We start from the raw sequence: 111,825 nt of genomic DNA on the forward strand, positions 1-111,825 counted from the left end.
TCCGGCTGCCGATCGGCGTCATCGCCGACTCCGACCTCGACCAGCCGCCCGAGCTGCGCAAGCTCCTCAACACCATCGACACGCTCGTCATCGACGAGATCTCCATGGTCAACGCCGACCTGCTCGACGGGATCGACCGCAGCCTCCGGCAGGCGCGGCAGCGGCGCTCCGAGCCGTTCGGGGGCGTGCAGGTCGTCCTCTTCGGCGACCCGTTCCAGCTCGCACCCGTGCCCGGCGATCCGGAGGAGCGCGCCTACTTCGCCGACCGCTACCGCTCGCTGTGGTTCTTCGACGCCCTCGTCTGGCAGGAGGCGCCGCTGCGGATCGTCGAGCTCGGCCGGATCCACCGGCAGAGCGATGAGCGCTTCAAGTGGATGCTCAACGCGGTCCGCTTCGGCATGGTGACGAAGGAGATCGCCGACGTGCTGAACGCGGCGGGCGCGCGGACGCCTCCGGCCGACGACGCGATCACGCTCGCGACCCGCAACGACACGGTCAACCGCATCAACCAGGCGGCGCTCGCGCGGCTGAAGGGCCCGCTGAAGACCGCGTCGGCCGAGATCAGCGGCGACTTCGGCGGGCGCGCCTATCCAGCGGACCAGAACCTCGAGCTCAAGATCGGCGCGCACGTGATGTTCCTGCGCAACGACTCCGAGCAGCGCTGGGTGAACGGCACGATCGGCCGGGTGACGAAGGTCGCGGGGACGGTGTGGGTCGAGGTGGACGGCGAGGTCCACGAGGTCGAGCCCGCGACCTGGGAGCGCTACCGCTACTCCTACTCCGCCGCGACGAAGAAGCTCACCCGCGAGATCGTCGCCGAGTTCGCGCAGTTCCCGCTCCGCCTGGCGTGGGCGGTCACGATCCACAAGTCGCAGGGCAAGACCTACGACTCCGCCGTGGTCGACCTCGGGCAGCGCGCCTTCGCCCCCGGGCAGACCTACGTGGCGCTCAGCCGCATCACGAGCCTCGAGGGGCTCTACCTGACGCGGCCGCTCCGGCCGAGCGACATCATCGTCGACAAGGACGTGCTGCGCTTCATGTCCGAACGGCGAGCCGAGCCGGCCGCCGTCGCGGAGGCGTCCGCGGACTGACGCCCCGCGGAGGACGTGGGAGCAGGGGCCTCAGGCCGCCGCGCAGGTCCGGGCGAGATCGCGGAACAGCTCCGTCGTCAGCCGGTACGCCTCCGCGACCTCCGCGATGACCCGCTCGCGCTCCTCCTCGTCCCAGCCCGCGGCGTCGAGCTGCTCGCGATAGGTGGCGCGGAAGGCCGACGGTGCGGCGATCTCGCCGAAGAGGAAGAAGCCGACGCCGTTGGTCTCGAAGCCGAACCGCCGCTGCAGCAGCCCGCGGACGATCGCGCAGCCGGAGAGGTCACCGAGGTAGCGCGTGTAGTGGTGGGCGACGAAGCCGCCGCTCCAGTCCGAGGCCACGGTGCGGATCCGGTCGACGTAGGCGCTGGTCGAGGGCAGCGGGCGGATGCGCTCGCGCCAGTCCTCGCCGACGAGGAAGCGCAGGTCCTCCGCGATCGCGGGGAGCCGGGTGAGCTTGGCCGAGAGGAAGGGCTCCGCGACCGGATCGCCGGCCATGTCCTCCGCCACGGCCTCGAGGGCCTCGTAGACGAAGTAGTGCTGCGAGATGAGCGCGATGTAGTCGTCGCGGCTGCCGGAGCCGGTCATCAGCGAGGTCATGAAGGCGGCGCCCTCGTCGTCCGCGCCGGACTGCCCGATGCGCAGGCGCAGGGCCTCGGAGAACGGGATGACGTTCGACACGGTGGCCTCCCTCGGCGACTGAGGACTGCCTTACCTTAGCCGAGCGGAGCCGCTGGGACCAGAGGCGTCAGTGCCCGTGTCCGCCGTCGACGACGGAGTGCATCATCCCGCCCATGTCGCCCGAGCCGCCCGAGGAGGCGGCCATGGCGGGGGTGGCGAGGGCGGAGACGGTGAGCGCGCCGGCCAGGAGTCCGACGAGAGCTCGCGACGGCGAGACGGCCTTCTCCTCGACGCGCGGAGAGCGGAGCGAGACGGCCACCACGGCGACCGCGATCAGCTGGAGGACCGCGGCGGCCAGCGCGGGGAGGGGCTCGGCGAGTGCGCCGAGGGCCAGAGCGAGGGCGAACGCCGCCAGGGAGGCGACCGCGACGACCAGCGCGGAGCGCGGCACGACGATCCGGCCGCGCGCCAGGACGAGGACCGCCCAGAGGATCTCGACGGCACCGAGCACCCCGATCACCGGGGCCTGCGCGCCCTCGCCGCCGGCGGCGAGCGAGAGGTGGACGAGCCCGGCGCCGAGTCCGGCGAAAGCGGCGTTGCAGCGGGCCACGGTGGTCATGGCGGCTCCTTCGCTGGATCGGGGAAGAAGAGGAGGCCCCGGATCGACACACCGCATCGTGTCGTCCGGGGCCGTTCAGTCCGTCCGCCGCGGAAAACGGCGGGCCCACGGCGGACGGAGTAGAGGGGGGCGGCAGGTGCCGCCCGGGTCAGGCGGTCGCGGCGGTGCGCGTCCTCGCCGTCTTCTCGGTGCCGAGTCCGACTCCCAGGAGCACCAGCGCGCTGGCCAGGTGCAGGAAGTGGTCGGCGGTGTTCAGCGCCAGCACGTTCAGGGCCGTGTCGACCAGGAAGAAGCCGACGATGCCGAGCAGCAGGTACACCGCTCCGACGGTCACGTTGACGGTCTTCGCCGCGGCGACGGTCGACAGGCCCGCGATCAGCAGCGCGCCTCCGATGAGCAGGTGGGCGATGTTGTGCAGCGGGTTCACCTCGAAGATGCCGAGCAGGAGCCCGCCTTCGGTCGAGAGGAACTGCACACCTCCGGTCACGACGAAGCCGAGGAGCCCGACGACGACGTAGACGGCTCCGAAGAGAGTCGCCAGCAGTCGATTGGGGGATCTGCGCATGGTCTCTTACCTCCTTCGAGCAGCGCCTCTGCGCTGTACTCCCTCTCTTCGTAACCCGGCGCCTGCCGGTTTGGGAACGGGGTGGACTCCGCCGGTCACGGTCAGGACACGAATCGCGATCGCGCGCTCAGCGGCCCTCTCCGGCCCGACGGAGCCCCCGTACAGTGGTGCCGTTCGCAGACGACGGGGGAGTCGCACGGCATGGGATCTCGCAGACGGACGCGGACGGGGCTGCTCGTCGTCCCGGTCCTCGTGCTCGCACTGGCCGGCTGCACGCCCGCCGCCGCCTCGCGCGTGGCGGAGGCGCCCGCGCAGGCGGCGTCGGAGGAGCTCGCCTCCGCCCTGTCGGGGTTCCTCGACGAGACGGTCGGCGTCGCCGGCGCGACCGGAGCGGTCGCCGGGGTCTGGTCGCCGTGGGGCGGCAGCTGGGAGGGCGCGGTCGGCTGGGAGTCGGACGAGCGCACCACCGCCCTCACCACCGACGCGCACCTGCGGCTCGGCACCGGCGGCACCGAGGCGATGACCTGCGACGTGGTCCTCGCCCTCGCCGACTCCGGCCGGGTCGACCTCGACGCCGACGTCGGCGAGACGCTGCGCTCCCTGCCCGGCATCGACGGGCTCACCCTGCGCGAGCTCTGCGCGCACACCTCCGGCCTGGCCGACTTCCGCTCGGCGCTCTGGCCGACCGTGCTCCAGAACCCCCCGCGGCAGTGGCCGACGCTCGAGCTGCTCGCCGCGGCCCAGGTGCGCGGTGCCTCGGCCGAGCCCGGAGCGGCGTGGTCCGACTCCGCCACCGGTCCGCTGCTCGCCGGCATCGTCGCCGCGCAGGTGACCGGTCGGAGCATCGGGGAGCTCTACGACCAGTACGTGGTGCCGCGGTACGGGCTGCGGAGCACGGAGCTGCCCGGCGCCTCCGAGGTCGACCTGCCCGCTCCGTCCCCCCGCGGCTATGCGGTCGCGCTCGACCCGGCGACCGGGGAGAAGCGCTGCGACGTGCGGCTCGACGTCACCGCCGCGTCCCCGTCCGCGCTCGGCGCCGCGGGCGGAGCGCTGACCGATCTGGAGGACCTCCGGCGGCTGGCGACGGGTCTCGCGGCCGATCCCGCGGGCGACGCCATGTGGCAGGATCCGGTCGTCCAGGGCCAGGGCCGCGCCGACTACCTCCGCGCCGGGCTCGGCGGGCACGAGGCGGGACCCCTCCGCGGCTTCTCGGGCCTCGCGCCCGGCTTCGTCACCGCGGCGTACTCCGACCCGGTCTCGGGCCTGACCGTGGCCGTCTCGATCAACAGCTCGACGCCCGGCGGGGACTTCGCCGCGACGGTCGCTCGCACCCTGGCCGCCATCGCGGTCGAGCAGGGAGCCGCGGCGGGAGCCGAGGGCCTGCCCCAGCTCCCGTGGACGGCCGACGGCGAGCGCGGCGCCGTGCAGGGGACCCCGACGCGCTGCTGATCCGGCGGCGCCCTACTCTGGTGCCATGCCGATCACTCCCGACACCAAGGACTGGACCTGGGTCCTCGAGCGCCCGTGCCTCGAGTGCGGTTTCGACGCCTCGCTCGTCGACGCCGACGAGGTCGCCGAGCTCATCCGCGAGAACGCCGCCGCCTGGCCCTACGTGCTCGACCGCGACGACGCGGCGGGCCGGCCCGACGACGAGACCTGGTCGCCGCTCGAGTACGCCGCGCACGTGCGCGACGTGCACCGCATCTACCGCACCCGTGTGCAGCTGATGCTCGCCGGCGACGACCCGCTCTACCCCAACTGGGACCAGGACGTCACCGCCGTGGAGGAGCGCTACGACCAGCAGGACCCCGCGACGGTCGGCCGCGAGCTGGTCGAGGCGGCTGAGCGCATCGCCGAGGTGTTCGACTCCGTCGCCGGTGCCCAGTGGCAGCGCCGAGGCCGCCGCAGCGACGGCGCGGCGTTCACGGTCGACACGATCGCCCGCTACTACCTGCACGACGTCCAGCACCACCTGCACGACGTGCAGGGCTGAGCTCAGGTGTCGATGAGCTGGGGATTGAGGAACGAGAGCGTCCGCGCGTAGGCGAGCGCCGCGGAGGCGGGGCTGACCGCGTCGCGCAGGTTGCCGTTCGCGAAGTGACGCTGCGTGTCCGGGTAGGTGTGCGCCGTGACCGGCGTCCCCGACTCCTTCAGCCGCCCGACGAACGACTCCGGGTCGTCGCCCGCGGGCCACTCGTCGCTCTGCGCGTAGTGCAGGAGGGTGGGGCACGGGACCAGCACGTGCTCCTCCCCACCGAGGGTGGCGTAGTACGCGACCACCGCGTCCACGAGCCCGGTGCCCGCGGCGAGCAGCCCGAGGCGGCCGCCGAAGCCGAAGCCGATGACGGCGCTGCGCGGCGCCCCGGCCGCGACTCCGGTGCCGACCGCCTCGGCGACGGCGGCGAGGGTGCGGTCCTGCGCGGCCATCGCGGCGAGGTCGCGCGCGTCCTCCGGGGCGAGCGTGGCCCAGCCGTCGTAGAGGTCGGGCACGAGCACGTGGTAGCCGTGCTTCGCCACGGCCTCGGCGAACGGCTCCAGCCACGGCAGGCGCCCGAACACGTCGTGCAGCACGACCACCACGGGCCGGCCGGGGTGCCCGTACTCGAGGGCGACGCCCGGCGACGGGATCTGGACGAGCTCTGTCACCCCTCCACCCTGCCCTCTGCGTCCCGCGATCCCGCGCGCTGCCGCGGATCCGCCCGGCGTGTCGCGTCGAAACGCCGCGCGGGCGCCTCACCGCTCCGCGCGGCCGTGCGGCTTCAGCGGCAGGACGACCTGCTCGCGCAAGTGCTCGTAGACGACCGAGGTGCGCACGTCGGCGACCTCGCGGCGCTGCGTCAGCTCGTCGATGACGAAGGCGTAGAGGTCCTGGTTGTCGCGGACGGCGACGTGGATGATGAAGTCCTCCGAGCCGGAGGTGACGAACACGCCGACCGTCTCGTCGAGGCCGGCGACCCAGTCGCGGAAGGCCTCGATGATCTCGCGCGACGGCGGACGGATGCGGACCGCGATCAGCGCCTGCACGCCGCGCCCGAGGGCCGCGAAGTCGAGAGTGAGCGTCGCGCCGGTGATCACGCCGCGGCGCCGGAGGCTCCTCGTGCGGTCGAGGGCGGTGGTCGGCGAGACGTGCACGGCGGCTGCGAGGTCACGGTTCGTGATCCGTGCATCCGACTGCAGGACCTGCAGGATCCGGACGTCGAGTTCGTCGAGTGCCGCTCCTGGGCCGTTCTGCTGGTCGTTCATACGGAGATCCCGCCGAAGGGGAGCCCTCCTGCCTACTGTTCGTGACGTCACTGCGCACGAACCGAGGAGCATCATGACCATCTCCGCCCCCGACGCCGTCGGCTTCCACCCCGACGAGATCGACACCGCCGCGCCCACCCGCTCGGCCCGCCTCAAGTGGGTGGTCGTCGTCGACGAGTCCCTCCCCGCCGGCCGCGCCGTGAACGCCGCGATCTGCGTGGGCGCCGCGACGGCCGCGCACGTCGCGGGGCTGCTCGGACCGAGCCCCGCCGACGCGTCCGGATCGCTGCATCCCGGTCTGCCGTGGGCCGGCTGCACGGTCCTCGCCGCCGACGCGGCGACCCTGCTCGCGATCCGCGCGAAGGCCGAGGCGCACGACGGGACGTTCGTCGCCGACATGCCCGCGTCGGCGCAGGCCACCCGGGTGTACGACGAGTACCGGGAGGCGGTGGCGGCGAGCGGCTCCGACGAGCTGCAGTACCTCGCGGTCAGCCTGGTGGGGCCGAGGAACCGGATCGACAGGATCGTCGGGCGGCTGCCGCTGCTGGGCTGACGGACACCGCGGGGCTGCCGGACGCCGCTGCAGCGCCGGAGGAGGAGCCGCTCGCATCGGGCCGGAGGATCGGCCGCAGACGAGGGGAGGAGGAGAGCGAGTGACGGGAATCGAACCCGCGCCATCTGCTTGGGAAGCAGAAGTTCTACCATTGAACTACACTCGCGCGGCGCCGCTCGGGCGCACCAGGACATCGTAGCAAGGCCCGGAGCCGGCCCACGCCCCGGGGTCGCGCCACGCCCTAGGATCGCAGCGTGCTCCTCTCCGACCGCGACATCTCGCTCGAACTCGCCTCCGGCCGCGTGGGGCTCGCCCCGCACGATCCGTCGATGCTGCAGCCGTCGTCCGTCGATGTGCGCCTCGACCGCTTCTTCCGGCTGTTCGACAATCACCGCTACCCGTACATCGATCCGGCCGAGGACCAGCCCGAGCTGACCCGCCTGGTCGAGACACCGCAGGGCGAGCCGTTCATCCTCCACCCGGGAGAGTTCGTGCTCGGCTCGACCTACGAGGAGGTGTCGCTGCCGGACGACATCGCGGCGCGCCTCGAGGGCAAGAGCTCTCTCGGACGGCTCGGGCTGCTGACCCACTCGACCGCCGGGTTCATCGATCCGGGCTTCACCGGCCACGTCACCCTCGAGCTCAGCAACGTCGCGACGCTCCCCATCACGCTCTGGCCGGGGATGAAGATCGGCCAGATGTGCTTCTTCCGCCTCAGCTCGCCCGCCGAGAAGCCCTACGGCTCGGCGGAGTACAGCTCGCGGTACCAGGGCCAGCGCGGTCCGACCGCGTCGCGCTCGGCGCTCGGCTTCCACCGCACGGACGTCTACACCGACTGACGCCGGCGCAGGGATCAGGGTGCGGGGGTCAGCCCAGCAGGCGGGGGAGCTGCAGCACGAGCCAGGGGGAGAACGCCCAGGGGGTCGAGCGGACGGCGGCGAGCGTCGCCTCGGCGTCGACCCACTCGTAGTCCATGACCTCGTCGAGGCGCGGATCGAGGGCGTCGCGGCTCGACAGCGTCGCCGTGTAGACGGGGCAGATCTCGTTCTCGACGACGCCGGACGCGTCGACCGCGCGGTAGCGGAAGTCCGGCAGGGCGACCTCCAGCGTGGCCAGCCGGGCGCCGAGCTCGCGCTCGGCCCGGCGGACGACGGCGTCCTCGATCCGCTCGCCCGGGGCGGGGTGCCCGCAGAAGGAGTTGGTCCAGACGCCCGGCCAGGTGCGCTTCTCCAGCGCGCGGCGGGTCACCAGCAGCGCGCCGTCCGGGGAGAAGACGTGGCAGGAGAACGCGAGGTGCAGGGGAGTGGCCGTGTCGTGCACGGTCGCCTTGTCGGCGACCCCCACGGCGTTCCCGGCCTCGTCGAGGAGGACCACCTGCTCGATCCGGTCCGTCTGCACAGTGGCGGCTGGCGAAGTCATACCCGCAAGTCAAGCACGCCGCAACACATCAGCCGGCTTATCGTCCTGGTTCTCCCCTTTGTTAGCCTTCCCACGTGGATACGCGCGACCCCGTGGTTCTGTCCCGGTTGAGGCAGGAGCACGTCGATGCCGTCCTGGACAGGTTCTTCTCGTTGGCGAGGTCCCGGGCGGTGCGTCTCGGACCCCGCTACCTGACCCTGTGGCAGACGCTGGAGGCCAACACCCGCGGCGGCAAGCGCTTTCGCCCGCTGATGGTGATCTCCGCGTACGAGGCCCACGGCGGCCAGGATCCGGAGGCCGCTGCCCATCTCGGCGCGGCGTTCGAGCTGCTGCACACCGCGCTGATCGTGCACGACGACGTGATCGACCGCGACTTCGTGCGCCGCGGCGGCCCGAACGTCTCGGGCAGCTACCGCGACGAGGCGACGACCGCGGGCCTCTCCATCCCGATCGCCGAGCACCGCGGGACCTCGGTGGCCGTGATCGCCGGGGACCTCGCCCTCACCGGCGCCCACCGCCTCGTCGAGGGCGTCGGCGCCTCCGACGGCGTGCGGGCCCGCCTGCTCACCCTGCTCGACGAGGCCGTCTTCGCCTCCGCCGCGGGTGAGCTGGCCGATGTGGACTTCTCCCTCATGCCGGGCATGCCCTCGGTCGACGAGGTGCTCGAGATGGAGCGCCTCAAGACGGCCGTCTACTCGTTCGAGGCGCCGCTGCAGGCCGGAGCGATCCTCGCCGGGGCCTCGGACGCCGCGGTGGACGCCCTCGGCGAGTTCGGCCGCTGGATCGGCATCGCCTATCAGATCGTCGACGACCTGCTCGGGGTCTTCGGCTCGGAGGGGCAGACCGGCAAGACCACGCTGGGCGACCTCCGCGAGGGCAAGCGCACCGTCCTCATCGCCCACGCGGCCGGCACGGACTGCTGGCCCGACATCGAGGCGCTGATCGGCGACGAGCACCTCGCGCCCGAGACCGCGGAGAAGGTGCGCGGCATCCTCGAGGAGTGCGGCGCCCGCAGCTACGCCGAGGGGCTCGCGAACCAGTTCGCCGATCGCGCCTGGGCGGCTCTGGAGACGCCCGCGGTGTCGGAGGCGTTCCGCAACGAGGTCCGCCCGCTGGTGGCCAGCGTGGTCGGGCGCACCCGATGAGCGCTGTCCGCCACGCGCGGATGCGCGCGACGATGCGCTCCGCCCGGCCGAGCCCCCGTACGGTGGCACGATGAGCCGCCAGAGCGAACTGTACGACCGCGTCGCGCACGAGTCGTCCGCGCAGGTGATCCGCCGCTACTCCACCTCCTTCGGGCTGGCCACGCGTCTGCTAGCCCCGGGTGTCCGCGAGCGGGTGGAGGACGTCTACGCCCTCGTGCGCGTCGCCGACGAGATCGTCGACGGCGTCGCCGAGGAGGCCCGTCTCGATCGGGCCGCGGTGGAGGAGTCTCTCGACGCCTTCGAGGCCGAGACCGAGCGCGCGCTCGCCTCCGGCTACAGCTCCAACCTCGTGATCCACGCCTTCGCTCGGACCGCGCGGGCGACCGGATTCGGCACCGAGCTCACCCGGCCGTTCTTCGCGTCGATGCGCGCCGACCTCCGCGAGACCGAGCACACCCCCGAGTCCTTCGAGGCCTACGTCTACGGCTCCGCCGAGGTCGTCGGGCTGATGTGCCTGCACGTGTTCCTCGCGGCGCCGGACGCGGGGCTCGTCTCCGAGGCCGCCCGCGAGCGGCTCGTGGCCGGAGCGCGCCGCCTGGGCGCCGCGTTCCAGAAGGTCAACTTCCTCCGCGATCTCGCCGCCGACGTCGACGGCCTCGGCCGCAGCTACTTCCCCGGAGTCGACCCGCGGGCGTTCTCCGAGCGCGACAAGGCCTCGCTGCTCGCCGACCTCGACGACGACCTCGCCGAGGCCGCAGCCATCGTGGCCGAGCTCCCGCGCTCGAGTCGGCGCGCGGTCCTGCTGGCCCACTCCCTCTTCGCCGCCCTGGCCGACCGGATCCGCGCGACGCCCGCCGAGGAGCTCCTCCGCGCCCGCGTCAGCGTGCCCACGGCCGCCAAGGCGGCGCTCGCGGCCAAGGCGGCCGTGTCGACGCTCGGCCCGCGCCTGGGCCCCGGCCCCGTCCGCGCGACCCGCTCGAGGACCGGCCCGCACCGCGCCGTCGTCATCGGCGGGGGGATCGGCGGACTCGCCTCCGCCGCGCTGCTCGCGCGCGACGGCTACGACGTGACCCTCCTGGAGGCGCGCGAGGCCGTCGGCGGCCGCGCCGGCTCGTGGGAGCACGAGGGCTTCCGCTTCGATACCGGTCCCTCCTGGTACCTGATGCCCGAGGTGTTCGACCACTTCTTCCGCCTCATGGGCACCAGCGCCGAGGAGCGCCTCGACCTCGTCACGCTCGACCCCGGCTACCGGGTCTACAGCGAGGGCGTCGACGAGCCGATCGACGTGCTCGCCGACCTCGAATCGAACCTCGCGCTCTTCGAGAGCATCGAGCCCGGAGCGGGCGAGCGGATGCGCGCATACCTCGACTCCGCGCGCGACACCTACGAGATGGCCAAGCGCCGCTTCCTCTACACGAGCTTCTCGTCCTTCCTCCCGCTGCTGCGCCGCGACGTGCTCAGCCGGACCGGGAGGCTCGGCCGCCTGCTGCTCACTCCGCTCGACACGTTCGCGGCGACGGCGGTCACCGACAACCGGCTGCGCCAGATCCTCGGCTACCCGGCCGTCTTCCTCGGCTCCTCGCCGTTCGCCGCGCCGAGCATGTACCACCTGATGAGCCACCTCGACCTCGCCGACGGCGTGCTCTACCCGATGGGCGGATTCACGAAGCTGATCGAGGCGGTCGCCGACGTCGCCGAGGAGGCCGGCGTCACCGTCCGCACGTCCTCGCCCGCGACGCGGATCCTCACCGCCCGCTCGCCCCGCGGCCGACGCCGCGGCGCCGAGGTCGTCGGAGTCGAGTTCACGGGCCCCGACGGCACGGAGCGGATCCCGGCCGACCTGGTCGTCAACGCCTCCGACCTCTTCACCACCGAGCAGTCGCTCCTCCCCGAGGAGCTGCGGACCTACCCGCCCGCCTACTGGGAGAAGCGCGAGCCCGGCCCGAGCGCCGTCCTCGTCCTCCTGGGCATGCGCGGGGAGCTGCCCGAGCTCGAGCACCACACCCTGCTCTTCACGAAGGACTGGCGCGACAACTTCGACAAGATCTTCGGCGAGCACCCGACCGTCCCCGATCCCGCGTCGATCTACGTCTGCCGCCCGAGCGCGACCGACGCGAGCACGGCTCCGGAGGGGCACGAGAATCTGTTCGTGCTCGTGCCGATCCCCGCCGACACCTCGATCGGCCACGGCGGAGTCGACGGCGCGGGCGACGCGCGCGTCGAGGCCATCGCCGACCAGGCCATCGCGCAGATCGCGTCCTGGACCGGCGCGACCGACCTGGCCGAGCGGATCGTCGTCCGCCGCACCATCGGCCCGGCCGACTTCGAGAGCGACCTCGGCGCCTGGCGCGGCTCGATGCTCGGACCGGCCCACGTCCTCTCGCAGAGCGCCTTCTTCCGCGCCGGGAACGTCAGCCGGCACGTCGACGGCCTGCTCTTCGCCGGCAGCTCCACGATCCCCGGCATCGGCCTGCCGATGTGCATCATCAGCGCCGAGGTCATGCTCAAGCGCGTGCGCGGCGACGTGTCGACCGAGCCGCTGCCCGTGCGGGAGGCGCCGTCCGCTCCGGTCGCGCCCGTCGCCGTGGGGGAGTAGGCGTGGGGATCCTCTACCTGCTCGCGCTCCTCGTCTCGATCACCGGGATGATCGTGCTCGACCGCCGCTTCCGGCTGTTCTTCTGGGCGGACGCGCGACGCGCGGCGATCGTGCTGCCCGTGGGAGTCGCGTTCTTCCTGGTCTGGGACCTCGTGGGGATCGGCCTGGGCGTCTTCTTCCGCGGAGAGACCTCCTACATGACCGGCCTGCAGATCGCGCCGGAGCTCCCGGTCGAGGAGGTCCTCTTCCTCACCCTGCTCTGCTACCTGACGATGGACGTGCACGGCTTCCTCTCGCAGCGGGTCGCCCGGCGGGCGGAGGCGCGCGCGTGACCTACCTCCTCCTCAACGCCGTGTTCCTCGCGGTGGTGCTGGTGCTGCTGCCGCTCGCGCTGCGCCGACGCGTCCTGCGCCTGCCCGCCGTCCTCGGCACCCTCGCCGTGCTGCTGGTGATGACCGCCGTGTTCGACAACATCATGATCGGAGTGGGCCTGCTGGTCGCCTACGACGACGACCTGATCTCGGGCATCCGGATCGGTGTCGCTCCGATCGAGGACTTCGCCTACGCGATCGCGGCGGCCCTCGCCCTCCCGGCGCTCTGGGTGCTCCTGCCCTCGCGTCGTCGGAGCGAGCCGTGAACCGGCTGCGCGCGCTGTTCGTCTCGAGCCGCCCGCTGAGCTGGGTCAACACCGCCTACCCGTTCGCGGCGGCGTACCTGCTGACCACCCGCGAGATCGACCTCGCCTTCGTGCTCGGCACGATCTACTTCCTCATCCCCTACAACCTCGCGATGTACGGGATCAACGACGTCTTCGACTACGAGTCCGACCTGCGGAACCCCCGCAAGGGCGGCGTCGAGGGCGCCGTGCTCGACCGGAGCGAGCACCGCGCGACGCTGATCGCGGCGGTGGCCACGAACGTGCCGTTCCTGGTGGCGCTCGTGCTGCTCGGATCCCCGGTCTCGTGGCTGGTCCTCGCGATCAGCGTCTTCGCGGTGATCGCCTACAGTGCGCCGGGGCTCCGCTTCAAGGAGCGTCCGTTCGTCGACTCGCTGACCTCGGCGACCCACTTCGTCAGCCCGGCCGTCTACGGGATCGCCCTCGCGGGCACCGTGGTCACCGGACCTCTCGTGGCGCTGCTCGTGGCGTTCTTCCTCTGGGGGATCGCGAGCCACGCCTTCGGCGCGGTGCAGGACATCCTGGCCGACCGGGCGGGCGGCATCGGCTCGATCGCGACCGTGATCGGAGCGAAGGCGACCACGCGCTTCGCCATCGCCGCCTACGTCGCGAGCGGCCTGCTCCTGCTCCTGCTGCCCTGGCCGGGGACTCTCGCGGCGATCCTCGCGGTGCCGTACGCGGTGAGCATCTGGCCGTACCGGTCGCTCGAGGACGCCGAGGCGGAGCGGGCGAATGCGGGCTGGAAGCGCTTCCTCGCGCTGAACTTCCTGACCGGCTTCCTCGTCACGCTCCTGCTGATCGTGTTCTGGATCGCCACGGTCTGATCCGCGGCCGGCGGCGCGCGGGGAGGGGCGTCGCCAGCGACTCCGCGGTCCGGGCCTCGTCAGTCCCGGCGGGCGTGCGGAGCGAGCCGCGGCTCCGGCACGACGGGGGCGGTGGCCGGCGGGCGGCGCACCGGCAGGAGCAGCACCAGCCCGACGGCGAGGACGAGGACGAGCCCGAGGATGCCCCAGTACTGCACGTTCGCCTCGCCGCTGCCCGAGACGGCCGCGGCGATCGAGACGGCGGCTGCGAAGGCGGCGGGCGCGAGGAACGAGGCCGCCCGCCCGGTGGTCGCGTAGAGGCCGAAGATCTCGCCCTCCCGTCCCTCCGGAATGAGGCGGGCCAGGTAGCTGCGGCTCGCCGACTGCGCCGGGCCGACGAACAGGCACAGCAGCAGGCCGAAGATCCAGAACACCGTGCTCCCCCCGTCGTGCAGGACGAAGACGGCGGTGCCGCAGACGACCAGGCCGATGAGCGAGGCGACGATCACGGCCTTGGGGCCGATGCGGTCGTCGAGCGCGCCGACCGAGATGGTCGCCACTCCGGCCACGACGTTCGCCGCGATGGCGAACAGGATCACCTCGCCGGCGTCGAAGCCGAAGGTGCCCTGCGCCAGCACGCCGCCGAAGGTGAAGACCCCGGTGAGCCCGTCGCGGAACACCGCGCTGGCGATGAGGAAGGCCACGGTGCTGCGGCTCTCGCGCCAGAGGCCGGCGACCTGCGCGAAGAGCGCGCGGTAGGAGGCGATCACCCCGACGCGCTCCGCCCGGCTCGCGCGCGCCGGCGTCTCCGGCACCGCGACCAGCACAGGGAGGGCGAAGACGGCGAACCACACGCCGGCGACCAGGATCGAGACGCGCACGTCGAGGCCGTCGTCCCCCGTCACTCCGAAGAGCCCGACCTCGGGCGAGATGAAGCCGAAGTACACGATCAGCAGCAGGACGATCCCGCCGACGTAGCCCATGCCCCACCCGAAGCCGGAGACGCGGCCGATGGTCGCCCGGGTCGAGACCTGGAGGAGCATCGCGTTGTAGTTGACGCTCGCGAACTCGAAGAAGACCGTGCCGACCGCGAGCAGTCCGAGTCCCAGCCAGAGGAGGGCCGGGTCGGGTCGCACGAGGAACATCAGCAGGATGCAGAGGACGACGACGGCGGAGTGGATCCCGAGCCAGAGCCGGCGGTGCCCGCCGAGGTCGGCCCGGCGGCCGGTGATCGGCGCGATGACGGCGACGACCACGCCGGCGGCGGCGAGGGACCAGCCGAGCGCGGCCGAGACTCCGCTCGAGGTGCCGAAGAGCCCGTCGGTGGTCAGGTAGACGGTGAAGACGAAGGTGGTCACCACCGCGTTGAAGGCCGATCCGCCCCAGTCCCACAGGCCCCAGGCGAGGACGGGCCAGCGGCCGGTGCGCGTCGTCATGGGCCCACCGTAGGGGGAGGAGGTGAACGGCCGGAAGCGGCGGGACCCGTGAGTCTGAGAGTTGAGCCGATGCGACTCAACTTCTCGCCTCCGGACTTGACGCGAGACGACGGATGCGTAAACTTGAGCGTGCGGGGCTCAACTCCCGCAGAGGATTCCGCACCACCCGTCAACTGACCGGCAGCCGCCCGCGCGACGCCGATCGCGAAGGAGAACAACGCATATGTCCCGTGCCGTAGGCATCGACCTGGGAACCACCAACTCTGTCGTGGCCGTCCTCGAGGGAGGCGAGCCCACCGTCATCGCCAACGCCGAGGGCTTCCGCACCACGCCGTCCGTCGTGGCGTTCACCAAGGACGGGGAGGTGCTCGTCGGCGAGACCGCGAAGCGCCAGGCCGTCACCAACGTCGACCGCACCATCGCGTCGGTCAAGCGCCACATGGGCACCGACTGGACCTTCGGCGTGGAGGACAAGAAGTACACCCCGCAGGAGATCTCGGCCCGCATCCTGGGCAAGCTCAAGCGCGACGCGGAGCAGTACCTGGGCGACAAGGTGACCGACGCGGTCATCACCGTCCCGGCTTACTTCAACGACGCCGAGCGCCAGGCGACCAAGGACGCCGGCGAGATCGCCGGACTCAACGTCCTGCGCATCATCAACGAGCCCACCGCGGCCGCGCTGGCCTACGGCCTCGACAAGGGCAAGGAGGACGAGCTCATCCTCGTCTTCGACCTCGGCGGCGGAACGTTCGACGTCTCCCTCCTCGAGGTGGGCAAGGACGACGACTTCTCGACCATCCAGGTCCGTGCGACCTCGGGCGACAACCGCCTCGGCGGCGACGACTGGGACCAGCGCGTCGTCGACCACCTGGTCAAGCGCTTCAAGGACTCGACCGGCGTCGACGTCTCGAAGGACAAGATCGCTCGCCAGCGCCTCAAGGAGGCCGCGGAGCAGGCGAAGAAGGAGCTCTCCTCGAGCACCTCGACCAGCATCCAGCTGCCCTACCTCTCGCTCACCGAGAACGGTCCGGCGAACCTCGACGAGACGCTCACCCGCGCCAAGTTCGAGGAGCTCACCAGCGACCTGATCGAGCGCACCCGCAAGCCCTTCACCGACGTCATCGCCGAGGCGGGCGTCAAGGTCGAGGACATCGCTCACGTGGTCCTCGTCGGCGGCTCGACCCGCATGCCGGCCGTCGCCGAGCTCGTCAAGAAGCTCACCGGGGGCAAGGAGCCCAACAAGGGCGTCAACCCGGACGAGGTCGTCGCCGTCGGCGCCGCGCTGCAGGCCGGCGTCCTCAAGGGCGAGCGCAAGGACGTCCTCCTGATCGACGTGACCCCGCTCTCGCTGGGCATCGAGACCAAGGGCGGGATCATGACGAAGCTCATCGAGCGCAACACCGCGATCCCGACCAAGAGGTCCGAGACCTTCACCACGGCCGACGACAACCAGCCGTCCGTCGCGATCCAGGTCTTCCAGGGCGAGCGCGAGTTCACCCGCGACAACAAGAACCTGGGCACGTTCGAGCTGACCGGCATCGCGCCGGCCCCGCGCGGCATCCCGCAGGTCGAGGTCACCTTCGACATCGACGCCAACGGCATCGTCCACGTGTCCGCGAAGGACAAGGGCACCGGCAAGGAGCAGTCGATGACGATCACGGGCGGCTCGTCGCTGCCCAAGGACGACATCGACCGCATGGTCCGCGAGGCCGAGGAGCACGCCGCCGAGGACAAGGCCCGCCGCGAGGCCGCCGAGATCCGCAACAACGCCGAGACCCTGGCGTACTCGATCGACAAGCTGATCAAGGACAACGAGGACAAGCTGCCCGAGGACGTCAAGTCCGAGGTGCAGGGAGACGTCGACGCGCTGAAGACCGCGCTCGCCGGCGACGACGACGCGGCCGTCAAGACCGCGTTCGACGCCCTCAACGCCTCGCAGACCAAGATCGGCCAGGCGATCTACTCCCAGGACCAGGCCGCGCAGAGCGCCCCCGCGGACGCTCCGGCCGACGGTGACAAGAAGGACGACGAGGACATCGTCGACGCCGAGGTCATCGACGAGGACGAGCCGAAGGACACGAAGTAGCCATGGCAGCCGAGAACGAGCCCCAGGACCTCCCCGAGGAGCAGCCGGTCACCGGCGGCGAGGCGGGAGCCGAGGCGGCGCAGGACGCCCAGGACCAGGAGGGCCTCATCGAGGCCGAGGGGCCCGACGTCGAGACCAGCCTCTCGGACGCCGACCTCTCGTTCCTCTCGGGACAGTCCAGCGCCGAGACGCTCGCGGCCGAGCACCTCGCCGACCTCCAGCGGGTGACCGCCGAGTACGCGAACTACCGCAAGCGAACCGAGGCCAACCGCCAGGTCGACAAGGAGCGGGCGATCGGCGACGCGGTGAAGGTCATCCTCCCCGTGCTCGACGACCTCGACCGCGCCGAGAAGCACGGCGACCTCGCCGAGGGCGGGCCCTTCACGGCCATCGCGCAGAAGCTGCGCGGCGGAGTGGAGAAGCTCGGCCTGGTGAAGACCGGCGCCGTGGGCGACCTGTTCGACCCGAACATCCACGAGGCGATCTTCCAGCAGCCCACCCCCGGCGCCGAGACCTCCACGGTCGCGGACGTCGTCGAGGCGGGCTACTACCTCGGAGGCTCGCTGCTGCGGGCCGCCAAGGTGGTCGTGGCAGTCCCCGCCGACTGACCCCGCCACCGGCACCACCACCGCGGAGGACCCCGCCCCGCTCGGCAGCACGCTGCCGGACCGGGGCGGGGTCCCTCGCCGCATTCGACACAGGAAGAGGCACATGGCCAGCCAGGATTGGTTCGACAAGGACTTCTACAAGGTCCTCGGCGTGTCCAAGGACGTCTCCGCCGCGGACCTGAAGAAGACCTACCGCAAGCTCGCCCGCCAGTTCCACCCCGACTCCAACCCGGGGGACGCGAAGGCCGAGGCGCGCTTCAAGGAGATCAGCGAGGCGTACACCGTGCTCTCGGACGCCGAGCAGCGCAAGGAGTACGACCAGATCCGCGCCATGGGCGGCGGGGCGCGCTTCACCGCGGGCGGCCAGCCCGGAGGGTTCGACGACGTCTTCGGCGGCATGTTCGGCCAGGGCGGGCGCACCTCCTACAGCACCCAGCAGGGCCCGCCGCCCGGCTTCGAGGACATCCTCGGCGGCATGTTCGGCGGCGGAGGCAGCCGCTTCGGCCAGCCCAGCGGCGGCTACCGCGGCTTCGGCGGCCCGCAGAAGGGCGCCGACGTCACCGCCAGCACCACCATCGACTTCCGCACCGCGACCCGGGGCGACACCGTCCAGCTGCAGACCGGCGACGGGCGCACCCTCTCGGTGCGTATCCCCGCCGGCGTGGCCGACGACCAGAAGATCCGCGTCCGCGGCAAGGGCCGCCCCAGCCCGGACGGCGGCGATCCCGGCGACCTGGTGCTCACCGTCTCGGTCCGCAAGCATCCGGTGTTCGAGCGCGACGGGCTGAACCTGCGCGTGACGGTGCCCGTGACCTTCGTCGAGGCCGTCTTCGGCGCGACGATCGAGGTGCCGACCCTCGGCGGCGAGCCCGTCAAGCTCCGGGTCGCCGCAGGCACCCCGAGCGGCCGCGTCCTGCGCGTCAAGGGCCGCGGCGTCACGACCCCCAAGGGCACGGGCGACCTGCTCGCCGTCCTGCAGGTCGCCGTCCCGAGCCACCTGTCCGCCGCCGCCCGTGAGGCCCTCGAGGCCTACGCCGCCGCCGAGCCGGACGAGGACCCGCGCGAGGACATCCTGGAGAAGGCCCGCTACTAGCACCGGATCGGCGCGACCGGTCGGAGGAGGAGACATGGACGAGAACACGCCCGTCTTCGCGATCGCCGTCGCCGCCGATCTGGCGGGGATGCACCCGCAGACCCTGCGGCAGTACGACCGGCTCGGGCTCGTGAGCCCGACCCGCACCGCGGGCAAGTCGCGCCGCTACTCGATGCGCGACGTGGTGCAGCTGCGCGAGGTCGCCCGGCTCTCCTCCGAGGGCGTCTCTCTCGAGGGCATCGCGCGCATCCTGCAGCTCGAAAACCAGGTGCAGTCGCTCTCGCAGCGGGTGCGCGAGCTGGAGGCGGCCCTCGCCGACGAGCTCCTGAACCGGCCGGGCCGCCGCGTGTTCGCCGCCGGACTCGAGGGGGACGTGGTCACTCTGCGCCACGGCACGCGCGCGCAGCGCCGGACCGAGCTGGTCGTCTGGCGCCCCGCGCCACGATCAGGGGCCGCCGACGACGCCACACCCTGAACGAGGGGTAGCCTGACCGGGCGCCGCCCCGTCATCGCGGCGCCCGTCCCTCCGCTCGGGGCGGAGAGCAGGAGGACCGCCGTGGACAACGACAGCAGCACCCCGCGCGACGAGCGCGACGCCCGCCGGGAGCAGGCCGCCCAGGAGCAGTCCACCCAGGAGCAGGTGTCGAACGCTGCTCGACAGGAGCAGGCCCCGGACTCCACGCGCGCGTCCCGCAGGACGCCCGTCGTCCCCGACAACGGGTTCTCCCGCGAGTCCTACGCGATCCACGCCGCCCGCAGCGACCTCCCCCTCTTCTCGGATGCGCTGAACGCCGGCCGCGACGACTCCGGCTGGCTGTCGTCGCTCTCGAGCACCCTCGCCGGTCCCACCGGGCCGGTCGGCTCCCCGGACTCGGCCGCCGAGACGGCGCAGGCCGCGCTCGACCGCCGCACGCGCCGTCGGAGCGACGAGTCCGACTCCTGAGCCGCGGCCCCGGCTAGTCGCGCAGGCGAGTGGCGGCCATCCGGGCGTCGACCAGGCGGCCGCCGCTGAGGCGGGCGAGGATCACGGAGCCGAACGGCAGCGCGCGCACCAGGGGCAGACCCTCGACCCGCTCCTCGTCCGTGTAGCCGAGGAGGACGTACATCCCGACCACGGCGATCGCGGCGATCGTCGCGACCCGCGCCGGGATCTGGTCCATCGTGCCGCCTCCGCCGTCGATCGGCTCGGCGAGCGTGACGCACATGAGGAAGATCGACGCGTAGACCGCCAGGTGCACGTGGGAGCGGCTCCACGGGCGCGCGAGCGCGGCGATCGGCAGGATCCAGAGGGCGTACCAGGGGTGGATGGCGGTCGACGCCGTCACGAACGCGAGCAGCGCGCCGGACAGGCGGGCGAGCGGATCGATGGAGCGCCGCGACAGCATGAGGCGCGCAGCAATCAGGCCGGCGAGCCCGAGCGCGAGGATCTTGACCACGGCGATCGCCGCGGCGGGGTCGTGACCGGTGAACTCGACGGCGCGGGAGACCGAGACCGTGACGAACGACATCGGCGCGTACCAGTGCAGGATCGAGCCGGGCACGACCATCGCCGCGACCCAGCCGACCCCGACGCCCGCGAGCAGCCCGACGGCGACCACGAGGCCGAGCGCTCCGGCGCCCGTCCAGAGCCAGCCGCGGGTGCGCTCACGCCACGTCGCGTCGTGGCGCAGCCACAGGAGCGCGAGCACGGGGAGCGCGATCACGGCGATCGGCTTGATCGCGATCGCTCCGGCCATCAGCACGACGGCGGCGATGCGCCGGTCGGTCTGGGCGTAGTAGAGCGACGCGAGGATGAGCGCCAGCATCACGGAGTCGTTGTGGCCGGCGACGACGAAGAGCACGAGGGTCAGCGGGTTGGCGACGATCGTCCAGGCGGTGAGCGGGACCGAGAGGCCGCGCAGGCGCGCCAGGCGGAGCGCGTAGACGGCCATGACGGCCACGCCCGCGACCGACACGGCGCGGAGCATCGCGATCGAGAGCTCCGGTGCGCCGTAGCCCGCGAACTGCACGGCGGTGCGCTCGATCAGGAGGTAGAGGGGCCCGTAGGGCGTGGGCGTGTCGGCCCAGAGCGGGTCGACGCCGAGGTCGAACCAGCCCGGGAGCGTCGCGACGCCGTGGGTGTAGGGGTCGATGCCCTGGGTCATCAGGCGACCCTGCGCCACGTAGGAGAACATGTCGTGGCTGAACAGCGGCACCGTCACGAGGAGCGGAGCGGTCCAGGCGAGGGCCGCCACCACGATGGTGCGGACGGAGCCGGGGCCCGCCGCGAGAGCGACCGTGCGCAGGCGGAGCCACGCGATCAGCAGCAGCATCCCGCCGCCCACGACGAGGGCGCCGCTGGACTCGGTGAGCCAGCCCGTGGCGCGGATCGAGGCGACGAGAGGCCAGTCGCGGATGGGCGAGCCGGCGGGCAGGTAGCCCACGCCGAGCGAGCCGAGGAGGATCGCGATCGAGCCCAGCAGGCCCGTCGCCAGCGGTGCGGCCTCCATGAAGCGGAGCCGCGGTCGGCGCTGCCGTCCCGTTGCCCGGGCCGTGTCCGGCCGCTCGATCGTCCCCCGTGAAGCCATCGGAGCCACGCTAAAGGATGGGACTCCGAAGTGCATGGACGGCCGGTGAACGGTTGATCAGTCGGCGCTCAGGTTGTACAAGCACCCGCACGCGCACCGATCAGGGCAGGCGCGGCACCGGGGCCGGCTCCGCGAAGCGCAGCTGGTTGCCGAACGGATCGATCACGTCGAGCGCGAAGCCGAACGGCGTGCGGGTGATCCGCGGGTTGAGGTAGGGGTACGCCTTCGCGTCGAGCTCGGCGTGCAGCTCGCGGACACCGCGGAGGGCGACGTGCACCGCGGCGCCGGGACTGCCGTCGCGGTGGTGCTCGCTGAGGTGCAGGCGGAGCCCCGAGCGCGACACCTGCAGGTAGAGGGGGGCGTCGAGCGCGGCGCGGTGCTCCCAGTCCACCTCGAAGCCGAGGTAGTCGACGTAGAACTCGCCCGCCTTGGCGACCGAGAAGATCCGCAGGATCGGCACGGCCGCCTCCAGTCGCACCGGCTCGAGCCGGTCCGGCTCCTCCGCGCTCGACCGGTCCCGTGCACGCCGTCTCGTCTCCACGCCACGAGGCTAGCCGCCCCGCGGTCGGCCCGGCGCCGGAGGGTCAGTCGACGAGATCGAGACCGCGCAGCAGCCGGAGGGTCTCGACCCCGGCGGGCGGGCAGCGGCCCGCATCGGAGCCGTCGACCCAGTGCAGCGAGTCGATCTCGCCGCTCGGGCGCGCCTCCCGGTCGAGCTCGGCGGCGAAGACGCTCATGTGGACCTCCCGCCCCTCCGGCTCGCCGTGCGCCTGGGTGCGGACGGTGAACAGGGGCTCGGGGCCGAGCGCGACGGCGCCGAGCTCCTCGCGGGCCTCGCGGGCCGCCGCCTCGATCCCGCTCTCGCCCTCGTCGACCTTGCCGCCGGGGAGGTAGAGGACGTCGCGGCCCCGCGCCGTGACCATCAGGACGCGCCGGTCGCGGAGGACGGCGACGGCGGACACGACGATCGGCGGGAGGGTGCTCATCCGCTCATCATGCCCGCCGCGGGCGGACCGTCGCGGCGCCCCCGCGGCTACCATGGGGGCACACCAGAAGGACGCGCGCAGCCGGCGCGCGCCGGGGCCCCGTGCGCCCGAACAGCTGAGGAGCAACCCGTGGCAGAACCCACCACCCTCGACAAAGTCATCACCCTCGCGCAGCACAGGGGATTCGTCTTCCCCTCGGGTGAGATCTACGGGGGCACCCGCTCCGCGTGGGACTACGGGCCGCTCGGCGTGGAGTTCAAGGAGAACATCAAGCGCCAGTGGTGGAAGACCTTCGTGCAGGGCCGGGGCGACGTCGTCGGCCTGGACTCCGCGGTCATCCTGCCCACGGCGATCTGGCACGCCTCGGGACACGTCGGCGTCTTCTCGGACCCGCTGACCGAGTCGCTGATCACCCACAAGCGCTACCGCGCCGACCACCTCTTCGAGAAGTACGAGGAGGTCAACGGCCACCCGCCCGTCAACGGCCTCGCCGACATCCCCGACCCGGAGCACCCCGACAAGGTCGGCCAGTGGACCGAGATCAAGCAGTTCTCGGGCCTGATGAAGACCTACCTCGGCGTCGTCGACGACGAGTCGGGTCTGCACTACCTGCGTCCCGAGACCGCCCAGGGCATCTTCACCAACTTCGCGAACGTGCTGCAGAGCGCCCGTCGCAAGCCGCCCTTCGGCATCGGCCAGATCGGCAAGGCGTTTCGCAACGAGATCACCCCCGGCAACTTCATCTTCCGCACCCGCGAGTTCGAGCAGATGGAGCTCGAGTTCTTCGTCGAGCCCGGCACGGACGAGGAGTGGCAGGAGACCTGGATGCAGCTCGCCTGGGACTGGTTCGTCGGGCTCGGGATGAACCCCGAGAACATCCGGCAGTACGAGCACCCGAAGGACAAGCTCTCCCACTACTCCAAGCGCACCGTCGACATCGAGTACCGCTTCAGCTTCGCCTCGGGCGAGTGGGGCGAGCTGATGGGAGTCGCGAACCGCACCGACTACGACCTCAAGACGCACATCGAGCACTCGGGCAAGGACCTCTCGTTCTTCGACCAGAACAAGAACGAGCGCTACGTGCCGTTCGTGATCGAGCCGTCGTTCGGTCTCACCCGCGCGCTCATGGCGTTCCTCGTCGACGCCTACGAGGAGCAGGAGCTGCCGCCGAACGCCAAGGGCAAGGTCGAGACGCGGACCGTGCTGCACCTCGACCCGCGCCTGGCGCCGGTGAAGGTGGCTGTGCTGCCGCTTTCGCGCAACGAGGCCCTCTCGCCGCTCGCGCGCCGCGTCGCCGACCAGCTGCGCCAGCTCTGGAACGTCGACTTCGACGACTCCGGAGCGATCGGCCGCCGCTACCGCCGCCAGGACGAGATCGGCACCCCGTACTGCGTGACCGTCGACTTCGACTCGCTCGAGGACGACGCAGTGACCGTCCGCGATCGCGACACGATGAAGCAGGAGCGCATCCCGCTCGAGCAGCTCGAGTCGTACCTCTTCACCGGGCTCCGCGGGGCCTGACGCTCCTCCCGGGACGCCGCCGACCGGACGGGCCGGCGGCGTCCCGGAGGGCGCGGACCAGCCGGCCCTGCGGTCAGCGCTCGCGGGCGAGCAGGGCGAAGACGAGGGTCGAGGTCCACTCGCCCTTGCAGAACTCGTCCTCCCGGTGGTGCGCCTCGAGGCGCATCCCGAGGCGCTCGCAGAGGCGGGCGGAGGCGGTGTTCCGAGCGTCGAGCTGCGCGATCACGCGGTGGGCGCCGAGGGTGTCGAACGCGAGGTCGAGCAGCGCCCGGGCGGCCTCGGTCGCGTAGCCGCGCCCCTGCGCCTCCGGGTGCAGCACCCAGCCGATCTCGACCGCCTCCTGCTCGACGGACGTCGCGATGAGCGTGAGGTCGCCGATCATCCGCCCGGCGAGGACGCCCTCCCGGGGGACGATCGCCAGCACGGCCACGTCGCCGTCAGCGGCGAGCCGTGTCGAGGGGAGGCGGCGCTGCAGGTGCGCCCGCGACTCCTCGGGGGTGCGCACCGGCCAGCGGAGGAACCGGACGGCGTCGGCGTCGCCCTGGTATCGCGCGTGGTCCTCGGCGTCCTCCGGTCCGAGGGGACGCAGGAGCAGGCGCGCGGTGAGCAGCGGCGCGGAGCGCAGCGGTTCCGCGTCGAAGGGGAGCCGGAGGCTCACGCGGTGGCGGCGTCCGCGTCGGGGCGGGCGGCGGCGGCGGGCTCGGCCGGGACCTCGATGCCGAAGAGCGCCTCGAGCCCGGTGAGGTACGCCTCCTGCGCTCCGGCGCGCGCGTAGTCGCGGGCGCGGACGCTCGGGGTGTGCAGCAGCACGCCGGCGAGGTGGCGGAGCGCCTGCTCGGTGCGGCCGTCCTCGTCGCCGCGCGAGCGGGCCCGCTCGATCTCGGCGTCGAGCGCGTCGAACACGTGGGCGCGCAGGGCGACGACGGCCGGAGTGAGGCTCTTCTCGTCGGCGACGTCCGAGAACTTCCGGGCCGCCTTGTCGACGAGCGCGCGCGCCTGCTGCGACGCGTCGAGCACGTCGAGAGGTGCGTGCAGGCTGATCGTCTCGAGGTCGAGGAGCTCGACGCCGGCGACCGAGGTGACGTCGGAGGCGACGTTGCGCGGCAGGCCCAGGTCGATCACGAGCTGGCGCTCGCGGGAGAAGCCCTGGAGGCGCCCGGCGGCGAGCAGGGCGGCGTCGAGCACCGGCTCCTGGGTCGTGGTGCAGGTGATGACGATGTCGGCCGAGACCGCCTCGAGCGCGAGATCGGAGGCGGCGATGGGCCGGAGCGAGCGGCGGGCGGCGAAGCCCTCGGCGCGGCCGGAGGGGGAGTGCACGGCGATGTCCACCACTCCGCGGTCGCGCAGGGCCGCGACGGTCGCCCGCGCGTAGCTGCCGGTGCCGACGAGGAGGACGCGGGCGGCCCGCCAGTCGGTGACGCGGCTCGCGGCCAGGTCGAGCGCGAGGCGCACGATCGAGCGGCCGGCGCTGCCGAGGCCGGTGCGGTTCTTGATGCCGCGCGAGGTCTGCGAGGCGCGCTGGAACAGCCGCTCGAGCTCGGAGGAGGTGGTGCCGAGGCGGCGCGCCTCCTCGAGGGACCGGCGGACCTGGCCCGCGATCTCGCCCTCGCCGACCACGACGGACTCGAGCCCGCTGGAGACGGCGAAGAGGTGCTCGGCCACCCGGTCGCCCGAGACGACGTCGACGCTCCCGCGCAGCTCGTCCTGCTCGACGCCGGTCGCGGCGCTGACGGCGGCGGTGGCGGCCTCGACGGCGACGGCCTGCGCGGCGGTCAGCGGCTCCTCGATGTCGAGGTAGGCCTCGAAGCGGTTGCAGGTCGCGACGACGACGGCTCCGGAGACGAAGTCGATCCCCTCGGAGAGGGCCGCGGTCACGGCGGAGGAGTCGACGGAGAGCTTCTCGAGGAGATCGAAGCTGGCGTTCTTGTGCGACGCCGTCAGACACAGAAGCACCACGTCAGTCTACCCGCGCTCTGCGGGGCGGGGTCCCGGACTGGGGAGGAATGCACGGATGCGCCTGGAATAATGCCGCGGTGACCTCCCCCACCGACGGCCTGCTCGATCCGCTGCACCCCCTCTCCGCCGGCCGCACGGCCGACTCGCTGCTCCTGCGCGCCTACCGCTCCGAGCGGGGCGAGAGGACGCCCGTCTGGTTCATGCGCCAGGCCGGCCGCAGCCTCCCGGAGTACCGGGCCCTGCGCACCGACACGAAGATGCTCGACGCCTGCCTCGACCCGGCGCTGGCGAGCGAGATCACCCTGCAGCCGGTGCGGCGCCACGGAGTGGACGCGGCCATCTTCTTCAGCGACATCGTGATCCCGCTGCGGCTCGCGGGCGTCGGCGTCGACATCGTCCCCGGGCGCGGTCCGGTGCTCGAGAAGCCGGTGCGCACGGCCGCCGACGTCGCCGAGCTCGCCTCGATCGACCCGTCCGTCCTCGACGAGACGCTCGAGCCCATCCGCGAGGGCGTGCGCCGCACCGTCGCGGGCCTCGGCGACACCCCGCTCATCGGCTTCGCCGGCGCTCCCTTCACCCTGGCCGCCTACCTGGTGGAGGGCGGCCCGTCCAAGGACCACCTGCGCGCGCGGACGATGATGCACGCCGACCCCGCCGCCTGGGCCCAGCTCATGGAGTGGACCGCCGAGGTCACCGGCCGCTTCCTTCGCGCGCAGGTGCTCGCCGGGGCCAGCGCCGCGCAGCTCTTCGACTCCTGGGCCGGGGCGCTCTCGCTCTCGGACTACACGACCCACGTCGCTCCCGCCTCCGCGCGCGCCCTCGTCCACGTGCGCGACCTGGCGTTCGACCACGGGGAGACGCGCCGCAACGTCCCGATCGTGCACTTCGGCGTCGGCACCGGCGAGCTGCTCGGAGCGATGCACGGCATCGGCGCCGACGTGGTCGGCGTCGACTACCGGATCCCGCTCGACGAGGCCAACCACCGCCTCGGCGGCTTCGTGCCGGTGCAGGGCAACGTCGACCCGGCGCTGCTGACCGCGCCGTGGGAGGTCCTCGAGTCCCACGTCGACGACGTGCTCCGCCGGGGCCTGAGCGCCCCCGCGCACGTGCTCAACCTCGGCCACGGCGTGCCGCCCGAGACCGACCCCGACGTGCTCACGCGCCTCGTCGCGTTCGTGCACGCCTGGCGGCCGTGAGCGAAGAGCGCCCCCGCGACGCGGCGTCGTACGACGTCGCGATCGTCGGCGGCGGAGTGGCGGGGCTCGCCGCCGCCGCGGAGTGCCTGCGCATCGGCCTGCGCGTCGTGGTGCTCGAGGCGGGGGAGCGGGTCGGGGGCTCGGTCTCCCCGCTCGCGCTGGCCGGAGCCGTGCTCGATGCGGGCGCCGAGAGCTTCGCCACCCGCGGCGGCCACGTCGAGCGGGCGCTCGCCGCGCTGACCCTCGACGGCGTCCCGCTCGCCGAGTCGATCGTCGAGCCGCGGACGCACGGCTCGTGGCTGCACCTCTCGGGCGGCCGCTCCGTGCCGTCGCCCCGGGCCGGCATCCTCGGCATCCCCGGCACGCCGCTCGCCCCCGACGTCGTGCGGGCGATCGGCCGCCGCGGTGCCTGGCGCGCCTGGCTCGACACCCTGATGCCCGTGCTGCGCATCGGCCGCGCCCACTCCCTCGCCGAGCTGGTGCGCACCCGGATGGGCGAGCGCGTGCTCGAGGACCTGGTCGCGCCGGTCGTCTCGGGCGTGTACTCGAGCCGGCCGGACGACATCGACGTCGACCTGGCCGCACCCGGACTGAACGGCGCGCTCACCCGCGCGGGCTCCCTCGCCCGGGCCGTGGCCGCCCTCCGCGCGAACCTCCCGGCCGGAGTCGCGGTCCGCGGGCTCGAGGGCGGGATGCACCGCCTGGTCGCCGCGCTGGTCCAGCGGATCGACTACCTCTCCGGCGAGATCCGCACCGGCGCCTCCGTGCAGCGGCTCGAGGGCTCCGACGGGGACTTCGTCCTGACCCTCGCCGACGGCGCTCTGAGCGCCCGAGCGGTGATCGTCTCGACCCCGGAGCGCGACGCCCGGGCGCTGCTCGCCGGCCTCGCTCCCGCCGTCGCGGAGCGCGCCGACGAGGCGCCCCACGACTCCGTCGCGCTGGTGACCCTGGTCCTCGACGACGCCCGCCTGGACGCAGCCCCCCGCGGCTCCGGTGTGCTCGTGGCGCCCACCGCCACCGACGTCACGGCCAAGGCGATCACGCACGCGACCGCGAAGTGGGACTGGCTGGCCACCTCCCTCCCTCCCGGGCGCCACGTGCTGCGCCTCTCCTACGGGCGCCCGGGCGAGCGCCCGCCGCTCGAGGGGCGCACCGATGCCGAGGCGGCGGCGATCGCCCTGCTCGACGCCTCGACGCTGCTCGGACTCGCCCTCGATCCGGCGTCGCTCGTCGACTCCGCCCGGGTGAGCTGGGCCAACGTCCGGCCCGCCGCGGCGCTGGGCCGCCGTGCGCACCTGGAGGCGTTCCGCGAGGCGCTCCTCCCGATCGAGGGAGTCGCCGTGACCGGCACCTGGATCGCGGGCACGGGCCTCGCCTCGGTGCTCCCGCACGCCGCCGAGACGGCCGCCCTTATCCGGCGCCGACTGGTGCGTCAAGGAGTCGGGCTGCCGAGCGACGCCCGCGACGCCGACGGCTACTCTTAGGCCCAGGCATCCGCGCGAGCGTGCGGCGTGCCCCGGCACGAGTGGTCACCGACCGCGTGGACGATCGCGAGAGCGACCCAGGACGAGGAGTAGGCGTGAAGGGCAAGATTCTTTTCGTGGCAGGAGCCGCAGCCGGGTACGTGCTGGGAGCACGTGCCGGCCGCAAGCGGTACGAGCAGATCGCCTCGGCGGCAGGCCGCTTCTGGCGGACCCAGCCGGTGCAGGACGTCGCGGGCGCCGTCGGCGGTGCCGCGAAGACCCAGCTGAGCAGCGTCTCGGACAAGGCGTACGAGGTCGTGCGCTCGGTGGTCGTCAAGGCCGTGTCCGGCGGCAGGAAGGCCCAGGGAGCGAGCGACGCGGAGGCGTCGGCCGCCGCCCGCAAGGCGGCCTCGAAGGTCGACGAGGCCGCGGCGTCGGCCGGCTCCGGCGGGTCGACGACGTCCACCTCCAGCAGCAGGGCCTAGTGCTCATCCCTCCGGCCGTGCCAGGCGCGCGCCGGCCGGCACGTCCCACCCTCGAGGAGCTCCCGTGGTGAACGAACGCAATCCCAAGAACGCCCGATCGCTGGGAGAGCTGGTCAGCGACCTGCCCGGCCTCGTGATCGAGCTCGTCAAGGCCGAGGTCGCCTCGCTGAAGAACGAGCTGGCGGGCAAGGCGAAGAGCGCGGGTCTGGCCGTCGGCCTGTTCGCGGTCGCGGCCTTCCTCCTCCTGACCGCGTGGGCGACGCTGGTCGCCTTCGCGATCATCGGCATCGCCTCCTGGCTGCCGGCCTGGCTGTCGGCGCTGATCGTGACGGTCTTCTTCCTCCTGGTGGCCGTGATCCTCGCCCTCGTCGGCGTGCGCACCATCAAGAAGGCCGTGCCGCCGGTGCCGCAGGACTCGATCGACAGCATCAAGAAGGACGTCCAGGCGTTCAAGGGAGTGGGCAGCTATGACAACTGAGCGATCCGTCAGCAGCACCACGCCCCGCTTCGTCGACCCGGCGGAGCTGAAGCCCGGCCAGCTGAAGGCCGACATCGAGCGCGCTCGCTCCGAGCTCGCCGCGACCCTCGACGCCATCGAGTACAAGGTCAACGTGCCGCGCAAGGTGCGTACCGCCCAGCGGACGATCGAGCGCAAGCTCCAGGTCGTGAGCCGCCAGAACCCCTCCGCGCTGATCGCCGGAGCGGTCGGCGCCGCCGCTGCCGTGGGCCTCGTCGTCTGGGGCGTCGCGAAGCAGATCATCGAGGACTGAGCGCCGGAGGGCCCGGGGCGCTAGCGTCCCGGGCCCTCCGGCGCCAGAGCCCCCGCCGCTTTTGTGCATCGGCACGAGCGGAGGGATGATGGATCAATGACCGATCAGACCGCCGGCACGGCGGGTCCCGTTCAGTCCGCCCCCGACACGAGCGCCGCCGCTCCGGCGCCGCAGCCCCCCGCCGATCAGGATCACTCCGATCAGGCCCTGGGGTACACGCTCTGGGCGGTTCTCCGCAGGGATCCCGCACGTCCGTTCACCCTCTCCAGCGACGCCGTGGATCCCGCGGTGAAGCAGTACGAGCACCTCGTCGCCCAGCTCGAGGGCGAGGGCGTGACCGTCCGCGGCACCTACGACGTCTCGGCCCTGCGCGCCGACGCCGACATCATGCTGTGGCTCACGGGCCCGGCGCCCGAGGAGCTGCAGCGGGCCTACCGCGAGCTGCGGCGCACGGAGCTGCTGGTCGGCCTCCTGCCGACGTGGAACGCGATGGGCGTGCACCGCGACGCCGAGTTCAGCTCGAACCACCTCCCCGCCTACATGCGCGGGAAGGCGCCGGCCCGCTGGCTCACGGTCTACCCCTTCGTCCGCTCCTACGAGTGGTACATCCTCCCCGAGGAGGAGCGCCGCGCGATGCTCGCCCAGCACGGGCGCCAGGGCTCGCGGTTCCGCTCCGTCCTGACCAACACGGTCGCCTCGTTCTCACTCGGCGACTACGAGTGGATCCTCGCCCTCGAGGACGAGGAGCTCGTCAACCTCGTCGACCTCATGCGCGACCTGCGCGCCACCGAGGCCCGCCGCCACGTGCGCGAGGAAGTCCCCTTCTACACAGGACGGCGCATCGACGCCGACCAGATCGCCGAGGTGCTCCGATGAGCGACACGACAAGCGAGCCGATCCTCGTCCGCGGGGCCACCCCCGCGGCGGCGTCCGGCCCCGAGCACGTCGAGGTCCCCGTGGCGTACGACGCGATCCTCCTCGCCGGCTTCGGCGGGCCCGAGGGTCAGGACGACGTCATCCCGTTCCTCCGCAACGTCACCCGCGGCCGCGGCATCCCGGAGGAGCGCCTCGAGGAGGTCGCCCACCACTACCGCCACTTCGGCGGCGTCAGCCCGATCAACGCGCAGAACCGTGCGCTGAAGAAGGCGCTCGAGGCCGAGCTCGCGAACCGCGGCATCGACCTCCCCGTGCTCTGGGGCAACCGCAACTGGGCGCCCTACTTGAGCGAGGCCGTCGCCGAGGCGAAGGAGCGCGGGTTCACCAACCTGCTCGCCATCGCCACCAGCGCGTACTCCTCCTTCTCGTCCTGCAGGCAGTACCGCGAGGACTACGCGGCGGCGCTCGACGCGACCGGCCTCGAGGGCGAGCTGCGGATCGACAAGGTGCGCCAGTTCTTCGACCACCCCGGCTTCGTGATGCCGTTCATCAAGGCCGTCCACGACGGGCTCGACGAGCTGCGCGAGCGGATGCCCGACCTCGATGTCACGTCCGAGGTGGAGGTGCTGTTCTCGACGCACTCGATCCCCATGGCCGACGCCGAGCGCAGCGGACCCCACGAGCGCCACGACGACGGCACCGTCGTCGACGTGCACGAGTTCGGACCGGGCGGTGCCTACGAGGCGCAGCACCTCGCCGTCGCCGAGGTCGTCATGGCCGCCGCCACGGACGAGGACGTGCCCTGGCAGCTGGTCTACCAGTCGCGCTCCGGCCCGCCCACCCAGCCCTGGCTCGAGCCGGACATCAACGACGCCATCGCGGAGCTGCCGGCCCGCGGCCGCCGCGCGCTGCTGATCGTCCCGCTCGGCTTCGTGTCCGACCACATGGAGGTCATGTGGGACCTCGACAACGAGGCCCTCGAGACCTCGGAGGAGCACGGACTCGTCGCGCTCCGCGTCGCGACCCCCGGCACGGACCCGGTCTACGTCTCCGGCCTGATCGACCTGGTCCTCGAGCGCGTCAACGGCGTGCCGACCGAGGACCGGCCCTCGATGACGGCGCTCGGCCCCTGGTACGACGTCTGCCGCCCCGGTTGCTGCGAGAACGTGCGAGCGGGGTTCAAGCCCGCCCTGGCGGGAGTCGCACCGTGATGAGGAGTCGTCTGTCGTGAGCATCAGAGTCGGCACCCGCGCGAGCGCGCTCGCGGTGGCGCAGACCCGGATGACGGCCGATCTGATGTCGGCCGCCGCGGGGGTCCCCGTGGAGCTGGTGCGCATCGAGTCGGACGGCGACCGCATGCGCGGCTCGCTCGCCTCCCTCGGCGGCACCGGCGTGTTCGTCAGCGCCCTGCGCGACGCGCTGCTCGCCGGGCGCTGCGATGCGATCGTGCACTCGCTGAAGGACCTGCCCACCGCTCCGGTGGAGGGCCTGCTGCTCGGAGCGGTCCCCGAGCGGGAGGACCCGCGCGACGCGCTCTGCGCCCGCGACGGGCTCACCCTGGCGACCCTGCCGGTCGGAGCCCGCGTGGGCACGGGCTCGCCCCGCCGGCGCGCGGCGCTGCTGGCCGCCCGTCCGGACCTCGAGATCGTGGACATCCGCGGCAACATCGACACACGGCTCCGGAGGGTGCTGCCCGGCAGCGACTCGCCGCTGGACGCGATCGTGCTCGCCCTGTCCGGCCTGCGCCGCCTCGGCCGGGTCGACGCGATCACCGAGGTGCTCGGCTTCGACGTCTCCCCGCACGCCCCCGGTCAGGGAGCGCTGGCCATCGAGGTGCGCGACGAGGAGCCGTCGGAGGAGCTTCGCGCCGCTCTCGCAGCGGTCGAGCACGTGCCGACCCGCGCGGCGATCACGGCCGAGCGGTCGCTCCTCGCCTCCCTCGAGGCCGGGTGCGCCGCTCCGATCGGGGCCTCCGCGGTCGTCGAGGAGGACCGCGTCGTCCTGCACTGCGTGGTCTTCGCCGTCGACGGCGCGGCGTCCCTCGCACGGGAGGTCGCGGAGCCGGTCGATAACGGTTCGGTCGGCGGTGGTCGACACCGGGCGGATCCGCAGTATGGTGGTCGCGAACTGCCCGTCGTCGAAGCCGCGTTCCGTTGCGGCTCTCTGCTCGCTGACGCGCTTCTCGGTGCGGGTGCCGCCGAACTCGCACCCCTGGGAGCCCCTTCGTGATCGTCCCCGCCGCCTACTCCCAGTGGGAGAAGCCGTTGCAGGGGTGGCGCATCCTCGTCCCCCGCGGAGGCCCGTGGGGGGACGGTGTCGCCGCCGCTCTCCGAGCCAAGGGAGCCTCGCCCGTCGTCGCTCCGATGATCAACTTCGCGCCGACCGACGACTTCCCCGCGCTCGAGCAGGCCCTCGCCGACCTCGAGGCCGGCGCCTTCGACTGGATGACCGTCACGAGCGCCACCACGGTCGATGTCCTCTCCCTCCTGCGCACCACCGTGCCCGCGAGCACCAAGGTGGCGGCGGTCGGCGAGACCACGGCGGCCGCGCTCGTCGCCGCCGGGTACTCCGTCGACCTCGTCCCCTCCGAGGACAACTCCGCCCGCGGCCTCCTGGCCGAGTGGGAGGAGGCCACCGGCGGCCGACACCCCCTGCGCGTGCTGACGCTGCGGTCCGAGATCGCCAAGCCGCTGCTCACCGAGGGCCTCACCCGCATCGGGCACGACGTGCGCTCCGTGGTCGCCTACCGCACGGTCGGCGTCCCGGTGGAGGAGCGCGTCGTGGCGGATGTCGCCGGCGGAGCCGTGCACGCGATCCTCGTCACCTCGGGCAGCGTGGCGGAGCAGGTCCAGAAGCAGCTCGGCCCGGTGCCCGAGTCGATCCTCGTCGCCGCGATCGGGCCGCAGACCGCGAAGGACGCCCGCGCCTTCGGCCTGCGCGTCGACGTCGTCGCCGACGAGCGCTCGGCCTCCTCCCTCATCGACGCGGTCGCCGCCGTCGCCACGGAGCGCGCTCCCCGCTGAGCCGCCTCCCCGGCGCGACGTCGGCCGGGAGGGGCGGGCCTCGCCCCGCAGGCCAGGGATCCGCCTCTCGGCTGATGTCGTGCGTCCGGAGCACCTCCACGGGGTGAGGCGTCCGCGCTCCCGGGAGGTGCTCGGCGGGGCGGGATTACGCTGGAGGACATGACTGCCATCCGCCCGCGCCGCCTCCGCACGACCCCCGCACTCCGCCGTCTCGTCCAGGAGACGCGCATCCACCCGGCGCAGCTGATCCTGCCCCTCTTCGTGGCCGAGGGGACCACCGAGGCCCGGCCGATCGGGTCGATGCCGGGGGTGATGCACCACTCGCTGGACAGCGTCCGCGGAGCGGTGACGGAGGCGGCCGAGGCGGGGATCGGCGGTGTGATGCTGTTCGGCGTGCCGACCACGCGCGACGCGGTCGGCTCCGGTGCGACCGACCCCGACGGCGTGCTCAACGCCGCGACGCGGGTCGTCGTGGAGGAGGTCGGCGACGCGCTGGTCGTGCAGACCGACCTGTGCCTGGACGAGTTCACCGACCACGGCCACTGCGGTGTCCTCGACGACCGCGGGCGCGTCGACAACGACGCCACGCTCCTCCGCTACGAGGAGATGGCGCTCGCCCAGGCCGAGGCCGGCTCCCACCTGCTCGGGCTCTCGGGGATGATGGACGGCCAGGTCGGAGCGATCCGCGCCGCTCTCGACGGCGCCGGGCACCTGGACACCGCGATCCTCGCGTACTCGGCGAAGTACGCCTCCAGCTTCTACGGTCCGTTCCGCGAGGCCGTGCAGTCCACGCTCGAGGGCGATCGCCGCACCTACCAGCAGGACCCGGCGAACCGCCGCGAGGGCCTGCGCGAGGCGACCCTCGACCTCGCCGAGGGCGCCGACGTGGTGATGGTGAAGCCGGCCATGAGCTACCTCGACGTGCTCTCGGACGTCGCATCCGTCTCGGACGTGCCGGTCTGGGCGTACCAGGTGTCGGGGGAGTACGCGATGATCGAGGCCGCCGCCGCGAACGGCTGGATCTCGCGCGAGCCGGCGATCCTGGAGTCGGTCACGGGGATCCTCCGCGCGGGGGCCGACGCGGTTCTCACCTACTGGGCCGTCGAGATCGCTCGCGACCTGCTGAAGTAGCCGCTCCTCCTCCCGGGAGCGAGCCTCGGCATCTCGTCCGAAAGCGCTCCTCCGGCGCGAGGGCGCCGGGCGGCGCGCGTACCCTGGAGGGGTGACCACCTCGGCGAACGACACCCTGTACGAGCGTGCCCGGCACGCGATCCCCGGAGGCGTCAACTCGCCCGTCAGAGCGTTCCGCTCGGTCGGCGGGACCCCGCGCTTCATGGTCTCGGCCGCCGGCCCGTACATCACGGACGCGGACGGGCGCGAGTACGTCGACCTCGTCTGCTCCTGGGGCCCTGCCGTCCTCGGGCACGCGCACCCCGAGGTCGTCGCGGCCGTGCAGGAGGCGGCCGCCCGCGGTCTCTCGTTCGGCGCGTCCACTCCCGCCGAGACGGATCTCGCCGAGCTGGTCGAGGCGCGGATCACGGCCGGGGGAGTCTCGCCGATCGAGAAGCTCCGCCTGGTCTCCACCGGCACCGAGGCGACGATGACGGCGATCCGCCTCGCCCGCGGCGTCACCGGCCGCGACCTGCTGATCAAGTTCTCCGGCCACTACCACGGCCACTCCGACGGGCTGCTCGCCGATGCCGGCTCCGGTCTCGCGACCCTCTCGCTGCCCGCCTCCGCCGGCGTCACGGCCGCGACCGCGGCCCAGACGATCGTGCTGCCGTACAACGACCTCGAGGCGGTGCGCGCGGTCCTGGCCGAGCGTGGCGCCGACATCGCGGCGGTCATCACCGAGGCCGCGGCCGCCAACATGGGCGTGGTCGCTCCGGACCCGGGCTTCAACGCGGCCCTCGCCGAGCTCGTGCACGCGAACGGATCGCTGCTGATCATGGACGAGGTGCTGACCGGCTTCCGCGTGAGCGCCGGCGGCTGGTGGGGGCTCGAGAACCGCGGCGCCGAGGCTCCGTACCGGGCCGACCTCTACACCTTCGGCAAGGTCATCGGCGGAGGGATGCCGGTCGCGGCTCTCGGCGGCCGTGCGGACGTCATGGACCACCTGGCGCCGCTCGGGCCGGTGTACCAGGCGGGCACCCTCTCCGGGAACCCGGTCGCGGTGGCCGCGGGCATCCGGACGCTGCAGCTGGCCGACGACGCGGTCTACGCCTCGCTGGACGCCACGGCGCTGACGCTCCAGCGCGAGGTGTCGGCGGCGCTGACGGCCGAGGGCGTCGCGCACACGGTGCAGACGGCCGGGAGCCTCTTCAGCTTCATGTTCACGGACCTGGGCCGGCCGGTGCGCGACTACGCCGAGGTCCAGGCGCAGGAGTCGTTCCGCTACCCGGCGTTCTTCCACGCGATGCTCGATGCGGGCGTCTCGCTGCCGCCGTCGGTGTACGAGGCCTGGTTCGTCTCGGCCGCGCACGACGACGCGGCGATCGGGCGCATCGTGGACGCGCTGCCGGCGGCGGCGAAGGCCGCGGCGGCCGCTCGGGCGTAGGCTCCCGGGCCACCCGCGGATCAGGCGGGGGCCCGCCGCACCGGAGCTCCGGGCGGCGGTCGTTCCGCGCGCCCGGCCGCCGGCGTGCGGCGACCGGACAGGGGCCCTCAGCCCCGGCGCGAGACCGACTTCGGCAGCACGAACACCAGCGCGAAGGCGGCGACCGCCATCAGGGTGCTGAGGAGCATTGCGGGAGCCGCGGCGTCGAGGAAGCCCGAGGCGACCGTGTCCGGACCCGTGATGACGAGGCTCCCGAACAGCACGCTGCCGATGACCGCGATGCCCACGGCCGAGCCGATGCGCTGGATCGCCGAGATCACGCCGCTCGCCGCGCCCGCGTCCTGCGGGTCGACGGTCGAGACGATGAACTGCACGTTCGGGGCGATGAAGAAGCCGTTGCCGAGGCCCGCGATCAGCAGCGGCGGCAGGAGCTGCCAGTTGCTGATCGAGTCCGGGGTCGCGGTCAGCAGCACCAGCCAGACCCAGCCGAGCCCGACGGCGAGGAGTCCGCTGCCCATCACCAGGACGTTGCGGCCCAGGCGCGCGGTCATCCGGTTGCTCTGCGAGGAGCTGATGATGCTGCCGATCGCGAAGGGGATCGACACCAGGCCCGACTCGAGCGCGGTGTGGCCGAGGCCCGACTGCCAGAGCAGCGAGATGGTGAAGAAGATGCTCGTGAAGGCCGCGAAGTAGACCAGCGCGAGGATCACGCCTCCGGTGAAGGCCGGATGGCGGAACAGCGACGGCGGCACCAGGGGAGCGCGGCCGCGGCGGACATGGAGGACCTCCCAGGCGCCGAACGCGGCGAGGAGCAGGACTCCGCCGGCTATCGAGAGGAAGGTCCACAGCGGCCAGCCCTCGTCCTCGCCCTGGATGAGCGGGACGAGCAGGGCGACCAGGCCGCCGGAGACGAGCACGAGGCCGAGCCAGTCGACGCCTCCGCTCGGGGCGCGGTCGCCGGCCTCGAGGTCGCGACGGGCGGGGAGGAGGACCGCGGCGGCGATCAGGGTCGCGACGCCGATGGGCAGGTTCACCCAGAAGACCAGGCGCCAGCCGTTCTCGTCGCCGAAGGCCTGGATGATCAGGCCGCCGATGATCGGGCCGAGCGCCGACGAGACGCCGAGGACCGCGCCCATGACCGCGAACGCCTTGCCGCGCGAGGGACCGCGGAACAGGAGCTGGATGTAGGCGTTGACCGCCGGGACGAAGACGCCGCCCGCCAGGCCCTGCACGATGCGGGCGATGACGAGCTGGGTGTCGTCCGCGGCCAGTCCGCACGCGAAGCTGGCGACGGTGAAGAGGGCGATGCCGCTGACGAAGACCCACTTGTGCCCGAAGCGGTCGCCGAGGCGGCCGGCGGGGATGAGGGCGAGGCCGAACGCGAGGGCGTAGCCGGAGATGATCCAGGAGAGCGTCGACTCGGAGGCGTCGAGCGTGGTGCGGATGGTGGGCAGCGCCACGTTCACGATGGTCGTGTCGAGCAGGGCGATGAACATGCCCGCGAGCAGGACGATCAGCGAGCGCCAGGCGCGCTTGTCGGGGGCGGGAGGGGCGCCGGTCGATCGGGCGGTCGACGTCTCGGTCATCGCAGGAGTGCCTTTCGAGCGGGGGGGGGAAGGGGTGGTCCGTCAGACCTGTTCGAGGGACGCGACCGGATGTGAATGCTCGCAGGAGAAACCGGGTTTCCGCACGCCGGGATCTGTGGGGGCCTTCAGGCGGAGGGCTCGCCGCAGGCTCGCCTCGCGGGGCGTCAGCGGATGCGCGACTCCGCCAGCCGGGCGCAGTCGATGCAGAGCTCGGCCGTGGGCCGGGCGGCGAGGCGGGCGGCTCCGATCGGGCGGCCGCACGAGGCGCAGTCCCCGTAGCCGCCGGTGCCGAGGCGGGTGCGAGCGGCGTCGAGCTCGCGTGCCGTGCGGCCGAGAGCGTCGCGGACTCCGGCCATCCGCGACCACTCGGCCGAGAGCGGCGTGCCCTCCGGGTCGTGCTCGTCATCGGCGGTGCCGTCGGCACGGTCGCGCAGGAGCTCGGCCAGCGAGGCCTCGAGCCGGGCCGCCTCGTCGCGCGTCTCGGCCTGCCGCTCGGCCAGCAGCGCGTCGAGGAGGCGCGCCTCGTCCGGATCCATCGGCATCCGACCATGCTGCCACCCACGCGGGCGGCGGGGCATCGTTGTGCGATCCGGCGCTGACCCGGCGGCGGGCGGCGGGGCACACTAGAGGCATGCCCGTCGTGACCGTGCTCCCCGACCGCCTCGAACTCCGCCTCACCGCGGCCGAGCGACTGCTCGCGTTCCACCGCAGCGACGTCGTCGTCGACCGGTCGAGCATCCGCTCGGCCACGGTCACCGAGGACCCCTGGATCTGGGTGCGGGGCATCCGCGCGCCGGGCACCGCGGTGCCGCTCACGCTCGCGGCCGGCACGTGGAAGTTCCACGGCGGCAAGGACTTCCTGCTGATCAAGCGCACCGCCTCGGCCGTCGTGATCGACCTGGTCGACGAGGACTACTCCCGCCTGATCGTGAGCACCAAGCACGCTCCCGAGCTGATCGCGGCCCTCCAGCTGGGGACGACGACCGCGGCGATCCCCGTGATCGAGACCGACGACCTCGTGATCGTCCCCGAGGTCGCCGAGCAGGCGGAGCGGGCCCAGGCGGCCGCCGCGAAGAAGAAGGCGAAGGCGGCGAAGGCCGCGGCCGTGGCCGCGGAGGCGGCGGGTCCGGCGACGGTGGTCGAGGGTCAGGAGGCGGCGAGCGGCGTGAGCGCGGCGGCCGCGGCTCCGGAGGCGGACGGCGCCGCGGAGGACGTCGCGGCTCCGACGGAGTCAGCAGCGGGGGCCGCTCCGAAGAGCCCGAAGGCCACGCCGAAGGGCGCTCCGAAGACGAGTGCTCGGACCGCCGCGAGCACGCCGGCCGGGTCCGGGGGTTCCGCGCCCGTGGACGTCATCGGCTCCGAGCCGATCGAGTCCGCAGCCCCGATGAAGCCCGCGGAGCCGAAGCCCGCCGAGCCGAAGCCCGCGGAGCCGAAGCCCGCCGGGCCGAAGTCCGCGGGATCGAAGCCCGCCGAGCCGAAGCCCGCCGGATCCGAGTCCGCCGAGCCCGCCCCCGCGAAGCCGGCTCCGGCCGCGAAGCCCGCGCCGAAGCCCCGCACGCCGGCGAAACCCCGCGCCGCGCGCCCCGACTCCTCCGTCGGTCACGCGTCGGCCGAGCCGAGCGGCGCCACCGAGGCCGCGGAGTAGCGCACCGCCGCACGAGCAGCAGCCACGCAGCGCCGGCCGAGGCGCCCACTCCTCCACGCTCGAGGCGGGCGGACGTCCTCCGCCGACGCCGTGCCCTCAGGCGCGGACGTCCACCAGCGTCCGACCGTGCGAGCGGCCGGCGAGCACGTCCTCGGCCGCGTCGACCGCCCCGCCGAGCGGCACCGTCGTCGTCAGCTCGTCGAGCAGCTCCAGGTCGAGGTCGTGAGCGAGGCGGCGCCAGGCCTCCTCGCGGAGCTTGCGCGGCGCCTCCACCGAGTTGATGCCGGCCAGCGTCACTCCGCGCAGGATGAACGGCATCACGCTCACCGGCAGGTCCGGGCCCTGCGCGAGACCGCACGCCGCCACGGTGCCGCCCCACCGCGTCTGCGCGAGGGCGTTCGCGAGCGTGTGCGAGCCGGCGGAGTCCACCGCTCCCGCCCAGCGCTCGGACTGCAGCGGCTTCCCGCCCTCCTGCAGCTCGGCGCGGTCGATGACGTCGGAGGCGCCGAGGCGCTGGAGCAGAGCGCCGTGCTCGCCGAGCCGGCCGGTCGAGGCGACGACCTCGTGGCCGAGGCGCGCCAGGAGCGCGACGGCGAGCGACCCCACGCCTCCCGAGGCCCCCGTCACCAGGACGGGACCGCTGCCCGGCCGCACGCCGTGCCGCTCGAGCGCCAGCACGGCCAGCATCGCCGTGAAGCCCGCGGTGCCGATCGCTCCGGCCCGTGCCGCCGAGATGGCGCCGGGCAGCCGGAGCAGCGACGCGGAGTCGACACGCGCCCGCTCGGCGAGCCCGCCGTCGTGGCGCTCGCCGAGGCCGGCGCCGTTGAGCACCACCCGGTCGCCGGAGTCGAAGCGCTCGCCCGCCTCGCCGTCCGCGTACTCCACGGTGCCGACCAGGTCGATGCCGGCGACGAGCGGGGTGCGGCGCACGATCCCGGGCCGCCCCGCCAGCGCCAGGGCGTCCTTGTAGTTGACGCTCGAGTACTCGACGGCGATCGACACGTCGCCGTGCGAGCGGTCGGGATCGTCGCGCTCGAGGAGGCGGGCTCGGTTGGGGGTGTCGGTGTCGGAGTCGGAGTGCCGCTCGACGACGATGGCTCGGTACATTGGCCCACGCTACGCCCGCGGGCCCGCGGCCGGGCGGTCAGTTCAGGGGCCGGGTGCCCTCGGGGAGCGATCCGCCGGAGTAGAGGGCGGCGGCCGCGTCCTGGAGCGCCGTCAGGGCGACGCGCTGCGTCCACGGACCGTAGGAGACGCGGGCCAGCCCGAGCTCCTCGAAGCGGGCGGGGGACTGGGATCCGGGGACGCCGATGACGCTGACGCGCTGCCGCCCGAGGGCGGCGACGAGGGACTCCAGCTCGGCGTCCTGGAGCAGCCCGGGGACGAAGAAGCAGGTGGCGCCGGCGTCGAGGTAGGCGCGGCCGCGCTCGACGGCGTCGGCCAGGACCTCGCCGCGGTCGCGGTCGCCGGCGCGGAGGAGCACGTCCGTGCGGGCGTTGAGCACGAAGGGCACCGCCTCCTCCTCGGCCGCGGCGACGGCCTTCTCGACCGCCCGCAGCGCCTCCGGGAGCGGCTTCGCCTGGTCCTCGAGGTTCGCGCCCACGACGCCGATCCCGATCGCGCGCCGGACCGTCTCGCCCGCGTCGCCGTAGCCCGCCTCGAGGTCGGCCGAGACCGGGACCTCGACGGCGGCGACGATGCGCTCGATCATGCCGAGGTGCAGCTCCAGCGGGATCCGCTCGCCGTCCTCGTAGCCGAACGCCGCCGCGATGGAGTGGCTGGCGGTCGCGAGCGCCCGGGTCTCCGGGAGCGCGGCGATCGTGGTCGCGCTGATCACGTCCCAGACGTTCACCACCTGCAGCAGCTCGGGGGCGGTGTGGAGGTCGACGAGGGTGCGCCCGCGCGCTTCGATGCTCATGGCACGAGCGTAGGGCCCGCGTGCGCGGCGCAGGCCGCCGCATCGCAGTCCGCGCACACGACGAGCTGGGCGCGGCAGGAGAGGTCGGTGCAGTTGCGCATCCGGCTGGTCGGCGCGGCGCACGAGGTGCAGCGGCCCAGCACCTCGGCGTCGGGGGAGAAGGAGACGGAGCCGCGGCCGTCGAAGACGTACAGGGCCCCCTTCCACAGACCGCGGTCGCGCCGCGCCTCGGCGTAGCGGACGACGCCTCCGTCGAGCTGGTACACCTCGCCGAAGCCGCGCGCCGTCATCAGGCTCGACAGCACCTCGCAGCGGATGCCGCCGGTGCAGTACGTGACCACGGGCCGGCCCTTGAGGTGGTCGTAGACGCCGGCGTCGAGCTGCTCGACGAACTCGCGGGTGCTGGAGACCCCCGGCACGATCGCCCCCTCGAACCTGCCGATCTCGGCTTCGAAGGCGTTGCGGCCGTCGAAGAGCACCACGTCGTCGCGCTCGGCGACGAGGGCGTCCAGCTGGTCCGGGTCGAGCCGCGGAGCCGTCCCGACGACCCCGTCGGCGTCGACCCGCAGCTCGTCGGGCGCGCCGAACGAGACGATCTCGTCGCGCACCTTCACCGAGAGACCGGGGAAGTCGAGGCTGCGGCCGTCGTCGTCGAGGCCGGAGCCGTCGCTCCACTTCACCTCGAGTCCGTGGAATGCCGAGTGCTCACGGGTGCGGCGGACGTAGCGCTTCAGGGCGTCCATCCCGCCGCCCAGCGTGCCGTTCACCCCGTGCTCCGAGATCAGCAGGCGCCCGCGCAGGCCCAGCGACTCGCACAGCTCGCGCTGCCACAGCCGCACGGACTCGGGGTCGGCCAGCGGCACGAAGCGGTAGAACAGCAGGATCTTCGGCAGCACCGGCACATCCTACGAGGACGTCCGGACCGGGGCGCGGCGTGTGGCAGCATCGTCGGGTGCCCGACGCCTCCGCCCCCGTGCCGCACTCCCGCCTCGAGGACGTCTTCGGTCTCGTCACCGGTGCGTTCGTCGTGTCGCTCGGCCTCTACCTGCTGCGCGCGAGCCAGGCGGTCACGGGCGGCACCGCGGGTCTCGCACTGCTGCTGGGGTACCCGCTCGACATCCCGTTCGGCGTGATCCTCGTCACGGTCAACGTGCCGTTCCTCGCCCTCTCGCTGTGGAAGAAGGGCTGGCGCTTCACGCTGCGGACCATGTTCTCGATCGTGCTGGTCTCGGTCCTGGCGGGCCTGCACCCGCTGGCGTTCGGCGAGCTGCGGATCGAGCCCGTCTACGGCGTCCTCACGGGCGACGTGCTCGCGGGGATCGGCCTCCTGATCCTCTTCCGGCACGGGTCGAGCCTGGGCGGATTCAGCATCGTCGCCCTGATCGCGCAGGAGCGGCTCGGCTGGCGGGCGGGCTACGTGATGATGGCGCTCGACGCGTGCGTGGTCGCGGCCGCGCTGCTGGTGGTGCCTCCGCTGAACGTGCTGATCTCGGCGGCGGGAGTGGTGGTGCTCAACCTGGTCCTGGCGTTCAACCACCGGCCCGGGCGCTATCTCGGGTCCTGACCCCCTCCGCAAGCCCTTCGGCGCGCACCGCCGGGTTCCTAGGCTGGGGGCGCGGGCCCCCGCCCGCCCTTCCCGAACGGAGAAACCGGATGTCCGACTGGACCTACGACCCCTACGCCCGCCTCGGCGAGGTGCCGACCTTCGCGCTCGAGAGCGACGACATCGCCGACGGTGCGCCCCTGTCCGCCCGCCACTACGGCGAGGGCTCCGGCGGGGAGGACGTCTCGCCGCACCTGCGCTGGTCGGGAGCCCCCGCCGAGACGAAGAGCTTCGCCGTGACGGTGTTCGACCCCGACGCGCCCACCGGCTCCGGCTTCTGGCACTGGGCCGTCTACAACCTCCCGGCCGACACCACGGAGCTCCCCACGGGAGCCGGAGCCGCCGGCTTCGAGCTGCTCCCGGCGGGCGCGCAGACGCTGCCCAACGAGATGCGGCTGCGCCAGTTCGTCGGAGCGGCGCCGCCGGACCGCGAGCACCGCTACTTCTTCGTGGTGCACGCCCTCGACGTCGAGTCGCTCGACCTCGATCCGGAGTCGACGCCGGCGATCCTCGGCTTCAACGCGCACTTCCACACCCTCGCGCGGGCGCAGATCGTCGCCACGGCGACGCCGGACGGCGCGAAGGGCTGACCCGCTCCGCGGGGAGCGCGCGCTACCCGAAGAGGGTGCGCGCCTCCTCGTAGCGGGCGTCCGGGACCGTCTTGAGGGTGCCGAGCGCCTCGGCGAAGTCCACGTGGTAGATGTCGGTGCCGCGCAGGGCGACCATGCGGCCCCAGTGCTCGGCGACGACGGAGTCGATGGCGGCCATGCCCAGGCGGGTCGCGAGGACGCGGTCGAACGCGGTGGGCGTGCCTCCGCGCTGGATGTGGCCGAGCGTCGTGGCACGGGTCTCGATGCCGGTGCGCTCCTCGATGAGCGGGGCCAGCAGCTCGCCGATGCCGCCGAGGCGGGGCCGGCCGAAGGCGTCGAGGCCGCGCTCGGAGTGGGCGTCGTCCATCGTGTCGAGCGAGAAGCCCTCGGCGACCACGACGAGCGGTGCGCGCCCGCGGTCCTGCGCGCTCTGCACCCACTCGACGATCTGGTTTAGGGAGGTGCGCTTCTCCGGGATGAGGATGACGTGGGCGCCCGCGGCCATGCCGGAGTGCAGGGCGATCCAGCCGACGTGGCGGCCCATGACCTCGGCGACCATGCAGCGGCCGTGCGAGTCGCCGGTGGTGCGGAGGCGGTCCATCGCGTCGGTCGCGATGCCGACGGCGGTGTCGAAGCCGAAGGTGTAGTCGGTGGCGCCGAGGTCGTTGTCGATGGTCTTCGGGACGCCGACGATCTTGAGGCCCGCGTCCGTGAGGCGCTTGGCCGCCGCCAGGGTGCCCTCGCCGCCGATCGCGATGATCGAGTCGATGCCGTTGCGGTCCATCATCTCGGCGATCTTCTCGGGGCCGCCGTTCTCGCCCTCGAAGGGGTTCGTCCGGCTGGTGCCGATGATCGTGCCGCCCTGCTTGGCGATGCCCTGGATCTCGGGGCGGCCCAGGGGCAGGAGGTCGCCGTCGACCACTCCGCGCCAGCCGTTCCGGAAGCCCACGAACTCCTGGTCGTAGACCTTGATGCCCTTGTAGACGGCACCGCGGATGACGGCGTTGAGGCCGGGGCAGTCGCCACCGGAGGTCAGGATCCCGATCTTCACCCGCTCAGGTTAGAGGACCCGGTGAACGGATGTGCACGCGGACGACGACGGGCCCCTCCTCGCCGCCCCGAGGAAGGGCCCGTCGTCGTGCTCGGTGCTGGTGGGACTAGGTCGTGACGAGCTCGCCGTTGACGCCGCGGGGGAAGAATCCGCCGGTGCGCGTCCCGGCCGCGGGGTTCAGGTACACGATGTTGAGGACCTGGCCCGGGGTGCGGCTGAACGCGATGGAGCTGCCGTCGGTCGGGACGATGTTCGCCTGGCCGTTGACCTTGACGCCCTGGTCGAGGTCGGTCTTGCCGTCGAGGCTGTCGCGCGCGTCGGAGAGCTTGTTCGCCGAGTCGGACAGGTCGGCGGCGTAGATCGCCGAGCGGATCGCGCCCGCGTGGTACGCCTCCACCGCGAGGATGCCGGCGGCCGCGTCGAGGTAGGTCTTCGACTGGATGAGCGGGGCGGCGCCCTTGTAGGCGGTCACTCCCACGTCCTCGAAGACGAAGGCGCCGAGCAGGAAGTTCGACTCGCTCGCGAACGGGTCGAACGACTGACCGGCCTTGATCAGCCCCGCCGCAACGGCGGCGGAGTTGAAGCTGTCCTTCAGGTTGATCGCCGGGCGGGCCACCTTCGCGGTGCCCAGCGCGGCCCGCAGGAACTGCACGTGGGCCTTCTCGTCGTTCGCGACCTCGGTGGCGAAGCTCTTCAGCCACGGGGTCTTGAAGTCGACGGGGCGGCCGCCGATGACGCCGCCGGGCGTGCCCTTGCCGGTCACGTCCGAGCCGCCGAGGCCGGTGCCGTAGACGGCGCGGAGGTAGAACTCGGCCTCGAGGTACTCGAGGTTGAGGGCGAAGTTGAGGATCGAGGCGTCGCTGGGGCCGCTGGCAGCGACCTCCTCGGCGGAGGCGGTGGGCGCGGCGAGGGCCGCGGCTCCGATGCCGAGGCCGGCGACGCCGGTGGCCTCGAAGAAGCGGCGACGGTCGAGAGCGGTCTCAGAGCTCTTGACGATCGCGTTGCGGATGAAGGTCGTGTCGAACATGTGCGCATCTCCAGTGGTAGGCGGGTGCCGGGCGGCTGGAGCGCCGCCGCGACAGCGCGAAGCTACGCCCGGGATCGACCTGCTGACCAGTGGAAACGGGCGATCGGATCCGCGCATGTGTTCACGCCGTCTGAACCAATCCGCCGGGCGTGTCGCTCCGAACACGTCGTGGATGGGGGTTCTGTGGAGGAGCGTCCGATCCGGTGTCGGAGCCGCCGGTTACCATCACTGCGTGTCGATCCCCGCCCCTGCTCCGGAGCCCGCCTGGGCGACGGTCTACGCGCCGGCGGAGCCGGTGAGCCTCGCGCTCACCCTCCGCACGCTGCTGCGGGGCTCGGGCGACCCGACCATGCTCCTCGACGCGTCCGGCTTCTGGCGGGCGTTCCGCACGCCGCTCGGCCCGGGCACCCTGCATCTGCGGCAGGCGGTGGACGGCGCGGTCCACGCGCGCGCCTGGGGCGGGGGAGCGGAGTGGCTGATCGACGCGGTCCCCGAGCTCCTCGGCCACGGCGACGACTGGAGCGGGCTCGACCTGTCGGCCCACGCGCCGCTCGCCGAGGTGCTCCGCCGCTCGTCGGGCCTGCGCCTCACGCGCGCGAACCTGGTGTTCGAGATGCTCGCGCCGTCGGTCCTCGAGCAGAAGGTCACGAGCACGGAGGCGTGGCGCGCCTACCGGGTGCTGGTGCGCCTCCACGGGGAGCCCGCCCCGGGGCCGGTCGCTCTGCACGTGGCTCCGAGCGCGCAGCAGTGGCGGCGCGTGCCCTCGTGGGACTGGCACCGCGCGGGAGTGGATCCGCGGCGCTCGCGGACCGTCCTCACCGCCGCGCTCGTCGCCTCCGGCCTCGAGCGGACCCTCGCGCTCGGGCGGGGCGGCGACGAGGTCGCCCGCCGGCTGCAGTCGGTGCCGGGGATCGGGCCGTGGACGGCGTCCGAGGTGATGATGCGCGCCCACGGAGATCCGGACGCGGTCAGCGTGGGCGACTACCACCTGGCCGCGGCCGTCGGCTTCGCGCTCACGGGCCGGCTCGGGGTCGACGACGACGGCATGCTCGAGCTCCTCGAGCCGTGGCGCGGGCACCGGCAGCGTGTCATCCGGCTGATCGGCTGCAGCGGAGCGAGGAAGCCGCGGCACGGCCCGCGGATGACCATCCAGGACCACCGCCGGCACTGATCCGCTCCTCCACAGGGGCGGCTCGCGGGCGAGTCGGCGCGACCACCGCGTCACGCCGCGTCCGGGCGGCGGGTCGGGCTTAGCCTCGGAGGATGCAGCAGTCGACGACCCCAGGTGTGCCCGGCAGCGACCCGGAGCGCGAGCCCGACGACGCGGCCGTGCGGAGCGGGGTCGACGCGACGATCGGTGGTCGGACGCCGGAGGGCGGCACGGGGTCGGACGACGAGGTCGAGGCCGGTGAGGCGCGCGACTCCGTGAGCGGGGCCGAGGTCGTGCCGGCGCCGGAGTCCGCGTCCGAGGACGTGGCCGAGCCTCAGGACGACCAGGAGTCCGACGCTGAGGACGTGGCCGAGCCTCAGGACGAGCAGGAGTCCGACGCTGAGGACGAGGACCTGCGCGAGCCCGGTGTTCAGGACGAGGACGAGGTCGTGCGCGACGCTCAGGACGAGGCCGTGAGCGAGCCCGATGCAGAGGACGAGGTCGTGCGCGACGCTGAGGACGAGGTCCTGCGCGGGCCCGACGCCGCGTCGGAGTCGGAGCTCGCCGCGCCCGCCGCCGCCGAGCCCGAGGTCGACGACCGCCCGATGATCGAGCGCGTCGAGTCCCTGGTCCGCCGCTGGATCGCGCGCAGCGGCGAGTTCCCGGTCGAGCCCGCCGCCCAGCGGCTCGCGGGCGTGCTCCAGGACCCGAACGGACTCGACTTCACCGTCGGGTTCGTCGACGGCGTCGCCCGGCCCGAGGACCTCTCGGTCGCGGCCGAGAACCTCGCGGCGCTCACCGCGAAGACGCCCGCCTTCCTCCCCTCCTACCTGCGCGCCGCGATCAGCACCGGCGGCGCCGTCGGCCCCGTGCTGCCCTGGGTGGTCGTGCCCGCGGCCCGCCGGGTCCTCCGCCGCCTCGTCGGGCACCTCGTGGTCGACGCCTCGGAGGCGCGTCTCGGTGCGGCCGTCGCCGCGCTGCGCGAGGGCGGCGACCGGCTCAACCTCAACCTCCTCGGCGAGGCCGTGCTCGGCGAGCGCGAGGCCCGCCGCCGCCTCGAGGGGACCCTCCGCCTGCTCGAGCGGCCGGACGTCGACTACGTCAGCGTCAAGGTCTCGAGCGTCGTCAGCCAGCTGTCGATGTGGGCCTTCGAGGAGGAGGTCGACCGCGTCGTGGAGCGTCTCACCCCGCTCTACCAGGCCGCCGCGTCCGGAGCCGACCCCACCTTCATCAACCTCGACATGGAGGAGTACCGCGACCTCGACCTGACGGTCGCCGTGTTCCGGCGCCTCCTCGAGCAGCCGGGCATGCTCGACCTCGAGGCGGGCATCGTCCTGCAGGCCTACCTGCCCGACTCCGTCCGCGTGCTCGACGAGCTGACCGGGTGGGCGCAGGAGCGCCGGGCCCGCGGCGGAGCCCCGATCAAGGTGCGCGTCGTGAAGGGCGCGAACCTCGCGATGGAGCGGGTCGACGCGGCCCTGCACGACTGGCCGCTCGCGACGGTCGGCAGCAAGGTGGAGGCCGACACGAACTACAAGCGCCTGCTCGACCGGGCACTGCGGCCGGAGCGCGTCGACGCGGTGCGCGTGGGCGTCGCCGGGCACAACCTCTTCGACCTCGCCTGGGCGTGGCTCACGGCGACCGAGCGCGGGGTGACCGGCGCGGTCGAGATCGAGATGCTGCTCGGGATGGCGACCGGGCAGGCGCGCGCCGTCCGCGAGGACGTGGGACGCCTCCTCCTCTACACGCCCGTCGTGCACCCGCACGAGTTCGACGTGGCCATCTCGTACCTCATCCGCCGGCTCGAGGAGAACAGCAGCCCCGAGAACTTCCTCTCGGCCGCGTTCCGCCTCGACGACGAGGAGGTGCTGCAGCGGGAGCTCGGCCGCTTCCGCGCCTCGCTCGAGGCCCTCGACGACTCCGTCCCGCCGCCGAACCGCACGCAGGACCGCCTGCGGGAGTGGTCCTCCGGCTCCGGCCGCCGCCTCGTGCAGGAGCACGCCCGCGCCGGCGAGCGGGCGCAGGACCCGGCCGCCGCGGGCCTGACGCAGGCCGTCCTCGGCCTCAGCCGCGGCTCCGGTGCCGCCGCCGCGACCGCGGGCTTCCACAACGAGCCCGACACCGACCCCGCCCTCCCCGGCAACCGCCGCTGGGCGCGCCTGATCACCGAGCGCATCGCCGGCTCGACCATCGGAGCGGGCACGGCCGACGCCGCGCGCGTGAGCACCGAGGCGGAGCTCCAGGAGGTGCTGCGCGCGGTGTCCCGCCGCGCGGAGCGCTGGGGCGAGCGCCTGGGCTACGACCGAGCGGCCGTGCTCGACCGCGCCGGCCTCGTCCTCGCCGCGAACCGCGACCGCCTGATCGAGGTGATGGCCTCCGAGACCGGCAAGACGATCGCCGAGGCCGACCCCGAGGTCTCCGAGGCCATCGACTTCGCCCACTACTACGCCACCCGCGCCCGCGAGCTCGACGCCGTCACCGGGGCCACCTTCGTCCCCGCGCGGGTCACCGTCGTCGCTCCGCCGAGGAACTTCCCGGTCGCCATCCCGGCCGGATCGATCCTCGCGGCGCTCGCCGCCGGCTCCGGAGTCGTGGTGAAGCCGGCGCCCCAGGCCCGCCGCTCGGCGGCTGTGCTCGTCGAGGCGCTCTGGGACGCGGGCGTCCCGCAGGAGCTCCTCGCCCTGGTCGACCTCGACGAGGAGGAGCTGGGACGGGCGCTGATCACCGACCCCCTCGTGGACCGCGTGCTGCTCACCGGCTCCTACGAGACCGCCCGCCTCTTCCGCTCCTGGCGGCCCGGCCTCGCACTGCAGGCCGAGACCAGCGGCAAGAACGCGATCATCGTCACTCCCCACGCCGACTACGACCTCGCCGTCGCCGACATCGTCCGCAGCGCCTTCGGGCACGCCGGCCAGAAGTGCTCCGCCGCCTCCCTGGTGATCCTGGTCGGCTCGGTCGCCCGCTCCAAGCGCTTCCGCGCCCAGCTGGTCGACGCCGTCACGTCGCTCCGCGTCGGCCGGCCCGACGACCCGTCGGCGGTGATGGGGCCGCTCATCGAGGAGCCCACCGGCAAGCTCCTGCACGCGCTCACCACGCTGGGCGGAGGCGAGTCGTGGCTCGTCGAGCCGCAGCGGCTCGACGAGAGCGGCACGCTCTGGTCGCCCGGGATCCGCGAGGGCGTCACCGAGGACAGCTACGTCCACCTCACCGAGTTCTTCGGCCCGGTGCTCGGGATCATGCACGCGGCGACCCTCGAGGACGCCGTCCGGATGCAGAACGGCACCGAGTACGGGCTCACGGCCGGGCTCCACTCCCTGCACGCCGACGAGCTCGCCCTCTGGATCGACTCGGTCGAGGCGGGCAACCTCTACGTCAACCGGGGCATCACCGGAGCCATCGTCCGGCGCCAGCCCTTCGGCGGCTGGAAGCGCTCGTCCGTCGGCGGCGGCGCGAAGGCGGGCGGACCCAACCACCTCATCGGCCTCGGCTCCTGGAAGCCCTCGCCCGCGCGCTCCTCCTCGACGCTGCACCTGCGCGGCCTCGACGACCGCGCGCGCCAGTTCATCGAGGCGGCCCAGTCCTCGCTCCGGTTCGAGCAGTTCGACCTGCTCCGCCGCTCCGCCCTCTCCGACCAGCTCGCCTGGGCGACCGAGTTCGGCGTCGTCACCGACATCTCGAAGGTCGGCGTCGAGCGGAACCTGTTCCGCTACCTCCGCGTGCCGATCGCGCTGCGCCTGGCCGACGGCGGCGACCTCGGAGAGCTCCTCCGCGTCATCGCCGCGGGCCTGCTGACCCGCTCCCGGATGGACATCTCCACGTCCCTCCCGCTCCCGCCGCGGGTCCAGGAGATGCTCGGCGGCGACGAGCTCGCCGAGATGGCGGGCCTCGTCCCGCGCATCGTCGTCGAGACCGACGCCCAGTGGCTCGAGCGCGCCGCGGCCGGCCGCATCACGGCGCCGCGCATCCGCATCATCGGCGACATCGTCTCCGACCGCGTCGACGGCTATGCGGGCCCGCAGGCCCCCGGCAGCCCGACGCACGGACAGCAGGCCGTCGTCCGCCGATCGTCCGACTCGACCGGCTCCTTCACCGACGTCGTCGCCGGCATGACCCGCGGCAGCACGGGAACTCCGGTCCCGCTCACCCGCGCCGACGGATCCCGCGTCCCCCTCGCGACCGCCCTCGCCGAAGCCCTCGGCGGCGCCCTCGACACCGCCGTCTACGCCGACCCGGTCACCCCCGCCGGCCGCGTCGAACTGCTGCCCTTCCTCCGCGAGCAGGCGATCTCGATCACGAACCACCGCTTCGGCAACCCGATCGATCTGAGCGACGACGTGCTGTAGTCGATTCCACGCCCGTCCCTGACGGGCGTGGCGCGGTCGGCTTCGCGACGGGGTGCGTTCTGTGGAGCGGGGGGCGTTCGGCTACAGCGATCCGCTGGTACGCGGATCGCTGGTTCGCCTCGGGGGTGGTGCTCGCGGGGATGGTGTGGATTCTGTGTGGCGCGGTCGGCTTCTCGACGGGGTGCGTTCTGAGGAGCGGGGGCGTTCGGCTACAACGATCCGCTCGCACGCGGATCGCTGGTTCGCCTCGGGGGTGGTGCTCGCGGGGATGGTGTGGATCGTGTGTGGCGCGGTCGGCTTCTCGACGGGGTGCGTTCTGAGGAGCGGGGTGCGTACGGCTGCAGCGATCCGCTGGTATGCGGATCGCTGGTTCGCCTCGGGGGTGGTGCTCGCGACTGGTTCGGAACGCGGGTCGCGAGGGCCGACGGAGGGACTTACTTGTCGCGGCAAGTAGTGGGTAGGGTGGGGGGATGAGTGCGCCCGAGACACGCTGGCTGACGCCCGATCAGCTCGACGCCTGGCTGCGCTTCATCGCGGTCGTGGAACTGCTGCCGGGGGCCCTCGACACGCAGCTGCAGCGCGACGCGGGACTCACGCACTTCGAGTACCTGACGCTGGCGATGCTGTCCGAGGCGCCCGACCGCGCCCTCCGGATGACCACGCTCGCCGCCCGCACCAACGCGACCCTGCCCCGCCTCTCGCACGTGGTGACCCGCCTCGTCGCCCGCGGCTACCTCGAGCGCCGCCCCTGCGCCTCCGACGGCCGCGCCACGAACGCGGTGCTCACCGACGCCGGCCTCCAGAAGATCGTCGACACGGCGCCCGGTCACGTCGCGACCGTGCTGGCCGACGTCATCGATCCGCTCGACGCCGAGCAGATCCCGCAGCTGGCCGACATCATGTCGCGCATGCTCGCCCGGCTCGACCCCGAGGGCAGGATGACGGTCGACGCCGTGCGCTCCTCGCTCGGAGACCCCGACACCCGCTCCTGCTGAGCGCACCGACCCCTCGCTCCCGGGGCGGACCGGCCTCGGCCGCGGCCGAATTCATGTACAGGGACTCCCGGACGTGCCCGTCAGGGTCCTTGAGGCCGCGCCCGCATGGAGCCGAGGTCCTGCACCGCGACCGGCTCGGCGCCGCCGGAGGCCGGCCCGTTCCCGAGCACCTCGCCGACCTCCTCCCTGCTGCCGACGCTCACCGCGAAGAGGCCCTGCACCCGGGAGCGCGCGTCGATGATCTCCTTCGATCTGGAGGTCGAGAAGGAGGGGTGCGGGAGGAGCATCGCGGACACGTGCTCGGAGGCGACGGAGCAGGCGGCGTCGTCGCTGAACAGCGGATTCAGGGCTGAAAAGGAGATCCAGGGTCCGGCCGAGCGCCGGGGAGAACGCCCTCGAGCGCTCCGGATCCGTGAACGGGAGGTCGACGAGGATCGAGTCGACGGCCCTCCTCGTCAGTACAGCGATCGGCCGCGCGACACGCGGGAGTCCGTGCCATCATCGCCTCGTGCAGTTCACCACGACGCTCTTCCAGATCGGCAACAACACCGGCATCGAGGTGCCGCCCGAGGTCCTCGAGGCACTCGGCGGCGGCAAGCGTCCCGCCGTCGCGGTGACGGTGAACGGCTACCGCTTCACCAGCACGGTCGGAGCGATGGGCGGACGCGCGCTCATCCCGTTCTCGGCCGACAAGCGCCGCGAGACGCAGCTCGCCGGCGGTGACGCGATCGACGTCGTGATCGAGCTCGACACCGCGCCGCGCGAGGTCGTCGTGCCGGAGGACCTGGCGTCCGCGCTGGCCTCGGCGGGCGCTGCGGAGCGCTTCGCCGCGCTCTCGCCGAGCGCGCGGAAGGCCCACGTCACGTCGGTCGAGGGCGCGAAGGCCGCCGAGACGAGGGCGCGCCGCGTCGCCTCGATCGTCGCGGCGCTCGTCGGCTGACGGGCGCGCCACGGTCCGGGACGCCACCTCGTCGCCGGATAGGCTGCCTCCGGCGCCCCACGGCGGAGCGCTCTGGAAGCGGAGTCGGGGGACTTGATGGGTGCGGTTCGGCGTTGGGTGTTCCCGATCGTGTGGATGGTCATCATCGGAGCGGCGAGCATCGCCCTGGTGAAGATCGCGTTCTTCCCGGACGGCGCGGCCGAGGCCGATCCGACGCAGCCGACCGGTGAGATCACCGAGCCGACCGTCACGGTCGCCCGCGGCACGGTCACCAACGACCTCACCCTCCAGGGCACCGTCGCCGCCGACCCCGCCGTGCCGCTGAAGGCGACGGCGGCCGGAACGGTCGACGACGTCTACGTGCAGCAGGGCGCGGCCGTCGCGTCGGGCGATCTCATCTACGACATCCGCGTCGAGACTCCGCGCGACCCGGTCGAGACGACCGGCCCGGACGGCGCCGTCACCCTCACCCAGCAGGAGCCCTCCGTGCGCTTCGAGCGGGTCTACGCCGCGACCGGCGGCACCCTCAGCGCGCTCGGCGTCATCCACGACCAGGCCGTCACGGTCGGCGAGGTGACCGGACAGGTCGCGCCGCCGAGCTACGCCGTCACCGGCACGATCGACGCGCAGCAGCTCTACCGCATCCAGAACCGGCCGACGGAGGCGCAGGTCGCGATCACCGGCGGGCCCGCCGGCTTCACCTGCACCGACCTCACCATCAGCACCCCTCTCGCCGGAGCCGGCGAGGGCGGCACGACCGGCGGAGCGACGGACGGCGGCGGTGGAACCTCCACCGGCGGCTCCGGCACGAGCTTCACCTGCCAGGTGCCGACGGAGGTCACCGTGTTCCCCGGGCTCGCCGCCTCGGTGACGCTCGCGGGAGGCAAGGCGGAGGACGTCCTCGTCGTGCCGACCACCGCGGTCGAGGGCACCGCCCAGTCCGGCGTCGTGTTCCGCCGGGCGGACGACGGCAGCACCGAGGAGGTCCCGGTGACGCTGGGACTCACCGACGGCAGCTCCGTCGAGATCACCGGCGGAGTGGAGGAGGGCGCCGAGCTCCTGCAGTTCGTGCCGGGCGCGGAGGAGGCTGCTCCCGACGTCCAGCTGGGCGGCGACTGCATCGCGCAGCCCGACGGCTCGGTCTTCTGCTCGTGACGATCCTCCGGCTCGAGGGGATCCGCAAGGTCGTCCCGCTGCCCGACGCGCCGCCGCTGACGATCCTCGACGGAGTCGATCTCGAGGTGGGCGAGGGCGACCACGTCTCGGTCGTGGGCCGCAGCGGTTCCGGCAAGTCGACGCTGCTCAACATCCTCGGACTCATCGACGAGCCCACCGAGGGGCGGATGCTGCTCGAGGGCGCTCCCACCGAGACCCTGTCCTCGCGGGCCCGCGCGCGCATCCGCGGCGGCAGCATCGGCTTCATCTTCCAGCAGTTCAACCTGCTGGAGGGGCGGACCGCCCGCGAGAACGTGATGACGCCGCTGCTCTACGCGACCGGATCGGAGTTCTGGCGCCGCCGCGACCTCGCGGCCGAGATGCTGGAGCGGGTCGGCCTCGGGCACCGCGTGGACTCGATGCCCGGGCGCATGTCCGGCGGCGAGCAGCAGCGGATCGCGATCGCCCGCGCCCTGGTGCGCCGACCGCGGCTGATCCTCGCCGACGAGCCGACGGGCGCCCTCGACACCGACACCGGCGAGAGCGTGATGGGCCTGCTCGACGAGATCGCCCGCGAGTCCGGCTCCGCGCTGGTCACCATCACCCACGACCCGGCCATCGCGGCGCGGGCCGAGCGCCACTACCGGCTCGACCACGGCCGCCTGGGCTCGACCGCGGATGCGGGCCCCGTCGCCGAGGGGGTGGTCCTCTGATGCGCGCGCTCGTCGGGATCGCCGGCGCGATCGTCGAGGCGTGGACCGAGCTGCGGATCCACCGCGGCCGCGTGCTGCTCTCGCTGATCGGAGTCGCGGTGGCCGTCGCCGCCCTGACCGCGGTCGTCGCCGCCGGTGGCATCGCCCGCCAGGCCAGCATCGAGCAGGCCGAGCGCTCCAGCGGGCGCCCGGCGAGCCTCTTCCTCTCCGCCTACCCCTCCGGTACCGGCACCTCCGAGGTGGATGCCGACGCACTCCAGGCCGCGTGGACCGGTGCGCTCGAGCGCTACTCCATCACCTACGCGAGCCGCTCGACCTACGGCAGCGCGCGCGTCCAGTTCGCCGACGGCGCCGTCGACGTCGCGGTGCAGGCGGTCGACCAGCCCTTCGCCGAGATGCACCGGCTGAAGATCGTGGACGGCTCCTGGTTCACCGCCCGCGACTCCCAGCGCCTCGCTCCCGCCCTCGTCGTCAACGAGCGCTTCTGGGAGCGGATCGGGAGCCCGGATCTGCGCACCCACCCGGTGGTCACCCTGCTCGGCTCCGAGCGCGACGTCACGGGCGTGGTGGTCGGCGTGACTCCCTCCTCGCAGTTCGAGACGGATCCGTCGATGATGATGCTCGCGGACGCCTACCCGGCGGTCGCCCGCGACGCCGACCCGCAGTACGGCGGGCAGGGCGTGCCGAACTACGAGATGTGGGTGCCGCTCGACCTGGCCGAGCCCCTCGCCGCGGCGGTGGAGCGCGACGTGGCCGGCGCCCTGGGATCCGACTTCGAGGTGTCGGTCGACCGGCAGGACTACCTGGTCTACGACTCCGACCCCTTCGGCGTGCTGACCTGGGTGATCGGCGGCGTGGCGGGCCTGGTGCTGGCGCTCGGCGCGCTCGGACTGCTCAACATCGCCCTGGTCACCGTCCGGCAGCGGATCCGCGAGATCGGCATCCGGCGCAGCTTCGGCGCCTCCTCCGGCCGCATCTTCTTCTCGATCATGATGGAGAGCGTCGTGGCGACCGTCGTCGCGGGAGTGGTCGGCGTGACGGTCGCGGTCATCCTCGTCACCAACCCGTGGACGGTGGCCTTCGTGCAAAACAACGGGATCGCCGACATCCCGCCTTTCCCGGCCGAGGCGGCGCTGCTCGGGCTCGGGGCGGCGACCCTCGTCGGCGCGCTCGCGGGCCTGGTGCCGGCGATCGTCGCCGTGCGGGTGAAGGTGATCGACGCGATCCGCTACTGAGGCCCGCCGAGGGTGACGACGAGCTCGTCGCCCTCGAGCGCGGCGCGCGCGTCGGAGTAGTGCGCGATCCGGGGCAGCCCCCGGGTGCTCGCACTCTCGTGGCTCCCGACGACGATCACGCGCATGCCCGCGTCCAGACCCGCCCGGATGCCGGCCTCGGCGTCCTCGAACACCAGCGCTTCCTCGGGGGAGACGCCGAGCAGGGCCGCGGCGGCGAGGTAGCCGTCGGGAGCGGGCTTGCCGTTCGCGACGTCGTGCGCGGTGACGACGGTGTCGGGGGAGGGGACGCCCGCCGCAGCCAGACGTGCGGCCGCCAGCGCCGGGCTCGCGGACGTGACCAGGGCGACGCGCTCGCGGGGGAGTGAGGCGAGGAACGCCGTCGCGCCGGGGATCTCGACGGTGCCCTCGGTGTGCTCGAGCTCGTACGCGTCGAGCTCCGCGACGATCGCGTCGACGTCGCTGCCGGCCGGAGCGAAGCGGCGGACGCTGTCGGCGGCGCGGACACCGTGAACGGCGCCGAGCACCGCGTCGTGGTCGAGAGCGAAGCGCTCGGCGAAGGCGCCCCAGATGGTCTCCACGACGGCCGTCGAGTCGACGAGCGTCCCGTCCATGTCGAAGAGGGCGGCGCGGGCTCGGAGGAGGTGGGGCATGCGTCCATCCTGGCGGTCGGCGGCCTCCGGCGCCTGCCGGTGCGGACAGCGCTCGGACAGCGCGCGATCAGCCCGCCCTCAGGCCATGCATCGTGTCGCGGCGCTACGGTGGTCCGAGATCGCGGGCAGACGCCCGGAGGGGAGTGGAGGACGCCATGACGGACGACAACGGAACCGGCACGGACCAGGGCGCGAGCACGGGCGGCGAGGCCTCCGGACCCCGCGCCGGGTGGTACCCGGACCCGGCGGGCTCGTCCCGTCAGCGCTGGTGGGACGGGACCGGCTGGACGGAGTCGCTCCGCGACGCGCCGGCGGCCACTCCCACCGCCCCGGCCGAGAGCGGGTCGGCGCAGGCCGCCGCGACTCCCGTTCCGCCGACCGCACCGACTCCGCCCTCGCCGCCCGCCGAGCGTCCCGCCTACGGGGAGACGTCGAGCGGAGCGGCGACGAGCTACGGGCAGTCGGCCTCGGGTCGGTATCCGCAGCAGCCGTCGTCCGCCGACCCGCAGCAGAGCTACGGGCAGCAGGGCTACGGCCAGCAGGGCGCCGGTCAGCAGCCGCAGCCGCAGCAGCCCTCCGGCCAGCAGCAGCCGCAGCAGGGCTACGGCCAGCAGGCTCCCCAGCAGTACGGCCAGCAGGGGTACGGCCAGCAGCCCTACGGCCAGCAGCCGCAGCAGCCCTACAACCAGCAGCAGCCGCAGTACCCGGCCTACTCCGCGGCTCCCGGAGCACCCGTGCAGCAGCGTGACACGAGCATCGTCACGTCCACCCCGTGGATCTGGGTGGTGGTCCTCCTGCCGCTGCTCTCGGCGCTGTCGATCTTCCTCCTCCCGCCGAGCGCGATCGTCGACTCGTCGATGGCCTCGACCTACGGGCCGAGCTCCTCGATGGGGATGTCGACGGCCTACCTCGTCGGCCTCGGCGTGCTCCAGGTCGTCGGCTTCCTGATCTACGCGGCGGAGGTCGTCTTCGCCTTCCTCGACTGGCGCCAGCTGAAGCGAGCCGGCCTGCAGCGTCCGTTCCACTGGGCGTGGGCCTTCCTCGCCGCTCCCTACGTCTACGTGATCGGCCGCAGCGTGGTCGTGAAGCGCGTGACCGGCGGCGGCCTCCTCCCGCTCTGGGTCTTCCTCGGCGTCGTGGTCGTGTCGTTCCTCATCGCGATCGGCTGGACGGTGTCGCTCTTCTCCCAGATGACGCAGGCCTTCGCTCCCGCGGGCTTCTGAACCCGTGCGCGCCGCCGATCTCGTCCTGACCGGCGGCGCCGTCTTCACCGCCGACGCCGTGCGCTCCCGAGCGCACGGCGTCGCTGTCGTCGGAGGGCGGATCGTCGCGGTCGGCGCCGACGCCTCCGACCTGATCGGGCCGCGCACCGAGGTGGTCGACCTCGAGGGCCGGATGCTCGTCCCCGGCTTCCAGGACGCCCACGTGCACCCGGTCTGGGGCGGCGCCGCGCTGCTGCGCTGCTGGCTCGGAGCGGGTGGATCGCCCGCCGAGCACCTGGCGACGGTCGCCGGGTACGCGGCTCGGGAGAGCGGAGCGGAGTGGATCCTCGGCGGCGGCTGGAACCTGCCCGACTTCCCCGGAGGAACCCCGACCGCCCGCGAGCTCGACACGGTCGTCCCTGACCGGCCCGCCTTCCTCACCAACGCCGACGGGCACGGCGCCTGGGTCAACTCCGCCGCACTGCGCCTCGCGGGGATCGACCGCACGACGCCGGACCCCGCCGACGGCCGCATCGAGCGCCTGGCCGACGGCACCCCCTCCGGCACCCTGCACGAGGGGGCGATGGACGCGGTCCGCCGCCATCTCCCGCCCGCCAGCGCGGACGAGCTCCACCGCGCGCTGCTCCTCGGGCAGGAGACCCTGCACTCGTTCGGAGTGACGGCGTGGCAGGACGCGATCATCGGCTCCTACGGCGATGTGGGCGACCCCGGTCCGGTGTACCGCCGCGCGGCGCTGAGCGGCGAGCTGACCGGGCGCGTCCGCGGTGCGCTGTGGTGGGACCGGGGCCGCGGCGTCGAGCAGATCCCGGAGCTCGTCGAGCGGCGCGCGGCGCTCGCCGCCGACCGCTTCGCGCCGACGACCGTCAAGATCATGCAGGACGGGGTCGCCGAGAACTTCACGGCGGCGATGCTCGAGCCCTACCTCGACGGGCACGGCGGCCACGGTCACGGCGACGGCCTCTCGATGGTCGACCCGCGCCTCCTGAGCGAGGCCGTGCCGCTCCTGGACGCGGCCGGGTTCCAGGTGCACTTCCACGCGATCGGCGATCGCGCCGTGCGCGAGTGCCTGGACGCCGTCGAGCGGGCGATCGAGGCGAACGGGCGCCGCGGCAACCGCCACCACCTCGCCCACCTGCAGGTCGTGCATCCGGACGACCTGCCGCGCTTCCGTGCGCTCGACGTCACGGCCAACCTGCAGATGCTGTGGGCCTCGCTGGAGCCGCAGATGGTGGAGCTGACGCTGCCGTTCCTCGGCGAGCGGCGCGGCTCGTGGCAGTACCCCTTCGGCGCCCTGCTCCGCTCGGGCGCGGTGCTCGCCGCGGGGAGCGACTGGCCGGTGTCGACGCCCGACCCGCTCGCCGCGATCCACGTCGCGGTGAACCGGCTCTCGGCGCCGTCCGAGCGCGAGCCGGGGTGGAGCGAGGAGGTGTTCCTCCCGGGGCAGCGCCTCGACCTCGCCACCGCCCTCTCCGCCTCCACGGCCGGCTCGGCGTGGGTGAACGGCCTGGAGGGCGAGTCGGGCTCGATCGCCGTGGGACTCGCGGCGGACTTCGCCCTGCTGGACCGGGACCCCTTCGCCGGCGACCCCCGGGCGATCGGGGACACCCGGGTGCTGGGCACCTGGATCGGCGGCGAGCGCGTCCACACCGCAGCGGACGCGCCCGCCTGATCCGGGTCGTTCAGGAGGCGGCGCTCAGCAGGTGATCGCTCCGCCGATGATCCCCGCGAGCAGCCCGCCGGTCGCGGAGGCGATCGCGCCGGGACCGGAGATCGCACCGATCACCCCGCCGGTCGCGGCACCGCTGACGCCGCTCCCGGCGACGCAGTGGCCCCATTCGGGCGAGCTCCAGTCGCTGTTCAGGTGCAGGCCGCCCACCGCCGAGCGGGACGCCGAGTCCGGGGCGAAGTGGAAGGTGAGCGTGTCGGAGTCGTCGATCGACCAGTGGCCCGACACGGTGCGGCCGCGTCCGACGTCGATCCTCTCCGGGAGTGCGTCGGACGTCTCGGCGCCGTCCGTGAAGCCGACCCCGCCGCCCGCCAGCTCGACGATCCGCGTGTCGTCGGTGACGTCGAAGGTCACCGTCGACGCCGATCCGCCCCGTGCCTCGAGGTGCACTCGGCTGCTCGTCTCCTGCCTCGCCGGCTCGGCGTGCGCGGCCTGCGCTGTGAACAGCGGCACCGCCAGCAGAGCGGCCGCCGCCGCGACCAGTGCCGTGCTCGTCCTCTGTCGTTCCATCGTCGTTCCCTCCCTCGGATTCCGATCCAGGAGGGAGGGCTCAGCGCCGTCGGTCGACGAGGGCGAGGACGACGGACGCCACCGCTGCCGCGACGGCGGCGGTGACCACGACGTCCCACGGATCCTCGGCGCCCACCGCGGTCGCGACGAGGTGCCCGGCCAGGACGCCGACGAACAGTGCCGGCAGCATCAGCCAGATGCGCCGTCTCCGTCGTGCCGCCGTACCGGCCTGTTCCCTGTCGCTCATGCTCGCCCTCCTGAATTCACCATACAGGTATGGAGTACCAGGCGGTCGCGACGCGCGTCGAGGAGATGGCGCGATCCGTCAGGCCTCGCTGCGCTGGATGAGGCGGGAGAGGACGATCGCGGAGCGCGTGTGGTCGACGTTGGGCGCGATGCGGACCTTCTCGAGGGCGAGCTCGAGGCTGGGGATGTCGCGCGAGCGGATGTGGACGATCGCGTCGGCGGAGCCGGTGACCGTGCCCGCGTCGACGACCTCGGGGACCGCGGAGAGGATGCGGCGGAGCTCGTCCGGAGCGACGGTGCCGCGGCAGAAGAGCTCGACGTAGGCCTCGGTGGCCATCCCGTCGACCGCGGGGTCGACCTTGATCGTGAAGCCGCGGATCACGCCGTCGGCCACGAGGCGGTCGACGCGGCGCTTCACTGCGGAGGCGGAGAGCCCGACCACGCCGCCGATGTCGCCGTAGCCCGCGCGGGAGTTCTGGCGCAGCAGATCGAGGATCTTCCGATCGATGTTGTCCATGCTCCGAGGATAGGCGCGGCCGGAGCGGCGCCTGGACGGCAGCAGAGTGCCACTGGAGATTCGTGACGCCCGGCTATATAGTTGCTCTCGGTCAATAGTTGATCGCAGTCAACTAGAACCGCCGCCGTGCTGAAGAGGAGCCCATGTCACACCCCGAACACCGCGCCGCATCGCGCGGAACCACCGCGCCGCACGCCCCCGCCGGGCCGGACGGCGCCATGTCGCACCGCCAGGTGCTCGAATCGCTCAGCGGCCTGCTGCTGGGCATGTTCGTCTCGATCCTCGCGGGCACGGTCGTGTCGACCTCGCTGCCCCGGATCATCTCCGACCTCAAGGGCGACCAGAACGCCTACACCTGGGTCGTCACCGCGACCCTGCTCGCGACCACGGTCTCCACCCCGCTCTGGGGCAAGTTCGCCGACCTGTTCAACCGCAAGCTGTTGATCCAGCTCGCCCTCGGGCTGTTCGTCATCGGCTCCGCCCTGGCCGGCTTCTCGCAGGACACGAACATGCTGATCGTCTTCCGCGTGTTCCAGGGCCTGGGCGCCGGCGGACTCGCCGCGCTGAGCCAGATCATCATGGCCGACATCATCAGCCCCCGTGAGCGCGGCAAGTACGCCGGCCTCTTCGGCGGCGTGATGGCGATCGGCACCGTCGGCGGCCCGCTCCTGGGCGGCGTCGTGACCGACGCGTTCGGCTGGCGCTGGAACTTCTTCATCGCGATGCCCGTCGCGATCGTCGCGATCGTCCTCCTCCAAATGACCCTCCGCCTCCCCGCGCACCCGAAGCGCAAGGTGCGGATCGACTACCTCGGCGCCGTGCTCATCGCGGGCGGAGTCTCGCTCCTGCTGATCTGGGTCTCCCTCGCCGGCAAGAACTTCGACTGGGCCTCGTGGGAGACCGCGGTCATGGTCGGCGGTGCCGTCGTGCTGCTGATCGCCGCCGTGATCACCGAGCTCACCGTGGCCGAGCCGATCATCCCGATGGGGATGTTCAAGAACCGCACCTTCAGCCTCGCCGTCGTGGCGAGCATCTCGGTCGGCGTCTCGATGTTCGGCGTCGCCGTCTTCCTCGCGCAGTACATGCAGCTGGCCCGCGGAGCCACGCCGACCCAGTCGGGCCTGCTCACCATCCCGATGATGGCCGGCCTGCTGATCGCGTCGACGATCTTCGGCGGGATCATCTCGCGCACCGGCAAGTGGAAGGCGATCATGATCAGCGGCGGCGTGCTCGCCGTGATCGGCACCTCCCTCCTCAGCACCCTCCGCTACGACACGGACCTGGTCCTCGTCGGGATCTACATGGCCGTCCTCGGTGCCGGCCTGGGCATGCTGATGCAGAACCTCGTCCTGGTGGTGCAGAACTCGATCGAGGTGAAGAACCTCGGCGTCGCGACCAGCGCGGTCACGTTCTTCCGCAGCCTCGGCGGCACCGTCGGAGTCTCGGTCCTGGGCTCGATGCTCGGCACCGTGATCGCCGACCGCATCAAGACCGGCATCGCGGGGCTCGCTCCCGCCGACCAGGCTCTCGCCGCGCAGGCGCTGGGCAGCGGCACGATCCCGCAGCCGGCCACCCTGCCCGACGCCGTGCGCGTCGTGGTCGAGAGCGCCTACGGGATCGGCGTCGGCGACGTGTTCCTCTACAGCATCCCGCTCGCCGTGGTCACGCTGATCGCCGTCGTCCTCCTGCCGAACGTGAGCCTCGGCTCGAAGAACGCGGTGCAGCTCAAGGCGGAGCCGACCACTCCGCTGCAGGCCGCGGAGGACGCCCTCATCGCCGCCTCGGACGGCCAGGCGGCGCTCCGCCCCGTCGGCCAGGCCCGGCGGACGGACGACGCGACGCACGCCCGGGAGGGTCGCGAGGCCACTCCCGTCGGACACGGCCGCCACGCCGACGAGGAGCGGCAGGAGGAGCTGGTCGGGCACGCCCGGCACGCCGCTCCCACCGGCTCCGTCGACGTGATCGAGCGCTCCTGATGCCCGCCGCCGCGCCCTCGGCCGAGGCGCTGCACGAGGTCGAGGAGCAGATCACCGTGCTCGCCGTCCAGGTGCGCCTCGCCGTCCGGGACGCGGCGGCGTCGATCGACCCGGCGCTGCCGCCCTTCGGACTGCGGCTGCTGCGGGTCCTCGAGCGCTGCGGTCCGGTCCACTCCGGCGCCGCGGCGGAGCGGCTCGGGGTCGACCGCAGCGCGATCAGCCGCCAGGCCCGCCAGCTCGCCGAGCTGGGCCTGGTCGAGATGACCTCCGATCCCGCCGACGGCCGAGCGCGGTTCCTCTCGCTCAGCGCGGCCGGATGCGAGCGGATGCGCGACCTCGGCGGCCGTCAGCGGCAGCGGATGCAGGAGGCGCTGAGCGCCTGGCCCGAGGAGGACCTGCGTGCGTTCGCGGGATACCTGGAGCGGCTGACCGCGGCGGAGTGAGCCGCGTGATCTGGACGAGTGGCGCGGACCGATGCGGTCCGCGCCACTTCTGCGTGCCGCCGGACGCGGCGCGGGCGCGCTGACCGCGCGCCGTCTCGCGCCACCCGGTGCCGACGCCGTCGTAGTCGTTCTACATTTCCTGAGATGTTCTCACTCAGGAGGCGATGACCCTGTTCTCTTTCGACCACGCAGCAGCGGCGGAGCTGGTCCGCGCCTCGGACGAGGCGGCGGAGGCGCTCGCCTCCCAGGGGCTGCTGAGGTCCGTCGCTGCCGAGTACGCGCTGGGCGAGTTCCGCGGCGCGTACGCCGAGCTGTTCCGCCGGGTCTGCGTCTGCGACAGGGAGAACCGCGGTCGGCTGAGCGCCGAGCTGCACGAGCTCGCCGACACGGTGCGGCTCGTGGCACGGAAGGCCGAGGAGGAGCGTCGGCGCCGGGAGGAGTACGCGGCCTGGGAGCGGCGGGCGGACGAGCGCGAGCAGCAGCGCCGCCTCGATCCGGTCGCGGCCCTCGCGGCGGGAGTCGAGGAGGTCGTCGACCGGCCGCCGTCCGATCGGCCGGTCGTGCCTCCGCCGATCCGTGCGCTGTTCTCCCCCCGGTCGGTGCCCCGCACGTCCCCGGGCGGCCCCGCCGCGGGAGGCACGACCTCCGCCGACCCCGAGCGCCTCGACGTCTTCGTCTCGCAGACCCGGCAGGCGGACGAGGCGATGCGCTCCCGGCTCCAGGATCTGATGGCCGCCTGGGGAGCCTTCGGCAACCGCTGCTCGTGGGCGCCGGTCGAGTCCTTCTCGGTGCTCCGGGGCTTCCGCGAGCTGCTGTCGATCGGTGCGGCCGACGCGACCTGGGTCGAGCAGATCTCCCTGGCCTTCACCGCCGCGGGGGGAGCGGCGCTCTCCGTTCCGGTCCTCGACGCCGTCGGCACCCTGGCGCGGCCCCGGGGCGGCCGGAGCCTGCTCGACTCCCTCGCGGCGCTCTCGTCCGACGATCTCGCGACACTCCTGGCGGCGTCGCCCGACCTCGCGGCGCGCCTCGGGCGACTGGCTCCGACCCTCGTGAACGACTGGTGGCGGAGCCTCGACTCCACGGACGGCGCGCGCTTCTCGCCGCAGCAGGCGGCGCTGGTCGCCGGTCTGCCCGGGGTGATCGGAAATCTGGAGGGTGTTCCCTACCGCGCCCGGGTGAGGGCGAACGAGAGGGCGCTGAGGGCGCGGATCGTGGCGCTGAGGAGCGAGGCGGCGGGCCTGCGCGGGAAGGCGGGCGACGGGGAGCGACTCGCGGCGGTGGAGTCGCAGCTGGTGGCGCTGAGGGACGTGCGGGCATCGCTCCGGCGCGGTCTCGGTCAGGACCCGCGCTTCCTCATCTCCCTGACCGCCGACGAGCCTCCGCTCGCCGCCGTCTCGATCGGCGATCCCGACACCGCCACGAACGTCACCTACGCCGTCCCCGGGATGGGACAGACGACGGAGAGCATGACCCGATGGACGAAGGCGTCGCAGAATCTGCAGTCGCTCCTCCCGCCCGGCAGCGCCGTCGTCTCCTGGATCGGCTACGAGACCCCGCCGATGGCGCGGCTCGGCGGGAACGGCATGGACGTCCTCACCTCGAACCAGGCGGTCGCCGGCGGCGCCGCACTCGCCTCGGCTGTCCAGGGGCTCTCCGCGGTCCGGGGCGACGACCTGCCGAAGCCGAACGTCGTCGCCCACTCCTACGGCAGCACCGTCATGGCCGTCGCCGCCTCGCGCTCGGACGTCGAGCTCGGGGTCGTCGTGACGCTGGGCTCGGCCGGCCTCCCGGACAGCGTCGACGAGGCGAGCGACCTGCACGCGGAATCCGTCTTCGCGGGGCAGGCGCGGGACAAGTACCTCGGCGAGACCGAGAGCGGCGACGAGGCCGCGTGGATGGGCCGCGCCTTCAGCTGGAACCACCACACGGATCCCGCTGACGAGGACTTCGGCGCGCGCGTCTTCGGTGTGGAGACCGGAGGCGACGCCGGGAGGATCGTGACGGATCACGCTGCGCTGAAGAGCGACGACGGCGATCTCGCGGGGTATCTCGACACGAACACCGAGTCCCTGCAGAACGCGGCGTGGGCCGTCTCCCGGCGACTCGACCTGCTGACCGAGAACCGGCCGCTCGGACCGACCGCCTTCCAGAAGGCGGTCGTGGGAGCCTCCCATGGCGGGTAGAGGCTCTCCTCAGCGGACGGGCGTCGCGCTGACCGTCGCCGCTCTGCTCGTGATGTCGATGACCGCTTGTGCAACGGAGAAGGAGGCGAGACCGGTGAGCACGATGAGTCCTCGGGAGGGTCGGGATCGGGTGGTGGAGTTCGTGCGGGACTCCGCGGGGCGGCTCGATGTGGAGGGGTGGTGGCCGCGGAGCGGCGCGGCCAGGCCCGATGTGTGCGGCCCCGGCGACCGGATGAGCGGTGCGAGCTACAGCTACGCCTGGTGGGCCCCGGCGGGCACCGATGTCGAGGGGGATGCGCGGAAGGTCGCGGACTACTGGGAGTCTCTGGGGATGACGGTGAGAGTGACCGATTCGACTCCGCGCCCGACGGTCTACGGGCAGGGCGGACCGGTGCTGCGGGCGAGCTTCGTCACCGGCGCTGTCGAGGAGATGTACATGATCGGGGCGGAGATGCCGTGCGCGCCCGGCGATTTCGAATCACTCCTCCTCGAGGACGAGGCTCAGCGCGCGGCGGGCGCGGTCCTTCCGGGTGATGAAGGGGTCGTCCCGAAGCCGGATCCGCGGGACCTCCCACTCCAGTCCGATCCGTCGGGTTCCGGCTCGGAGGGATGAGCCGCCCCGTCCACCGCGTCCGGATCGGAGATGCCGACGTCGCTTCCGTTGCCGGGGGAGGGGTCTGCCTCAGCGCGGTGCGCCCACCAGCTGCGCGACGTGCACGACGAAGGCGCGGCGGCGGTCGCGCGTCTTCTCCCCGCCCCGGGAGGCGAAGGGGGTGAGGTGCCAGATCTCGCAGAGGCCGAGGAGGGCGATGAAGAGGTCGTCGGCGGACCAGCTCGCGTCGACGACGCCGGTGCGCTGCCACTCGAGGACCCGGGCCTCGGGGGCGGGGACCCCGCCGAGCTGCTCGCCGGCCTCCTCCCAGACGCCGGCTCCCTCCAGGCGCGCCCACGTGAGCAGGCGCAGGAACTCCGGGTGCTCCCACACATGGTCGAACATGCGGCCCGCGAGGTCGGGGAGGTCCGCCGCCTCGGCGAGGAGCGTCTCGTCGAGAGCGCCGAGCGCCTCGACGACGGTCGCGACGAACAGGCCGCGCTTGCCGCCGTAGTAGGCGTAGAGCCGCTCCTTGTTCAGACCCGCCGCCGCGGCCACACGGTCGACCCGGGCGCCCGCGAAGCCGTGGGCGGCGAACTCGACGGAGGCGGCGCGGAGGATCCGCTCGCGTGCGGGCAGCGCCGCATCGGATGTCGGCTCCATGGTTCACCTCCGGGCGCTCGAACGATACACTCTTCTTCGCCCAACCAACTGGTTGGGGTGGTTCGGCCCCGATGATGCGGCTCGGATCCGGACCCGCCGGTCCCGCTCCGCTCCGTGTGAAAGGCCGCCATGCCCTCCCCGTCCGCTCCCTCCTCCGCCCGCCGCTGGTGGGTGCTCGTGATCCTCGCGCTCACGCAGCTCGTCGTCGTGCTCGACGGCACCATCGTCACGATCGCCCTCCCCGCCGCGCAGGCCGACCTCGGCCTCACCGACGTCGAGCGCCAGTGGGTCGTCACCGCCTACGCCCTCGCGTTCGGCGCGCTCCTGCTCCTGGGCGGCCGCATCGCCGACTACACCGGCCGCAAGCGCACCTACCTGATCGGGATGATCGGCTTCGGCGCCGCCTCCGCCTGGGGCGGCCTCGCCACCTCCGGCACGGAGCTGATCGCCGCCCGCGGGCTGCAGGGCGCCTTCGCCGCGCTGCTCGCCCCGGCCGCTCTGGCCCTCCTCACCGTCTCCTTCCCCTCCGGCCGCGAGCGGGGCACGGCCTTCGCCGTCTTCGGAGCGGTCGCCGGAGCGGGCGCCGCCGTCGGCCTCGTGCTGGGCGGGCTGCTCACCGAGTTCGCCGACTGGCGCTGGTGCCTCCTCGTCAACGTCCCCGTCGTCGTGGTCGGCGCGATCGCCGGCCAGCTGCTCGTCACCGAGAGCCGCGCGGAGGGGCGCAACCGCTTCGACGTCGCCGGGACGATCACCGTCGCGCTCGGGCTCGCGAGCGTCGTCTACGGCTTCACCCTCGCCGAGCAGGGCTGGCTCCGCGTCGACACCCTCGGCTTCCTCCTCGTCGGCGTGCTGCTGCTGGCCCTCTTCGTGCGGATCCAGGCCCGCTCCGACCACCCGTCGCTGCCGCTGCGCATCGTCGCCGACCGCGTCCGCGGCGGAGCCTTCCTGGTCCAGGCGATCGTCGGCAGCGTGATGATCGGCTCCACCCTCTACCTGACCCTGCACCTGCAGCTGGTCCTGGGCCTGCCGCCGCTCGAGGCGGGCCTGGCCAATCTGCCGATGACGGTGACGATCATGATCGTCGCCGGAGTCGCCGCCAAGCTGCTGCCGCGCATCGGCCCGCGCGTGCTGATGATCGTCGGCCCGCTGATCGCGGCGGCCGGGCTCCTCTACCTGAGCCGCATCACCCCCGACGGCGGCTACCTCCTCGAGGTGCTGCCCGCGCTGATCCTCCTGGGCATCGGCATGGCAATGGTCTTCGTGCCGCTGCAGAACCTCGCGCTCACCGGAGTCGCGGCCCACGACGCCGGTGCCGCCGGAGCGACCGCGAACGCCGCCATGCAGATCGGCGGCTCGATCGGGCTGTCGATCTTCACGACCCTCTACGCGGGAGTCGCGGGTGAGCAGCAGTCGCCGGTCGCCTTCGTCGACGGCTACTCCGCGGTCTTCGTCGCGGCCGCGATCGGGCTGGTCGTCGCCTCCGTCGTCGCCGTCGCGATGATCCGGGTGAAGAAGGAGGAGTTCCTCGCCCATGCTCCGAAGGAGGCCGTCGCCCACCTGGGCTGATCCCGGCCTAGGCTCGGAAGCGCTATGCAGCCACTGACCGAGACCGAGATCCGCGAGTCCTTCGTCAACGCCTCCCGCAAGGAGGTCGCCGACCTCGCGCTGCCGAAGGACTTCGACGCGCTGGACTGGTCGGTCATCGACCATCTCGGCTGGCGCGACCGGAGGATGGGCCGCCGCGCCTACGTCGTCGTGCCGCTGGAGGAGCGCCTCGTCGGGGTCCTGCTCACCCAGGCCGACGCCCTGCCGCGCTCGCGGGCGCAGTGCTCGTGGTGCCGCGACGTGCAGCTCCCGAACGACGTCGTCTTCTTCGGGGCGCGGAAGGCCGGAGCGGCCGGGCGGGCGGGGGACTCGCTCGGCACGCTCGTCTGCTCCCGCTTCGAGTGCTCGGTGAACGTGCGGCGGCGCCCGTCGGTGGCCTACATCGGCTTCGACCTCGAGGCGGCGCGAGCGCAGCGGATCGCCACTCTGCGGGCGCGCACCGAGGGCTTCGCGCGCGAGGTGCTCGGCGAGGCGTGACCGCGCTCAGCGGCGCGTGGACGCGCGCACGTGCATCCGCTCGCCCTGGCGGCCGAAGAGGCTGAGGAACTCGACCTGCTGCTCGTCGGCGCGGCCGAACCAGTGCGGCACCCGGGTGTCGAACTCGGCGGCCTCGCCGGCCGGCAGCACCAGATCGTGCTCGCCGAGCCGCAGGCGGAGCCGCCCGCTCAGCACGTAGAGCCACTCGAAGCCCTCGTGCGCGCGCTGCTCCGCCGGCTCCGTCACCGGCCCGGCCGGGAGCGTGTGCTTGAACGCCTGGAGCGCGCCCGCGTCGCGGCTGAGCGGCTGGATGAGCATGCCGTTCCGGCGCACCGGCCGCCCGTGCACGCGGGGATCCTCCGGCGCGGCGCCGACGAGCTCGTCGAGCGGCGCCCCGAGGGCGCGGGCGATCGGGAGGAGCAGCTCCAGCGTCGCGCGGCGGCCGCCGCTCTCGAGGCGCGAGAGAGTGCTCGCCGAGATGCCGGTCTCGGCCGCGAGGGACGCGAGCGTGCGGTCGCGGCGGGTGCGCAGGCGCCGGAGCCGTGGTCCGACGGCGGCGACGATCTCGTCGTCGGAGGGGGCGGGCGGGGTCTCGGGCACGACGCCATCCTGGCACGGGCGGTCGCGCCGCATGCCGGAACGGCACGGATCCTCGCGGCCCAGCCCGGGGCGGCGGAGCATCGACCCATGACCTCCACCGACGCCCCCACCGGCCCGTCCGTCCCTGCCCCCGCCGACGTCCTGATCCTCGGCGCCTCCTTCGCCGGCCTCGCCGCCGCCACTGCCCTCGGCCGCAGTCTCCGCGACGTCCTCGTCGTCGACGGCGGACCTCCGCGCAACGCACCCTCGCCCGGTGCCCACAACGTGCTGACCCGCGACGGCGTCCCGCCGACGGAGCTGGTGCGCCTGGCGCGCGCCGAGGCCGGGGGCTACGGGGCCCGGGTGATCGAGGGCGAGGCGGTCCGCGCCTCCGCGGGTGCCGAGGGCGTGACCGCGACCCTCGCCGACGGCACGGTCCTCCGCGCGCGCCGCCTCCTGCTCGCGATCGGCGTCCGCGACCTGCTGCCGGAGATCCCCGGGCTCGGCGCCCGCTGGGGACGGGACGTCCTGCACTGCCCCTACTGCCACGGCTTCGAGGTGCGCGGCCGGCGGATCGGCGTGCTCGGCAGCTCGTTCGCCGGGCACCAGGCGCAGATGTTCCGACAGCTCAGCGACCGGACGTCGATCCTGCTCCACGGCGCACCCGCGCCCGCCGGCGACGAGGCGGCGGGGCTGGCCGCCCGCGGGATCGCTCTCGTGCCGGGTCGCGTCGAGAAGGTCCTCGTCGAGGACGACCGCCTGGTCGGCGTGGTGATCGACGGTCGGCGGCACGAGCTCGACGCGCTCGTCGTCGGCCCGCGGGTCGAGGGGCGGCTCCCCGAGGGGCTCGGCCTCGAGCTCGCCGACCATCCGTCGGGAGTCGCGCGGCACCTCGCCGTCGATCCGATGGGCCGGACCGGCGTCGCCGGGGTCTTCGCCGCGGGCTCGCTGGTCGAGCCCATGGCGCAGGTCGTCGCCTCGTCCGCCGACGGGCTGCGCGTGGGCGCGGCGATCAACCACGACCTGATCGAGGAGGAGATCGCCGCCGCACTGCGGGCCGCCTGACGCGCGCTCAGCGGCGGCGGTACTCCAGCTCCGGGCGGCCGGGGGAGCCGTAGCGGGGCGCGCGGTCCGCCACTCCGGAGTCGGCGAGATGCTCGAGGTAGCGGCGGGCCGTCACCCGCGAGATGTCGAGGCGGGTGGCGAGCTCGGCCGCCGAGAGGCCGACGGGGCCCAGCAGTGCGGTGACGGCCTCGAGGGTCTGGGCCGAGAGCCCCTTGGCCAGACCCGGGGCGTTGGAGGTGCGGAGCGCCGCGAAGGCCCCGTCCACCTCGTGCTGGCTGGCGACGTCGGCGCCGTGCATCCGCTCGCGGTACGACCGGTAGCTGGCGAGCTTGGCGGCGAACGCGCTGAAGACGAACGGCTTGATCAGGTACTGCACGATGCCGGCGGCGACGGAGGCGCGCACGTTCGCGGCGTCGCGGACAGCGGTGATCGCGATGACGTCGACGTCCAGGCCCGCCGCCCGGACGGCCCGGCAGAGGTCGAGGCCGCCCATGTCAGGCAGGTTCATGTCGAGCAGGATCAGCGCGATGCCCGGGTCCGCGCGCAGCGCCCGGATCGCCTCCGCGCCGCTGCCGGCGACCGCGGCCACCTCGAAGCCGTCGACCCGCCGGACGTAGTCGGCGTGGGCGCTCGCGGTCAGAGGCTCGTCCTCGACGACGAGCACCCGGATCACGACGCCACCCGCGCGGGCAGCGGCAGCTGCACCGTGAACACCGCGCCGACGTGGCGCGAGACCTCGATCGAGCCGCCGAGCCGCTCCACCACCTGCTGCACCAGCGCCAGGCCGATGCCGCGGCCGAAGCCGTCCGACTCCTTCGTCGAGTAGCCGCGCGCGAAGACGTCGGCGGCGCTCGCGACTCCGGGGCCGCTGTCCGACACCTGCACCACCAGCTCGCCCTCCGCGAGGCCGAGGTAGACCTCCACCCACGGCTCGCGGTCCGGAGCGGAGGAGGCGGCCGCGTCGAGGGCGTTGTCGATCAGGTTGCCCAGCACCGTCACGAGGTCCCCGGGCTCCAGCCCCTGCGTGCCGGGCTCGAGGTGCGTCTCGAAGTGCAGCTCGACGCCGCGCTCGCGGGCCTGCGCGGCCTTGCCCAGCAGCAGGGCGGCGATCACCGGCTCCTGCACGGAGCCGAGGACCCGGTCGGCCAGGCGCTGGCTGAGGTTCAGCTCGCCGGCGGCGAACGCGAGCGCCTCGTCGGGGCGGCCGAGCTCGATCAGCGACGCGATGGTGTGCAGGCGGTTCGAGAACTCGTGGGTCTGCGAGCGCAGCGCGTCCGAGAGGGTGCGCAGCGACTCCAGCTCGCCGCTCACCCGCTGCAGCTCGGTGCGGTCGCGGAGCGTGACGACCGTGCCCAGGGGGCGGGCGCCGGGGGAGGCGGCGGGCCGCTCGTTCACCACGAGGATCCGCTCCCGGGCCACGACCAGGCGGTCCGAGACGGGCTCGTCGTCCTGCAGCAGCTCGCGCAGGGCGACGGGGAGGTCGAGCTCGGCGACCGGCACCGGCGTCCGCACGCCCTCGAGCCCGAGCAGTTCCAGCGCGTGGTCGTTGGCGAGCACCAGTCGGCCGCGGTCGTCGACCAGCAGCAGCCCCTCCCGCACCGAGTGCAGGACGGACTCGTAGTAGGCGAAGACCTGGCTCATCTGCTCCGGGCCCCGCCCGCCCGTGACCCGGCGCAGGTAGCGTGCGAGGAGCCACGAGCCGAGCGCGCCGAGCGCGACCGCACCGAGCGCGCCCCACGCGACGACCTGCACGCGGGCGGCGAAGGAGGCGTCCACGGCCGAGAGCGTGACGCCCGCCGACACGAGCGCGACGACCGCGCCGTCGGCGTCCTCGATCGGCGCGACGGCGCGGACGGAGGGCCCGAGCGTGCCGGTGTACGTCTCGGTGAAGGTCCGCCCCTCCAGCGCGGGCTCGATCGTGCCCTGGAACGGCAGGCCGATCCGGTCGCGGTCGCGGTGGGTGTACCGGGTGCGGTCGGGGGCCATGATCGTGAGGAAGTCGACGCCGGTGTCCCGCATGACCTCCTCGGCGTACGGCTGCAGGCTCGCGGAGGGATCCGCGCCGGCCGTCGACTCGAGGACGAACGGATTGTCGGCCACCGTCCGCGCCACGACGAGGCTCCGCTGGGCGGCCTCGTCGCCCGCCCGGCTCCGCGCGTCGAGGGCCAGCACCGCGACGGCCGCTGCGGCGATCAGCAGGATGCTCAGCAGCTGCACGGCGAACAGGCGCGCGGCGATGCTGCCGCGCGGTCCGCGTGCGCTCGGCGTCCTGGCCATGCCACTCCCTCGTGAGCGAGCGCTCGGGGCGCCCCGCCGTGAACAGTATGAACGCAACCGTGCCGGGCTCCGGAGGCGGGGCCACCATCGTCCTACCCCCTCACCTCGACGAAGAGAAGGACACCCCCATGGCGAAGACGCCTCAGACGCCGTCCGACCGGCTGATCCCCGCGGTCACCCCTCCGAAGACCCGGCGGCGCATCGACCGGAACCACTGGCTCTACATCGCCGTCATCATCGCCGTGGTCGCCGGCGTCGTGGTCGGACTCGTCGCTCCCGCCTTCGCGGCGACGCTCGAGCCCGTCGGCAAGGCCTTCGTCGGACTGATCAAGATGATGATCGCGCCGATCATCTTCTGCACCATCGTCATCGGCATCGGCTCCATCGCGAAGGCCGCCACGGTCGGCAAGGTCGGCGGACTCGCGCTGGGCTACTTCATCGTGATGTCGACCTTCGCCCTGGCGATCGGCCTCGTCGTCGGCAACATCCTGCACCCGGGCGAGGGCCTCGACATCTCGAGCGCCACCTACGACACCAGCGACCTCAAGGCCGAGAGCACCAGCGACTTCGTCCTCGGGATCATCCCCGTCTCGCTGTTCTCCTCGCTCGTGGACGGCAGCATCCTGCAGACCCTCTTCGTCGCGCTGCTCGTCGGCTTCGCGCTGCAGAAGATGGGCGCCAAGGGACAGCCGATCCTCGGAGCGATCAAGCAGCTCCAGGTCCTGGTCTTCCGCATCCTCTCGATGGTGCTCTGGGTCGCCCCGATCGGCGCGTTCGGCGCCATCGCCGCGGTCGTCGGCAAGACCGGCTGGGGAGCGGTCGTCGCTCTCGCCACCCTGATGATCGGCTTCTACATCACCTGCGCGATCTTCGTGGTCGTCGTCCTCGGCCTGCTGCTGCGCCTGGTGACCGGCGTCAGCATCTTCTCGCTGATGAAGTACCTGGCCCGCGAGTACCTGCTCATCGTCGGCACCTCCTCCTCGGAGGCGGCGCTGCCCCGCCTGATCGCGAAGATGGAGCACCTCGGCGTCTCCAAGCCCGTCGTCGGCATCACCGTGCCCACCGGCTACTCCTTCAACCTCGACGGCACGGCGATCTACCTCACGATGGCGTCGCTGTTCATCGCCTCGGCCACCGGAGCGCCGATGTCGATCCCGGAGCAGATCGGCCTCCTCCTCTTCATGATGATCGCCTCGAAGGGCGCCGCGGGCGTCACCGGAGCGGGCCTGGCCACGCTGGCCGGCGGCCTCCAGTCCTTCCGCCCCGACCTGGTCAACGGCGTCGGCGTGATCGTCGGCATCGACCGCTTCATGTCCGAGGCCCGCGCGGTCACCAACTTCACCGGCAACGCGGTCGCCACCCTTCTCGTGGGCACCTGGACCAAGCAGATCGACATGGTGCAGGTCCGCGAGGTCCTCGGCGGGCGCTCGCCCTTCGACGAGACCACGCTCGGAGCGGACGAGCACGAGGCCCCCGCGTCGGGCACCTCGATCACCGAGGGGATCGCCTCGATCCAGGACGCCGACGAGGCGTCGCGGATGCGTGCGGAGATCGCGGCCAAGCGCTAGCCGATCCGATCGCGACGGCCCCGCCTCCCGGAACCGGTCCGGGAGGCGGGCATTCGTCGTCCGCGGGTCAGTGCCTCCGCACCCCGAGCAGAGGCAGGGTCACCGAGCAGAGCGGCCCGATCAGCACCGCGAAGAGGAGGGTGCCGAGGCCGGCGTCGCCGCCGAGGGCCCAGCCGATGAGCAGCACCGTGAGCTCGACGCCCGAGCGCGCCACCCAGATCGGCAGGCCCGTGCGGGTGTGCAGGCCCAGCATCAGTCCGTCGCGGGGCCCCGGACCGAGGCGGGCGCCGATGTAGATCCCGCTCGCGACCGCCAGCAGAACGAGACCGCCTGCGAAGAGCAGGCCGCGGGCCCACCACTCCTCCGGCGTCGCCAGCACACGCAGTCCGACGTCGATCATCGTGCCGACCACGAGCACGTTCAGCACGGTGCCGAGACCGGGCCGCTGTCGGAGGGGGATCCACAGCAGCAGGACGAGCAGGCCGATCACGTTCGTGAGCAGTCCGATCCCGAGCCCGGTCTGGTGCGCGACCCCCTGGGCGAAGACGGTCCACGGGTCCACGCCGATCGCCGCGCGGATCATCATCGCGTCGGCGAATCCGTAGAGGATCAGGCCCACCAGCAGGCGCGGCACGGGTCGGAGGCGCCACTGGCCCGCTGGGGGAGCGGCGGCGGCAACGGGAGCGGTGAGGGTCATGGACTCATCACAGCGCGACATTGGCCTTCTTCGCGCGGTCCAATCCGGCTACCTTGGACGCATGGCTGATGTCCACTTCGGCGCGCGCGCCCTGCAGACCCTCCTCGGCGACTGGCGCGAGCAGCGCGGCACCCGGCCCGCCTACCTCGCGCTGGCCGATCGGATCCGCCTCCTCGGGATCGACGGCCGCATTCCCGCGGGCAGCCGCCTGCCCGCCGAGCGCGAGCTCTCGGCCCGCCTCGGCGTCAGCCGCACGACCGTGGCCGCCGCGTACCGCGAGCTGCGCGACAGCGGCTACCTCGTCAGCGTGCGCGGCTCCGGCAGCGTCACCCGCCTGCCGGGAGCGGCCGTGCACGCGGTGCCCTCGCTCGCGCCGGACTTCCTCGACTTCACCAAGGCAGCCCTGCCCGCCGTCCCCGAGCTGGCCGAGGCGTACACCCGCGCGGCGCAGGCGGCCCCCGAGCACTTCGACTCCGGCTCCTACGACACCGTCGGCCTGCCGGTGCTGCGCCGCGCGATCGCCGAGCGCTACACAGCGCGGGGTCTGCGCACCGAGCCCGGCCAGATCATGGTGACCATCGGCGCGCAGCACGCGATCGCGCTCGTCGCCCGCACGCTGCTCGCGCGGGGTGACCGGGCGCTGATCGAGGCCCCGACCTACCCGCACGCCTACGAGGCCCTCCGGCTGGCCGGCGCGCGGCTCGTGCCGGTGAACGTCGACGGGGCGGACGGCTGGGACGGAGAGGGCCTGATCGCCGCGCTGCGCGGCACGAGCCCGAGCCTGGCCTACCTGATGCCCGACTTCCACAACCCGACCGGCCGCTCCATGGCCCCCGAGCTGCGGGAGCGGGCGATCGCCGCCGCGGCCCGGCAGGGCACGCTGATCATCGCCGACGAGACGACGGCCGAGCTCGACATCGACCGGCGGATGACGCCGCTGCCGTTCGCCGCCTACGGGCCCGAGGGGACGGTGCTCTCGATCGGCTCCGTCGGCAAGACGCTGTGGGGCGGCATCCGGATCGGCTGGATCCGCGCCGAGCGGGCGGTGATCCGCAAGCTGGCGCTGGCGCGCTCGGCGAGCGACCTCGGCACGCCGATCCTGGAGCAGCTCCTGGTCGCGGACATGCTCGGCCGGATGGACGGCGTGCTGGAGCTGCGGCGCTCGCAGCTGCGCGCCGGCCGCGACCACCTCGAGGCGGCCCTGGCGCGCGCGATCCCGGAGTGGAGCGTGCCGCGGGTCTCGGGCGGCCTCTCCACCTGGGTGGGCCTGGGCCGGCCGGCGAGCTCGCAGCTCGCGCTCGCCGCCCGGACGGCGGGCCTGCTGATCACCGCGGGCCCGCGCTTCGGGATCGACGGCGCCTTCGAGCGCTTCCTCCGCATCCCGATCGGCTACTCGCCCGAGGCGACCGACCGGGCCGTGGAGGCGCTCGCGACGGCGTGGGCGCAGGTCGCCCGGCACCCGGCGGCCGACCCGGGGTACCTCGCCGACGTGGTCTGAGGTGGAGTGCCCGCCGAGCGTGTGAGATCGTTCTCTCATGAGCGACGGGTACGGCTACCTGCTGGTCCACTTCGTGGAGGACCGGACCGGCCACAGCGAGAAGATCTTCTTCTCGCTCAGCCGGGGCGACGATCCGCTGCGCTGGCGGGCGCTCGGGCCGGTGCTGGAGTGGACCGGCGGCACGGGCGGCGTCCGCGACCCCCACATCGTCCGCGGGCCGCGGGGCTTCCACCTCGTCGCCACTGATCTCCGCGTCTGGCGGCCCGAGGGCCCGGACTGGGACCTCTACCGGCACCGGGGGAGCCGCGACCTCGTGGTCTGGGACTCCCCGGACCTCCTCGAGTGGTCCGAGCCGCGCGCGGTCGCCGTCGCTCCCGAGGGCGCGGGCATGGCCTGGGCGCCGGAGTCGGTCTACGACCCGGTCTCGGGCGACTTCCTCGTGCACTGGTCCTCCGGCCTGGCCGAGGACGGCGACCCCGCCACCGGCGAGACGGGCGACAGCCGCATCCTGATGTCCCGCACGCGCGACTTCCGCACGTTCACCGAGCCCGAGACCTACCTGCGGCTGCCCGGCGGAGTGATCGACATGACGCTGCTGATCGAGGGCACGGCCGTCCACCGCTTCGCCAAGCAGCACGACGAGGCCCCCGACACGATGCAGGTGTTCCAGCAGGTCGGCTCCTCCCTCCTCGCGGACGACTTCGCCACCGTCGCCCGGGGGATCGGGCAGGAGCTCGGCCCGAGCATCGAGGGGCCGCTGGTCTTCCGGCACCACCGCGAGGAGCGCTGGTCGCTCTGGGTCGACCAGTACGCCCTCCGCCCCTACGGCTACCGCGCCTACACGAGCACCGACCCGGCCTCGGGCCGCTGGGAGCTCGCGGAGGAGTTCGACCTGCCCGAGGACACCAAGCACGGAGCGGTCCTCCCGCTCACCCGATCCGAGTACACGGCGCTCGACGAGCGCCACCCCGCCTGAGAGGCCCCGCATGACCGACTTCAGCCCCCGTCTCGCCGACGCCCTCGTCACCGTCCTCGGTGCCGACGGCGCTCCGCTCGCCCACGCCGACGTGACGGTCGAGCAGCGACGCCACGCCTTCGCCTTCGGCTGCACCCCTCCGAGCACCGACCCCGCGCGCGCCGAGGAGCGCCGGCTCTGGCTCGACCTGTTCGACACGGCGACGCTCCCCGTCTACTGGGGCCGCTTCGAGCCGGAGCGCGGCCGCACCGCGACGGAGGAGGTGCTCGCCGAGGCGCGCGCGCTCGCCGCGGACGGCGTCCGGCTGAAGGGGCACCCGCTGGTCTGGCACTACGTGAAGCCGGAGTGGCTCGACGCGCTGCCGCTGGACGAGGCCGAGCAGCTCCTCCGCGCGCGCATCCGCCGGGAGGTGGGCGCCTTCGCCGAGCTGATCGACACCTGGGACGCGATCAACGAGGTCGTCATCATGCCGCGCTTCGCGAACGAGCCGGACGGCGTGACGAACGCCGTCACCCGCCTCGCCCGCGAGAAGGGACGCGTCGGCATGGTCGAGCTGGCCTTCTCGGAGGCGCGCAGCCTCGGCACCGGACCGGCGCTCGTGCTGAACGACTTCGACCTCGGGCCCGAGTACGAGCGGCTGATCGAGGACGTGCTCGAGGCCGGGATCCGGCCCAATGCGATCGGCCTGCAGTCGCACATGCACCAGGGGTTCCGCGGGGAGGAGCAGATCGCGGCGATCTGCGACAGGTTCGCGCGCTTCGGCCTGCCGCTGCACTGGACCGAGACCACCCTCGTCTCGGGCGAGCTGATGCCCGCCGAGATCGAGGACCTCAACGACCACGTGGTCGAGGACTGGCCGACCACTCCGGAGGGGGAGGCACGGCAGGCGGACGAGATGGTGCGGCACTACGAGACGCTGGTCGCGCATCCGGCGGTCGAGGCGATCACCTACTGGGGCTTCGACGACGCCGGAGCCTGGCTCGGAGCGCCGGGCGGGTTCCTCCGCCGCGACGGGAGCCCGAAGCCGGCCTACGAGGCGCTGCGCTCGCGGATCCGCGGGGACTGGTGGCTCGAGCCGACGGTGCTCCGGACGGACGCCGAGGGGCGCATCGGCGTCCGGGCCTTCGCCGGGGACTTCGCGCTCTCGAGCGCGGGGGCGGGCGCTACAGTGAGCCTCCCTGTCGGGTCGTCGACGGCGGAGGTCCGCCTGGGCTGAGGGCGTCCGGGCCGGCCGGTGGCGCGGGTCGCCCCGTCGCGCGCCCCGGAACGCCGCGTCCCTCCCAACACTCAGTCGGCTGATGGAAGACTCGGAGGGTGCATCTCCTCGCGGTCCTCAGCATGAAGAACCGGGCGCTCATCGCGCTCGTCACCGTCGTCATCGCCGTCTTCGGCGGAGTCGCCCTGACCGGGCTCAAGCAGGAGCTCGCGCCGTCGATCTCCTTCCCGCAGCTCGCCGTCGTCACGTCCTACCCGGGCGCCGCTCCGGAGGTGGTCAACGACGACGTCTCGACGCCGATCGAGACCGCCATCCAGGGGGTGCCGGGGCTCGAGACGACCAGCGCGACGTCCTCCACGGACTCCTCCCTCATCTCGGCGTCCTTCACCTACGGCACCGATCTCGCCACCGCCGAGCAGAAGATCCTGCAGGCGATCAACCGGATCAAGAGCACGCTCCCGGACGGCGTCGACCCGCAGGTGGTCACCGGCTCCCTCGACGACCTGCCGGTGCTGCAGCTCGCCGTGTCGAGCGACGGCGACGCGGACGCGCTGGCCGAGCGCCTGCGCACCACGGTCATCCCGGACCTGGAGAAGGTCGAGGGCGTGCGCGAGGCGGCGCTCGTCGGCGAGACCGCCCAGCGCGTCACGATCACCCCGGACGACGCGGCGCTCGCCGCGGCCGGCCTCTCGACCGGCGACATCCGCTCGGCCCTGCAGCAGAACGGCGTGCTCGTCGCGGGCGGACAGATCACCCAGGACGGGTCGACCTTCTCGGTGCAGTCGGGCGTCAAGCTCGACTCGACCGACGCGATCGCGGCGCTGCCGCTGCTGCCGTCCGCAGGTGCCTCCGCGGGTGCGGGCGGCGCCGGTGCGTCAGCGGGTGCGGGTGCCTCCGCGGGTGCCGGGGCTTCCGCCGGCGGCTCCGACGCCGGAGCAGCGGCGGGAGGCGCGGCCGTGACCGCAGAGCCGACGGTCACCACCCTCGGCTCCGTCGCGACGGTCGCCGTCACCGACGCCCCCGTCACCTCGATCTCGCGCGTCAACGGCCAGCCCGCCCTGACCCTCTCGATCACCAAGCTCCCGGCCGCGAACACCGTCGACGTGTCGACCGGCGTGGCCGCGCTGCTCCCGGACCTCGAGGAGTCGATCGGCGACAACGCCGCCTTCACCCCGGTCTTCGACCAGGCGCCCTACATCCAGGAGTCGATCGCGTCGCTCGCGCAGGAGGGGGCGCTCGGCCTCGTCTTCGCCGTGCTGGTGATCCTGCTGTTCCTGCTCTCGGTGCGCTCGACCCTGGTCACGGCCATCTCGATCCCGACCTCGGTGCTGATCACGTTCATCGGCCTGCAGACGGCCGGCTACACCCTCAACATCCTGACCCTCGGCGCGCTCACCATCGCGATCGGCCGTGTGGTCGACGACTCCATCGTCGTGATCGAGAACATCAAGCGGCACCTCGACGCGGGTGAGGACCGGGCCCGGACCATCGCGGTCGCCGTCCGCGAGGTCGCCGGCGCGATCACCGCCTCCACGATCACCACGGTCGCGGTGTTCCTGCCGATCTCGTTCGTCGGCGGCACCACGGGCGAGCTGTTCCGGCCCTTCGCGCTGACCGTGTCGATCGCCCTGCTCGCCTCACTCGTGGTGGCGCTGACGATCGTGCCGGTGCTCGCCTACTGGTTCCTCCGCCCCTCGAAGCGACCGGCGGTGCGCCAGGCCGCGCAGGCGGCGCTCGCGGAGGAGCGCGCGGCGGCCGGAGGGGCACCCGCCTCGGGGGTCCCGGCCGACACCGCCGCGCCGGTCGAGGAGGCCCCGCACCACGGCGCCCACGCCGCTCCCCGGCGGGCGCGCGGGCTGCAGTCGGTGTACGGCCCGATCATCCACTGGACGCTGAAGCACTCGGTCGTCACCGTCCTCCTCGCGCTGCTCGTGCTCGTCGGGACCGGTGCGCTGTACCCGCTGATGAAGACGAACTTCCTCGGCTCCAGCGGGCAGGACACCTTCACCGTCACACAGACGGTCCCCGTCGGCCAGAGCCTCGACGCGCAGGACGCGACGGCGCAGCAGGCGAGCACGGCGATCCTCGGCGTCGACGGCGTCGAGACCGTCCAGCTCACCGTCGGCTCCTCCGGCGGTCTGCAGAGCGCGTTCGGCGGGGGAGGAGGCGGCGGCACCTCGATCCGCTACTCCGTCACCACCGATGAGTCGGCCGACCAGGAGGCCGTGCAGGCGGACGTCCGCGACGCGCTGTCGGGCGTCGCCTCGGCCGAGGACATCAGCGTCGCCGCCTCCTCCGGCTTCGGCGCCTCCTCGGACATCGAGGTCGACCTCTCGACCGCCTCGCAGAGCGACCTCCAGAGCGCGAGCGACCAGCTCCTCGAGGCCCTGCGCGGGACCGACGGGATCAGCCAGGCCGAGAGCAACCTCTCCTCCTCGCTGCCCTACATCGCGGTGCGGGTCGACCGCGACGCCGCGGCCCGGGCGGGTCTCAGCGAGGTCGCCGTGGGCACGATCGTCAGCCAGGCGCTCCAGCCCAGCCAGGTCGGCAGCGTCGTGATCGACGACCGCACCCTCTCGATCTACCTGGCCGACGGGCAGCCGCCGGCCACCGTGGACGAGCTGCGGAACCTCGAGGTGCCGACCCTCACCGGCACCGTCGCGCTCTCCACCCTCGCGGCGGTCGAGCAGACGGACGGTCCGGCGAGCATCACCACCGAGCGCGGGCAGCGCACCGCGACCATCACCGTCACCCCGGAGGGCGACGACCTCGCCTCGGCCAACGTCGCCGTGCAGAACGCGATCGACGCGACGGCGCTTCCGGCCGGTGTCGACGCCTCCCTCGGCGGAGTGACCGCCGACCAGGCCGACGCGTTCTCGCAGCTGGGCATCGCGCTGCTGGTCGCGATCCTGATCGTCTACGTCGTGATGGTGGCGACGTTCCGCTCGCTCCTGCAGCCGCTGCTCCTGCTCGTGTCGGTGCCGTTCGCGGCGACCGGCGCGATCCTCCTGCAGGTGATCACCGGCGTGCCGCTGGGCGTGCCGTCCCTGATCGGCGTGCTGATGCTGATCGGCATCGTCGTCACGAACGCGATCGTGCTCGTGGACCTGGTGAACCAGTACCGCGACCGCGGGATGCCGGTGCGGGAGGCGCTGCTGCACGGCACCGAGCGGCGGCTCCGGCCCATCCTGATGACCGCCCTCGCGACGATCTTCGCCCTCCTGCCGATGGCGCTGGGGATCACGGGCCACGGCGGCTTCATCTCGCAGCCGCTGGCGATCGTCGTGATCGGCGGCCTGGTGTCCTCGACGGTGCTGACCCTCGTGGTCCTGCCCGTCGTCTACAACCTGGTCGAGGGGTATCGTGAGCGGCGGCGTGCCGCCCGCGCCGGGAAGGCGTCGGCATGACGGACATCAGGGATGCGGCCGAGACGGTCGGCTCGCGCTGGCGCAGCGGCCCGGAGCGCGCCACCGCGGTCCTCGACGAGATCGGTCCGGAGCGCTTCGTCGCCCGCGACTTCCGCCCGGGCACGCTCCGGCACCTCGTGCTGATCCGCTTCCGCCCGACAGCGCTGGTCGCCGAGGCGGACGAGGTCACCCGCCGCTTCCTCGCCCTGGCCGACGAGTGCGTCCGCGACGGACGGCCCTACATCGAGTCGATCGAGACGGGGCCGCAGCTGAGCATCGAGGGCGCGGGCGAGGGCTTCGACCGCGCGTTCCTGCTGACCTTCTCCTCCGAGGGCGACCTGCATTACTACCTGGGCCGGCCGGCCGTCGAGGACCCCGCGCACTGGGATCCGGCGCACGACGCGTTCAAGGAGTTCGTCGGGCCGTTCGTCGACACGGCCGGCATCGTCGCGTTCGACTTCCGACCCGAAGAGCACTGATGGCGACTCCCGACTTCGTGCTGCGGCTGCGCGAGCGGATCGGGACCGAGCTGCTCTGGCTCACCGGCGTGACCGCGGTGATCCTCCGGGAGGAGCCGGCGCTCGAGGTCCTGCTCGTCCGGCGCGCCGACACCGGCGCCTGGACGGCCGTCACCGGGATCATCGACCCGGGCGAGACCGTCGCCGGGACCGCCCGCCGCGAGGCGCAGGAGGAGGCGGGCGTCGAGATCGAGGTCGAGCGCCTCGTGCAGGTGCACACCCTCCCGTCGATGCAGTACCCCAACGGGGACCGCTCGCAGTACCTCGACCACGTGGTGCGCTGCCGCTGGATCTCGGGGGAGGCCCACGTCGCGGACGACGAGTCGACCGAGGTCGGCTGGTTCGCGCCCGACGCGCTGCCGCCGATGTCGGACGAGCACCGCGCCCGGATCCAGCGGGCGCTGTCGGACGAGCCGGGCTGCTCGATCGACTGACGGCGGGGGTGCGCGCCGGACGAGGGCGGGGCCGCCTCCCGGGAGCGGCACTCGGATCGGAGCGGGCGTCCTGCCGTGTCGGCCTCCGACCGGACGGGCCCTCGGGCCGGGCTCCTCGGACCCGGCCCCTCGGTCCGGGCTCCTCGGACCCGGCTCGCCTCGGAGCGGGCGCTGCTCAGACCGGACGCGCGAAGCAGAGCACCGCGTCGTCGCCGACGTGGGCTCCGAAGCCGTCGATCGCCGTGAAGCCGAGCGCCTCGGCCGCTGCGGCGAGCTCCGGCGCGGCGGCCAGGCGCAGCGTGCGGATCCGCTGCACCCGCGCCCACGACTCCGCCGCCGCGACGAGCCGTCGGGCGACTCCCGTGCGCCGGTGGACGGAGGCGACCACGAGCTCCAGCACCTCGGCGAAGTCGTCCGGGCCGGGAGCGAGCACCAGGGCGCCCGCCGCCGCCCCGTCGATCCGGGCGATCAGGACGCGGGCGTGCGGGGGCGGGACCGCGGCGAGGAGGCCCTCCGCTCCGGCTGCGTCCTCGAGGCGGACGACGACTCCGCTCACGAGCCCAGGTGGGCGCGGAGGAACTCGACGACCCGAGCGCGCAGAGCGTCGTCGAGCAGCGCGATCGAGTGCAGCGAGCCGGGGAGGACGAGGAGGTCGACCCTCGAGCCCGCTCCGCGCAGCGCCTCGGCGAAGCGGGTCGACTGGCTGAGCGCGACCCGTTCGTGCGCCGCGTGCGCGATGAGGAACGGCGGCTCGGAGCCGTCCACCTGCGCGAGGGGCGAGGCGGCGGTGGCGGCCGGGCAGGAGGCGAGGTCCGCGCAGTCGAGGTAGCTGCGCACGGCGGCCGCGACTCCGACCACCGGGTCGTCGTCGGCGAGGCCGGCGGCGCTGAGATCGGAGGGGCCGCTCAGGTCGACCACGGCGGCCAGGCGCGACGAGGTCGCCGGCAGCGTGCCGAGCAGAGAGGCGAGGTTGCCGCCGGCCGAGCCGCCGAAGGCCGCCACCTGCTCCGGATCGATGCCGAAGCGCGCGGTCTGCTCCGGCTCGAGCAGCCAGTCGAGGGCGGCCGTCACATCGTCGAGCTGCGCGGGGAACACGGCGGCGGGCGCGAGGCGGTAGTCGACCGAGACGGCGACGAACCCCTCCGATCCGAGCCACTGGCAGATCGGGCGCCAGTTCGCGTCGGCCTTGCCTCCACGGGCCCAGCTGCCGCCGTGCACGACGAGGACGGCGGGCCGCGGCTCCGCCGACGGGGCAGGGGAGGAGCAGACGTCGACGCTCTGCCCGGTGCTCGCGTCGTAGACGACGTCGGCCGTCACGCTCACGCCGGACCAGTCGGGTGCGGGTGCCGCTCCGAGCGCCTGCGCCACCGGCTCCGAGACGGGAGTGGTGCTCGCGCAGCCCGAGAGGAGCAGTGCGAGGGCGGCCAGGACCGCGGCGACGCGTCGCGGGGATCGGGTGGGCTCGCGCATGAGTGCGATCAGCGTACGGGGTGCTCGGCGCCCCGGATGCGGCACCCTCGCGATCAGGGGGTGCCGGGCTCGCGCTGCAACCGGACCAGGACGACCCCCGCGAGGATCAGCGCGCCGCCGCCGAACTGGATCGGCGCGGGCAGCTCGCCGAGGATCAGCCATGCGGCCGCGATCGAGAACAGCACCTCCGTCAGCCCGACGAAGGAGGCGATCCGCGTGCCGAGGCGGCGTCCGCCCTCGATCCCGAGCAGATACGCCAGCACGGTCGACATGCCGAGGATCACGCCCGCGGGGAGGAGCCAGCTGACCTCCGCTCCGACGAACACCACCTCTCCGAAGGTCGCGCGCAGCGGTGTGACGCCGAGCGCCCCGAGTGCCAGCAGGATCGCGGCGCCGACGGTCATCGCCCCCGCCGTGAGCGCGATCGGCGGCAGCTCCGGATCCACCCGACCGGCGATGACGTAGTAGACGCACAGGCCGAGCGAGGCGGTCAGCGCCCAGGCGATGCCGACCAGCTCGGGGGTCGACTCGCCGGACAGGTCGAGCACGAGCACCAGGCCGCCGAGCGCGAGCGCGGAGCCGGCGAGGGTGAAGCGGCCGGGGTGCCGGCGGGTGCGCGCCCAGGCGAGGAGGACGAGGAACACCGGCGCGAGGTACTCGATCAGCAGGGCGACGCCGACCGACATGTGCTCGATCGCGCTGTAGAAGCAGAGCTGCGCGGCGATCACGGCGAAGACTCCGTAGAGGGCGATCGTGCCGAGGTTGCGGCGGAGCACGGGCCAGCGGCCGCGGAGGGACAGGACCGCCGGGATCGCGAGGATCAGGGCGGCGCCGCCCGCGCGCCAGAGGACCGCGGACGCCGGCGTCCAGCCCGCCTCGAGGAGCGGCTTCACGAACGGCCCGCCCAGACCGAACGCCGCCGACGCGGCCAGCGCCGCGACGAGGCCCGAGCCGAGGCGCCGTGCAGGCGCGGGCGCGCTCGCGGCGGGGAGGGTGACGGCGGCGGTGCTCTCGGCGGTCATGGTCGGCTCCTTCAGGAGTCAAAAGGATTACACTCGTGACAGCGAGCGGATCGCACACTACTGAGCCGCACTGTCAGGAGTCAACATGGTGTTCGCCTATGACGTCGAGGCGTCACTGACCTCCACCGCCACCCTCGTCAACACGCTCCCCGAGCTGTCGCCGTCCGGCGAGGACGAGATGGCGACGATCGAGCAGCTGGACGACTTCCTCCTCGAGAACCGGTACACGGGCAGCCGCGACGGATCGACCGAGGAGCTGGAGGCCGTGCAGTCGATCCGCTCCTCCCTCCGCACCCTCTGGCTCACGCGGGCCGAGGAGGACCTCGTCCCCGTCGTCAACGGGATGCTCGACTCCGGCCGCGCGCTCCCGCAGCTGGTCCGGCACGGACCCTACGGCTGGCACCTCCACGCGACGCGCGACGAGAGCCCGCTCGCCACCCGCATCCTGGTCGAGGCCGCCATGGCGTTCGTCGACGTGATCCGCGGCGACGAGCGCGAGCGGATCCGCGTCTGCGCGGCGGAGGACTGCGAGGCGGTGCTCGTGGACTTCTCCCGCAACCGCTCGAAGCGCTACTGCGACACGGGCAACTGCGGCAATCGCGCGAACGTGGCCGCGTACCGGGCCCGGCGGGCGTCGCAGTAGCGGACGGGCGGTCGTTGCGCGCGGGCGCGCGTCGATCGTGCTGCGGCTCGGGGCCGGGGGGCTGTTGCGGGGCGACTCCGCGGGGGACCGGTTGCGGAGGTGCGCGGCCCCCGGGCTTCGCGGCTCCCGGGCTTCGCGGCTCCCGGCTTTCGCGGCTCCTGGCTTTCGCGGCCCCCGACCTGAGCGGCTCCTGGCCGCACGTCTCCCCGCCCTAGCCAGGCTCCGGGGCCGCGTGTAGACTCGCTCGGTCGGCTCTTGACACCGTGCGTTCTCGTGCGGATGGGTTTGTTAGTCAAGTGGGCCGAGTCTCCGACAGTCGTCGTGAGACGAATCACATGTGTGAATCGGCCCCGGTCAATGACTCGCCCGGGTTCTCCCCCTGCTGCCCCGCAGCAGTCCAGCGCACGGACGCCCCTCACGACGGGGCTCCTCCGGCGTCGCCTCCTCGCGCACGACCTGAACCCAGGAAGAACTGCCATGCCCAAGAACAAGAAGCCCGCCGGCGGACGTCCGGCCAAGAACTTCGAGCCCAACCGCTTCGGCGCCTCGAGCGGCAAGTCCCAGCTCGGCGGCCGCTCGCGCTTCCCCGGCGCCAAGCCGGGCTCGCGCAGCGAGGGCCACCGCGGATTCCGCGCCGTCGACGAGAACGCCCCCAAGAAGGCGCGCTGGAACGCCGACGAGCGCGCCGAGCGGGCCACCGAGCGCGCCGATCGGCCCGCCCGCGGGTACGACCGCGACGAGCGGCCCTCTCGCGGCTACGACCGCGACGCGCGTCCGGCCCGCTCGAACGACCGTGACGAGCGTCCGGTCCGCGGGTACGACCGCGACGCACGCCCGGCGCGCTCGAACGACCGCGACGAGCGTCCGGCGCGATCCTTCGATCGCAGTGACCGTCCGGCGCGATCCTTCGATCGCAGTGACCGTCCGGCCCGTTCCTTCGACCGCAATGCGCGTCCGGCGCGCTCGAACGATCGCGACGAGCGTCCGGCGCGTTCCTACGGGCGCGATGAGCGTCCGGCGCGTTCCTTCGATCGCAGTGACCGTCCGGCCCGTTCCTTCGACCGCGATGCGCGTCCGGCGCGCTCGAACGATCGCGACGAGCGTCCGGCGCGTTCCTACGGGCGCGATGAGCGTCCGGCGCGTTCCTTCGACCGGAGCGACCGTCCGGCCCGTTCCTTCGACCGCGATGCGCGTCCGGCCCGCTCGAACGACCGCGACGATCGTCCGGCCCGCTCCTACGGACGCGACGACCGTCCGGCCCGCACCGGCGACCGCGACGAGCGCCCCTCGCGCGGCTACGACCGCACCGAGCGTCCCGCCCGCTCGTTCGACCGCAGCGACCGCCCGGCCCGCTCCTTCGACCGGGACGCGCGTCCCTCGCGCGGCCACGACCGCGGCGACCGCCCGACCCGCTCGTTCGACCGCGACTCCCGGCCCTCGCGCCGCGACTCCGGCTCGGACTTCTACCCCAGCCGCGACGCCCGTGCGCCGCACCAGGCCGACGACGTCGTGCTCGAGCGCCTCGAGGCGACCGCCACGCTCGCCGTCGACGTCGAGGGCGTCACCTTCGGCGACCTCGGCCTGGGCGGGAACATCGTCCGGATGCTGACCGAGCTCGGAGCGGCCGCGCCGTTCCCGATCCAGGCCGCGACCATCCCCGAGGTGCTCGCCGGCAAGGACGTCCTCGGACGCGGCAAGACCGGCTCCGGCAAGACCATCGCCTTCGGCGCCCCCGTCGTCGAGCGCCTGATGGAGAACAACGGAGCGAAGGGCCGCAAGCCGGGCCGCGCTCCGCGGGCGCTCATCCTCGCGCCGACCCGCGAGCTCGCCATGCAGATCGACCGGACCATCCAGCCGATCGCCCGCTCCGTCGGCCTGTTCACGACGACCATCTACGGCGGCGTCCCCCAGTACAAGCAGGTCGGAGCCCTCCAGCGCGGAGTCGACATCGTCATCGCGACGCCGGGCCGCCTCGAGGACCTCGTCGAGCAGGGCCGCCTCGACCTCTCGAACATCACCATCACGGTGCTCGACGAGGCCGACCACATGTGCGACCTCGGCTTCCTCGAGCCCGTGCAGCGCATCCTCCGCCAGACCGCCGACGGCGGCCAGCGGCTGCTGTTCTCGGCCACGCTCGACAAGGGCGTCGCGACGCTCGTGGACGAGTTCCTGGTCGAGCCGAGCGTCCACGAGGTCGCCGGCGAGGACCAGGCGTCCTCGACCATCGACCACCGCGTGCTCCTGATCGAGCACCGCGACAAGGCCGAGATCATCGAGCAGCTCGCCGCCCGCCAGGGCAAGACGCTGATCTTCGCCCGGACCCGCGCGTTCGCGGAGCAGCTCGCGGAGCAGCTCGACCACGCGGACATCCCCGCGACGAGCCTCCACGGCGACCTCAACCAGTCGCGCCGCACCCGCAACCTCGCACTGCTCACCAGCGGACGCGTGGACGTGCTGGTCGCGACGGACGTGGCCGCGCGCGGCATCCACGTCGACGACATCGACCTGGTGATTCAGGCCGACGCTCCCGACGAGTACAAGACGTACCTCCACCGCTCCGGCCGCACCGGCCGCGCGGGCAAGACGGGCACGGTCGTGACGCTCATCACGCGCAACCGTCGCCGCCGCATGGAGGAGCTGCTCGACCGGGCCGAGATCGAGGCCGAGATGATCGAGGCCCGCCCCGGCGACCGCGTCCTGCGCGAGATCAGCGCCCCGGCCGAGTAGCCGCCGACCGCACGACGACGAGGCGCGGACCCCCTGCATCGGGGTCCGCGCCTCGTGTCGTTCGTGGTGAGTGCTGTGGTGCGGAGTGACGGCGAGTGCCGGGTCGTGGTGACCCTCCGACTCCGCGCTGCGCAGGGCTCCTCGCTGTGCGGCTTCCCGTTCGGACAGCTCTGCGTTGCGCGGCTCTGTGCTGGACGACTCTGTGCCGGACGACTCTGCAGTGTCCGGCTTCGCGGAGGGCTTCTGCACGCACGAACGCCAAAGGGCGGACACCTCGCGGTGCCCGCCCTTCGGCGTGTTCACCGGCCGGAGCCGGTGAGGGGAATTAGCTGGCCGGGGGGGTCAGCACGGTGTCGATGAGGTAGACGGTCGCGTTGGCGGTCTGGACGCCACCGCAGATGACGGACGCGTCGTTGACCTTCAGGTCGTCGCCGGAACCGGTGACGGTGAGGTTGCCACCCTGGACAGTGGCGTGGTCGCCGGCGATCGCGTCAGGGGCGATCTGGCCGGGGACGACGTGGTAGGTCAGGATCGAGGACAGCGTGGCGGCGCCCTCGGGGGTCTTGAGGGAGTCGACGGTCGCGGCGTCGAGCTTGGCGAACGCGTCGTCGACCGGGGCGAAGACGGTGAACTCGCCGCTGTTCAGCGTGTCGACGAGGTTGACGTCGGGGTTGAGGCCACCGGAGATCGCAGCGGTCAGGGTGGTGAGCAGCGGGTTGTTCGACGCGGCGGTCGCAACGGGGTCGAGCGACATGCCCTCGACCGAGCCGGCGCCGTCCGGGACCTGCTCGGCGTAGGCGGCACAGCCGGGGCCGACGAGGTTCGCGGCCGGGTCCATGGTCGCCATGGGGGTCGAGGAGGCGGAGGCCGACGAGGTGGCCATCGGGGTCGACATCTCGGTCGCCGCGTCGCTGGCGGCGGTGGTCGAGCCGCTTCCGCTCGAGCAGGCGGTGAGGCCGAGGGCGGCGGTGCCCAGCAGGGCGAATGCGGCGAGGGCGGAACGCTTGGTGGATCGCATGGGATTACTCCTTCGTGAGACGGCCCCCACGTGATGCGGAGGACCTGTTCTGTGTGGACCGTGTCGCGGCCGTTGACATGTGTTCGGAGCCCTCCCTGCGGGGGTTTGGATTTCTTTCGGTGATCTAGGTAACGGCTTCGTAACGGCAGGGAACCGGGACGGCGGGGAGCTGCTCCGCCGCGTCGATTACCCTGGACACGTCGCGCGCACGCGTCGACGCGACGACGAGAGGACGGGCGAGTGCAGACCCGAGGTGCACGAGTGGCTCGCGGCGTCGCCGCCGCTCTCGCCGCGACCGCCACGGCCGCCGCCTCCCACACGCTCGCGGGCGCCGAGACCCCCGCTCCTGCCGTGCTCGCCCTCGCCGCGGCGTTCGCCGTCGTCGTCTGCGTCCTCCTCTCGGGGCGCCGTCCGTCCCTTCCCCGGCTGACGCTCTCCGTGCTCCTCAGCCAGATCGCGTACCACGGCCTCTTCCTCATCACGGGCAGCGGTGGGGAGGTGAGCGTGGTCGGGACGACGGGCACCGGCGCGCACTTCCACGACGGGTCGACCATCGAGCTGATCGCCGGCGGAGGCGGACACGCGGCCCACGCTCCGCTGATGCTCGTCGCCCACCTCGCTGCGGCTGCCTTCACGATCGCGGCGTTCCGGTACGGCGAGCGCCTCTTCTGGACGCTGGGAGCAGGCCTCCAGCGCGTCGTCGTACGGATCGTCGCCCGCGCGTCCGCGGTCGCGCTCCCGTCGGCACCCGGCGTCTCGATGACGGGCACCCCCGAGCCGCGGGCGCCCCGTTCCCTCGACGCGGTCCTCTCGATCCTCCGGCACCGCGGGCCGCCGCTGCGGGTCCTCCGCGCCGCCTGACGCCCCTCCCGTGCGGGAGCGGCTCCGGTCGGCGCCTCCGCATGCACCGCGAACCCGCGCTGCGTCCAGAACTCCCGGCCCCGCGCCGGATCTCCCCCGAGGACACGACCGTCATGACCCGTTCTTCTTCTTCTTCTTCTTCTTCTTCTTCTTCTTCCTTCTCGCGGCTCCGCCTCGTCGGCAGCGGCGCACTCGTCGCCGCCGGATCGATCGCGCTCGCTGTCGCCGCGCCCACTGCGGCCAGCGCACACGTGACCGCGGCGGCGAGCAGCACCGCCGCCGGCTCGTACACGGTGGTGACGTTCTCGCTGGCCCACGGCTGCGAGGGCTCGCCGACGACGGGACTCACGATCACGATGCCCGACGGCATCAACTCGGTCAGCCCGACGATCAACCCGAACTGGGACGTCGTGAAGAACGAGGTCGCGATCGCCGACCCGGTCACCGACTCCCACGGGAGCACCGCGACCAAGCGGGTCTCGGACGTGGTCTACACGGCGAAGACGCCCCTCGCCGACGGCTACCGCGACACCGTCGCCCTCCAGCTGCAGCTCCCCGAGGACGCGGCGGGCTCCACGCTGGAGTTCCCCGTGCTGCAGACGTGCGAGACCGGCAGCACCGCCTGGGACCAGCCGACCGTCGACGGCCAGGACGAGCCCGAGCTGCCCGCTCCCACCGTCGCGGTGACCGCGGCGGAAGCGGGTTCCGGCCACGGGGGCGGACACGACGACGACGGCGACGGTGACGACGCCGTCGCGACCACCGCCTCGGCGACGACGGCCACGAGCGGCGACGACGTGCTCGCCCGCATCCTCGGAGTCGGCGGGCTCGTCGTCGGCGCGGTCGGCGTGGCCGTCGGGCTCGCCTCCCGCCGCCGCGGACCCCGGGCGTCGGCGTGACCCGTCGGAAGGCCCTCGTCGCCGCGACCGCGATCGGGCTGCTCGGCTCGATCGCGGTGGCGGCGCCCGCCAGCGCGCACAACTACCTCGTCTCGACGACTCCCGCTGCGGACTCGACCGTGACGGAGCAGCCGGGAACGCTGGTGCTGACGACGAACGACGACCTGCTCGTCCTCGGGACGGACGGAACGGCGGCGGCTCTGCGCGTCGTCGGGCCGGACGGGCTCTACTACGGCGACGGCTGCGTCAGCGTCGTCGGGCCGGAAGCGTCGATGCCGCTCGAGCTCGGCGCGGCGGGGGAGTACGAGGTGACCTGGCAGGTCGTGTCCACCGACGGGCACCCCGTGTCGGGCCAGTACGCGTTCGACTGGGCGCCGTCCGACGGGACCGCGCTCGCCGACGGGTCGGACTCGGTCCCGGACTGCAACGGCACCGTCGCGGTCTCAGGAGGACAGGCCGAGTCAGCCGACGAAGCGCAGGCGACGTCCGGACCGGACCCCGCACTCCTCGGGGACGTCCTGTGGATCGGCGGCGCTCTCGCCGCGGTCGCCGCCGCCATCGGAGTGACGCTCCTCGTGCTGCGACGGCGACCCCGCGACTGAGGCTCGTGAGCCTCCTGGGGTGGCGGTCGGTCAGTTCAGGAGGCTCGCGAGGGGCCCTTCACCGAGACCGGTCAGGACGGCCGCCGCGTCCTCGTAGACGGCGACGGCCCCGGCCTCGCGGAGTTCGTGCTCCGAGGTACCGCCGGAGAGGACTCCGACCGTTGCCAGGCCCGCGCGCTCGGCGGCCAGGACGTCCCAGGTCGCGTCGCCGACCATGACGGCGCGGTCGACGGAGACGCCCGCGCGGTCGAGCGCGATCGAGATTACGTCGGGTGCTGGCTTGGCGGTGGAGACGTCGGCGCCGCTGGTGACAGCGTGGACGGACCCGCCGAAGTCGAGGACGTCGAGAAGCACGTCCAGCTCGTTCTGCGGTGCCGAGGTGGCGAGGACGACGTGGACGCCTCGACCGACGAGCGTCGCGACGAGCTCGCGAGCTCCCGGGAGTGGAACGATGCGTGCTGTCGTCTCGGCGTAGTTCTTGGTGTGCAGCGACTTCACCAGTGCGCGCTGCTCCTCCTTCACGTCGTCCTCGAGGAGCATGTCGAGCAGCTCCGACGAGTCTGCGCCGATCGCTCGTTGGATGCGCCAGGCGGGCACGACGAGGTCGGCCTGCCAGAAGGCGCGCGACCACGCCTCGACGTGGAGGAAGTTCGTGTCGGCGAGGGTCCCGTCGATGTCGAAGAGCACCGCGGAGGTCCCCGTCGTCGCGTCTTTCCTGTCCTTCGTTCCTGCCATGTCGCTGCCCCTCTTGTCGCTTCCGCGCCTATCGGCCCGTGCCGTCCACGCTACGCGGGCGCGCCGAAGCGGGCCCGCCCCTTGACCTGCCCGTCCACGCCACCCGACCTGCCCCTTGTCACGGCCCGCCGGTCCCGGTCGGATCGTGTCCGCCCTCCGTCCCGTTCCCCGGCTCCCCGGGCCGGGTGACATGCTGCCGTCCCGTCGGGCTCGTCCAGTGCAGCGTGCCGTCCGGCTCCTGCCGGTGGGTCCACCCCGTGGTGTGGCGGAGCCGGTGGTGGTGTCGGCAGAGGTGCGCGAGGTTGTCGGCCGACGTGGTGCCTCCGTGGTGCCAGTCGTTCGTGTGGTCGACGTCCGCGTGGCGGGTGCTGCGGGTGCATCCCGGGAACCGGCAGGTCCCGTCGCGGTGCTGGAGGTGGCGACGCAGGTCCGCCGGCACTCGGTAGGAGTCGCGTCCGACGGAGAGGACCGCTCCGCTCTCCGGATGGGTGAGCAGCCGCGTGAACGAGGGAGCACCTGCTGTGAGACGCCGCGCGGTCTCCGGATCGACGGGTCCGTATCCGTCGAGGACGGCGGGCTGGTCGGACCGCCCGAGGAGGGTCAGCGCCGGCACGGTCACCGCGACTTCGGCGCGCACTCCCGCCGGCATCGACGTGCCGTCTCCGTCGGCCGATGTCTCCCCGTCGACCAGCAGCGCAGCGGCGATGTCTGCGCGGAGCTGGCCCAGCGTCCGCTCCTCGTCCGGCAGATCCGCGAGGGAGCGGGCGGCCCGGTCGATCCTGTCCATCGCGCCGAGCACATCGGGAGCTGCGGTGTAGAGGTGCAGGATCGCCATCCCGTCGTCGAGGCCCTCCACCCAGAGCGCGCGACGACGGGCGCAGTCCCTATGACGTTCGCTGAGCGTCTGCGGGTGCAGCCGTTCCCGGAGCGACCGGAGGGCGCGTCGCAGCTGGGGCGGGGTGCAGGCGACCGCGATCGTGGCGGCCTCCTCGTCGAAGCGCCCACGGACCTCGGCCGGGACGTCGAGCGCTCCTCGCACCACGAGTCGCGCGTGCTCGGGGGAGAGCGCTCCGTCCGCGAGTGCGCGCAACGTCGCCGGGAGGTCGTTCACCAGCAGGCGTGCCTCGTCGACCAGTGCAGAGGCGTGCGCCTCCGAGACCCGGAGTCCCGTCGCGAGCTCCGCGATCAGCGCCCGGTGCGCCGCCTCCGCCCGATCCACCTGCAACTGGACGTGCTCGCCGACGAGCGCCGCCGGTGCCGCCATCGCGAGGCGGCGTGCCTCCTCGACTGCCCGGTACCGGGATGCCTCGACGGCGGACCGCTCAGCGTGCCGTGAGCCGGCGAGCGCGAGCGCCTCCGTGAGCGCGTCGTCTACTGTCGCCGATTCCTTCATGCCCTGATCTCACCGGACGAAGTCTCGCCGTGGGCCTCGGGAGCGCCGTTTCATCGGACAGCATCGCGAAGAACCGTCTGTGGAGGAGCGTCGCCCCCCTCACACCTTCCGCGGCACCGTGAACACGGTCTCCACTCCGGCCGAGTACAGCACCGAGTCCGGCGCGCGCGTCGCCAGCCCGGGGAAGCCCGCGGCGTCGAGCAGCCTGTCGTCGAGCGCGAGCAGCTCCGCGCGTCGCAGCGGCCACGGCCGGTGCAGGTTGCGGCCGTACCAGGTGGAGCCCAGGTGGCGCTCGTGGTAGGCCCAGCGTGCGGTGAGGAACGAGCCGAGCGGGTCCTCGTCGACCGGCTCGCCCGGGCGGACGACGATCCGGGAGCGGGCGGCCGAGTCCGAGTGCCGGATCGTGTCGTAGATCACCGCGCCGTGGCGGTGCTCGATGCTCATCCGGGCCCAGCGGTAGGGGAGCCCGAACACCGCCTGCGCGGTGAGCACGGGAAGGAGGTGGGAGGCGTCGAGCGAGACGAACACGACTCCGCGTCGTCCCTGCTCGTCGACGGAGTAGAGCCGGACGTTCACCTCGGGGAAGGTGCCGAGCCAGGGCACCCGCGGGCCGCCGAGGAAGGCCGTCCGCGAGAGCCGGAACGGGATCAGGCCCACCCAGGAGGAGCCGTCGTGCTCGTCGGGCCTCGTCCCGGCCGGGAGGTGGGGCGCCACCAGGGCGGGGTCGACCCGCCAGTGCAGGAACGTCGCCTCGGTCCAGCGCTGCTTCAGGATGCGCGGTCCGCCGAGCGCGGGCGCGGAACGGGTGACGGGTTCGACGGAGCTCACGCGCCCATCGTGCTCCGGTGTGCTGCGAGCTCGCCCGTGCAGGCGCGCTCAGCGGCGCGCGGCGAGGGCCTTCAGTGTCTCCAGCACCAGGGCCACCGGTGCGGAGGAGGCGGCGGAGTTCCGCACGACGGCCTCGAGGGAGCGGACAGGCCGGGGACGGACGACGGGCACGGCGCGGACGCCGTCCGGCAGACGGTGGGCCGCGAGCTCCGGCAGGACCGTCACGCCCATGCCCGCGGCGACGAACGCGGCGGCGGTGATGTGGTCGTTGGCCTGGACGTGGAAGGGCGGCGCGAACCCGGCGGCGGCGCAGGCCTCCACGACGTTCCGGCGGCACCAGCCGGTGGGCAGGTCGTTGTCGACCCAGCGCTCGTTCGCGAGCTCGGCGAGGTCTATCTCGCTCCGTGAGGCGAGCGGATGACCGTCGGGCAGGACGACGAGGTAGGGGTCGTCGAGGAGGTGGTGCGCCGTGAATCCGGGGGCGGTCGGCTCGGAGGAGGCGACGAGGAGCTGCACGTCGGGGCGCGCTCCGAGGTCGTCGTCGAGCTCCTCTCCCAGGCGCAGATCGAGGGCGAGGCCGGGGAACGCGGCGGTCAGCCGGCGGGCGACCTCCGGCATCCAGGCGCTGCCGACGGAGGCGAAGTACGTCACCGAGAGGCGGCCGGAGCGGCCCTCGCGCAGCTCCTCCACCACGGCCTCCGCTTCGGCGAGGCGCTCGAGGACGCGGTCCGCCTGGGCGGCGAGGGCGCGTCCGGCTGGGGTCGGGCGGACGCCGCGGCCCACCCGCTCCAGCAGGGTCAGTCCGGTCTCGCGCTGCAGAGCGGAGAGGTGCTGGCTGACGGCGGAGGACGTGTAGCCGAGGCCGGAGGCGGCTCCCGCGATCGAGCCGGAGGCGACGACGGAGCGGAGGATGCGGAGCCGGTGCACGTCGAGCATGAGACGACCGTACAGTCCGGCTGAACGATCCGACAGTGAACGGAACTGGTGCTGAATCCCCGGCAGCGCCACGATGGCCTCATGACCGACGTCTCCTCCTCCGCCCCGCCCTCCACGAGGGACGCCCTCCTGCTGTGGGGCGCGATCGCGGTCACCGTCCTGCTCTGGGCGTCGGCCTTCGTCGGCATCCGCGCCACGACGGAGGACTTCGGCCCGGGCGCGCTGACCCTCGGCCGCATCGTGGTGGGGTCGCTCGCGCTCACGGTGGTGCGCGTCGTCCTCACCGCCCGGAGGCGCCGCTCGGAGGCGGCTCCGGATCCGCGCACGGCGGTCCCGCGCGGGCGCCTCCTCCTGCTCGTGCTGGGCTGGGGGGTCGCCTGGTTCGGGGTCTACAACCTGGCGTTGAACGCTGCGGAGCGGCACGTCGACGCGGGGACGGCGGCGCTGCTGGTGAACATCGCGCCGATGATCACCGCCGTGCTCGCCGGGCTGCTGCTGGGGGAGGGGTTCCCCCGCCGTCTCCTCGCCGGGATGCTCGTGGCGCTGACCGGCGTCGCGGTGATCGCGTTCTCCACCTCCACCGGGCAGTTCGACGTGATCGGCGTCGCCCTCGGCCTGGTCGCCGCCGTCGTCTACGGCAGCGCGGCGACCCTTCAGAAGCGCCTGCTGGGACGGATCGACGCACCGACGATGACCTGGCTCGGCTGCCTCGCCGGCACGGTCGCGTGCCTGCCCTTCGCCCCGGAGCTCGTCGAGGCGCTCGCCGCCGCTCCGCTCTCCTCGATCCTGGCCGTGGTCTACCTCGGGATCTTCCCGACGGCCGTCGCCTTCACGACGTGGGGGTACGTCCTCGCGCGCTCCAGCGCGGGTCGCACCGCGGCGTCCACCTACGCGGTGCCCGCGGTGGTGGTGCTGCTGTCCTGGCTCGTCCTGGGCGAGACCCCGCCGCTCGCCGCGCTGCTCGGAGGCGCGCTCGCCCTGGCCGGAGTCGCGGTGGCGACGCTGCGGAGGCGCCCGAAGGCGGTCTGACCGGCGGCGGATGCTCCTCCACAGCCGCCCGATCGCGTCGAGTCCTCGGACGAGGCGGCTCGCGGGGATCCCGCGGGAGGGCCCGGGATATGCTGGGCGGACGTTCATCCCAGTCGGCGCCGAGCGCCAGGAACGGTGAGGATCCCGATGACCGAGGCCCTGCAGCCGCCCGTCCAGAACGCCCTCTCGCTCACGCCTCCGGAGCCGGTGGCAGCGGTGCCGACCACCTCGGCGCCGTCGATCGCGCCGAAGGTGCCGGAAGCCGCCCTGCCCGGCCTCGAGGCGAAGGTCGACGGCTACCTCGACACGCTCCTGGCGACGGAGTCCCGCAGCCCCGAGTTCGCGACGCGGGCCAACGACATCCGCACGATGGGCGACGCCGACATCCGCTCGGCCGCCGACTCGTCGAACCGGCTGCTGAGCACGCCGGTGCGCGCCCTCCAGGAGGGCGGGCTCTCCGAGGGGTCGACCATCGGCAAGACGCTGCTCGAGCTGCGCCGCACGGTGGAGGATCTGGACCCGTCCGAGGACAACCTGCAGAAGAAGATCCTGGGCTTCATCCCGTTCGGCAACAAGATCACCGACTACTTCCGCCGCTACGAGAGCGCCCAGTCGCACCTGAACGCGATCATCCAGGCCCTGTACGACGGGCAGGACGAGCTGCGGAAGGACAACGCGGCCCTGAACCTCGAGAAGCAGAACCTCTGGGAGACGATGACCCGTCTCAACGAGTACATCTACGTCGCCGAGCGGCTCGACGTGAAGCTCTCGGCGAAGATCGCCGAGCTCGACGCCACCGACCCGGAGCGGGCGAAGGCGCTGCGCGAGGACGTCCTCTTCTACGCGCGCCAGAAGCACCAGGACCTGCTGACCCAGCTGGCCGTGTCGATCCAGGGCTACCTCGCGATCGACGTCGTCATCAAGAACAACGTCGAGCTGATCAAGGGCGTCGACCGGGCGACGACCACGACCGTCTCGGCGCTGCGCACGGCGGTCATCGTGGCGCAGGCGCTCGCCAACCAGCGCCTCGTGCTCGATCAGATCACGGCGCTGAACACCACGACGTCCAACATGATCGAGGCCACCTCGCGCATGCTCGCCGACCAGTCCGCCTCGATCCAGTCGCAGGCCGCCTCGGCCACGGTCGGACTGCCGCAGCTGCAGGCCGCGTTCGCGAACATCTACCAGACGATGGACTCGATCTCGGACTTCAAGATCAAGGCGCTCGACAGCATGGCCCAGACCGTCGGAGTCCTCCAGACCGAGACGGCGAAGGCCGGCGAGTACGTCGAGCGGGCCCGCCGCAGCAACTCGGACATCGACGCGACGTCCTCGCTCGATCTCGGCCGCTAGCCGATGGGCTGGTTCTCCCGACTGTTCACGGGTGCCCCCGCGGCGCCGGAGGAGACCGCGCCCGCTCTGCCGAGCGTCCCGACGAGCGAGGACATCCTCGCGGCGCTCGACAGGGTGGGCGCGCGGACGGAGGGCCGGGTGCCCGGCATCGTCGCGGCGCGCATCCAGCGGATCGACGAGACGGTCCGCGAGATGGTGCCCCGTCTCGACCGCCTCGGCGGGATGAGCCGTCAGGGCCACACCGTCGTCGCGACCGCGACCAGCTACCTCCCCGAGGCGGTGGAGGGCTACCTCCGCCTGCCGAGGGACTTCGCCGACCGCCGCGCCGTGCACAGGGGGAAGACCTCGCTGATGATCCTCTGCGACCAGCTCGACCTCCTCGGAGGCACGCTCGACCGCATCTCGGACGCCGTCTCGCGGCAGGACGCCTCGGCGCTGATCGCGCACGGGCAGTTCCTGGCCGAGAAGTTCACGGAGTCCTCGCTCTCCCCGAGCGGTCTCGACGCGCCTCCGCAGCCGGGAGCGCCGTCCGGATCCGGCTCGCTGACCCCGCCGAGCGCCTCGTGACCGCGCTCGCCCCGGCGCTGGACGCCCTCGTGCTCGCGGGGACGGCCGCCGGCCTCGACGCCGCGGCCGTCCGCGACGAGGGTGCGCGGCTGGCCGCCGCCGTCGCCGAGTCGATCCGCGGCGCCGGGCAGGACTGGCTCGCCGCGACCGGCGCGACGGGCGGTCTGGAGGCGTTCTTCACCGCCGCCTCGAGCGGCCGGCGCTGGCGGTCGGGGCCGACCGATCAGCTGGCCGCCCTGGTCGGCGCGGGCTCGCACCACGCCTCGGCCTACGCCCGCGCCCTGACCGAGGTCGTCTCGGCGGCCAGCGCTCTCGGCGACCCGGGCATCGGCGGCATCGCCTCCGCCTCCGCGACCGCCGCGGCCCAGCTCTCCGCCGTCCCGGGTGCTCGGGGCGCCGCTCCGACGACGAGCGGGGGAGCGCCGCACACGACCGGCCGGTCGCCGGACGGTGACGCAGGCGCCGACCTGCCGACCGGTCTGCCCGCCGGCGTGCCCGGGGTCGACGAGATCCTCGAGCGCCTCCGCCGGACCGAGCACGACGGTCCGCAGGACGAGCCGGCGCCCGCCGCCGCTCCCGCCGCGGAGCCCGCCTCCGAGCCGGAGCCGCTCGACCCGCCGGAGTCCATCGACGACCTGCTCGCCGAGCTCGACGCGCTGATCGGCCTCGACCGGGTGAAGAGCGAGATCAAGCGGCAGACGCAGCTGCTCCGGATCGACACCCTGCGCCAGACCGCCGGTCTCAGCACGCCCACGCTCACCCGCCACCTCGTCTTCACGGGGAACCCCGGCACGGGCAAGACGACGGTGGCGCGGCTGGTCTCGCGGATCTACCGCTCGCTCGGCATCCTCTCGAAGGGCGTGCTCGTCGAGGTCGACCGATCGGAGCTGGTGGCCGGCTACCTCGGGCAGACCGCGACGAAGACCGCGGAGGTGATCGCCTCCGCGCGCGGCGGCGTCCTCTTCATCGACGAGGCCTACGCGCTCGCGCTCGACCAGTACGGCGCGGAGGCGGTCACCACCCTCGTGAAGGACATGGAGGACCACCGCGGCGACCTCGTCGTGATCGTCGCCGGCTACTCCGGGCCGATGCAGGGCTTCCTCGACACGAACCCGGGACTCGCCAGCCGCTTCTCGACCACGATCGACTTCGCCGACTACTCCGACGACGAGCTCTCGGCGATCTTCGGCCGCCTCGCCGCCTCCGCGGACTTCGAGCCGACGGAGGAGGCGCTCGCCGCGTTCGCGGGCCTCGCCTCGGCGCAGCAGCGCACGGAGGCGTTCGGCAACGGGCGCTGGGTCCGCAACGTCCTCGACGCGGCGATCGCCCGGCACGCCTGGCGCCTCCGCGACGTGGAGGAGCCGACGCTCGACGAGCTGCGCATCCTGCTCCCCGAGGACGTGGTGGAGAGCCCCGAAGCCTCGAGCAGCCCGGACGCAGCCGGCGACGACGACGAGGGCTCGGCTGAGGGCTCTGAGGAGGCCCCCGGGCAGGCGGACGCCGCCCCGAGCGGCGCGGCCGTCCCCGTCACCGACGACCCCGAGGAGGAGAGCCGTTGAGCACCGCACCCGCCGCGCCGCCCGCGCAGAGGATCCCCGAGCCGCCCCTCGTCCAGGTCGCCAACCGGCCGGCGCAGCGGAGGCCGTCGCTGCTCGCCCGCGCGACCGCGACCACTCCGGCCACCCTGCGCCTCCTGCTCGCCCTGACGGCGCTGGCCGCCGTGCTGTTCGGCGTGTTCGCGCAGCAGGCCGGAGCGATGCAGGCGCGCGCCGCGACGACGGCCCGGGAGCAGTCGGCGCAGCTCCTCGGCGTGCAGAACGTCCGCACGCTGCTGGTGGACGCCAACGCGATCGCGGCCAACACCTTCCTCGTCGGCGGACTGGAGCCGACCGAGCTGCGGGCGTCGTACGTCTCGAGCCTCACCGGCGCCGCCTCCGCGATCGCCGGACTCTCGGCAGCCGACTCGGCGGACACCCGGGCCCTCGCCCGGGTCGCCAGCAGCATCACGACCTACAGCGGGCTGATCGAGCAGGCGCGGGCCAACAACCGGCAGGGCTTCCCCGTCGCCTCGGCGTATCTCGACCAGGCGTCGACGGCCCTCTCGGGAGACGGCGGCATCCTCGAGGACCTCGACGGACTCGTCGACTCCGGTGCCGACCGGGTCGCGGCCGCCTACGACGCCGTCCGCTGGAGCGTCCTGCTCATGATCGGCTCGCTCGTGATGCTGGTCCTCCTCCTGGCGGCGCAGCTCTGGCTCGCCCGCCGTACGCACCGCTACCTCAACCGCCCGCTCGCCACGGGGACCGCCCTCCTGCTGGTCGTCGGCGTCGGCGGGGCGCTCGCCTACGGATCGGTCGCGGCGGACGCGGGGACGGCGCGGGTCGAGTCCTACCGCGAGGCGCTCACCGTGTCGAACGCGCTCATCGCCGCGAGCGACGCCAAGTCGCTCGAGAGCTTCACGCTGATCAAGCGCGGCTCCGGCGCCGCCCTCGAGGAGCGCTACACCCAGGCCGTCGACTCCGCCCGGGAGAAGCTCTCGGGCGACCTGCAGGACGAGCTGGCGAGGACACGGCTCGTCGACGAGTTCGGGCAGTGGCAGTCGTTCCACGAGGAGATCCGGGAGGCGGACGACGCCGGGAACTGGGACCAGGCCGTCCGCGTCGCCACGATCACCGGGAACGGCACGCCGAACGAGCTCTTCACCACCTTCTCCGACGACGCCCGCGACGTGGTGCAGGAGAAGGCACTGGCCGCCGCCACCACGCTCGATCGAGGCGCGGAGTTCGCGACCCTCGTCTCGTGGATCCTGCTGGCGGCCGGTCTCGCCGGAGCCGTGTTCGCCTGGCGCGGCATCGCCCAGCGACTGGAGGAGTACCGATGAACCGCCTGCGCGCCGCCGCCCTCGCCCTGGCCACCGCCGCGGCTCTCGCCCTCACCGGCTGCACGACGGGGGCGGACGACCTCGGCACGCCCCTCGCCGCGGCGACCCCGACTCCGACGGCGAGCGCGTCCGCTCCCGCCGCTCCTGCCGCGGCGGACTGCTCGCCCTCGGCGGTCACCTCCTACGCGCCGACCGGCGTGACCGACAGCACCAGGCTCGCGGAGATCCGCGGGCGCGGGACCCTGCGCGTCGGCGTCTCGGCCGACACCCTCCTGATGAGCGCCCGCAACCCGATCACGGGGGCGATCGAGGGCTTCGACGTCGACATCGCCCGCGAGGTCGCCCGGGCGATCCTCGGCAGCGACTCCATCGACTACGTCGTGATCACCTCCGCTCAGCGCCTCCCCGCGCTCACCGGCGGCGACGGCGCCCCGCAGGTCGACATGGTGGCCCGCACCCTCACGATGACCTGCGATCGCTGGAGCTCGATCGCCTTCTCGTCCGAGTACTACGACGCCGGCCTCAAGGTGCTCGTCTCCGACGACCCCGACGGCGTCCCGATCACGGGCATCGGCGACCTCGACGGCGAGAGGGTCTGCGCGCCCAGCGGCACCACGACGCTCAGCCGCCTGCAGAACGACTACCCGGAGGTCGAGGCCGTCGAGGCCGCCACGCACTCGCAGTGCCTCGCCCTCTTCCAGGCAGGAGAGGTCGACGCCATCGCGGGCGACGACACGATCCTCGCGGGCTTCGTGGCGCAGGACCCGTACGCGAAGGTCGTCGGCGACGCCCTGAGCTCAGAGCCCTACGGCCTCGGCCTGCCCGCCGACGACCCCGACTTCGTGCGCTTCGTCAACGCCTCGCTCGAGAGCATCCGCAGCGACGGCCGCTGGCAGAGCATCTACGAGCGCTGGCTCGGGGTCCTCGGCGAGGCCTCGCCGCCCGCCCCGGTGTACGGCCGATGAGCACCGGTCTCGCGGAGGGGACCCCCGTCGCTCCGGGCCGGCTGGGGGAGGCCGCGCCGCAGCGCGAGCTCTTCGAGTACCTCGCCGCTCTCACCCGCTGGCTCCAGCGGACCACGCGCGAGCTCTCGCGGCTGGACGCCGCCGCGCTGGCGTCGCCGCAGGCCGAGAACTACACGGCCGACGTGGTGCTCGCCCAGTCGCTCCGCGAGTCCGTCACCCGGCGCCTCGCCGAGCTCGAGGCGGTCTGGGACTCCGGCCGCGTCGACGTCGCGGCGCGCGAGCGGATGTCGCAGCTGATCTGGGGCCGTCTCGACGCCTCCGGGAGCGGCGCGGTCTCGCTGGTGGAGGCGGTGCGCCTCTGCGACGCGGTCGTCGGCCAGCTGCGCTCCCGGCTCGAGCTCGACCCCAGCGGCACCGACGTCGCCGGGCGGATCGTGGGGGTGCGCGCCGAGATCGAGCGCTGCCGCGACCTCACCCGTGACGGCGGCGGCACGGTCGACCGCGAGCGGGCGGAGCGGGTCGCCGTGCTGCGCTCCCGCCTCGACGCGCTCGCCGAGCGGGCGGGTCGGGGAGCCGACGTGTCGGGGCCGCTCGGCCAGCTCGAGAGCGACTCCGCCCGGCTCGAGCGCGACCTGATCATCGCCGCGTCCGAGCGGCGCGGACTCGAGCGCGACCGCCGTCGGGCGCGCGAGCTGGCGGAGGCGGCCGAGCGCCGCGAGGCGCCGCTGCGCGAGCTCGTGGCCCGCTGCCGCCGCGAGATCGCCGACCCGCCGCGGCTGGCCGTGCCCGACGTCTCCCGGCTGGGCGATCCTCCGTCCGACCGCGAGGCGCTCGACGCGCACCTCGCCCGCCTGACCGCCGTCGGCCGCGCGTTCGACGCGGTCGAGGCCGCTTACACCTCGCCGCTGCGCGAACGGGCCGCCCTCGGCTTCCGCCTCCGGGCGCTGCGGGAGCGTGCCGAGGGCAACGGCCGCGCTGCCACCGCCGTCGGCGTCGCGGCCGAGGAGGAGGTGCGCGCAGCCCTCGACACGGTGCCCTGCTCCGTCCCGCTCGCCCGCCACCTGGTCGAGCAGTACGACGTCGTCACCCGCGACCTCCCGCACCCCGACCCCGCGCACCACCGGAAGGCCACTTTATGAACGGCGCCCCTTGCACCGCGACTCCCGGCTGCACCGGGACGATCGAGGACGGCTACTGCAACGTCTGCGGCCTCCCGCCCGAGGAGGGCGCCGCCGCCTCCACGCCGACCGCGCGCCGCGCCGCCCCGGCCTCCCCGCCGGCCACCGCCTCCGCCGCCTTCGGCACCGGCTTCGTCGAGGGCACCCCCGGCGCCACGGCACCCGGGCCTGCCGAGGAGTCGGCCACCGCGCGCAGCACGCGCACCTCCTCCGCCCGCCTCGCCACCGCCGCCCTCGGCTCCGCCCGCACGGCGCAGACCGGCTCGAAGGTCACCCGCCGCGTCGGCACCACCTCGACCCGACTGCGCGGCCCGAGGCTCGGCGCCGGGCTCACCACCGTCCCGTCCCGCCCGGCCGCCGACCCGATGGCCGCTCTGATGACCGAGGCGGTCCTCCCCGAGCGCAAGCGCTTCTGCTCGCACTGCGGCACGGCCGTCGGCCGCGGGCGCGACGGTCGGCCCGGCCGCACCGAGGGGTTCTGCCCCAACTGCCGCACGCCGTTCTCGTTCACTCCGCAGCTGGTGAAGGGCGATGTCGTCGGCGGCCAGTACGAGGTCGTCGGCTGCCTGGCCTACGGCGGCCTCGGCTGGATCTACCTCGCGCGCGACCGGAACGTCTCGGGGCGCTGGGTGGTGCTCAAGGGCCTGCTCAACTCCGGCGATCCCGATGCGTACGCGGCGGCCGTCACCGAGCGCCGGTTCCTGGCCGAGGTCGAGCACCCGCTGATCGTCGAGATCTACAACTTCGTCCTGCACGACGGCGCCGGCTACATCGTGATGGAGTACGTCGGCGGGCCGAGCCTCAAGCAGATCCTGAAGGAGCGGCTGGACGCCAACGGCGGCGCCGCAGATCCGCTGCCGGTGGACCAGGCGCTCGCCTTCGTGCTCGAGGTCATGCCCGCCTTCGCCTACCTGCACGACCACGGCCTGCTCTACTGCGACTTCAAGCCGGACAACATGATCCAGGTGGGCGACCAGGTCAAGCTGATCGACCTCGGCGGAGTGCGCCGGATCGACGACGAGGACTCCGCCATCTACGGCACCGTCGGCTACCAGGCTCCGGAGGTCGCCGACCTCGGTCCCTCGGTCGCCTCCGACGTCTACACGATCGGCCGCACGCTGGCCTCGCTGGTGCTCGACTTCCGCGGCAACCAGACGACCTTCGTCGCCTCGCTGCCGCCCGTGTCGGAGACGCCGCTGTTCCAGCGCTACGACTCCTTCTACCGCCTGATCGCGAAGGCGTGCGCTCCCGACCCGCAGGACCGCTTCGCCACGGTGGACGAGATGCGCGGCCAGCTGCTCGGGGTGCTGCGCGAGGTCGTCGCGACCGACCGCGGTCCCGGACACCCCGCGCTGCACTCGACGGAGTCGGCCCTGTTCGAGGCGCCCGTGGCCGACGTGGTCGACCGCGTCCCGCCGTGGGACGCGCTGCCGGCGCTCCGCCGCGACGAGTCCGATCCCGCCCGGTCGTGGCTCGCGGGCGTGAACGTCGCCGACCCGATCGTGCGCCTGCGCGCTCTCGCGCTCGCGCCCACCGTGACGGTCGAGGTGCGGCTCGCCCGCGCCCGGGCGGCGATCGAGGCGCAGCGCTGGGAGGAGGCGGCCCGCGCGACGGGCGAGATCCTCACGGAGGACCCGTGGGAGTGGCGGGCGGTCTGGATGAGCGGTCTCGCGCAGCTCGCGCGCGGCGACGACATCGGGGCCCGCGCCTCCTTCAACACCGTCTACGGCCAGGTCCCCGGCGAGCTCGCCCCGAAGCTCGCGCTCGCCGCGGCGTGCGAGGCGAGCGGTGAGCCCGAGGTCGCCGAGTCCCTCTACGTGATCTGCGCCCGCGCCGACGCGAACTACACGGCACCCGCCGCCTTCGGTCTCGCGCGGGTGCGGCAGCTGCGCTCCGACCTCGACGGGGCGCTCGACGCGCTCGACATCGTCGCGCCCACGCGCTCCTCCTACTCCGACGCGCGCCGCCGCCGGGCGGAGCTGCTGGCGGAGTCGGGCCGCGGGCTGCCCGCGCTCTCGGCCGCCCTCGCGAGCGTCGACTCCGTGTCGATCGATCAGCGGACCCGCCTCGAGCTCACGACTCAGGTCCTCGCCTCCGCCCTCGAGCTGGTGCGGCGCGACGGCCCGGCCGAGGGAGCGACCCTCGGCGGGGTCGAGGCGAACGAGGCCGCCATCCGCGACGGCCTCGAGGCCTCCTACCGCGCGCTCGCCGCCTCCACTCGCGAGCGCGACGAGCGCCTGCGCCTCGTCGACCGGGCCAACGAGGTCCGACGCTGGACGCTGACATGAGCGGCGCGCTGTCGACTCCCTGCCCGAACTGCGGCGAGCCGGTCACGACGGGCGACGCGTTCTGCGAGGCCTGCGGGACGCCGCTGATCGTCGCGGCCACCCCCTCCGCTCCGCCCGTCGCCGTCGGAGGATCCGCCGCCTGCGTCTACTGCGGGGGAGCGGTCGCCGAGGACGGCTACTGCGAGCAGTGCGGACGCCCCGCTCCGACCGAGCGCGAGCACTGGGCCGAAGCGCCGCACCCGCTGGTCGGCGGCGTCTGCGACCGCGGGCTCCGGCACCCGGCCAACGAGGACGCGATGGCGCTCGGGGCGACCACCGGCGCCGACGGCTCTCTGAGGACGGCGCTGCTCGTGGTCTGCGACGGGGTCTCCTCGACCCCCGACTCCGACAAGGCGTCGCTCGCCGCGGCCCGTGCGGCACTCAGCGCGCTGCAGGCCGAGGTCGGCGGGGAGAGCGCGATAGCGGACCGCTGGCGCGCGCTGCTGCAGATGGCCACCGCGCGCGCCTCCGGAGCGATCGACGCGGCCGTGCCCGAGAAGCGGTCGAATCCGCCCTCGTGCACCTTCACCGCGGCGGTGCTGGACGGCGCGCTGCTCGTCACGGGCAACGTGGGCGACAGCCGCAGCTACTGGATGCCGGACGCGGGCGAGCCGCGGCAGCTCACGGTCGACGATTCGTGGGCGCAGGAGCAGATCGCCTCGGGAGTGCCGCGGGAGCAGGCCGAGACGGCGCCCGACGCTCACGCCATCACCCGCTGGCTCGGCGCCGACGCGCACGACGAGGAGCCGCGGGTCGCCTCCGAGGAGCTGACCGAGCCGGGCTGGGTGCTGGTCTGCTCCGACGGGCTCTGGAACTACGCGTCCGCCGCCGAGGACCTCGCGCGCGTGCTGCGCGAGGCGCAGGAGAGGGTGGGCGCGGATCCGGTCACGCTCGCGGAGGCGCTGGTCGCCTGGGCGAACGAGCGCGGCGGGCACGACAACATCACGGCGGCGCTGGCGCGGTTCGACCCGGCGGGTGCGGCGGAGGCAGCGGCTGCAGCGTCCGCTGCAGAGGTGCACGGTGAGGAGACCGGCACAGCCGAGCAGGATGCTGCCGACTCCGGGGCCGATCCCGACGGTGCGGAGCCGGACGCTGCCGACACCGGCGCCGCCGACCTCGGCGCTGCGGATCCCAGCGCTGCGGGCCCGAGCGCGGCCGACCCCGACCCGGCCACCCCGTCGCCCGACGCCGACGCCTCCCGTCCCGCCGACTGAGCGCGCCGATCCGTCCAGATCACCCCTCCACCGCTGGACGGATCGGCACCCCCGCGGCCGTGGTCACGCCCCTACAGTCGTCGCCATGAGCATCGTCGAGCCCGCCACCGCCCTGTCCGTCGTCGGCCACTGGATCGATGGGGCTCCCTCGGCCTCCTCGTCCGGCCGCACCGCTCCCGTCTACGACCCGGCGCTGGGAGTCGCGACCAAGGAGGTCGCGCTCGCCGACTCCGCCGAGGTGGACGCCGCCGTCGCCTCCGCGAAGGCCGCCTTCCCCGCCTGGCGCGACACGTCGCTCGCGAAGCGGCAGCAGATCGTCTTCCGCTTCCGCGAGCTCCTCGAGGCGAAGAAGCAGGAGCTCGCCGAGCTGATCACGTCGGAGCACGGCAAGGTCGTCTCGGACGCGCTCGGCGAGATCACCCGAGGCCAGGAGGTCGTGGAGTTCGCGACCGGTCTCGCGCACCACCTCAAGGGCGAGTACTCGGAGCAGGTCTCCACCGGCGTCGACGTCTACTCGACCAAGCAGCCGCTGGGTGTGGTCGGGATCATCTCCCCCTTCAACTTCCCCGCGATGGTGCCGATGTGGTTCTTCCCCATCGCCATCGCCGCCGGCAACACCGTCGTGGTGAAGCCCTCCGAGAAGGACCCGTCCCCGGCGATCTGGCTCGGCGCCCTCTGGAAGGAGGCCGGCCTCCCCGACGGCGTCTACACGGTGCTCAACGGCGACAAGCAGGCCGTCGACGGGCTGCTCGAGCACCCCGACGTCCGCTCGATCTCGTTCGTCGGCTCGACCCCGATCGCGCAGTACGTCTACGAGACGGGCACCCGCCTCGGCAAGCGCGTCCAGGCCCTCGGTGGGGCGAAGAACCACATGCTGGTGCTCCCCGACGCGGACCTCGACCTCGTCGCCGACTCCGCCATCAACGCCGGTTTCGGCTCGGCGGGCGAGCGGTGCATGGCGATCTCGGTCGTCGTCGCGGTCGAGCCCGTCGCCGACGAGCTGATCGCGAAGATCCAGGAGCGGGCCGCGACCCTGCGCACCGGCGACGGCCGCCGTGGCTGCGACATGGGCCCGCTGATCACCGAGGCGCACCGCGACAAGGTCGCCTCCTACATCGCGATCGCGGAGGAGGACGGCGCGGAGGTCGTCATCGACGGCCGCGGCATCGAGGTGGACGGGGACGCGAACGGGTTCTGGCTCGGCCCGACCCTGCTCGACAAGGTCCCCACCACCTCCCGCGCGTACACGGAGGAGATCTTCGGACCGGTGCTCTCCATCGTCCGCGTCGCCTCCTACGAGGAGGGCGTCGCACTCATCAACAACGGCGCGTTCGGCAACGGCACGGCCATCTTCACCAACGACGGAGGAGCGGCCCGCCGCTTCCAGAACGAGGTCGAGGTCGGCATGATCGGCATCAACGTCCCCATCCCCGTCCCCGTCGCCACGTTCTCCTTCGGCGGCTGGAAAGCGTCCCTCTTCGGCGACACCAAGGCCCACGGAGCCGAAGGCGTCCGCTTCTTCACCCAGCAGAAGGCCATCACCAGCCGCTGGCTCGACCCCTCCCACGGCGGCATCAACCTCGGGTTCCCGCAGAATTCCTAGGCTCTCTCCTCCTGGCGTCGTCGATCGCCCGCAGTCGCGGCGCTGGTGAGCCTCTCTCCTCCTTCGTCGTCGATCGCCCGCAGTCGGCTGGGGAGGGTGGTTCCGTTCTCGAGGGCGTCGTGCGTACCGCGCACGTCGATCCGCTGGAACGCGGATCGCCGGTTGCGCTCCGCGCCGGCGGGAAGCGCTCGGTCGACGGGAGAGGCTCACCGGGACGGCTGAGTGCAACCGTCGATCCGCGTGTGAGCGGATCGTCGTGCGCGGTACGCGACCCGCTCTTCCCATCGTTCCCGCGTTCTGAGGCCGACCGCGGCCGATCGACGACGCAGGAGGAGAGAGGCTCTTGAGCACCGCGCAACCGGCGATCCGCGTGGGAGCGGATCGTCGTGCGCGGTACGCGACCCGCTCTTCCCAGCGTTCCCGCGTTCTGAGGCCGACCGCGGCCGATCGACGACGCAGGAGGAGATCGGCTCCTGAGCGCGGCTGAGCGCAACCGGCGATCCGCGTGGGAGCGGATCGTCGTGCGCGGTACGCGACCCGCTCTTCCCAGCGTCCCCACCTCCTGAGACCGACCGCGGCCGACCGACGACGAAGGAGGAGAGAGGCTATGAGTGGAGCCGCAGCGCCGTCCAGAGCTCGGTGCGGGCGGAGACGTCGTCGAGGTCGAGGCCGAGGGCGCGCTCGACGGCGGTGATGCGGTTGCGGAGGGTGTGACGGTGCACGCCGAGGTCGCGGGCGGCGGGCTCCCAGGCGCCGTTGCGGCGGAGCCAGACGCGGGCGCTCTCGAGCAGCACGGCTCCCTCGGGGGTCAGCAGCGGTGAGAGCATCCGGCGGGCGAGCGGTGCTGCTCCGGCGGCGGCGAGAAGCCCGATCATCCCCTCGGCGGCGACGTCCTCGAAGCGGACCACCGTCCCGTCTCCCGTCCGCTCGGCGGCGCGCCGCGCCTCCTCGAGGCCCCGGTCCAGGTCGGACCAGCCGATCGGGGCGGAGGCGCCGGCGCTCGCGCCGTGCCGCTCCAGCACGGCGGTCAGCGGCTCGAGTCCGTCGGCGGCGGCGACGGCGACGAGCGAGCCGTCCCTCTCGGCGAAGAACAGGCGCGCGCCGTCCTCCTCCGCCACGACCTCCAGCTCGTCGAGGAGCGAGTCGCCGTGCACGGGCGCGCTCAGCACGACCACCCGCACGGGCTCGGCGGGCAGCGGGCTCCCCAGGCGCCGTGCGGTGCTCTCGGCGACGTCGAAGGCTCCCGCGGCCAGCAGCTCGAGCAGTCCGGAGCGCAGCTGCCGACGGGAGGAGTCCAGCGCGCGCCGCTGCTCCAGCGCGATGCTCGCCAGGGCGATGACGCTCGCGACGAGGTCGCTGCCCGCCGGGTCCAGCGGCGTGCCCGTGCCCACGGCGAGCACCCCGCGCAGGTGGTCGCGGCGCCCGATCGTCTGCAGCGTCACTCCGCCGCCGTCGTCGAGTCGGAGTCCCGCTCGGCTGCCGCGGGTCAGGGCGTGCCTCGCGGCCGCGGCGACCGCCTCCTCCGCCGGCACGTCGAGCCGGGTGGGCAGGTGCACCCTCTGCCCGGCCGCGTCGTAGAGGGCGACCCAGCAGTCCAGCTGCCGCTCCAGCTCGGTGAGGATCGCCGCGAGCCCGTCCGGCCGCAGCGCCGCGCGGGCGACCCGCCGCTGCGCCTCGAGCGACCATTCCAGCCGCTCGCGCTGCTCCCGCGAGATCACGTCTGCGACGAACCGGATGATCCCCATGAACGGAGTCAGGTCCGCCACCTCCAGCAGCGGCAGGCCCTGGCGCTCGCACGCCGTGACGAGAGCGGCGGGCACCTCGTCGTGCACGATGCGGGTGGCGAAGCCGAGCGCGCGGATGCCGCGGCCGCGCAGCCGGGCGACGTACTCCTCCGAGAACTCGGCGCTGTCGTGCCCGGTGAAGTGGACGCCGTCGGTCAGCAGCAGCTGGCCCGACTCGAGCCAGGGCGTCGGATCGACGAGGTCCGAGGAGTGCGCCCACATCAGAGGGGCGTCGAGGTCGGCCTCGTCGTGGACGCCGGCGAGCACGCGGAGGCGGAAGGCCGGTTCGGCCAGCAGATCGCGGACGGTCGCGGGCATGCGCGGCTCCCTTCGACGTTCCGTCCATCGTAGGGTCCGCGGATCGACGGATCCGCACGCCCACTTCCGAGGCGCGCGCGGCACGATGGGGAGCATGACGTCCTCGACCGCCCCCACCGTCCGCGACAACGCCTCGGTCACCGCCGCAGACCGGTCCCGCGTGTTCCACTCCTGGTCGGCGCAGGGCGCGCTGAATCCGCTGCCGATCGCGGGCGGTCTCGGCGCCGAGGTCTGGGACGTCGACGGCACCCGCTACCTCGACTTCTCGAGCCAGCTCGTGAACGTCACCATCGGCTACCAGCACCCGAAGGTCGTCGCCGCGATCCAGGAGCAGGCGGGCGTCCTCACCACCGTCGGCCCCGCTTACGCGAACGAGACCCGCGCCGAGGCGGCCCGCCTGATCACCGAGCGGGCGCCCGAGGGCATGGAGAAGGTCTTCTTCACCAACGGCGGCGCGGACGCGAACGAGAACGCGATCCGCATGGCGCGGCTGTTCACCGGCCGCGACAAGGTCGTCTCGCTGT

The 111,825-nt window shown here is 73.2% G+C and carries 107 protein-coding genes and 1 tRNA gene (2 of these 108 only partly in view); 69 read left to right on the forward strand and 39 right to left on the reverse strand.

What is annotated here, in order from left to right; translation table 11 throughout:
• A protein-coding gene (locus C5C30_RS04110; RefSeq protein WP_104222908.1) for an ATP-dependent RecD-like DNA helicase crosses the window boundary here: on the forward strand, positions 1 to 1,091 show its 3' portion. Its footprint begins 211 nt before the window's first position; the window shows 1,091 of its 1,302 coding nt (coding positions 212–1,302); its start codon lies beyond the left edge, outside the window; the stop codon is at positions 1,089 to 1,091.
• A 30-nt stretch (positions 1,092 to 1,121) separates the two neighbouring features.
• Here C5C30_RS04110 and C5C30_RS04115 read toward each other — a convergent pair whose 3' ends face one another.
• The 3 genes from C5C30_RS04115 to C5C30_RS04125 all read right to left on the reverse strand — a co-directional run bounded on the left by C5C30_RS04115 (position 1,122) and on the right by C5C30_RS04125 (position 2,893).
• Complete coding sequence (locus C5C30_RS04115; protein ID WP_104333228.1) at positions 1,122 to 1,769, reverse strand: heme oxygenase (biliverdin-producing); 648 nt, start codon at positions 1,767 to 1,769, stop codon at positions 1,122 to 1,124.
• A 67-nt stretch (positions 1,770 to 1,836) separates the two neighbouring features.
• Positions 1,837 to 2,328, reverse strand: a complete 492-nt coding sequence (locus C5C30_RS04120; RefSeq protein ID WP_104287836.1) for a hypothetical protein — start codon at positions 2,326 to 2,328, stop codon at positions 1,837 to 1,839.
• A 148-nt stretch (positions 2,329 to 2,476) separates the two neighbouring features.
• A complete protein-coding gene (locus C5C30_RS04125; protein ID WP_104246935.1) occupies positions 2,477 to 2,893 on the reverse strand; it encodes a DUF4383 domain-containing protein in 417 nt (138 codons plus the stop codon).
• A 201-nt stretch (positions 2,894 to 3,094) separates the two neighbouring features.
• Between C5C30_RS04125 and C5C30_RS04130 the strand changes: the two genes are divergently transcribed.
• Both C5C30_RS04130 and C5C30_RS04135 read left to right on the forward strand, forming a co-directional pair.
• Entirely contained in the window at positions 3,095 to 4,342 is a 1,248-nt protein-coding gene (locus C5C30_RS04130) for a serine hydrolase (protein ID WP_104295248.1), read from the forward strand.
• Positions 4,343 to 4,367: 25 nt separating this feature from the next.
• A complete protein-coding gene (locus C5C30_RS04135) occupies positions 4,368 to 4,886 on the forward strand; it encodes a DinB family protein (protein WP_104222903.1) in 519 nt (172 codons plus the stop codon).
• Positions 4,887 to 4,888: 2 nt separating this feature from the next.
• Here C5C30_RS04135 and C5C30_RS04140 read toward each other — a convergent pair whose 3' ends face one another.
• On the reverse strand, positions 4,889 to 5,539 hold the full coding sequence (locus C5C30_RS04140; protein WP_104233076.1) for a dienelactone hydrolase family protein: 651 nt from the start codon (positions 5,537 to 5,539) through the stop codon (positions 4,889 to 4,891).
• Between the two features lie 87 nt (positions 5,540 to 5,626).
• Positions 5,627 to 6,136, reverse strand: coding sequence for an Lrp/AsnC family transcriptional regulator (locus C5C30_RS04145; RefSeq protein ID WP_104226130.1), 510 nt, complete (start codon positions 6,134 to 6,136; stop codon positions 5,627 to 5,629).
• A 73-nt stretch (positions 6,137 to 6,209) separates the two neighbouring features.
• Here C5C30_RS04145 and C5C30_RS04150 point away from each other — a divergent pair, with 73 nt between their 5' ends.
• Complete coding sequence (locus C5C30_RS04150; protein ID WP_104333229.1) at positions 6,210 to 6,689, forward strand: DUF2000 domain-containing protein; 480 nt, start codon at positions 6,210 to 6,212, stop codon at positions 6,687 to 6,689.
• A gap of 95 nt (positions 6,690 to 6,784) precedes the next feature.
• Here C5C30_RS04150 and C5C30_RS04155 read toward each other — a convergent pair.
• Positions 6,785 to 6,855: transfer RNA gene (locus tag C5C30_RS04155), tRNA-Gly, on the reverse strand.
• Positions 6,856 to 6,943: 88 nt separating this feature from the next.
• Here C5C30_RS04155 and dcd point away from each other — a divergent pair.
• A complete protein-coding gene (gene dcd, locus C5C30_RS04160; RefSeq protein WP_104246931.1) occupies positions 6,944 to 7,528 on the forward strand; it encodes a dCTP deaminase in 585 nt (194 codons plus the stop codon).
• A gap of 28 nt (positions 7,529 to 7,556) precedes the next feature.
• Here dcd and idi read toward each other — a convergent pair whose 3' ends face one another.
• The gene (gene idi, locus C5C30_RS04165; RefSeq protein ID WP_104222897.1) at positions 7,557 to 8,108 is read right to left on the reverse strand and encodes an isopentenyl-diphosphate Delta-isomerase; all 552 of its coding nucleotides are present in this window, start codon (positions 8,106 to 8,108) and stop codon (positions 7,557 to 7,559) included.
• A gap of 170 nt (positions 8,109 to 8,278) precedes the next feature.
• Here idi and C5C30_RS04170 point away from each other — a divergent pair, with 170 nt between their 5' ends.
• The 5 genes from C5C30_RS04170 (at position 8,279) to C5C30_RS04190 (ending at position 13,349) form a co-directional block, all read left to right on the forward strand.
• A complete protein-coding gene (locus tag C5C30_RS04170) occupies positions 8,279 to 9,253 on the forward strand; it encodes a polyprenyl synthetase family protein (protein WP_244229492.1) in 975 nt (324 codons plus the stop codon).
• Between the two features lie 70 nt (positions 9,254 to 9,323).
• Positions 9,324 to 11,849 carry a phytoene desaturase family protein gene (gene crtI / locus C5C30_RS04175; RefSeq protein ID WP_104333230.1) on the forward strand — a complete coding sequence of 842 codons (2,526 nt, stop codon included), beginning with the start codon at positions 9,324 to 9,326 and terminating at the stop codon, positions 11,847 to 11,849.
• A gap of 2 nt (positions 11,850 to 11,851) precedes the next feature.
• Positions 11,852 to 12,181 carry a lycopene cyclase domain-containing protein gene (locus C5C30_RS04180; protein WP_104222894.1) on the forward strand — a complete coding sequence of 110 codons (330 nt, stop codon included), beginning with the start codon at positions 11,852 to 11,854 and terminating at the stop codon, positions 12,179 to 12,181.
• Positions 12,178 to 12,486, forward strand: coding sequence for a lycopene cyclase domain-containing protein (locus C5C30_RS04185; RefSeq protein ID WP_104333231.1), 309 nt, complete (start codon positions 12,178 to 12,180; stop codon positions 12,484 to 12,486). The genes C5C30_RS04180 and C5C30_RS04185 overlap by 4 nt, the downstream gene beginning before the upstream one ends.
• The gene (locus C5C30_RS04190; RefSeq protein WP_104222892.1) at positions 12,483 to 13,349 is read left to right on the forward strand and encodes a prenyltransferase; all 867 of its coding nucleotides are present in this window, start codon (positions 12,483 to 12,485) and stop codon (positions 13,347 to 13,349) included. Before C5C30_RS04185 ends, C5C30_RS04190 begins: the two co-directional genes overlap by 4 nt.
• Before the next feature lie 59 nt (positions 13,350 to 13,408).
• Here C5C30_RS04190 and C5C30_RS04195 read toward each other — a convergent pair whose 3' ends face one another.
• Positions 13,409 to 14,764, reverse strand: coding sequence for an MFS transporter (locus C5C30_RS04195; RefSeq protein WP_104333232.1), 1,356 nt, complete (start codon positions 14,762 to 14,764; stop codon positions 13,409 to 13,411).
• 223 nt (positions 14,765 to 14,987) lie between these two features.
• On the opposite strand from C5C30_RS04195, the gene dnaK reads away from it, so the two are divergent.
• The 5 genes from dnaK to C5C30_RS04220 all read left to right on the forward strand — a co-directional run bounded on the left by dnaK (position 14,988) and on the right by C5C30_RS04220 (position 19,494).
• Entirely contained in the window at positions 14,988 to 16,850 is a 1,863-nt protein-coding gene (gene dnaK, locus C5C30_RS04200; RefSeq protein ID WP_104222890.1) for a molecular chaperone DnaK, read from the forward strand.
• 2 nt (positions 16,851 to 16,852) lie between these two features.
• Positions 16,853 to 17,458, forward strand: a complete 606-nt coding sequence (locus tag C5C30_RS04205) for a nucleotide exchange factor GrpE (RefSeq protein ID WP_104237617.1) — start codon at positions 16,853 to 16,855, stop codon at positions 17,456 to 17,458.
• Positions 17,459 to 17,561: 103 nt separating this feature from the next.
• Positions 17,562 to 18,551, forward strand: coding sequence for a DnaJ C-terminal domain-containing protein (locus C5C30_RS04210; protein WP_104222888.1), 990 nt, complete (start codon positions 17,562 to 17,564; stop codon positions 18,549 to 18,551).
• 34 nt (positions 18,552 to 18,585) lie between these two features.
• Positions 18,586 to 19,026 (forward strand): heat shock protein transcriptional repressor HspR, encoded by a 441-nt coding sequence (locus tag C5C30_RS04215; RefSeq protein ID WP_104237619.1) that lies wholly within the window; start codon positions 18,586 to 18,588, stop codon positions 19,024 to 19,026.
• Positions 19,027 to 19,107: 81 nt separating this feature from the next.
• Positions 19,108 to 19,494 (forward strand): hypothetical protein, encoded by a 387-nt coding sequence (locus tag C5C30_RS04220; protein WP_104333233.1) that lies wholly within the window; start codon positions 19,108 to 19,110, stop codon positions 19,492 to 19,494.
• Between the two features lie 13 nt (positions 19,495 to 19,507).
• On the opposite strand, the gene mptB is transcribed toward C5C30_RS04220, so the two are convergent.
• From mptB to C5C30_RS04235, 3 genes are all read right to left on the reverse strand, one after another.
• Positions 19,508 to 21,118, reverse strand: coding sequence for a polyprenol phosphomannose-dependent alpha 1,6 mannosyltransferase MptB (gene mptB, locus C5C30_RS04225; RefSeq protein WP_146078786.1), 1,611 nt, complete (start codon positions 21,116 to 21,118; stop codon positions 19,508 to 19,510).
• A gap of 100 nt (positions 21,119 to 21,218) precedes the next feature.
• Positions 21,219 to 21,659 (reverse strand): glyoxalase superfamily protein, encoded by a 441-nt coding sequence (locus tag C5C30_RS04230; protein WP_208543318.1) that lies wholly within the window; start codon positions 21,657 to 21,659, stop codon positions 21,219 to 21,221.
• Between the two features lie 43 nt (positions 21,660 to 21,702).
• Entirely contained in the window at positions 21,703 to 22,104 is a 402-nt protein-coding gene (locus tag C5C30_RS04235) for an NUDIX domain-containing protein (protein WP_104333234.1), read from the reverse strand.
• Between the two features lie 129 nt (positions 22,105 to 22,233).
• Between C5C30_RS04235 and C5C30_RS04240 the strand changes: the two genes are divergently transcribed.
• Entirely contained in the window at positions 22,234 to 23,625 is a 1,392-nt protein-coding gene (locus C5C30_RS04240) for a glycine--tRNA ligase (protein WP_104226140.1), read from the forward strand.
• A gap of 73 nt (positions 23,626 to 23,698) precedes the next feature.
• Here C5C30_RS04240 and C5C30_RS04245 read toward each other — a convergent pair whose 3' ends face one another.
• Entirely contained in the window at positions 23,699 to 24,283 is a 585-nt protein-coding gene (locus tag C5C30_RS04245) for a GNAT family N-acetyltransferase (protein WP_104273553.1), read from the reverse strand.
• Positions 24,280 to 25,578, reverse strand: a complete 1,299-nt coding sequence (locus C5C30_RS04250; protein ID WP_104283145.1) for a glutamyl-tRNA reductase — start codon at positions 25,576 to 25,578, stop codon at positions 24,280 to 24,282. Before C5C30_RS04250 ends, C5C30_RS04245 begins: the two co-directional genes overlap by 4 nt.
• 50 nt (positions 25,579 to 25,628) lie before the next feature.
• On the opposite strand from C5C30_RS04250, the gene hemE reads away from it, so the two are divergent.
• From hemE to hemL, 11 genes are all read left to right on the forward strand, one after another.
• The gene (gene hemE, locus C5C30_RS04255) at positions 25,629 to 26,777 is read left to right on the forward strand and encodes a uroporphyrinogen decarboxylase (protein WP_104222882.1); all 1,149 of its coding nucleotides are present in this window, start codon (positions 25,629 to 25,631) and stop codon (positions 26,775 to 26,777) included.
• On the forward strand, positions 26,774 to 28,261 hold the full coding sequence (locus C5C30_RS04260; RefSeq protein WP_258065790.1) for an NAD(P)/FAD-dependent oxidoreductase: 1,488 nt from the start codon (positions 26,774 to 26,776) through the stop codon (positions 28,259 to 28,261). The genes hemE and C5C30_RS04260 overlap by 4 nt, the downstream gene beginning before the upstream one ends.
• Before the next feature lie 95 nt (positions 28,262 to 28,356).
• Positions 28,357 to 28,725, forward strand: a complete 369-nt coding sequence (locus tag C5C30_RS04265) for a hypothetical protein (protein ID WP_146081477.1) — start codon at positions 28,357 to 28,359, stop codon at positions 28,723 to 28,725.
• A gap of 67 nt (positions 28,726 to 28,792) precedes the next feature.
• Positions 28,793 to 29,203, forward strand: coding sequence for a phage holin family protein (locus tag C5C30_RS04270; protein ID WP_244229489.1), 411 nt, complete (start codon positions 28,793 to 28,795; stop codon positions 29,201 to 29,203).
• Positions 29,193 to 29,495 carry a DUF3618 domain-containing protein gene (locus tag C5C30_RS04275; protein WP_104333236.1) on the forward strand — a complete coding sequence of 101 codons (303 nt, stop codon included), beginning with the start codon at positions 29,193 to 29,195 and terminating at the stop codon, positions 29,493 to 29,495. Before C5C30_RS04270 ends, C5C30_RS04275 begins: the two co-directional genes overlap by 11 nt.
• 96 nt (positions 29,496 to 29,591) lie before the next feature.
• A complete protein-coding gene (gene hemQ / locus C5C30_RS04280; protein ID WP_104233087.1) occupies positions 29,592 to 30,371 on the forward strand; it encodes a hydrogen peroxide-dependent heme synthase in 780 nt (259 codons plus the stop codon).
• Positions 30,368 to 31,582: a ferrochelatase gene (locus C5C30_RS04285; RefSeq protein ID WP_104333237.1), complete on the forward strand. Its 1,215-nt coding sequence runs from the start codon at positions 30,368 to 30,370 to the stop codon at positions 31,580 to 31,582. Before hemQ ends, C5C30_RS04285 begins: the two co-directional genes overlap by 4 nt.
• Positions 31,583 to 31,598: 16 nt before the next feature.
• Positions 31,599 to 32,600 (forward strand): hydroxymethylbilane synthase, encoded by a 1,002-nt coding sequence (gene hemC / locus C5C30_RS04290; RefSeq protein WP_104333238.1) that lies wholly within the window; start codon positions 31,599 to 31,601, stop codon positions 32,598 to 32,600.
• Positions 32,600 to 33,394, forward strand: coding sequence for a uroporphyrinogen-III synthase (locus C5C30_RS04295; protein ID WP_104222950.1), 795 nt, complete (start codon positions 32,600 to 32,602; stop codon positions 33,392 to 33,394). The genes hemC and C5C30_RS04295 overlap by 1 nt, the downstream gene beginning before the upstream one ends.
• A 159-nt stretch (positions 33,395 to 33,553) precedes the next feature.
• Positions 33,554 to 34,525 (forward strand): porphobilinogen synthase, encoded by a 972-nt coding sequence (gene hemB, locus C5C30_RS04300; protein WP_104316996.1) that lies wholly within the window; start codon positions 33,554 to 33,556, stop codon positions 34,523 to 34,525.
• Positions 34,526 to 34,616: 91 nt separating this feature from the next.
• Complete coding sequence (gene hemL, locus C5C30_RS04305; protein WP_104246920.1) at positions 34,617 to 35,951, forward strand: glutamate-1-semialdehyde 2,1-aminomutase; 1,335 nt, start codon at positions 34,617 to 34,619, stop codon at positions 35,949 to 35,951.
• A 107-nt stretch (positions 35,952 to 36,058) separates the two neighbouring features.
• Here the strand turns inward: hemL and C5C30_RS04310 are convergent, their stop codons facing one another.
• Both C5C30_RS04310 and C5C30_RS04315 read right to left on the reverse strand, forming a co-directional pair.
• Positions 36,059 to 37,537, reverse strand: a complete 1,479-nt coding sequence (locus C5C30_RS04310) for an MFS transporter (protein ID WP_104257675.1) — start codon at positions 37,535 to 37,537, stop codon at positions 36,059 to 36,061.
• A gap of 164 nt (positions 37,538 to 37,701) precedes the next feature.
• On the reverse strand, positions 37,702 to 38,079 hold the full coding sequence (locus tag C5C30_RS04315; RefSeq protein ID WP_258065384.1) for a TraR/DksA C4-type zinc finger protein: 378 nt from the start codon (positions 38,077 to 38,079) through the stop codon (positions 37,702 to 37,704).
• Between the two features lie 89 nt (positions 38,080 to 38,168).
• Between C5C30_RS04315 and C5C30_RS18160 the strand changes: the two genes are divergently transcribed.
• Positions 38,169 to 39,182, forward strand: a complete 1,014-nt coding sequence (locus tag C5C30_RS18160; protein ID WP_308471019.1) for a hypothetical protein — start codon at positions 38,169 to 38,171, stop codon at positions 39,180 to 39,182.
• 96 nt (positions 39,183 to 39,278) lie between these two features.
• Here C5C30_RS18160 and C5C30_RS04325 read toward each other — a convergent pair whose 3' ends face one another.
• Genes C5C30_RS04325 through C5C30_RS04335 form a run of 3 tightly spaced genes read right to left on the reverse strand, consistent with a single transcriptional unit; the run spans position 39,279 to position 41,996 of the window.
• Positions 39,279 to 40,289: an MDR family oxidoreductase gene (locus C5C30_RS04325; protein WP_104249899.1), complete on the reverse strand. Its 1,011-nt coding sequence runs from the start codon at positions 40,287 to 40,289 to the stop codon at positions 39,279 to 39,281.
• Positions 40,290 to 40,326: 37 nt separating this feature from the next.
• The gene (locus C5C30_RS04330) at positions 40,327 to 41,100 is read right to left on the reverse strand and encodes an isocitrate lyase/phosphoenolpyruvate mutase family protein (RefSeq protein WP_104333239.1); all 774 of its coding nucleotides are present in this window, start codon (positions 41,098 to 41,100) and stop codon (positions 40,327 to 40,329) included.
• Positions 41,097 to 41,996: a rhodanese-related sulfurtransferase gene (locus tag C5C30_RS04335; RefSeq protein WP_104222869.1), complete on the reverse strand. Its 900-nt coding sequence runs from the start codon at positions 41,994 to 41,996 to the stop codon at positions 41,097 to 41,099. The genes C5C30_RS04330 and C5C30_RS04335 overlap by 4 nt, the downstream gene beginning before the upstream one ends.
• Positions 41,997 to 42,052: 56 nt before the next feature.
• Here C5C30_RS04335 and C5C30_RS04340 point away from each other — a divergent pair, with 56 nt between their 5' ends.
• Positions 42,053 to 42,664, forward strand: coding sequence for a YitT family protein (locus C5C30_RS04340; RefSeq protein WP_244230588.1), 612 nt, complete (start codon positions 42,053 to 42,055; stop codon positions 42,662 to 42,664).
• Between the two features lie 89 nt (positions 42,665 to 42,753).
• Entirely contained in the window at positions 42,754 to 43,293 is a 540-nt protein-coding gene (locus C5C30_RS04345; RefSeq protein WP_104222867.1) for a YbhB/YbcL family Raf kinase inhibitor-like protein, read from the forward strand.
• 22 nt (positions 43,294 to 43,315) lie between these two features.
• Here C5C30_RS04345 and C5C30_RS04350 read toward each other — a convergent pair whose 3' ends face one another.
• Both C5C30_RS04350 and C5C30_RS04355 read right to left on the reverse strand, forming a co-directional pair.
• Positions 43,316 to 44,344: a 6-phosphofructokinase gene (locus tag C5C30_RS04350; protein ID WP_104226151.1), complete on the reverse strand. Its 1,029-nt coding sequence runs from the start codon at positions 44,342 to 44,344 to the stop codon at positions 43,316 to 43,318.
• 106 nt (positions 44,345 to 44,450) lie between these two features.
• Entirely contained in the window at positions 44,451 to 45,371 is a 921-nt protein-coding gene (locus C5C30_RS04355; protein WP_104222865.1) for a ferritin-like domain-containing protein, read from the reverse strand.
• 232 nt (positions 45,372 to 45,603) lie between these two features.
• Between C5C30_RS04355 and C5C30_RS04360 the strand changes: the two genes are divergently transcribed.
• The 3 genes from C5C30_RS04360 (at position 45,604) to C5C30_RS04375 (ending at position 51,859) form a co-directional block, all read left to right on the forward strand.
• Positions 45,604 to 46,542, forward strand: a complete 939-nt coding sequence (locus tag C5C30_RS04360) for a DNA-3-methyladenine glycosylase (RefSeq protein WP_258063215.1) — start codon at positions 45,604 to 45,606, stop codon at positions 46,540 to 46,542.
• Between the two features lie 584 nt (positions 46,543 to 47,126).
• On the forward strand, positions 47,127 to 50,864 hold the full coding sequence (locus C5C30_RS04370; protein ID WP_104333277.1) for a proline dehydrogenase family protein: 3,738 nt from the start codon (positions 47,127 to 47,129) through the stop codon (positions 50,862 to 50,864).
• A 470-nt stretch (positions 50,865 to 51,334) separates the two neighbouring features.
• Entirely contained in the window at positions 51,335 to 51,859 is a 525-nt protein-coding gene (locus C5C30_RS04375) for a MarR family winged helix-turn-helix transcriptional regulator (protein ID WP_104233099.1), read from the forward strand.
• A gap of 80 nt (positions 51,860 to 51,939) precedes the next feature.
• Here C5C30_RS04375 and C5C30_RS04380 read toward each other — a convergent pair whose 3' ends face one another.
• Complete coding sequence (locus C5C30_RS04380) at positions 51,940 to 52,155, reverse strand: hypothetical protein (protein WP_104319165.1); 216 nt, start codon at positions 52,153 to 52,155, stop codon at positions 51,940 to 51,942.
• 212 nt (positions 52,156 to 52,367) lie between these two features.
• Here C5C30_RS04380 and C5C30_RS04385 point away from each other — a divergent pair, with 212 nt between their 5' ends.
• The 4 genes from C5C30_RS04385 (at position 52,368) to C5C30_RS04400 (ending at position 55,902) form a co-directional block, all read left to right on the forward strand.
• On the forward strand, positions 52,368 to 52,799 hold the full coding sequence (locus C5C30_RS04385; protein WP_104262748.1) for a YdeI/OmpD-associated family protein: 432 nt from the start codon (positions 52,368 to 52,370) through the stop codon (positions 52,797 to 52,799).
• 135 nt (positions 52,800 to 52,934) lie between these two features.
• On the forward strand, positions 52,935 to 53,954 hold the full coding sequence (locus C5C30_RS04390; protein WP_104222862.1) for an efflux RND transporter periplasmic adaptor subunit: 1,020 nt from the start codon (positions 52,935 to 52,937) through the stop codon (positions 53,952 to 53,954).
• Complete coding sequence (locus tag C5C30_RS04395; protein WP_104233102.1) at positions 53,951 to 54,667, forward strand: ABC transporter ATP-binding protein; 717 nt, start codon at positions 53,951 to 53,953, stop codon at positions 54,665 to 54,667. The genes C5C30_RS04390 and C5C30_RS04395 overlap by 4 nt, the downstream gene beginning before the upstream one ends.
• Positions 54,667 to 55,902 (forward strand): ABC transporter permease, encoded by a 1,236-nt coding sequence (locus tag C5C30_RS04400; RefSeq protein ID WP_104333240.1) that lies wholly within the window; start codon positions 54,667 to 54,669, stop codon positions 55,900 to 55,902. The genes C5C30_RS04395 and C5C30_RS04400 overlap by 1 nt, the downstream gene beginning before the upstream one ends.
• Here the strand turns inward: C5C30_RS04400 and C5C30_RS04405 are convergent.
• Positions 55,896 to 56,552: an HAD-IA family hydrolase gene (locus C5C30_RS04405; protein ID WP_104233104.1), complete on the reverse strand. Its 657-nt coding sequence runs from the start codon at positions 56,550 to 56,552 to the stop codon at positions 55,896 to 55,898. The genes C5C30_RS04400 and C5C30_RS04405 overlap by 7 nt on opposite strands.
• A gap of 155 nt (positions 56,553 to 56,707) precedes the next feature.
• Between C5C30_RS04405 and C5C30_RS04410 the strand changes: the two genes are divergently transcribed.
• A complete protein-coding gene (locus C5C30_RS04410) occupies positions 56,708 to 57,775 on the forward strand; it encodes a DUF2510 domain-containing protein (RefSeq protein ID WP_146081478.1) in 1,068 nt (355 codons plus the stop codon).
• Positions 57,776 to 57,779: 4 nt separating this feature from the next.
• Positions 57,780 to 59,444, forward strand: coding sequence for an amidohydrolase (locus tag C5C30_RS04415; protein WP_104333241.1), 1,665 nt, complete (start codon positions 57,780 to 57,782; stop codon positions 59,442 to 59,444).
• Between the two features lie 24 nt (positions 59,445 to 59,468).
• On the opposite strand, the gene C5C30_RS04420 is transcribed toward C5C30_RS04415, so the two are convergent.
• The 3 genes from C5C30_RS04420 to C5C30_RS04425 form a co-directional block, all read right to left on the reverse strand.
• On the reverse strand, positions 59,469 to 60,011 hold the full coding sequence (locus C5C30_RS04420) for a hypothetical protein (protein ID WP_104269353.1): 543 nt from the start codon (positions 60,009 to 60,011) through the stop codon (positions 59,469 to 59,471).
• A gap of 40 nt (positions 60,012 to 60,051) precedes the next feature.
• Positions 60,052 to 60,258 (reverse strand): hypothetical protein, encoded by a 207-nt coding sequence (locus C5C30_RS17300; RefSeq protein ID WP_146076614.1) that lies wholly within the window; start codon positions 60,256 to 60,258, stop codon positions 60,052 to 60,054.
• A gap of 78 nt (positions 60,259 to 60,336) precedes the next feature.
• Positions 60,337 to 60,774, reverse strand: a complete 438-nt coding sequence (locus tag C5C30_RS04425) for an Lrp/AsnC family transcriptional regulator (protein WP_104222855.1) — start codon at positions 60,772 to 60,774, stop codon at positions 60,337 to 60,339.
• Between the two features lie 218 nt (positions 60,775 to 60,992).
• Here C5C30_RS04425 and C5C30_RS04430 point away from each other — a divergent pair, with 218 nt between their 5' ends.
• The 4 genes from C5C30_RS04430 (at position 60,993) to C5C30_RS04445 (ending at position 65,989) form a co-directional block, all read left to right on the forward strand.
• Complete coding sequence (locus tag C5C30_RS04430) at positions 60,993 to 62,750, forward strand: MDR family MFS transporter (RefSeq protein WP_104333242.1); 1,758 nt, start codon at positions 60,993 to 60,995, stop codon at positions 62,748 to 62,750.
• Entirely contained in the window at positions 62,750 to 63,193 is a 444-nt protein-coding gene (locus C5C30_RS04435) for a MarR family winged helix-turn-helix transcriptional regulator (protein WP_104319163.1), read from the forward strand. The genes C5C30_RS04430 and C5C30_RS04435 overlap by 1 nt, the downstream gene beginning before the upstream one ends.
• Positions 63,194 to 63,357: 164 nt before the next feature.
• Entirely contained in the window at positions 63,358 to 65,376 is a 2,019-nt protein-coding gene (locus tag C5C30_RS04440; RefSeq protein ID WP_104319162.1) for an alpha/beta hydrolase, read from the forward strand.
• A 130-nt stretch (positions 65,377 to 65,506) separates the two neighbouring features.
• Positions 65,507 to 65,989: a hypothetical protein gene (locus C5C30_RS04445; RefSeq protein WP_146081479.1), complete on the forward strand. Its 483-nt coding sequence runs from the start codon at positions 65,507 to 65,509 to the stop codon at positions 65,987 to 65,989.
• 69 nt (positions 65,990 to 66,058) lie between these two features.
• Here C5C30_RS04445 and C5C30_RS04450 read toward each other — a convergent pair whose 3' ends face one another.
• Complete coding sequence (locus C5C30_RS04450; protein WP_104233110.1) at positions 66,059 to 66,631, reverse strand: TetR family transcriptional regulator; 573 nt, start codon at positions 66,629 to 66,631, stop codon at positions 66,059 to 66,061.
• A 129-nt stretch (positions 66,632 to 66,760) separates the two neighbouring features.
• Between C5C30_RS04450 and C5C30_RS04455 the strand changes: the two genes are divergently transcribed.
• The gene (locus tag C5C30_RS04455) at positions 66,761 to 68,197 is read left to right on the forward strand and encodes an MFS transporter (RefSeq protein WP_104260398.1); all 1,437 of its coding nucleotides are present in this window, start codon (positions 66,761 to 66,763) and stop codon (positions 68,195 to 68,197) included.
• Between the two features lie 24 nt (positions 68,198 to 68,221).
• Positions 68,222 to 68,713, forward strand: coding sequence for an FBP domain-containing protein (locus C5C30_RS04460; protein WP_104222848.1), 492 nt, complete (start codon positions 68,222 to 68,224; stop codon positions 68,711 to 68,713).
• A 6-nt stretch (positions 68,714 to 68,719) separates the two neighbouring features.
• Here the strand turns inward: C5C30_RS04460 and C5C30_RS04465 are convergent, their stop codons facing one another.
• Entirely contained in the window at positions 68,720 to 69,313 is a 594-nt protein-coding gene (locus tag C5C30_RS04465; RefSeq protein ID WP_104283164.1) for a helix-turn-helix domain-containing protein, read from the reverse strand.
• Between the two features lie 87 nt (positions 69,314 to 69,400).
• On the opposite strand from C5C30_RS04465, the gene C5C30_RS04470 reads away from it, so the two are divergent.
• Positions 69,401 to 70,357 carry an NAD(P)/FAD-dependent oxidoreductase gene (locus tag C5C30_RS04470; RefSeq protein WP_104333243.1) on the forward strand — a complete coding sequence of 319 codons (957 nt, stop codon included), beginning with the start codon at positions 69,401 to 69,403 and terminating at the stop codon, positions 70,355 to 70,357.
• Positions 70,358 to 70,364: 7 nt separating this feature from the next.
• On the opposite strand, the gene C5C30_RS04475 is transcribed toward C5C30_RS04470, so the two are convergent.
• Positions 70,365 to 71,030: a response regulator gene (locus C5C30_RS04475; RefSeq protein ID WP_104223809.1), complete on the reverse strand. Its 666-nt coding sequence runs from the start codon at positions 71,028 to 71,030 to the stop codon at positions 70,365 to 70,367.
• Positions 71,027 to 72,634 (reverse strand): sensor histidine kinase, encoded by a 1,608-nt coding sequence (locus tag C5C30_RS04480; RefSeq protein WP_104333244.1) that lies wholly within the window; start codon positions 72,632 to 72,634, stop codon positions 71,027 to 71,029. Before C5C30_RS04480 ends, C5C30_RS04475 begins: the two co-directional genes overlap by 4 nt.
• A gap of 128 nt (positions 72,635 to 72,762) precedes the next feature.
• Here C5C30_RS04480 and C5C30_RS04485 point away from each other — a divergent pair, with 128 nt between their 5' ends.
• The gene (locus tag C5C30_RS04485) at positions 72,763 to 74,202 is read left to right on the forward strand and encodes a cation:dicarboxylate symporter family transporter (protein ID WP_104333245.1); all 1,440 of its coding nucleotides are present in this window, start codon (positions 72,763 to 72,765) and stop codon (positions 74,200 to 74,202) included.
• Positions 74,203 to 74,269: 67 nt separating this feature from the next.
• Here C5C30_RS04485 and C5C30_RS04490 read toward each other — a convergent pair whose 3' ends face one another.
• Positions 74,270 to 74,899, reverse strand: a complete 630-nt coding sequence (locus tag C5C30_RS04490; protein ID WP_374953139.1) for a YitT family protein — start codon at positions 74,897 to 74,899, stop codon at positions 74,270 to 74,272.
• Between the two features lie 61 nt (positions 74,900 to 74,960).
• Here C5C30_RS04490 and C5C30_RS04495 point away from each other — a divergent pair, with 61 nt between their 5' ends.
• From C5C30_RS04495 to C5C30_RS04520, 6 genes are all read left to right on the forward strand, one after another.
• Positions 74,961 to 76,397 (forward strand): PLP-dependent aminotransferase family protein, encoded by a 1,437-nt coding sequence (locus tag C5C30_RS04495; RefSeq protein ID WP_104257666.1) that lies wholly within the window; start codon positions 74,961 to 74,963, stop codon positions 76,395 to 76,397.
• Positions 76,398 to 76,434: 37 nt separating this feature from the next.
• Positions 76,435 to 77,373, forward strand: a complete 939-nt coding sequence (locus C5C30_RS04500) for a glycoside hydrolase family 43 protein (RefSeq protein ID WP_104333246.1) — start codon at positions 76,435 to 76,437, stop codon at positions 77,371 to 77,373.
• Positions 77,374 to 77,383: 10 nt separating this feature from the next.
• Entirely contained in the window at positions 77,384 to 78,589 is a 1,206-nt protein-coding gene (locus C5C30_RS04505; RefSeq protein WP_104333247.1) for an endo-1,4-beta-xylanase, read from the forward strand.
• Positions 78,590 to 78,687: 98 nt separating this feature from the next.
• Positions 78,688 to 81,996, forward strand: coding sequence for an efflux RND transporter permease subunit (locus C5C30_RS04510; RefSeq protein WP_104260392.1), 3,309 nt, complete (start codon positions 78,688 to 78,690; stop codon positions 81,994 to 81,996).
• Entirely contained in the window at positions 81,993 to 82,475 is a 483-nt protein-coding gene (locus tag C5C30_RS04515) for a Dabb family protein (RefSeq protein ID WP_104249875.1), read from the forward strand. Before C5C30_RS04510 ends, C5C30_RS04515 begins: the two co-directional genes overlap by 4 nt.
• Positions 82,475 to 82,948 carry an NUDIX domain-containing protein gene (locus C5C30_RS04520; protein WP_104260391.1) on the forward strand — a complete coding sequence of 158 codons (474 nt, stop codon included), beginning with the start codon at positions 82,475 to 82,477 and terminating at the stop codon, positions 82,946 to 82,948. The genes C5C30_RS04515 and C5C30_RS04520 overlap by 1 nt, the downstream gene beginning before the upstream one ends.
• Positions 82,949 to 83,123: 175 nt before the next feature.
• Here C5C30_RS04520 and C5C30_RS04525 read toward each other — a convergent pair whose 3' ends face one another.
• From C5C30_RS04525 to C5C30_RS04535, 3 genes are read right to left on the reverse strand one after another with little or no spacing between them, the layout of a single operon-like run.
• Positions 83,124 to 83,504 carry a GNAT family N-acetyltransferase gene (locus C5C30_RS04525; protein WP_104260390.1) on the reverse strand — a complete coding sequence of 127 codons (381 nt, stop codon included), beginning with the start codon at positions 83,502 to 83,504 and terminating at the stop codon, positions 83,124 to 83,126.
• Positions 83,501 to 84,418 carry an alpha/beta hydrolase gene (locus C5C30_RS04530; RefSeq protein WP_181131444.1) on the reverse strand — a complete coding sequence of 306 codons (918 nt, stop codon included), beginning with the start codon at positions 84,416 to 84,418 and terminating at the stop codon, positions 83,501 to 83,503. The genes C5C30_RS04525 and C5C30_RS04530 overlap by 4 nt, the downstream gene beginning before the upstream one ends.
• 53 nt (positions 84,419 to 84,471) lie before the next feature.
• Positions 84,472 to 85,440: a DMT family transporter gene (locus C5C30_RS04535; RefSeq protein ID WP_104257663.1), complete on the reverse strand. Its 969-nt coding sequence runs from the start codon at positions 85,438 to 85,440 to the stop codon at positions 84,472 to 84,474.
• 85 nt (positions 85,441 to 85,525) lie between these two features.
• Between C5C30_RS04535 and C5C30_RS04540 the strand changes: the two genes are divergently transcribed.
• The gene (locus C5C30_RS04540; RefSeq protein ID WP_104269364.1) at positions 85,526 to 86,083 is read left to right on the forward strand and encodes a CGNR zinc finger domain-containing protein; all 558 of its coding nucleotides are present in this window, start codon (positions 85,526 to 85,528) and stop codon (positions 86,081 to 86,083) included.
• A 477-nt stretch (positions 86,084 to 86,560) separates the two neighbouring features.
• On the forward strand, positions 86,561 to 88,810 hold the full coding sequence (locus tag C5C30_RS04545; RefSeq protein ID WP_104333249.1) for a DEAD/DEAH box helicase: 2,250 nt from the start codon (positions 86,561 to 86,563) through the stop codon (positions 88,808 to 88,810).
• A 325-nt stretch (positions 88,811 to 89,135) separates the two neighbouring features.
• Here the strand turns inward: C5C30_RS04545 and C5C30_RS04550 are convergent, their stop codons facing one another.
• A complete protein-coding gene (locus C5C30_RS04550; protein ID WP_104246890.1) occupies positions 89,136 to 89,828 on the reverse strand; it encodes a fasciclin domain-containing protein in 693 nt (230 codons plus the stop codon).
• Positions 89,829 to 90,089: 261 nt separating this feature from the next.
• Between C5C30_RS04550 and C5C30_RS04555 the strand changes: the two genes are divergently transcribed.
• The 3 genes from C5C30_RS04555 to C5C30_RS04565 are packed head-to-tail and all read left to right on the forward strand — an operon-like array spanning position 90,090 to position 92,190.
• Positions 90,090 to 90,689: a hypothetical protein gene (locus C5C30_RS04555; RefSeq protein WP_104260386.1), complete on the forward strand. Its 600-nt coding sequence runs from the start codon at positions 90,090 to 90,092 to the stop codon at positions 90,687 to 90,689.
• Between the two features lie 41 nt (positions 90,690 to 90,730).
• Positions 90,731 to 91,588 carry a YcnI family protein gene (locus tag C5C30_RS04560; protein WP_104333250.1) on the forward strand — a complete coding sequence of 286 codons (858 nt, stop codon included), beginning with the start codon at positions 90,731 to 90,733 and terminating at the stop codon, positions 91,586 to 91,588.
• Complete coding sequence (locus C5C30_RS04565) at positions 91,585 to 92,190, forward strand: copper resistance CopC family protein (RefSeq protein WP_104333251.1); 606 nt, start codon at positions 91,585 to 91,587, stop codon at positions 92,188 to 92,190. Before C5C30_RS04560 ends, C5C30_RS04565 begins: the two co-directional genes overlap by 4 nt.
• Positions 92,191 to 92,220: 30 nt before the next feature.
• Here the strand turns inward: C5C30_RS04565 and C5C30_RS04570 are convergent, their stop codons facing one another.
• The 4 genes from C5C30_RS04570 to C5C30_RS04585 form a co-directional block, all read right to left on the reverse strand.
• Positions 92,221 to 92,925 (reverse strand): HAD family hydrolase, encoded by a 705-nt coding sequence (locus C5C30_RS04570; RefSeq protein ID WP_104287870.1) that lies wholly within the window; start codon positions 92,923 to 92,925, stop codon positions 92,221 to 92,223.
• Between the two features lie 118 nt (positions 92,926 to 93,043).
• Positions 93,044 to 94,318, reverse strand: a complete 1,275-nt coding sequence (locus C5C30_RS04575) for an HNH endonuclease signature motif containing protein (RefSeq protein WP_104333252.1) — start codon at positions 94,316 to 94,318, stop codon at positions 93,044 to 93,046.
• A 99-nt stretch (positions 94,319 to 94,417) separates the two neighbouring features.
• Complete coding sequence (locus tag C5C30_RS04580; protein ID WP_104333253.1) at positions 94,418 to 95,146, reverse strand: YqjF family protein; 729 nt, start codon at positions 95,144 to 95,146, stop codon at positions 94,418 to 94,420.
• 48 nt (positions 95,147 to 95,194) lie between these two features.
• Positions 95,195 to 96,082, reverse strand: a complete 888-nt coding sequence (locus C5C30_RS04585) for a LysR family transcriptional regulator (protein WP_104269369.1) — start codon at positions 96,080 to 96,082, stop codon at positions 95,195 to 95,197.
• Positions 96,083 to 96,163: 81 nt separating this feature from the next.
• Between C5C30_RS04585 and C5C30_RS04590 the strand changes: the two genes are divergently transcribed.
• The 10 genes from C5C30_RS04590 (at position 96,164) to C5C30_RS04635 (ending at position 109,199) form a co-directional block, all read left to right on the forward strand.
• Positions 96,164 to 97,111, forward strand: coding sequence for a DMT family transporter (locus tag C5C30_RS04590; RefSeq protein ID WP_104249861.1), 948 nt, complete (start codon positions 96,164 to 96,166; stop codon positions 97,109 to 97,111).
• Positions 97,112 to 97,258: 147 nt separating this feature from the next.
• Positions 97,259 to 98,464, forward strand: coding sequence for a toxic anion resistance protein (locus C5C30_RS04595; protein ID WP_104223833.1), 1,206 nt, complete (start codon positions 97,259 to 97,261; stop codon positions 98,462 to 98,464).
• 3 nt (positions 98,465 to 98,467) lie between these two features.
• A complete protein-coding gene (locus C5C30_RS04600; RefSeq protein ID WP_104249860.1) occupies positions 98,468 to 99,031 on the forward strand; it encodes a hypothetical protein in 564 nt (187 codons plus the stop codon).
• Positions 99,028 to 100,590 (forward strand): AAA family ATPase, encoded by a 1,563-nt coding sequence (locus tag C5C30_RS04605; protein WP_104333254.1) that lies wholly within the window; start codon positions 99,028 to 99,030, stop codon positions 100,588 to 100,590. Before C5C30_RS04600 ends, C5C30_RS04605 begins: the two co-directional genes overlap by 4 nt.
• Positions 100,587 to 101,912, forward strand: coding sequence for a hypothetical protein (locus tag C5C30_RS04610; RefSeq protein WP_104333255.1), 1,326 nt, complete (start codon positions 100,587 to 100,589; stop codon positions 101,910 to 101,912). The genes C5C30_RS04605 and C5C30_RS04610 overlap by 4 nt, the downstream gene beginning before the upstream one ends.
• On the forward strand, positions 101,909 to 102,877 hold the full coding sequence (locus C5C30_RS04615) for a glutamate ABC transporter substrate-binding protein (RefSeq protein WP_104233136.1): 969 nt from the start codon (positions 101,909 to 101,911) through the stop codon (positions 102,875 to 102,877). The genes C5C30_RS04610 and C5C30_RS04615 overlap by 4 nt, the downstream gene beginning before the upstream one ends.
• Positions 102,874 to 104,016, forward strand: a complete 1,143-nt coding sequence (locus C5C30_RS04620) for a hypothetical protein (protein WP_104333256.1) — start codon at positions 102,874 to 102,876, stop codon at positions 104,014 to 104,016. The genes C5C30_RS04615 and C5C30_RS04620 overlap by 4 nt, the downstream gene beginning before the upstream one ends.
• Complete coding sequence (locus tag C5C30_RS04625; RefSeq protein ID WP_104223838.1) at positions 104,013 to 106,343, forward strand: serine/threonine-protein kinase; 2,331 nt, start codon at positions 104,013 to 104,015, stop codon at positions 106,341 to 106,343. Before C5C30_RS04620 ends, C5C30_RS04625 begins: the two co-directional genes overlap by 4 nt.
• Positions 106,340 to 107,596 carry a PP2C family serine/threonine-protein phosphatase gene (locus tag C5C30_RS04630; RefSeq protein WP_104333257.1) on the forward strand — a complete coding sequence of 419 codons (1,257 nt, stop codon included), beginning with the start codon at positions 106,340 to 106,342 and terminating at the stop codon, positions 107,594 to 107,596. The genes C5C30_RS04625 and C5C30_RS04630 overlap by 4 nt, the downstream gene beginning before the upstream one ends.
• A gap of 85 nt (positions 107,597 to 107,681) precedes the next feature.
• Positions 107,682 to 109,199, forward strand: coding sequence for a CoA-acylating methylmalonate-semialdehyde dehydrogenase (locus tag C5C30_RS04635; RefSeq protein WP_104333258.1), 1,518 nt, complete (start codon positions 107,682 to 107,684; stop codon positions 109,197 to 109,199).
• 605 nt (positions 109,200 to 109,804) lie between these two features.
• Here the strand turns inward: C5C30_RS04635 and C5C30_RS04640 are convergent.
• Positions 109,805 to 111,301, reverse strand: coding sequence for a PucR family transcriptional regulator (locus C5C30_RS04640; protein WP_181131446.1), 1,497 nt, complete (start codon positions 111,299 to 111,301; stop codon positions 109,805 to 109,807).
• Positions 111,302 to 111,395: 94 nt separating this feature from the next.
• Here C5C30_RS04640 and C5C30_RS04645 point away from each other — a divergent pair, with 94 nt between their 5' ends.
• Positions 111,396 to 111,825: the 5' end (the start) of an aspartate aminotransferase family protein gene (locus C5C30_RS04645; protein ID WP_104267132.1), read on the forward strand. Its footprint extends 896 nt past the window's final position; only the first 430 of its 1,326 coding nucleotides appear in the window; its start codon is at positions 111,396 to 111,398; its stop codon lies beyond the right edge, outside the window.

It is taken from the genome of Rathayibacter sp. AY2B5 (genome assembly GCF_002931645.1).
In the GTDB taxonomy this organism is placed as follows: Bacteria; Actinomycetota; Actinomycetes; order Actinomycetales; family Microbacteriaceae; genus Rathayibacter.

Excerpts from the sequence above, each read along its gene's own strand:
- C5C30_RS04520 (WP_104260391.1), top strand. The coding sequence starts at position 82,475 with ATGGCGACTCCCGACTTCGTGCTGCGGCTGCGCGAGCGGATCGGGACC.
- C5C30_RS04505 (WP_104333247.1), top strand. The coding sequence starts at position 77,384 with ATGACCGACTTCAGCCCCCGTCTCGCCGACGCCCTCGTCACCGTCCTC.
- idi (WP_104222897.1), bottom strand. The coding sequence starts at position 8,108 with ATGACTTCGCCAGCCGCCACTGTGCAGACGGACCGGATCGAGCAGGTG.
- C5C30_RS04460 (WP_104222848.1), top strand. The coding sequence starts at position 68,222 with ATGCAGCCACTGACCGAGACCGAGATCCGCGAGTCCTTCGTCAACGCC.
- C5C30_RS04330 (WP_104333239.1), bottom strand. The coding sequence starts at position 41,100 with ATGAGCATCGAAGCGCGCGGGCGCACCCTCGTCGACCTCCACACCGCC.
- C5C30_RS04615 (WP_104233136.1), top strand. The coding sequence starts at position 101,909 with ATGAACCGCCTGCGCGCCGCCGCCCTCGCCCTGGCCACCGCCGCGGCT.
- C5C30_RS04500 (WP_104333246.1), top strand. The coding sequence starts at position 76,435 with ATGAGCGACGGGTACGGCTACCTGCTGGTCCACTTCGTGGAGGACCGG.
- C5C30_RS04485 (WP_104333245.1), top strand. The coding sequence starts at position 72,763 with ATGGCGAAGACGCCTCAGACGCCGTCCGACCGGCTGATCCCCGCGGTC.
- C5C30_RS04135 (WP_104222903.1), top strand. The coding sequence starts at position 4,368 with ATGCCGATCACTCCCGACACCAAGGACTGGACCTGGGTCCTCGAGCGC.
- C5C30_RS04470 (WP_104333243.1), top strand. The coding sequence starts at position 69,401 with ATGACCTCCACCGACGCCCCCACCGGCCCGTCCGTCCCTGCCCCCGCC.
- C5C30_RS04405 (WP_104233104.1), bottom strand. The coding sequence starts at position 56,552 with ATGCCCCACCTCCTCCGAGCCCGCGCCGCCCTCTTCGACATGGACGGG.
- C5C30_RS04630 (WP_104333257.1), top strand. The coding sequence starts at position 106,340 with ATGAGCGGCGCGCTGTCGACTCCCTGCCCGAACTGCGGCGAGCCGGTC.
- C5C30_RS04355 (WP_104222865.1), bottom strand. The coding sequence starts at position 45,371 with ATGTTCGACACGACCTTCATCCGCAACGCGATCGTCAAGAGCTCTGAG.
- C5C30_RS04195 (WP_104333232.1), bottom strand. The coding sequence starts at position 14,764 with ATGACGACGCGCACCGGCCGCTGGCCCGTCCTCGCCTGGGGCCTGTGG.
- C5C30_RS04540 (WP_104269364.1), top strand. The coding sequence starts at position 85,526 with ATGGTGTTCGCCTATGACGTCGAGGCGTCACTGACCTCCACCGCCACC.
- C5C30_RS04315 (WP_258065384.1), bottom strand. The coding sequence starts at position 38,079 with ATGCCGATGGATCCGGACGAGGCGCGCCTCCTCGACGCGCTGCTGGCC.
- C5C30_RS04575 (WP_104333252.1), bottom strand. The coding sequence starts at position 94,318 with ATGAAGGAATCGGCGACAGTAGACGACGCGCTCACGGAGGCGCTCGCG.
- C5C30_RS04275 (WP_104333236.1), top strand. The coding sequence starts at position 29,193 with ATGACAACTGAGCGATCCGTCAGCAGCACCACGCCCCGCTTCGTCGAC.
- C5C30_RS04130 (WP_104295248.1), top strand. The coding sequence starts at position 3,095 with ATGGGATCTCGCAGACGGACGCGGACGGGGCTGCTCGTCGTCCCGGTC.
- C5C30_RS04585 (WP_104269369.1), bottom strand. The coding sequence starts at position 96,082 with ATGCTCGACGTGCACCGGCTCCGCATCCTCCGCTCCGTCGTCGCCTCC.
- C5C30_RS04550 (WP_104246890.1), bottom strand. The coding sequence starts at position 89,828 with ATGCGATCCACCAAGCGTTCCGCCCTCGCCGCATTCGCCCTGCTGGGC.
- C5C30_RS04535 (WP_104257663.1), bottom strand. The coding sequence starts at position 85,440 with ATGACCGCCGAGAGCACCGCCGCCGTCACCCTCCCCGCCGCGAGCGCG.
- C5C30_RS04435 (WP_104319163.1), top strand. The coding sequence starts at position 62,750 with ATGCCCGCCGCCGCGCCCTCGGCCGAGGCGCTGCACGAGGTCGAGGAG.
- hemE (WP_104222882.1), top strand. The coding sequence starts at position 25,629 with ATGCACGGATGCGCCTGGAATAATGCCGCGGTGACCTCCCCCACCGAC.
- C5C30_RS04595 (WP_104223833.1), top strand. The coding sequence starts at position 97,259 with ATGACCGAGGCCCTGCAGCCGCCCGTCCAGAACGCCCTCTCGCTCACG.
- C5C30_RS04570 (WP_104287870.1), bottom strand. The coding sequence starts at position 92,925 with ATGGCAGGAACGAAGGACAGGAAAGACGCGACGACGGGGACCTCCGCG.
- crtI (WP_104333230.1), top strand. The coding sequence starts at position 9,324 with ATGAGCCGCCAGAGCGAACTGTACGACCGCGTCGCGCACGAGTCGTCC.
- C5C30_RS04620 (WP_104333256.1), top strand. The coding sequence starts at position 102,874 with ATGAGCACCGGTCTCGCGGAGGGGACCCCCGTCGCTCCGGGCCGGCTG.
- C5C30_RS04625 (WP_104223838.1), top strand. The coding sequence starts at position 104,013 with ATGAACGGCGCCCCTTGCACCGCGACTCCCGGCTGCACCGGGACGATC.
- C5C30_RS04390 (WP_104222862.1), top strand. The coding sequence starts at position 52,935 with ATGGTCATCATCGGAGCGGCGAGCATCGCCCTGGTGAAGATCGCGTTC.
- mptB (WP_146078786.1), bottom strand. The coding sequence starts at position 21,118 with ATGGCTTCACGGGGGACGATCGAGCGGCCGGACACGGCCCGGGCAACG.
- dnaK (WP_104222890.1), top strand. The coding sequence starts at position 14,988 with ATGTCCCGTGCCGTAGGCATCGACCTGGGAACCACCAACTCTGTCGTG.
- C5C30_RS04480 (WP_104333244.1), bottom strand. The coding sequence starts at position 72,634 with ATGGCCAGGACGCCGAGCGCACGCGGACCGCGCGGCAGCATCGCCGCG.
- C5C30_RS04150 (WP_104333229.1), top strand. The coding sequence starts at position 6,210 with ATGACCATCTCCGCCCCCGACGCCGTCGGCTTCCACCCCGACGAGATC.
- C5C30_RS04515 (WP_104249875.1), top strand. The coding sequence starts at position 81,993 with ATGACGGACATCAGGGATGCGGCCGAGACGGTCGGCTCGCGCTGGCGC.
- C5C30_RS04125 (WP_104246935.1), bottom strand. The coding sequence starts at position 2,893 with ATGCGCAGATCCCCCAATCGACTGCTGGCGACTCTCTTCGGAGCCGTC.
- C5C30_RS04205 (WP_104237617.1), top strand. The coding sequence starts at position 16,853 with ATGGCAGCCGAGAACGAGCCCCAGGACCTCCCCGAGGAGCAGCCGGTC.
- C5C30_RS04345 (WP_104222867.1), top strand. The coding sequence starts at position 42,754 with ATGTCCGACTGGACCTACGACCCCTACGCCCGCCTCGGCGAGGTGCCG.
- C5C30_RS04600 (WP_104249860.1), top strand. The coding sequence starts at position 98,468 with ATGGGCTGGTTCTCCCGACTGTTCACGGGTGCCCCCGCGGCGCCGGAG.
- hemQ (WP_104233087.1), top strand. The coding sequence starts at position 29,592 with ATGACCGATCAGACCGCCGGCACGGCGGGTCCCGTTCAGTCCGCCCCC.
- C5C30_RS04530 (WP_181131444.1), bottom strand. The coding sequence starts at position 84,418 with ATGCGCGAGCCCACCCGATCCCCGCGACGCGTCGCCGCGGTCCTGGCC.
- C5C30_RS04635 (WP_104333258.1), top strand. The coding sequence starts at position 107,682 with ATGAGCATCGTCGAGCCCGCCACCGCCCTGTCCGTCGTCGGCCACTGG.
- C5C30_RS04455 (WP_104260398.1), top strand. The coding sequence starts at position 66,761 with ATGCCCTCCCCGTCCGCTCCCTCCTCCGCCCGCCGCTGGTGGGTGCTC.
- C5C30_RS04235 (WP_104333234.1), bottom strand. The coding sequence starts at position 22,104 with ATGAGCACCCTCCCGCCGATCGTCGTGTCCGCCGTCGCCGTCCTCCGC.
- C5C30_RS04420 (WP_104269353.1), bottom strand. The coding sequence starts at position 60,011 with ATGGAACGACAGAGGACGAGCACGGCACTGGTCGCGGCGGCGGCCGCT.
- C5C30_RS04310 (WP_104257675.1), bottom strand. The coding sequence starts at position 37,537 with ATGACCGAGACGTCGACCGCCCGATCGACCGGCGCCCCTCCCGCCCCC.
- C5C30_RS04430 (WP_104333242.1), top strand. The coding sequence starts at position 60,993 with ATGTCGCACCGCCAGGTGCTCGAATCGCTCAGCGGCCTGCTGCTGGGC.
- C5C30_RS04590 (WP_104249861.1), top strand. The coding sequence starts at position 96,164 with ATGACCGACGTCTCCTCCTCCGCCCCGCCCTCCACGAGGGACGCCCTC.
- hemB (WP_104316996.1), top strand. The coding sequence starts at position 33,554 with ATGACTGCCATCCGCCCGCGCCGCCTCCGCACGACCCCCGCACTCCGC.
- C5C30_RS04120 (WP_104287836.1), bottom strand. The coding sequence starts at position 2,328 with ATGACCACCGTGGCCCGCTGCAACGCCGCTTTCGCCGGACTCGGCGCC.
- C5C30_RS04560 (WP_104333250.1), top strand. The coding sequence starts at position 90,731 with ATGCACCGCGAACCCGCGCTGCGTCCAGAACTCCCGGCCCCGCGCCGG.
- C5C30_RS04285 (WP_104333237.1), top strand. The coding sequence starts at position 30,368 with ATGAGCGACACGACAAGCGAGCCGATCCTCGTCCGCGGGGCCACCCCC.
- C5C30_RS04425 (WP_104222855.1), bottom strand. The coding sequence starts at position 60,774 with ATGGACAACATCGATCGGAAGATCCTCGATCTGCTGCGCCAGAACTCC.
- C5C30_RS04545 (WP_104333249.1), top strand. The coding sequence starts at position 86,561 with ATGCCCAAGAACAAGAAGCCCGCCGGCGGACGTCCGGCCAAGAACTTC.
- C5C30_RS04410 (WP_146081478.1), top strand. The coding sequence starts at position 56,708 with ATGACGGACGACAACGGAACCGGCACGGACCAGGGCGCGAGCACGGGC.
- C5C30_RS04145 (WP_104226130.1), bottom strand. The coding sequence starts at position 6,136 with ATGAACGACCAGCAGAACGGCCCAGGAGCGGCACTCGACGAACTCGAC.
- C5C30_RS04490 (WP_374953139.1), bottom strand. The coding sequence starts at position 74,899 with ATGACCCTCACCGCTCCCGTTGCCGCCGCCGCTCCCCCAGCGGGCCAG.
- C5C30_RS17300 (WP_146076614.1), bottom strand. The coding sequence starts at position 60,258 with ATGAGCGACAGGGAACAGGCCGGTACGGCGGCACGACGGAGACGGCGC.
- C5C30_RS04495 (WP_104257666.1), top strand. The coding sequence starts at position 74,961 with ATGGCTGATGTCCACTTCGGCGCGCGCGCCCTGCAGACCCTCCTCGGC.
- C5C30_RS04210 (WP_104222888.1), top strand. The coding sequence starts at position 17,562 with ATGGCCAGCCAGGATTGGTTCGACAAGGACTTCTACAAGGTCCTCGGC.
- C5C30_RS04400 (WP_104333240.1), top strand. The coding sequence starts at position 54,667 with ATGCGCGCGCTCGTCGGGATCGCCGGCGCGATCGTCGAGGCGTGGACC.
- C5C30_RS04370 (WP_104333277.1), top strand. The coding sequence starts at position 47,127 with ATGATCGAGCGCGTCGAGTCCCTGGTCCGCCGCTGGATCGCGCGCAGC.
- C5C30_RS18160 (WP_308471019.1), top strand. The coding sequence starts at position 38,169 with ATGCCCGTCGTGACCGTGCTCCCCGACCGCCTCGAACTCCGCCTCACC.
- C5C30_RS04640 (WP_181131446.1), bottom strand. The coding sequence starts at position 111,301 with ATGCCCGCGACCGTCCGCGATCTGCTGGCCGAACCGGCCTTCCGCCTC.
- C5C30_RS04215 (WP_104237619.1), top strand. The coding sequence starts at position 18,586 with ATGGACGAGAACACGCCCGTCTTCGCGATCGCCGTCGCCGCCGATCTG.
- C5C30_RS04440 (WP_104319162.1), top strand. The coding sequence starts at position 63,358 with ATGACCCTGTTCTCTTTCGACCACGCAGCAGCGGCGGAGCTGGTCCGC.
- C5C30_RS04450 (WP_104233110.1), bottom strand. The coding sequence starts at position 66,631 with ATGGAGCCGACATCCGATGCGGCGCTGCCCGCACGCGAGCGGATCCTC.
- C5C30_RS04325 (WP_104249899.1), bottom strand. The coding sequence starts at position 40,289 with ATGTACCGAGCCATCGTCGTCGAGCGGCACTCCGACTCCGACACCGAC.
- C5C30_RS04375 (WP_104233099.1), top strand. The coding sequence starts at position 51,335 with ATGAGTGCGCCCGAGACACGCTGGCTGACGCCCGATCAGCTCGACGCC.